At 38.3% G+C, this 115,343-nt stretch carries 98 protein-coding genes; 52 read left to right on the top strand and 46 right to left on the bottom strand.

The window, feature by feature from the left end; all coding sequences use genetic code 11:
- Window positions 1-44: 44 nt before the first annotated feature.
- Window positions 45-1,028 (bottom strand): helix-turn-helix domain-containing protein, encoded by a 984-nt coding sequence (locus tag ACN0TV_RS01045; RefSeq protein WP_417359239.1) that lies wholly within the window; start codon window positions 1,026-1,028, stop codon window positions 45-47.
- 80 nt (window positions 1,029-1,108) lie between these two features.
- On the opposite strand from ACN0TV_RS01045, the gene ACN0TV_RS01040 reads away from it, so the two are divergent.
- From ACN0TV_RS01040 to ACN0TV_RS01000, 9 genes are all read left to right on the top strand, one after another.
- Window positions 1,109-3,568: a TonB-dependent siderophore receptor gene (locus ACN0TV_RS01040; protein ID WP_417359237.1), complete on the top strand. Its 2,460-nt coding sequence runs from the start codon at window positions 1,109-1,111 to the stop codon at window positions 3,566-3,568.
- A 37-nt stretch (window positions 3,569-3,605) separates the two neighbouring features.
- On the top strand, window positions 3,606-5,969 hold the full coding sequence (locus ACN0TV_RS01035) for a TonB-dependent receptor domain-containing protein (protein ID WP_417359235.1): 2,364 nt from the start codon (window positions 3,606-3,608) through the stop codon (window positions 5,967-5,969).
- Between the two features lie 26 nt (window positions 5,970-5,995).
- Entirely contained in the window at window positions 5,996-6,712 is a 717-nt protein-coding gene (locus ACN0TV_RS01030; RefSeq protein ID WP_417359234.1) for a DUF4198 domain-containing protein, read from the top strand.
- A 102-nt stretch (window positions 6,713-6,814) separates the two neighbouring features.
- A complete protein-coding gene (locus tag ACN0TV_RS01025; protein ID WP_417359232.1) occupies window positions 6,815-7,141 on the top strand; it encodes a hypothetical protein in 327 nt (108 codons plus the stop codon).
- A gap of 3 nt (window positions 7,142-7,144) precedes the next feature.
- On the top strand, window positions 7,145-7,450 hold the full coding sequence (locus ACN0TV_RS01020; protein ID WP_417359230.1) for a hypothetical protein: 306 nt from the start codon (window positions 7,145-7,147) through the stop codon (window positions 7,448-7,450).
- A complete protein-coding gene (locus ACN0TV_RS01015) occupies window positions 7,450-9,075 on the top strand; it encodes a PepSY-associated TM helix domain-containing protein (RefSeq protein WP_417359228.1) in 1,626 nt (541 codons plus the stop codon). The genes ACN0TV_RS01020 and ACN0TV_RS01015 overlap by 1 nt, the downstream gene beginning before the upstream one ends.
- Window positions 9,076-9,467: 392 nt before the next feature.
- Entirely contained in the window at window positions 9,468-11,348 is a 1,881-nt protein-coding gene (gene htpG, locus ACN0TV_RS01010; protein ID WP_417359226.1) for a molecular chaperone HtpG, read from the top strand.
- 314 nt (window positions 11,349-11,662) lie between these two features.
- Entirely contained in the window at window positions 11,663-12,853 is a 1,191-nt protein-coding gene (locus ACN0TV_RS01005) for an ATP-binding protein (protein WP_417359224.1), read from the top strand.
- A gap of 116 nt (window positions 12,854-12,969) precedes the next feature.
- Window positions 12,970-13,368, top strand: a complete 399-nt coding sequence (locus ACN0TV_RS01000; RefSeq protein ID WP_417359222.1) for a hypothetical protein — start codon at window positions 12,970-12,972, stop codon at window positions 13,366-13,368.
- A gap of 61 nt (window positions 13,369-13,429) precedes the next feature.
- On the opposite strand, the gene ACN0TV_RS00995 is transcribed toward ACN0TV_RS01000, so the two are convergent.
- The 4 genes from ACN0TV_RS00995 to ACN0TV_RS00980 all read right to left on the bottom strand — a co-directional run bounded on the left by ACN0TV_RS00995 (window position 13,430) and on the right by ACN0TV_RS00980 (window position 16,138).
- Complete coding sequence (locus ACN0TV_RS00995; protein ID WP_417359221.1) at window positions 13,430-14,026, bottom strand: hypothetical protein; 597 nt, start codon at window positions 14,024-14,026, stop codon at window positions 13,430-13,432.
- Complete coding sequence (locus tag ACN0TV_RS00990) at window positions 14,010-14,486, bottom strand: RNA polymerase sigma factor (protein ID WP_417359219.1); 477 nt, start codon at window positions 14,484-14,486, stop codon at window positions 14,010-14,012. The genes ACN0TV_RS00995 and ACN0TV_RS00990 overlap by 17 nt, the downstream gene beginning before the upstream one ends.
- Complete coding sequence (locus ACN0TV_RS00985) at window positions 14,486-15,328, bottom strand: alpha/beta fold hydrolase (protein ID WP_417359217.1); 843 nt, start codon at window positions 15,326-15,328, stop codon at window positions 14,486-14,488. The genes ACN0TV_RS00990 and ACN0TV_RS00985 overlap by 1 nt, the downstream gene beginning before the upstream one ends.
- 210 nt (window positions 15,329-15,538) lie before the next feature.
- Window positions 15,539-16,138 carry a DUF3244 domain-containing protein gene (locus tag ACN0TV_RS00980; protein WP_417359215.1) on the bottom strand — a complete coding sequence of 200 codons (600 nt, stop codon included), beginning with the start codon at window positions 16,136-16,138 and terminating at the stop codon, window positions 15,539-15,541.
- 222 nt (window positions 16,139-16,360) lie between these two features.
- Between ACN0TV_RS00980 and ACN0TV_RS00975 the strand changes: the two genes are divergently transcribed.
- Window positions 16,361-17,236, top strand: a complete 876-nt coding sequence (locus ACN0TV_RS00975) for an AraC family transcriptional regulator (protein WP_417359213.1) — start codon at window positions 16,361-16,363, stop codon at window positions 17,234-17,236.
- A gap of 28 nt (window positions 17,237-17,264) precedes the next feature.
- Here the strand turns inward: ACN0TV_RS00975 and ACN0TV_RS00970 are convergent, their stop codons facing one another.
- From ACN0TV_RS00970 to ACN0TV_RS00960, 3 genes are read right to left on the bottom strand one after another with little or no spacing between them, the layout of a single operon-like run.
- Window positions 17,265-19,811 carry a TonB-dependent receptor gene (locus tag ACN0TV_RS00970; RefSeq protein WP_417359211.1) on the bottom strand — a complete coding sequence of 849 codons (2,547 nt, stop codon included), beginning with the start codon at window positions 19,809-19,811 and terminating at the stop codon, window positions 17,265-17,267.
- On the bottom strand, window positions 19,801-20,712 hold the full coding sequence (locus ACN0TV_RS00965) for a FecR family protein (protein WP_417359209.1): 912 nt from the start codon (window positions 20,710-20,712) through the stop codon (window positions 19,801-19,803). The genes ACN0TV_RS00970 and ACN0TV_RS00965 overlap by 11 nt, the downstream gene beginning before the upstream one ends.
- A gap of 47 nt (window positions 20,713-20,759) precedes the next feature.
- On the bottom strand, window positions 20,760-21,269 hold the full coding sequence (locus ACN0TV_RS00960; protein WP_417359207.1) for an RNA polymerase sigma factor: 510 nt from the start codon (window positions 21,267-21,269) through the stop codon (window positions 20,760-20,762).
- 299 nt (window positions 21,270-21,568) lie between these two features.
- Between ACN0TV_RS00960 and ACN0TV_RS00955 the strand changes: the two genes are divergently transcribed.
- The 3 genes from ACN0TV_RS00955 (at window position 21,569) to ACN0TV_RS00945 (ending at window position 24,138) form a co-directional block, all read left to right on the top strand.
- Window positions 21,569-22,618 (top strand): hypothetical protein, encoded by a 1,050-nt coding sequence (locus ACN0TV_RS00955; RefSeq protein ID WP_417359205.1) that lies wholly within the window; start codon window positions 21,569-21,571, stop codon window positions 22,616-22,618.
- Between the two features lie 97 nt (window positions 22,619-22,715).
- A complete protein-coding gene (locus ACN0TV_RS00950; protein ID WP_417359203.1) occupies window positions 22,716-23,486 on the top strand; it encodes a membrane metalloprotease in 771 nt (256 codons plus the stop codon).
- 139 nt (window positions 23,487-23,625) lie between these two features.
- Window positions 23,626-24,138, top strand: a complete 513-nt coding sequence (locus tag ACN0TV_RS00945; RefSeq protein ID WP_417359201.1) for a hypothetical protein — start codon at window positions 23,626-23,628, stop codon at window positions 24,136-24,138.
- A 92-nt stretch (window positions 24,139-24,230) separates the two neighbouring features.
- Here ACN0TV_RS00945 and ACN0TV_RS00940 read toward each other — a convergent pair whose 3' ends face one another.
- Window positions 24,231-25,085 carry an AraC family transcriptional regulator gene (locus ACN0TV_RS00940; protein WP_417359199.1) on the bottom strand — a complete coding sequence of 285 codons (855 nt, stop codon included), beginning with the start codon at window positions 25,083-25,085 and terminating at the stop codon, window positions 24,231-24,233.
- 162 nt (window positions 25,086-25,247) lie between these two features.
- On the opposite strand from ACN0TV_RS00940, the gene ACN0TV_RS00935 reads away from it, so the two are divergent.
- A complete protein-coding gene (locus tag ACN0TV_RS00935) occupies window positions 25,248-26,192 on the top strand; it encodes a phytanoyl-CoA dioxygenase family protein (protein ID WP_417359197.1) in 945 nt (314 codons plus the stop codon).
- Window positions 26,193-26,297: 105 nt separating this feature from the next.
- On the opposite strand, the gene ACN0TV_RS00930 is transcribed toward ACN0TV_RS00935, so the two are convergent.
- The gene (locus ACN0TV_RS00930) at window positions 26,298-27,068 is read right to left on the bottom strand and encodes a S1/P1 nuclease (RefSeq protein ID WP_417359195.1); all 771 of its coding nucleotides are present in this window, start codon (window positions 27,066-27,068) and stop codon (window positions 26,298-26,300) included.
- A 378-nt stretch (window positions 27,069-27,446) separates the two neighbouring features.
- Between ACN0TV_RS00930 and ACN0TV_RS00925 the strand changes: the two genes are divergently transcribed.
- The 4 genes from ACN0TV_RS00925 to ACN0TV_RS00910 all read left to right on the top strand — a co-directional run bounded on the left by ACN0TV_RS00925 (window position 27,447) and on the right by ACN0TV_RS00910 (window position 32,587).
- Complete coding sequence (locus ACN0TV_RS00925) at window positions 27,447-28,805, top strand: serine hydrolase (RefSeq protein WP_417359193.1); 1,359 nt, start codon at window positions 27,447-27,449, stop codon at window positions 28,803-28,805.
- A gap of 9 nt (window positions 28,806-28,814) precedes the next feature.
- Window positions 28,815-29,657 carry an HAD family hydrolase gene (locus ACN0TV_RS00920; protein WP_417359191.1) on the top strand — a complete coding sequence of 281 codons (843 nt, stop codon included), beginning with the start codon at window positions 28,815-28,817 and terminating at the stop codon, window positions 29,655-29,657.
- Window positions 29,658-29,701: 44 nt separating this feature from the next.
- Entirely contained in the window at window positions 29,702-31,561 is a 1,860-nt protein-coding gene (locus ACN0TV_RS00915; RefSeq protein WP_417359189.1) for a peptidase M61, read from the top strand.
- Window positions 31,562-31,723: 162 nt separating this feature from the next.
- The gene (locus ACN0TV_RS00910) at window positions 31,724-32,587 is read left to right on the top strand and encodes a sigma-70 family RNA polymerase sigma factor (RefSeq protein ID WP_008991509.1); all 864 of its coding nucleotides are present in this window, start codon (window positions 31,724-31,726) and stop codon (window positions 32,585-32,587) included.
- A gap of 159 nt (window positions 32,588-32,746) precedes the next feature.
- Here the strand turns inward: ACN0TV_RS00910 and ACN0TV_RS00905 are convergent, their stop codons facing one another.
- The 3 genes from ACN0TV_RS00905 to ACN0TV_RS00895 are packed head-to-tail and all read right to left on the bottom strand — an operon-like array spanning window position 32,747 to window position 34,586.
- Window positions 32,747-33,121 (bottom strand): nuclear transport factor 2 family protein, encoded by a 375-nt coding sequence (locus ACN0TV_RS00905; protein ID WP_417359187.1) that lies wholly within the window; start codon window positions 33,119-33,121, stop codon window positions 32,747-32,749.
- Window positions 33,122-33,124: 3 nt separating this feature from the next.
- Window positions 33,125-33,709, bottom strand: a complete 585-nt coding sequence (locus ACN0TV_RS00900; protein ID WP_417359185.1) for an FMN-dependent NADH-azoreductase — start codon at window positions 33,707-33,709, stop codon at window positions 33,125-33,127.
- Window positions 33,710-33,740: 31 nt separating this feature from the next.
- The gene (locus ACN0TV_RS00895; RefSeq protein ID WP_417359184.1) at window positions 33,741-34,586 is read right to left on the bottom strand and encodes a sigma-70 family RNA polymerase sigma factor; all 846 of its coding nucleotides are present in this window, start codon (window positions 34,584-34,586) and stop codon (window positions 33,741-33,743) included.
- 196 nt (window positions 34,587-34,782) lie between these two features.
- Between ACN0TV_RS00895 and rpe the strand changes: the two genes are divergently transcribed.
- Both rpe and ACN0TV_RS00885 read left to right on the top strand, forming a co-directional pair.
- On the top strand, window positions 34,783-35,445 hold the full coding sequence (gene rpe, locus ACN0TV_RS00890; protein ID WP_417359182.1) for a ribulose-phosphate 3-epimerase: 663 nt from the start codon (window positions 34,783-34,785) through the stop codon (window positions 35,443-35,445).
- Complete coding sequence (locus tag ACN0TV_RS00885) at window positions 35,442-36,416, top strand: YpdA family putative bacillithiol disulfide reductase (RefSeq protein WP_417359180.1); 975 nt, start codon at window positions 35,442-35,444, stop codon at window positions 36,414-36,416. The genes rpe and ACN0TV_RS00885 overlap by 4 nt, the downstream gene beginning before the upstream one ends.
- Window position 36,417: 1 nt before the next feature.
- On the opposite strand, the gene ACN0TV_RS00880 is transcribed toward ACN0TV_RS00885, so the two are convergent.
- The 5 genes from ACN0TV_RS00880 to ACN0TV_RS00860 form a co-directional block, all read right to left on the bottom strand.
- On the bottom strand, window positions 36,418-37,224 hold the full coding sequence (locus ACN0TV_RS00880) for a zinc-dependent peptidase (protein WP_417359178.1): 807 nt from the start codon (window positions 37,222-37,224) through the stop codon (window positions 36,418-36,420).
- A gap of 343 nt (window positions 37,225-37,567) precedes the next feature.
- Entirely contained in the window at window positions 37,568-39,157 is a 1,590-nt protein-coding gene (locus tag ACN0TV_RS00875) for a family 20 glycosylhydrolase (protein WP_417359176.1), read from the bottom strand.
- Between the two features lie 30 nt (window positions 39,158-39,187).
- A complete protein-coding gene (locus tag ACN0TV_RS00870) occupies window positions 39,188-40,177 on the bottom strand; it encodes a sugar phosphate isomerase/epimerase family protein (RefSeq protein ID WP_417359174.1) in 990 nt (329 codons plus the stop codon).
- Between the two features lie 297 nt (window positions 40,178-40,474).
- Window positions 40,475-41,806, bottom strand: a complete 1,332-nt coding sequence (locus tag ACN0TV_RS00865) for a DUF3472 domain-containing protein (RefSeq protein ID WP_417359172.1) — start codon at window positions 41,804-41,806, stop codon at window positions 40,475-40,477.
- A 190-nt stretch (window positions 41,807-41,996) separates the two neighbouring features.
- Complete coding sequence (locus ACN0TV_RS00860; RefSeq protein WP_417359170.1) at window positions 41,997-42,119, bottom strand: hypothetical protein; 123 nt, start codon at window positions 42,117-42,119, stop codon at window positions 41,997-41,999.
- A 390-nt stretch (window positions 42,120-42,509) separates the two neighbouring features.
- Here ACN0TV_RS00860 and ACN0TV_RS00855 point away from each other — a divergent pair, with 390 nt between their 5' ends.
- The 8 genes from ACN0TV_RS00855 (at window position 42,510) to ACN0TV_RS00820 (ending at window position 51,037) form a co-directional block, all read left to right on the top strand.
- Window positions 42,510-43,652 (top strand): SIS domain-containing protein, encoded by a 1,143-nt coding sequence (locus ACN0TV_RS00855; RefSeq protein ID WP_417359168.1) that lies wholly within the window; start codon window positions 42,510-42,512, stop codon window positions 43,650-43,652.
- The gene (locus ACN0TV_RS00850; RefSeq protein ID WP_417359166.1) at window positions 43,649-44,590 is read left to right on the top strand and encodes a 1-phosphofructokinase family hexose kinase; all 942 of its coding nucleotides are present in this window, start codon (window positions 43,649-43,651) and stop codon (window positions 44,588-44,590) included. The genes ACN0TV_RS00855 and ACN0TV_RS00850 overlap by 4 nt, the downstream gene beginning before the upstream one ends.
- Window positions 44,580-45,524 carry a carbohydrate kinase family protein gene (locus ACN0TV_RS00845; RefSeq protein ID WP_417359164.1) on the top strand — a complete coding sequence of 315 codons (945 nt, stop codon included), beginning with the start codon at window positions 44,580-44,582 and terminating at the stop codon, window positions 45,522-45,524. The genes ACN0TV_RS00850 and ACN0TV_RS00845 overlap by 11 nt, the downstream gene beginning before the upstream one ends.
- A gap of 4 nt (window positions 45,525-45,528) precedes the next feature.
- The gene (locus tag ACN0TV_RS00840; protein ID WP_417359162.1) at window positions 45,529-46,359 is read left to right on the top strand and encodes a class II fructose-bisphosphate aldolase; all 831 of its coding nucleotides are present in this window, start codon (window positions 45,529-45,531) and stop codon (window positions 46,357-46,359) included.
- On the top strand, window positions 46,352-47,338 hold the full coding sequence (locus ACN0TV_RS00835) for an amidohydrolase family protein (RefSeq protein ID WP_417359160.1): 987 nt from the start codon (window positions 46,352-46,354) through the stop codon (window positions 47,336-47,338). The genes ACN0TV_RS00840 and ACN0TV_RS00835 overlap by 8 nt, the downstream gene beginning before the upstream one ends.
- A 33-nt stretch (window positions 47,339-47,371) precedes the next feature.
- Window positions 47,372-48,811 carry a Gfo/Idh/MocA family protein gene (locus ACN0TV_RS00830; protein ID WP_417359158.1) on the top strand — a complete coding sequence of 480 codons (1,440 nt, stop codon included), beginning with the start codon at window positions 47,372-47,374 and terminating at the stop codon, window positions 48,809-48,811.
- Between the two features lie 168 nt (window positions 48,812-48,979).
- Window positions 48,980-49,750 (top strand): transcriptional repressor AgaR, encoded by a 771-nt coding sequence (agaR, locus tag ACN0TV_RS00825; protein WP_417359156.1) that lies wholly within the window; start codon window positions 48,980-48,982, stop codon window positions 49,748-49,750.
- Window positions 49,751-49,864: 114 nt separating this feature from the next.
- On the top strand, window positions 49,865-51,037 hold the full coding sequence (locus ACN0TV_RS00820) for a hypothetical protein (RefSeq protein ID WP_417359154.1): 1,173 nt from the start codon (window positions 49,865-49,867) through the stop codon (window positions 51,035-51,037).
- 130 nt (window positions 51,038-51,167) lie between these two features.
- Here the strand turns inward: ACN0TV_RS00820 and ACN0TV_RS00815 are convergent, their stop codons facing one another.
- The 6 genes from ACN0TV_RS00815 to ACN0TV_RS00790 form a co-directional block, all read right to left on the bottom strand.
- Window positions 51,168-52,316, bottom strand: a complete 1,149-nt coding sequence (locus ACN0TV_RS00815; protein ID WP_417359152.1) for an alkaline phosphatase — start codon at window positions 52,314-52,316, stop codon at window positions 51,168-51,170.
- 115 nt (window positions 52,317-52,431) lie between these two features.
- Window positions 52,432-54,159, bottom strand: a complete 1,728-nt coding sequence (locus ACN0TV_RS00810; RefSeq protein ID WP_417359151.1) for a RagB/SusD family nutrient uptake outer membrane protein — start codon at window positions 54,157-54,159, stop codon at window positions 52,432-52,434.
- 23 nt (window positions 54,160-54,182) lie between these two features.
- Entirely contained in the window at window positions 54,183-57,428 is a 3,246-nt protein-coding gene (locus ACN0TV_RS00805; protein WP_417359149.1) for a SusC/RagA family TonB-linked outer membrane protein, read from the bottom strand.
- Between the two features lie 181 nt (window positions 57,429-57,609).
- Window positions 57,610-58,563 carry a FecR family protein gene (locus ACN0TV_RS00800; RefSeq protein ID WP_417359147.1) on the bottom strand — a complete coding sequence of 318 codons (954 nt, stop codon included), beginning with the start codon at window positions 58,561-58,563 and terminating at the stop codon, window positions 57,610-57,612.
- Window positions 58,564-58,690: 127 nt separating this feature from the next.
- Window positions 58,691-59,239, bottom strand: a complete 549-nt coding sequence (locus ACN0TV_RS00795) for an RNA polymerase sigma factor (protein WP_417359145.1) — start codon at window positions 59,237-59,239, stop codon at window positions 58,691-58,693.
- Window positions 59,240-60,637: 1,398 nt separating this feature from the next.
- The gene (locus tag ACN0TV_RS00790) at window positions 60,638-61,351 is read right to left on the bottom strand and encodes a hypothetical protein (protein ID WP_417359143.1); all 714 of its coding nucleotides are present in this window, start codon (window positions 61,349-61,351) and stop codon (window positions 60,638-60,640) included.
- 254 nt (window positions 61,352-61,605) lie between these two features.
- Here ACN0TV_RS00790 and ACN0TV_RS00785 point away from each other — a divergent pair, with 254 nt between their 5' ends.
- The gene (locus tag ACN0TV_RS00785; RefSeq protein WP_417359141.1) at window positions 61,606-62,271 is read left to right on the top strand and encodes a DUF5932 domain-containing protein; all 666 of its coding nucleotides are present in this window, start codon (window positions 61,606-61,608) and stop codon (window positions 62,269-62,271) included.
- A gap of 174 nt (window positions 62,272-62,445) precedes the next feature.
- Here ACN0TV_RS00785 and ACN0TV_RS00780 read toward each other — a convergent pair whose 3' ends face one another.
- Complete coding sequence (locus ACN0TV_RS00780; RefSeq protein ID WP_417359139.1) at window positions 62,446-64,119, bottom strand: helix-turn-helix domain-containing protein; 1,674 nt, start codon at window positions 64,117-64,119, stop codon at window positions 62,446-62,448.
- Window positions 64,120-64,650: 531 nt separating this feature from the next.
- On the opposite strand from ACN0TV_RS00780, the gene ACN0TV_RS00775 reads away from it, so the two are divergent.
- The 14 genes from ACN0TV_RS00775 (at window position 64,651) to ACN0TV_RS00710 (ending at window position 79,657) form a co-directional block, all read left to right on the top strand.
- Window positions 64,651-65,364 carry a hypothetical protein gene (locus ACN0TV_RS00775; protein ID WP_417359137.1) on the top strand — a complete coding sequence of 238 codons (714 nt, stop codon included), beginning with the start codon at window positions 64,651-64,653 and terminating at the stop codon, window positions 65,362-65,364.
- Window positions 65,365-65,767: 403 nt separating this feature from the next.
- On the top strand, window positions 65,768-66,205 hold the full coding sequence (locus ACN0TV_RS00770) for a hypothetical protein (RefSeq protein ID WP_417359135.1): 438 nt from the start codon (window positions 65,768-65,770) through the stop codon (window positions 66,203-66,205).
- A gap of 255 nt (window positions 66,206-66,460) precedes the next feature.
- Window positions 66,461-66,571 carry a DUF4134 family protein gene (locus ACN0TV_RS00765; protein WP_417359134.1) on the top strand — a complete coding sequence of 37 codons (111 nt, stop codon included), beginning with the start codon at window positions 66,461-66,463 and terminating at the stop codon, window positions 66,569-66,571.
- A 65-nt stretch (window positions 66,572-66,636) separates the two neighbouring features.
- Entirely contained in the window at window positions 66,637-66,867 is a 231-nt protein-coding gene (locus tag ACN0TV_RS00760; RefSeq protein WP_417359132.1) for a hypothetical protein, read from the top strand.
- Window positions 66,868-67,326: 459 nt separating this feature from the next.
- Complete coding sequence (locus ACN0TV_RS00755) at window positions 67,327-67,731, top strand: hypothetical protein (RefSeq protein WP_417359130.1); 405 nt, start codon at window positions 67,327-67,329, stop codon at window positions 67,729-67,731.
- Entirely contained in the window at window positions 67,724-68,326 is a 603-nt protein-coding gene (locus tag ACN0TV_RS00750; protein ID WP_417359128.1) for a hypothetical protein, read from the top strand. The genes ACN0TV_RS00755 and ACN0TV_RS00750 overlap by 8 nt, the downstream gene beginning before the upstream one ends.
- Window positions 68,327-68,474: 148 nt before the next feature.
- The gene (traK, locus tag ACN0TV_RS00745; RefSeq protein ID WP_417359127.1) at window positions 68,475-69,101 is read left to right on the top strand and encodes a conjugative transposon protein TraK; all 627 of its coding nucleotides are present in this window, start codon (window positions 68,475-68,477) and stop codon (window positions 69,099-69,101) included.
- A gap of 47 nt (window positions 69,102-69,148) precedes the next feature.
- Window positions 69,149-70,150: a hypothetical protein gene (locus ACN0TV_RS00740; RefSeq protein ID WP_417359125.1), complete on the top strand. Its 1,002-nt coding sequence runs from the start codon at window positions 69,149-69,151 to the stop codon at window positions 70,148-70,150.
- Between the two features lie 35 nt (window positions 70,151-70,185).
- Window positions 70,186-71,031: a hypothetical protein gene (locus ACN0TV_RS00735; protein ID WP_417359123.1), complete on the top strand. Its 846-nt coding sequence runs from the start codon at window positions 70,186-70,188 to the stop codon at window positions 71,029-71,031.
- Between the two features lie 482 nt (window positions 71,032-71,513).
- Window positions 71,514-72,536 (top strand): LacI family DNA-binding transcriptional regulator, encoded by a 1,023-nt coding sequence (locus ACN0TV_RS00730; RefSeq protein WP_417359121.1) that lies wholly within the window; start codon window positions 71,514-71,516, stop codon window positions 72,534-72,536.
- Window positions 72,537-72,689: 153 nt separating this feature from the next.
- A complete protein-coding gene (locus ACN0TV_RS00725; protein WP_417359119.1) occupies window positions 72,690-74,846 on the top strand; it encodes an alpha-glucuronidase family glycosyl hydrolase in 2,157 nt (718 codons plus the stop codon).
- A 27-nt stretch (window positions 74,847-74,873) separates the two neighbouring features.
- On the top strand, window positions 74,874-75,614 hold the full coding sequence (locus tag ACN0TV_RS00720; protein WP_417359117.1) for an SDR family NAD(P)-dependent oxidoreductase: 741 nt from the start codon (window positions 74,874-74,876) through the stop codon (window positions 75,612-75,614).
- The gene (uxuA, locus tag ACN0TV_RS00715) at window positions 75,589-76,809 is read left to right on the top strand and encodes a mannonate dehydratase (protein WP_417359115.1); all 1,221 of its coding nucleotides are present in this window, start codon (window positions 75,589-75,591) and stop codon (window positions 76,807-76,809) included. Before ACN0TV_RS00720 ends, uxuA begins: the two co-directional genes overlap by 26 nt.
- Window positions 76,799-79,657, top strand: a complete 2,859-nt coding sequence (locus ACN0TV_RS00710; protein WP_417359113.1) for a glycosyl hydrolase 115 family protein — start codon at window positions 76,799-76,801, stop codon at window positions 79,655-79,657. Before uxuA ends, ACN0TV_RS00710 begins: the two co-directional genes overlap by 11 nt.
- Before the next feature lie 95 nt (window positions 79,658-79,752).
- On the opposite strand, the gene gyrB is transcribed toward ACN0TV_RS00710, so the two are convergent.
- Both gyrB and asnB read right to left on the bottom strand, forming a co-directional pair.
- A complete protein-coding gene (gyrB, locus tag ACN0TV_RS00705; RefSeq protein WP_417359111.1) occupies window positions 79,753-81,693 on the bottom strand; it encodes a DNA topoisomerase (ATP-hydrolyzing) subunit B in 1,941 nt (646 codons plus the stop codon).
- A 365-nt stretch (window positions 81,694-82,058) separates the two neighbouring features.
- Window positions 82,059-83,729 (bottom strand): asparagine synthase B, encoded by a 1,671-nt coding sequence (asnB, locus tag ACN0TV_RS00700; RefSeq protein ID WP_417359109.1) that lies wholly within the window; start codon window positions 83,727-83,729, stop codon window positions 82,059-82,061.
- A gap of 270 nt (window positions 83,730-83,999) precedes the next feature.
- Between asnB and ACN0TV_RS00695 the strand changes: the two genes are divergently transcribed.
- Window positions 84,000-84,548, top strand: coding sequence for a DUF2911 domain-containing protein (locus ACN0TV_RS00695; protein WP_417359108.1), 549 nt, complete (start codon window positions 84,000-84,002; stop codon window positions 84,546-84,548).
- Between the two features lie 138 nt (window positions 84,549-84,686).
- Here ACN0TV_RS00695 and ACN0TV_RS00690 read toward each other — a convergent pair whose 3' ends face one another.
- Both ACN0TV_RS00690 and ACN0TV_RS00685 read right to left on the bottom strand, forming a co-directional pair.
- Complete coding sequence (locus tag ACN0TV_RS00690) at window positions 84,687-85,109, bottom strand: DoxX family protein (protein WP_417359106.1); 423 nt, start codon at window positions 85,107-85,109, stop codon at window positions 84,687-84,689.
- A gap of 62 nt (window positions 85,110-85,171) precedes the next feature.
- Window positions 85,172-86,812: an amidohydrolase gene (locus ACN0TV_RS00685; RefSeq protein ID WP_417359104.1), complete on the bottom strand. Its 1,641-nt coding sequence runs from the start codon at window positions 86,810-86,812 to the stop codon at window positions 85,172-85,174.
- A 123-nt stretch (window positions 86,813-86,935) separates the two neighbouring features.
- Here ACN0TV_RS00685 and ACN0TV_RS00680 point away from each other — a divergent pair, with 123 nt between their 5' ends.
- The 3 genes from ACN0TV_RS00680 (at window position 86,936) to ACN0TV_RS00670 (ending at window position 90,442) form a co-directional block, all read left to right on the top strand.
- Window positions 86,936-89,155, top strand: coding sequence for an FUSC family protein (locus ACN0TV_RS00680; protein WP_417359102.1), 2,220 nt, complete (start codon window positions 86,936-86,938; stop codon window positions 89,153-89,155).
- 201 nt (window positions 89,156-89,356) lie between these two features.
- Window positions 89,357-89,758, top strand: a complete 402-nt coding sequence (locus ACN0TV_RS00675; protein ID WP_417359100.1) for a hypothetical protein — start codon at window positions 89,357-89,359, stop codon at window positions 89,756-89,758.
- 198 nt (window positions 89,759-89,956) lie between these two features.
- Window positions 89,957-90,442, top strand: a complete 486-nt coding sequence (locus ACN0TV_RS00670; protein ID WP_417359099.1) for a hypothetical protein — start codon at window positions 89,957-89,959, stop codon at window positions 90,440-90,442.
- Between the two features lie 166 nt (window positions 90,443-90,608).
- Here the strand turns inward: ACN0TV_RS00670 and ACN0TV_RS00665 are convergent, their stop codons facing one another.
- Both ACN0TV_RS00665 and ACN0TV_RS00660 read right to left on the bottom strand, forming a co-directional pair.
- Complete coding sequence (locus tag ACN0TV_RS00665; RefSeq protein WP_417359097.1) at window positions 90,609-92,414, bottom strand: TonB-dependent receptor; 1,806 nt, start codon at window positions 92,412-92,414, stop codon at window positions 90,609-90,611.
- Window positions 92,415-92,425: 11 nt separating this feature from the next.
- The gene (locus ACN0TV_RS00660) at window positions 92,426-95,452 is read right to left on the bottom strand and encodes a tetratricopeptide repeat protein (RefSeq protein ID WP_417359095.1); all 3,027 of its coding nucleotides are present in this window, start codon (window positions 95,450-95,452) and stop codon (window positions 92,426-92,428) included.
- 217 nt (window positions 95,453-95,669) lie between these two features.
- Between ACN0TV_RS00660 and ACN0TV_RS00655 the strand changes: the two genes are divergently transcribed.
- Window positions 95,670-96,353, top strand: coding sequence for a cell division ATP-binding protein FtsE (locus ACN0TV_RS00655; protein ID WP_417359093.1), 684 nt, complete (start codon window positions 95,670-95,672; stop codon window positions 96,351-96,353).
- Window positions 96,354-96,384: 31 nt separating this feature from the next.
- On the opposite strand, the gene ACN0TV_RS00650 is transcribed toward ACN0TV_RS00655, so the two are convergent.
- Both ACN0TV_RS00650 and ACN0TV_RS00645 read right to left on the bottom strand, forming a co-directional pair.
- Complete coding sequence (locus tag ACN0TV_RS00650) at window positions 96,385-96,612, bottom strand: YgjV family protein (protein ID WP_417359091.1); 228 nt, start codon at window positions 96,610-96,612, stop codon at window positions 96,385-96,387.
- 389 nt (window positions 96,613-97,001) lie between these two features.
- Entirely contained in the window at window positions 97,002-97,733 is a 732-nt protein-coding gene (locus ACN0TV_RS00645) for a CPBP family intramembrane glutamic endopeptidase (protein ID WP_417359089.1), read from the bottom strand.
- A gap of 194 nt (window positions 97,734-97,927) precedes the next feature.
- On the opposite strand from ACN0TV_RS00645, the gene ppgK reads away from it, so the two are divergent.
- Window positions 97,928-98,692: a polyphosphate--glucose phosphotransferase gene (ppgK, locus tag ACN0TV_RS00640; RefSeq protein ID WP_417359087.1), complete on the top strand. Its 765-nt coding sequence runs from the start codon at window positions 97,928-97,930 to the stop codon at window positions 98,690-98,692.
- An 82-nt stretch (window positions 98,693-98,774) separates the two neighbouring features.
- Here the strand turns inward: ppgK and typA are convergent, their stop codons facing one another.
- Both typA and ACN0TV_RS00630 read right to left on the bottom strand, forming a co-directional pair.
- On the bottom strand, window positions 98,775-100,580 hold the full coding sequence (typA, locus tag ACN0TV_RS00635; protein WP_417359085.1) for a translational GTPase TypA: 1,806 nt from the start codon (window positions 100,578-100,580) through the stop codon (window positions 98,775-98,777).
- A gap of 109 nt (window positions 100,581-100,689) precedes the next feature.
- Window positions 100,690-102,249, bottom strand: coding sequence for a M14 metallopeptidase family protein (locus ACN0TV_RS00630; protein ID WP_417359083.1), 1,560 nt, complete (start codon window positions 102,247-102,249; stop codon window positions 100,690-100,692).
- Window positions 102,250-102,396: 147 nt separating this feature from the next.
- Between ACN0TV_RS00630 and ACN0TV_RS00625 the strand changes: the two genes are divergently transcribed.
- The 3 genes from ACN0TV_RS00625 (at window position 102,397) to ACN0TV_RS00615 (ending at window position 104,612) form a co-directional block, all read left to right on the top strand.
- Window positions 102,397-102,678, top strand: a complete 282-nt coding sequence (locus tag ACN0TV_RS00625) for a hypothetical protein (protein WP_417359081.1) — start codon at window positions 102,397-102,399, stop codon at window positions 102,676-102,678.
- Window positions 102,679-102,697: 19 nt separating this feature from the next.
- Entirely contained in the window at window positions 102,698-103,594 is an 897-nt protein-coding gene (locus tag ACN0TV_RS00620; RefSeq protein ID WP_417359079.1) for an NAD(P)H-binding protein, read from the top strand.
- 94 nt (window positions 103,595-103,688) lie between these two features.
- Window positions 103,689-104,612, top strand: a complete 924-nt coding sequence (locus tag ACN0TV_RS00615; protein WP_417359077.1) for a helix-turn-helix domain-containing protein — start codon at window positions 103,689-103,691, stop codon at window positions 104,610-104,612.
- 12 nt (window positions 104,613-104,624) lie between these two features.
- Here the strand turns inward: ACN0TV_RS00615 and ACN0TV_RS00610 are convergent, their stop codons facing one another.
- The 11 genes from ACN0TV_RS00610 to rpsD form a co-directional block, all read right to left on the bottom strand.
- A complete protein-coding gene (locus ACN0TV_RS00610; RefSeq protein ID WP_417359075.1) occupies window positions 104,625-105,281 on the bottom strand; it encodes an N-acetylmuramoyl-L-alanine amidase in 657 nt (218 codons plus the stop codon).
- A 428-nt stretch (window positions 105,282-105,709) separates the two neighbouring features.
- Window positions 105,710-106,324 (bottom strand): phosphoadenosine phosphosulfate reductase family protein, encoded by a 615-nt coding sequence (locus ACN0TV_RS00605; protein ID WP_417359073.1) that lies wholly within the window; start codon window positions 106,322-106,324, stop codon window positions 105,710-105,712.
- 110 nt (window positions 106,325-106,434) lie between these two features.
- The gene (locus tag ACN0TV_RS00600) at window positions 106,435-106,863 is read right to left on the bottom strand and encodes an RrF2 family transcriptional regulator (RefSeq protein WP_417359071.1); all 429 of its coding nucleotides are present in this window, start codon (window positions 106,861-106,863) and stop codon (window positions 106,435-106,437) included.
- Window positions 106,864-106,889: 26 nt separating this feature from the next.
- Window positions 106,890-107,822 carry a citrulline utilization hydrolase CtlX gene (gene ctlX / locus ACN0TV_RS00595; RefSeq protein ID WP_417359069.1) on the bottom strand — a complete coding sequence of 311 codons (933 nt, stop codon included), beginning with the start codon at window positions 107,820-107,822 and terminating at the stop codon, window positions 106,890-106,892.
- 147 nt (window positions 107,823-107,969) lie between these two features.
- On the bottom strand, window positions 107,970-108,884 hold the full coding sequence (locus tag ACN0TV_RS00590) for a dimethylarginine dimethylaminohydrolase family protein (protein ID WP_417359067.1): 915 nt from the start codon (window positions 108,882-108,884) through the stop codon (window positions 107,970-107,972).
- Window positions 108,885-109,044: 160 nt separating this feature from the next.
- Entirely contained in the window at window positions 109,045-110,328 is a 1,284-nt protein-coding gene (locus tag ACN0TV_RS00585; RefSeq protein ID WP_417359065.1) for a citrate synthase, read from the bottom strand.
- A gap of 306 nt (window positions 110,329-110,634) precedes the next feature.
- Window positions 110,635-111,924 carry a phosphopyruvate hydratase gene (eno, locus tag ACN0TV_RS00580; protein WP_417359064.1) on the bottom strand — a complete coding sequence of 430 codons (1,290 nt, stop codon included), beginning with the start codon at window positions 111,922-111,924 and terminating at the stop codon, window positions 110,635-110,637.
- On the bottom strand, window positions 111,921-113,042 hold the full coding sequence (gene carA, locus ACN0TV_RS00575) for a glutamine-hydrolyzing carbamoyl-phosphate synthase small subunit (protein ID WP_417359062.1): 1,122 nt from the start codon (window positions 113,040-113,042) through the stop codon (window positions 111,921-111,923). The genes eno and carA overlap by 4 nt, the downstream gene beginning before the upstream one ends.
- A 92-nt stretch (window positions 113,043-113,134) precedes the next feature.
- The gene (gene rplQ, locus ACN0TV_RS00570; protein WP_417359060.1) at window positions 113,135-113,650 is read right to left on the bottom strand and encodes a 50S ribosomal protein L17; all 516 of its coding nucleotides are present in this window, start codon (window positions 113,648-113,650) and stop codon (window positions 113,135-113,137) included.
- Between the two features lie 70 nt (window positions 113,651-113,720).
- Complete coding sequence (locus ACN0TV_RS00565) at window positions 113,721-114,713, bottom strand: DNA-directed RNA polymerase subunit alpha (RefSeq protein ID WP_417359058.1); 993 nt, start codon at window positions 114,711-114,713, stop codon at window positions 113,721-113,723.
- Window positions 114,714-114,734: 21 nt separating this feature from the next.
- On the bottom strand, window positions 114,735-115,340 hold the full coding sequence (rpsD, locus tag ACN0TV_RS00560; protein ID WP_417359056.1) for a 30S ribosomal protein S4: 606 nt from the start codon (window positions 115,338-115,340) through the stop codon (window positions 114,735-114,737).
- Window positions 115,341-115,343: the final 3 nt, after the last annotated feature.

Raw genomic sequence — 115,343 nt, 5'->3', positions numbered from 1 at the left:
TGGATGCCGTGCAGAAAATGTGTGGCATTTTTGTTTTTGATTCTTTAGACCGCGCTCCTGAAGTTCTTAGGAGTATCTCCGTAGAATCGTTTAAATGCCGCGCTAAAGTGAGTAGCATTCTTATAGCCAATCTCCCCGGCGATTTCGTAGATGGGCAACTGAGTAGACTTCAGCAGCTCTTTGGCTTTACTCATTTTCTCCTTGGCGTAGAATTCGTTGATCGAATACCCAAACACCCGTTTAAATTCCTTTTTTAAGAGGTATTCATTTATGGCCATTTCTCGAGAAATTTCACGTATGGAAAGATTTCGATCCAAATTGCTTAACATGAGTTGACGCACATTGTACAATTTTTTAAGTAGTTTATCTTGGCTGTTTCCCTTGACAACCACCTTCCCTTTTTCATAAATCCCAACTTCCAGGGCCAAAAGTTCCATAATCTTAGCTTCTGCATAAAGTCTTCCGGAGAGTTTTGAAAGGCTAGAAAGTTCAAAGGACATCAACACCTCCAAAATTTCGTTGGATATGGTATGAATAACACCGCTATGATTGAATGATTTAAAAATCGGAAGCGGATAGCAGCCCCTTGATTGCAAATACGATTTTGATAATCGTATTCTGAATTCCCTAAAGGGCCGAGATCCGGAAATACGAACATAGCCCTTAAACTGTGTATTCTGTACCGTATAGGCTTCTTGACTTTCATGAATAATATCAGCGCTACCTCGCATGGAGATAATCTTCTCCCCCTCTATCATAAATGAAAGTTCCAAGAACTGCTGCTCTTGCTCAATATAACACACCAGATCTCTAAGTAACTCGAATTGGCTGAATTGAAGCTCTAAACCCTGGTAGTTAAATAAAGAAATACGGCCTTTTCCGAATTGTTTTTTTATGATATACTCCGAGAAAAATTCAGAATTACTCCTTGAATCACATGGATTAGCGATGGAATTAAGGAAGTTCTCCTTAAGCTTTGAAAGGTTGATAATTTCACAATTTATAAAATCGCGTCTTTTTTTATCCATATCGCGTCACTAATCCTATTGATGCTTGTTTAATTTTGCGTCAAATTAATTTAGACCAAATATAAATAACATTATTTCAAATGAAAAATATTCTTAGTTCTTTATTCATTATAGCATTTACAATGAGTAGTCTTGCACAGCATGGAACTATTTCCGGAAAGGTAATTTCGGATCAAGGAACCCCCATTTCCAATGCAAATGTAATCTTAAAAGGTACACATCAGGGTGTCAACACAAACCACGAAGGCATTTTTGAATTAACATCCCTTACCTCTGCTAACTACGCTCTGGTAGTTTCTTATGTAGGATTTCGATCTAAAACCATACGTACTTCGATATCGGAAAATCAAAACGTCGATCTAGGAACAATTATTCTTATTGAAAATAGCGAAGTTTTAAATGCGGTGGTTCTAGAGGCTGAACAAAAAAATAAATTTTACCGCCCTGAAAGCGCCGTGGTTTCAAAGCTGCCCTTAAAAGATATTGAGAACCCTCAGGTTTACAATACCATTCCAGCCAAATTACTGGAAGAACAGGTAATTACAAATTTTGAATCTGCTTTAAAAAACGCTCCGGGGATCTATAAATTATGGGAATCAACCGGAAGAGGTGGCGATGGCGGAGGCTATTATTCCTTAAGAGGTTTTGCAGTTCAACCCACAATGGTCAATGGTCTGCCGAGTTTAACCAATGGGACACCTGATCCAGCCAACATTGAAGGCGTTGAAGTTATTAAAGGCCCATCAGGTACCTTGTATGGTAGCAGTTTAATCTCTTATGGAGGTCTGATTAACATCAACACCAAACGTCCTTACTTCGAAGATTTTGGTGGAAGCATTGCTTATACTGCCGGCAGCTATGGATTAAACCGAGTAACCGCAGATGTAAATACTTTACTTAGCGATCAGAAGAATATTGCCTTAAGGGTAAATGCGGCTTATCATAAAGAGAACAGCTTTCAAGATGCCGGCTTTGCCAAATCATTTTACATAGCTCCCTCCCTAGCTTTCGAGGTCAATGACCGCTTGTCCTTCTTTGTCAATACTGAATTTTACAATGGGCGAAGTACAAATCAAACCATGCTCTTTTTAAATCGGGGTGCAGTACTTCACGCACACAATATGGACGAACTAGGGTATGACAATAAACGTTCTTTTACCAGCAACGATCTCTATGTGGATACACCAACATACAGCCTCCAAGGTGAAATGCGTTATATCCTTAGTGATAATTGGACCTCACAAACAGTGGTCTCAAGATCAAATGCAAAGTCTGATGGATATTACTCCTATTTAACTGACATTACCGCCACAGTGAATGAAAGTTCACCCATCACACAGGGAAGTGTATTTGCTCGTTATACAAGCAATCAAAATTCAGAAACCTTAGGTACTGATATTCAACAAAACTTTATTGGAGAATTCAATCTTGGAAACTTTAAAAACAAAATGGTTGCCGGTCTTGATTATTACCACCAAAAAGCAATCAATAGCGGAACAGGTTATGGCAGTCATGGATTCGTATATATCGGGAGCAATATCGATGAGTTTTCTGCAGTAGCATCTAGCTTGCATGAAGCCTCCGGCGCTCCGATGAATCAAACACCGGGAACTGATGATACCGGAGTATTGTCTCAGGCTGGAGCAGACGCAGGTATTGCTCTTTTGACCAACCCAGGAACACAATTGAGCGAATCAGAACAAAAGGTTTACAGCGCCTATGTATCGGATGTGATCTATTTTATGCCTGAACTCTCTGCTATGGCAAGTCTTCGAATTGATCATTTTTCAAATGACGCTCATGACCAAACCGCACTTTCACCAAAATTTGGGTTGGTATATCAACCTATACTTGACAAGGTATCCGTCTTTGCAAACTATATGAATGGTTTTTCAAATGTAGCCCCTCGAACCGTTGAAGACAACGGAAATGTAAGCAGTATTAGTTTTGATCCTGAACAAGCCAATCAATTTGAGTTTGGAACCAAAGTAAACCTATTCTCCAACAAGTTAGCTGCCACCTTAAGTTATTATGACATTCAGGTTTCCAACATCGTTCTCAGCACCGGGCCAAACACCTATTCTCAAGGTGGAGAACAAGTCAGTAGAGGGGTCGAGGCTAGCATGGTCGCCAACCCCATTGTAGGCCTAAACATCATAGCTGGTTATAGTTATAACGACAGTAAACTACAACGTGGTGCTGCCACATTTGAAGGCAGAAGACCAGAGGGCGCCGGGCCTGAAAACCTTGCTAATCTCTGGGCAAGCTACCGTTTCCAACAAGGAGGTCTCAAAGGCTTTGGCCTTGGATTTGGAGGTAACTATGCCGGGGAAAACAACATATTCGACAGAAATAATTTAGGAACTTTTACCCTTGATGACTATACTATAATTAACGCTTCAGTATTCTATGAAACGGAGGATTTTGGGATCACCCTAAAGCTGGACAATATCACTGACGAAGATTATTATTCCGGTTGGTCTACAATCAACCCTCAACGCTCAAGGATGTTCTCAGCAAACTTCACTTATAAATTTTAAACCAACAAATTAAAACAAGAACACAACCTGATTCATAATGAAAAATACATTATCAATAATACTCTGTCTCATAGGCTTCAATACCTTTGCACAACAAGCTGGTATCTCAGGGCATATCATCGGTGACAATGGCAAAGGAGTGCCCATGGTCACAGTACAGCTGGTAGAAATTGCTAAAGGAACCCAGGCTGACGACAATGGAAAGTTTCGTCTGGACAACGTAGCTCCTGGAAATTATACCTTACAGATGAGCAGTATCGGATACCAAACCCTTAGTAAAAATATCCAGGTTAAAACCAACCAAAACCTTAACCTCGGACGTATTAAAATGCAACAATCCACTGAATCCTTAGACGAAGTAGTTGTCAATGGAAACGGGCATGCTGATTTTCTGGTGAAACAACCTTCGACCTCCCTGCGTCTGACCACAGAGGTTTTGGAACTACCACAGAACATTCAAATCATCAGTAACAATCTAATCAAAAGCCAGAATCTTGTGAACATGATGGAGAATGTGACCAGAAATGTCAGCGGTGCCCAAATGATTGAACACTGGGGTACTTTTGCGCGTATCAATATGCGAGGATTTAAACTTCCGGCCTTTAGAAACGGTTTAAATATTGAACTTCCATGGGGACCTCTTGCGGAAGATATGTCCATGGTGCAAAACATTGAATTTGTCAAGGGCCCTGCAGGTTTTATGCAATCCGCAGGTGAGCCTGGTGGATTTTACAATGTCGTTACCAAAAAACCAACCAACCAATCCATCAATGAAATCTCCTTTACTGCTGATAGTTTTGGAAGCTACAGGGTGAGTTTTGATTCTGGAGGTGCGCTAACCGAAGATAACAGACTGCAATACCGTTTGATATCCATGTATGAAGATGCACAAACCCATCGTGATTACGATGAAAGTGATCGCTTTGTCATTGCGCCTTCCCTGAGCTACGACATTACAGATAAGACCAAGGTCATCACTGAATTCACTTACCAACAATCCAACCAAATTACCGGAGCAGCTTACATTTTTGCCCCAGTAGAAGATGGCTTTGGAAGTCTGGATCGCAATTTTACATTTCTAGATAAAGATTTTCCACAATCTAAAATAGAGGAGGTAAGTATTTTAGTGAATGCCACCCATAAGTTTAATGATAAGTGGTCCGTAATAGGACAGTATATGTTTATGGACTACACCTCCACAGGCGCCTCAGCATGGCCGGCATCAGTGGTTGGAAACGGAGAGTTCTACCGTGGAATCAGTGTTTCAGATGCGGTTAGCACCAACGAGCTTGGGCAACTTTACATCAATGGAGAAGTCAACACAGGAGGCATTAAACACAAAATCATGGGAGGCTTTGATTATCGCCACCTGGAATACTGGGCGGATTGGAGTCAAGCCGGTGGAGGGCCAATAGATATTAACCAACCATTCAATATATACAATCCCGTGTACGGTGAGGCAGTCTATCCTGTTTTTGACAGAAGTGTATCGGTTAAAGTCCGAGGAGCAGCAAATTATCAAGGAACTATTTATCGCTCCTTTTACCTTCAAGATGAAGTTTGGATGTGGAATGATAGATTGCGTTTGACTCTTGCCGCACGGTATAACGGTGCCAAGATATTCGCTTATGGTGATCAAAGTCAGGATGAGAAAATCACCCCTAGAGCAGGGCTAAGCTTTAACATCTTACCCGATTTCACCTTCTATGCTTTATATGATCAGGCATTTACACCGCAGTACGGCCAAAGCTATACCAAAGAGAAGTTTGATCCATTGGAGTCTGTTGATATGGAAGGAGGGCTTAAAAAACAATGGTTTGGAGGAAAACTCAACACCAGTCTTACTTTCTATCAGATCACCAAGAACAATTATTTGGTAAGTGATCGTGAGAATGTCGATGAAAACGGGAATGACCGATTTCTTACCCAAACAGGTGAGGTGCAATCCAAGGGTATCGAATTTGATATGCAAGGACAGCTCACACCTGCTATTAATGTGGTCTTTAACTATGCCAACACAGACGTAGAAATTACCAAAGACACCAAAGAAGAAAATATTGGTGATAGTGTTGCCGGGCATGCCAAGCACCTGACCAACGGTTGGGTGAACTATGGCTTCCTTCCGGGAACTGCACTAGAGGGCTTTGCAGTCTCTTTGGGTTACCAATACCAAGTCGATCGTTCTACTTGGGCCTGGGGCGCAGACAATGAGGCGGTATTGCCAAACTACTTCCGCATGGATGGTGGGTTATCTTGGTCCAATGATCACTTTAGAGTGAACTTAAATGTCAATAACATTTTGGACAAGCACCTCTACTCAGGTGCTGCTTACGCTGACTATTTATACTGGCAGAGTGAACCCGGAATTAACGGAAGATTGACATTAACTTATAGATTTTAACAACTAACAATTCAAATACAAGAACCATGAAAAAATTAATTGCATTAGCGGTACTATTGTTAACTACTGCGAACAGTTTTGCCCATTATCTATGGATTGAAACCGCCGTTACCGGAAAAATCGGTGAAGAACAAATTGTAAAAGTACATATGGGTGAATACACCTATGGTGTAATTGAAGAAGTTGCAGGTGAAGCTTTTCAGGGAGTGAATAATTTTACACTTTGGGCCGTAAGTCCTTCCGGCAAAAAAATTGCCCTTAAAACCACAGCGCAAAAAGATCATTACAAAGCCGTTTTTACACCTAAAGAAAATGGGACATACACCCTATTGTTGAACAATGACCAAATTGATGTTATTGATTATACCCAATATGACTTTGGGATTTTTAAAACACATTACCACGCTGTTGCTAATGTTAACGTAGGTGAAGGGCTAAATGATACCACAGCACAAAACAAGAACGGTATCACCGTTAAGCGTATTGCTACAGGGGACGATGAGGTTAAATTACAACTGCTATTTAAAGGTAAGCCACTTGCAAAAAGTGAAGTGAAACTCTATGTCAAAGACCTATGGTCAAAAACATTAGAGACCGATCAAGATGGCTATATCAGCTTTGGATTGCCTTGGGACACCAAGTATATCCTTGAAGCAACACACCAGGAAGAAGTTCCAGGCACCTACAAAGGAGAAGATTATGAATTTGTATGGCATTGTGTAACATATTGTATACCAGCTTAATTATTGAAATTAGCTTGGGGGGAGTGTGGTACAGCGCCGAAATTAACTCTCGGTGCTGTTGCCACTTTAAATACCACTCAGATTAACTGATTATAAACACCAATGACAACACTAATTCTCTTATTGACCTTTGCAGGCTTTTATGCCTTATATAACACCTCCTCACGTGTTGAGTTACCTCAAGGACGCTTTGAGGTGTGGTTAAGGAACCAAGCTTTGCTAAAACCATCTGGAATTGCGCTACTTCTAGGGGGGCTTCTTTTGACTGTTGTTTCAAAAGGATTGGCTGCCGGGATACTGTATTGGTTTGTTATCCTAACCACTATTGCAAGTCTCGTTATTCTGATCTGTCCACTTAAAATACTGGATTACAAAACAATCGCACTTGTTTTTGTTGGGATTGTTATTGCTGAAAATTTTATATTGTAGTATATGCCTGCCAACAAAAAATACCTGACAACATCCCCTTGGGAACGCATTGCGAAGATCACTGCCGGCTTTATCGGAGGCTATATGGTAAGCGTGAGCTTTCATTTAGCCCTAGCCGTATGGCTAAATCATGTCAATGTTATCATCACCATGACTTACAATGGTTTTATACTTTGGGCAGTCCTAATGATCTTGGCGTTTTTAGCCAAAAACCCCTGGAAATTATGGGGCTTGTACCTATTGCTTACAGCTGTATTCTATGCCGCATTGTATTTTGGTAAATTATATCACCCTATCATCCCATCCTAATGAATAACAGATCCTATAACATTCTATTTCATCTACATACCATCAGTGGTATCATTATCAGTGCAGGGCTTTTTGTAATTTTCTTCACAGGATCCTTTTCCTTTTTTAGAGATGAGATCGCGAACTGGCAAAAGGAAGAATACACCCAACCCGGCGATCAAGGAATTAAGAGCAATTTAGACCCTATAATGGACTCCCTAAGTAAAAATTACATCCTCTATGGCCGTGATATTGAAATTGGACGTCATTACAATGAACGTAGGGTAGATATCAATATGACTGCCTCTAAGGACAGCCTAGCCTCTGAACAAGCAAAGCTTGGAAGCTTTTTCTACTTGGACACGGATACCTTTGATACTTACAGCTATTTAGAATCATACACCTTGGGTGAATTTCTGTATCGCTTACATTTCTTTGCTCAAATCCCCTACCCGTACGGCTATTATACCTCCGGGCTGGTTTCCTTCTTTTTTCTTTTCGCCATTATCACGGGAATACTAGTCCATTGGAATAAAATTGTCAGTAACTTCTACACCTTTCGCCCAAGAGCAAAACTCAAAACCATCTGGACCGATGCTCATACGGCCTTAGGTGTTATCGGTTTGCCATTCCAATTTGTTTATGCGGTAACGGGAGCTTTTTTTATGCTAAACGTATTGATGGCTGCCCCTAACATTATGTTTTTATTTGAGGGAAGTCAACAAAAATTATATAACGAATTAGAGATGAGCGAAACCCCTCCGCCGCTCGCTTATGAAAAACTTGACCAGATTCCATCCATTGAAGGGTTTGCTCAGCAGGCTAGGGATAAATGGCAAAATATAAACCTTACACACCTACACATCTACAATTACGGAGATCGCAGTATGAGGGTTACCGTAGAGGGCGAGCTCCCTAAAAATGATAAATACACAGGAACCGCTATACTCAGCTTTGACGCTGGCAGTGGTGCAATTCTAGCCGAAAAGGATCCCTATAAGGAAAACACCTATTTGGATGGAGTTAAAAATTTCTTGTATCGTATTCACTATGGTGATTATGCTGGATATGGCCTTAGAATCATCAGTTTTGTATTGGGTCTGATTTCTTGTTTTGTTATACTCTCCGGAGTACTCATCTGGCTGGTGGCTAGGGAGAAGAAAAGTGTTGCAGAACGTAAACGACGATTCAATCGTGCCTTGGTAAATATTTATGTGTCAGTTTGCCTTACTCTATATCCTATCACTGCATTGAGCTTTATTGCTGTTAAAATACAAGGAGAGGTAGATAAATCTTTTGTGAACGATTTCTATTTCATAAGTTGGCTCTTGCTAAGTTTGTTTTTTATCTGGAGAAAAGACAATTACTTCACTAATAAATACTGTTTGTTATTAGGTAGTGCCATTGGGTTCATAGTACCCCTAGTCAATGGTATAGTTAGTGGGAATTGGTTCTGGCTTAGCGTAAACGAGCAACTATTCCAATCCTTCTTTATCGATATGCTTTGGATCGTATTATCCATAGTGAGCCTTTGGGTGTTCTTTAAACTCAAAAGAAAGGATGATTCGACACATGACCAAAAGGTCCAAAAGCACAGTAAAAAACCTGTGCATGCAAGGATTGAAAACGCTGAAGTTGTCAGCTAACCAGCTATACCGTTTGCTGTATTAAGCAAGACAAAAGCTAAGACAATAGTAATAAAGTGTTGCTTTTTTAGTAGGCCAAATATGGCGCACTAAAAAAAGCGCTCAACCATTACATAGTGAGCGCTTTTCAACAACCTAACCAATTAATAACGTAACTTATACGTAAGTATTCACTCTTAATTTACAATATATAGTATATATCTTAATTTAATTTATTACTTATTCCCCTACAATATAATACTTTTAACGGATAAATAAAAGGTATTCCATAATTATTTTAATTGAAATTCTCGATAATCAGACTGTCGCCAACTGTCATCTTGTCACAGCAGTTGATATGGTATTTTTTTTGCGTTAAGACTTACAGAGTTTAAACATAAATTTCAAACAATATGACAACCGGAAATATTAATGTAGCCGTTGAAAACATCTTTCCGTTAATAAAGAAGTTTTTATACAGTGATCACGAGATCTTTTTAAGAGAGCTCATATCCAATGCTACTGATGCAACCCTAAAACTAAAACACCTTACCAATATAGGGGAAGCACCAGGAGTTGAATACGACAATCCTGTAATCGAAGTGAGGATAGATGCAGATGCTAATAAATTGCATATTATAGACCGGGGAATCGGAATGACTGCAGAGGAAGTACAAAAGTACATCAATGAGGTTGCCTTCTCCGGAGCAGAAGAATTTTTGGAAAAATATAAGGATTCTGCAAAAGATAGTGGTATTATCGGACATTTTGGTTTGGGATTCTATTCTGCTTTTATGGTAGCGGACAAAGTAGAGATCATATCAAAAAGCTTTAAAGACGAACCTGCCTGTCATTGGACTTGTGACGGTTCGCCTAAATATACCCTAGAGAGCTCAGACAAGACTGAGAGAGGAACTGAAATCATCTTACATATCAACGAAGACTCCAAAGAGTTTTTAGAAGAGGGTCGAATTTCAGAGCTCTTGACCAAGTATAATAAATTCATGCCGGTTTCCATTAAATTTGGAACTCGCGAAGAATCCAAAACCTCAGGAGAAGGAGAAGATGCTAAGGAAGAAAAAATTACCGTTGACAACATTATCAACAATCCAAATCCAGCATGGACCAAACAACCGGCTGATTTAAAAGATGAAGATTATAACAGCTTCTACAGAGAATTGTATCCAATGCAATTTGAGGAGCCGTTATTTCACATTCACCTCAACGTAGATTATCCTTTTAATCTTACCGGAATCTTATACTTCCCGAAACTCGGAAACGATCTCAATATGCAAAAAGATCGTATACAGTTGTATCAGAATCAAGTTTTTGTAACGGACAATGTAGAGGGTATCGTTCCTGAGTTTTTAACCATGTTAAAAGGGGTTATTGATTCGCCGGACATTCCATTGAACGTTTCTCGTTCTTATCTGCAAGCAGATGGTAACGTTAAGAAAATCTCTAGCTATATCACCAGAAAAGTGGCTGATAAATTAAAGGCTCTCTTTAATGACAACAGAGAAGATTTTGAGGCGAAGTGGAATGACATCAAGGTGGTTATAGAATACGGAATGCTTTCCGAGGATAAGTTCTTTGAAAAAGCAGACAAATTCGCATTGTACCCTACAGTTGACGGCGCTTATTATACCTTTGAAGAACTTAATGAGAAGATCAAAGACACCCAAACGGATAAGGATGGGAAATTAGTGATCCTATATGCTAGTGATAAGGATGCACAACATACCTATATCAACCAGGCCAGGGAGCGCGGATATGAAGTATTACTCATGGACTCTCCTATCGTAGGTCACTTAATGCAAAAACTAGAAACTTCCAAAGAGAACATTTCTTTTAGCAGAGTGGATTCCGATTCTATTGATAACCTTATCAAAAAGGACGAAGAGAAAATTTCCAAATTAAGCGAACAAGAACAAGAGACGCTAAAGACTACTTTGGACGAGGTGGTTCCAAAAGAGAAGTTCACAGTGCAGCTAGAGGCATTGGATAGTAGTGCATCTCCATTTACAATCACACAACCTGAGTTTATGCGTCGTATGAAAGAGATGAGTGCTACCGGTGGCGGAATGTTTGGAATGGGTAATATGCCGGAGATTTACAATCTAATTGTAAACACCAATCACGAATTGGTAGGTCAAATTCTAAACACCAAAACACAGGCTAAAAAAGAGCGACTTATTAAACAGTCCCTTGATTTAGCACGTTTGTCTCAAGGTTTGTTAAAGGGTGAAGAGCTCACAAATTTTGTAAAACGCAGTTACGAAATGATCAAGTAATTGAATTTTTAATACAATACTCAAAAGGCTGTTTGTTTTCAAACGGCCTTTTTTTAGTTAAAGGTTACATATAGACTATAGGGGGACTGCGCCAACGGACTAGCGTTAGGGATTTTCTATAGAGGTATGTCAGTCGGGCCAAGTTAACCACAAGACTATTCTTCAATACTTCGAAATTTCCGTTTGAGTACTATGGCTACAGTTGTACGGTTTAAACAGCAACAAAATTAAACGGCTTTCAAACGCATTCAACCAACAATTTCAAGTATTTAGGGTTCCATATTACAAAAAATTGCTTTCTGAAGAGAGCAATTATGGATGATCTACTATTTGAGTTCCAAATAAAAATGGAACGTATATCACTGGATATTCAACGTTATATCATTAAGGAATTGGATTTGAATAACCGTCTGATTGCCATAAAAGGCGCAAGAGGAGCTGGGAAGACAACGCTGCTTTTGCAACTCGCCAAGCTGCATCTACCACTACAATCCACCTTATATGTTAGTTTGGATCATATATACTTTTTTGACAATAAACTATACGAGCTGGCTAAACAATTCGTACAATTTGGGGGAACACATTTGTTACTTGATGAGGTGCATAAATATCCTACCTGGTCAAGAGAAATAAAGTTGATTTATGACAATTTTCCTGAGCTTTCAGTTATTTTCATCTCTTCTTCAATGCTTGAAATATATAAATCTGAATCAGATTTAAGCAGAAGAGCAATATCCTATGATCTTAAAGAATTATCCTTTAGGGAGTTCACCATCTTTGAGACTAAAAAGATATTTCCCGCTTATACCTTTGATGAGATTTTAAAAAACCATCAAAGTATTGCCACAACACTTTTAAAAGAAATAAAGCCTTTAGCGCTATTTGAAAAATACCTGCAAATCGGTGCATACCCGTATTACAAGGAAAATGAGTCACAGTACCAAAGGAAATTAAACAACACCATTAATCTTATCATCGAAGTAGACATAAATGCCGTAGAAGATGTTCAATACGACACCTTGGTTAAACTAAAAAAACTACTGATCACAATTGCTTCAAGTGCTCCGTTTACCCCTAATATCACTAAAATCAGTGAGAAAGTGGGTGTTTCTCGTAATATGCTGGTGCAAAGTATTAAGATTCTGGAGCGGGCTGGACTAGTCAACGAATTGTATAACGATAGTACCGGTATTGGAGTCCTCACAAAACCAGAAAAATTATACCTAAACAATAGCAATCTAATGTATGCTTTGGCTAAAGAGAACACCAATATTGGAAATGTTCGTGAAACATTTTTCTTAAATCAATTCAAGGGCTTACATGAGATTAACCTTTCTCAATACGCAGATTTTGTGATAGACAAAACCTACACCTTTGAAGTTGGAGGAAAGAACAAAACAAAAAAACAAATCGCTTCTATTGAAAATTCCTATATAGCAAAAGACGGTATCGAAATCGGCTTTGGAAATATCATCCCCGTTTGGCTTTTTGGTTTTATGTACTAGGTCGTTTTCAAGACTTATGGATTGTAAAAGGCCTGTTGTATCGAATTGATATTTTGATTACCTTGTTGTTTTGAGTCAGTATAGTATCCATTAATCGTCCAGCAATTACTCCGTCCATGAAAACATTATTTGAAAAGTTAAAACTAGAGCATCAAAAGGAAATTCTAATTATCAATGAACCAGAGGGTTTCGCTGATAAATTAGCAGAACTTGTGGACATAGATATCTATCAATCCCTTATACAGGTTAATAAAATGGAATTTGCCCTTCTTTTTGTTTCTTATATACAAGAGTTCGAAGATCAGCTGCAAACCCTACTTCCCAAGCTTAAGGACGATGTTATCCTATGGGTGGCACACCCTAGGAAAAAGTCTAAAAATCTACCGACTGATATTACCAATGATTACCGTTGGGATCCACTAGTTAAAAAAGGCTACGATCAGGTCAAAGGTTTAAAAATAGACTCAGACTGGGAAGCACTTCGTTTTAGAAGATCAGAGTACATCAAAAAGTAATTCAAGTAAATTCTTAAAACAAAGATTTAGCACTAGGGCTTTGCGCTTGCATTGGCCCTGGTTATTGTTGTTCTTGCCACTGGGTGTTTATATGTTCAAAGGTATCAATGAGCTCATCGAGTTTTCTTTGTTGCTTTTTAATGACTCTAGGCCTAAAGTAAAACCAGTTCAGAGCCAACCATATCAAAGTGATACTATAGGTAAAGCATCCCCAAAACAGTGTCATCATCGAGGTGTACTCAAAAAAATACAGGCAAAGTCCAATGGAGAGCATGATAAAATATAATGAGAGCATGGTAGTTTGCATAAATCTTTGCTTAACCACAAGAGCTTTTAGATTTTGTACATAGTCGTGATTGGAATCAGTACTATCTATTGTTTTAAGGTTCCCTGAGAACCTATTGAAAAACCACAGATAGATTAACATGCCCAAAACACAAATGATTATTCCGATTTTAGTGCTTAAATATTGGGGTTGAAAGTAGATCCAAATAAAAATAATAAATCCACAGGTTAATAATAGGAATATATTGGTTATGGCAAGCTTGCGCAAGTTGACTTTTTTATAGCGCCTTAATTTATCTAGCAATTCCGTCATATCCGGCTGCTCGCTTTTCTGCCGCTGCCATATGTTTTTCAAATCAATATTGGTTTCCATGCTCCTTAAACTTTTGCATTAATTTCTCCTTGATTCTGTGAATTTTCACCCTTACGTTAACCTCTGAAAGCCCCACAATCTTGGCAATTTCAGCTTGATTGATCTCCTCTAATTCTAATGAAATTACAATCCTATCTATTTCCTTTAATTCCGAGATACACTGATAAAGAAATTGGATTTGAGGCTCTATAGAGATCGCTTTTTCCTCTTTTACATCAATAACCAAGCTTGTTTTCTTTATTCGACCCTCTACTTCAATATGGCGTAAGCAGGTATTGGAGGCTATCCTAAATATCCATGTCCCTATATTGGATTCATTTCGAAATTTCCCGAGCTGCTTCCACACAGTAATAAAGGTCTCCTGGGTTAAATCTTGCGCCAAACTATGGTTATTTACATAACCCATGCAAACACGGAAGATACGCTGCCAATAGGTTGTATATATTTGGTCAAAATCCATTACTGCCCTGCGGTAAAGTTAATGAGTTGGTCAAGATACCATTGTCTATCATCAAACATGATGAAATGTAATCCTTTTTTAGCATATTGAATATCTGCTGTAGTAAGATTTTTAAACTGAGCATCAATACTGCTTTTGAAATTCACCATGCCAGAGGATAACATCACCAATACAGGACATTTGATAGTGCTGATTTTTTCTCTTAGATCCGTATTCCAAAAATCGCAATACATGCTAGCAAACACTTCTCTATCTGAATCCACGGTCCAAGCCAGGATTTCATCCTGCATACTGGTGTCGGCAACCATTTGAGGAATGCTCGCTTTTTGCATTTGGTAAAATTGCTCATCTGAAATTGAAGTCATTTGATTTACCATGGCAGAACAATCGGCTTCTTTTACCGAAGTAAATAAAGGATTTGAAAGTGCTTGTAGACAAGGAAGCCCGTCTACCACAACGATTCGATCCACTAAATCAGGATAGTCTGCCGCGATGGCCATCGCAAGCACACCGCCCATGCTATGACCTACTAGAATTGGTTTTTTAATAGCCTTATCTTTTATAAAGTCAGCAATGGAAGTTTTCCAATGATCAAAACTTGGATTGCCTTTCGCAGGAACTCCTGCAAAACCCGCCATAGTTAAGGTGTAGCAGTTAAAATCATTTTCAAAGTTAGCTTTGGTCTGATCCCATACTTCACCTGAGCATCCGAAGCCAGGAATAAAAATCATGGATGTAATACCCTCTCCTGTCTTTTGAACCTCAAAAGGGTAGGTTTCAATTTGGCCAAAAATAGTGGCGAGGATAATGTTACAGAACCAAAATGCAATAGATGTTCCCATATCTTTTAATTGTTTAATTCAACCTTTAGATACGAGACTTCCTAGAATGTTACACCTACCTTGGAGCAAATTGTAAATATGCTAAAAATAAAAAAACACCCTTTCGGATGTCTTACTCTATACCAACTCAGATTTAAATCCCTAAAAAAAAGGCATAAAAAAAAGGGAGTCTAACCTCTCCCTTTTCAACTTCAAAAATCTAATTTAAGATTACAAGCTAACTGTTTTGTAATAAGTGTTCCCTAAGTGGGTAACTTCCAATCTGTAAACTCTATGATCGTTCACAGAAGAGAAATCAAATCTTTTTCCTATGCTCTTTTTTCCCTGTAATTTTTCTTGGTGTACTAATGAATTTGAAGATTGATCAAATACTTTGATCTCTACAACAGATTCATCGATGTTTAAAAGGTTTAAACTTACGATGTCTCCATCAACTCTAAAGTGAGGTTTGTAAGTAGTCTCCTTTTTTTCGCTGTTAATAACAGTTTCGTTTTCATTAAATACCACTGGAATTCTTTCAACTTTAGTGTCGCTCTCTACAGTAAAGTAGTACGTCCCGTTTGGTAAATCTTTAAAATTGTAACGCTTAATACTTGTTGGTAGGGTTTTGTATGAGTAGCTGTACAAAATCATTCCGCTAGCATCAACAAATGAGATATCAACCGGTTGATTCGATCTTTCAATTACTAAATCAACAGTTCTGTTATCTACTTTTTTTACATACATGTAAAAATCCTTTGCACTTACTGTTGCTAAAGTTGCAATACTCAATACTACAACCGCCAAACTTCTTTTAAATACGTTTTTCATTTCTTGCAATTTTAATAGTTATTTTTTCATCTAAACTATGGTACAAATATACCCCCATATTGCCGTGATAACTACCTCCAAATTTTCAAGTTTATGTTCTATATTAACATAATCTCAATGTTAATTTAATGTTAAGGATAAAATAAGACATATTTTGGTTAAAATTTTGTACCTTGCAATGGTCATTAATTCATGGATTCTAGAATATAAACAACTGATTATATGAGTATTAAAAAACCAGCATTAGAGGTTATCAACCCAAGTTTCGGAAGTTCGTTCTCTTTTATCAAGTTTAAAGAGAACCAAAACCAAAATACTTCCTATTGGCATTACCATCCGGAAATTGAATTGGTTTATGTAAAAGGAGGTGCCGGGAAACGCCAAATTGGTAGTCATATATCCTATTATACAGAAGGAGATTTAATCCTCATTGGTTCAAATCTTCCACATTGTGGCTTTACAGATAAATTCACCGGTAACGAAAATGAGGTGGTAATTCAGATGCTTCCTGATTTTTTAGGTTCAGAAATGATGGACAAACCGGAGATGGCAAATATCAAACTGCTTTTTAAACGCTGCAGAGGAGGATTAGCCTTTACCGGAAAAACTAAAGAAGTTATCGGTGAAAAGATTGAGAATTTGGAGGGTATGAATAATTTTGAACGTCTTTTGGGTTTCTTATCCATCCTAGAGAAGCTTCAGCACGCCGAGGATTATCAAATCTTAAATGCCGAAGGATTTTCAATGCAAGCTGATGTACAGGATAACGAGCGTATCAATGTTGTCTTTAATTATGTAAAGACAAATTTTCAAAGACAAATTCCTTTAGAAGAAATTGCCGATGTCTCAGGGATGACTGTACCTTCATTCTGTAGATACTTCAAACACATCACCGGTAAGACTTTTACGAATTTTGTCAATGAATACCGCCTTGTACATGCCTCCAAGCTCCTGGCAGAAAAGCCCATCGGTATTACTGATATTTGTTTTGAAAGTGGATTTAACAACTTCTCATACTTTAACAAATCCTTTAAAAAGTTCACTGGTAAATCTCCATCGCAGTACCGAAATGAATTAAAGACAGTTTTGGAAAATTAATATGAAGTAAGTTAGTGGAACTTAAGGCTTAAAATTTAACCCTTAAAGTGACATTAGGCGTTAATCCCAAGGCTTTATTGTCGACCTCAATAGTTGATTCGGAATTACTTGGATCGACCCGATAATAGCGATTTATGCTATTTTTCCTATCCAAAACATTTAAGACACCCACGCGAATAGAACCTCTGACGTGCTCTGATAGCATAAGGCTGTAATTTAAAGAGGCATCTAATCGCATAAAATCATCGAGGTTACTACTATTAGGAGTATCGTAATTTACGGTGGTTTGACCGCCGCTTTGTACGGTCTCATTTCCTGCAACGGGTTTGGTATAGGGTTTCCCTGTGCGCCACATACCACCTATAGATAGCTGTAAGCGCTCTAACGCTTCATAGTTAAAGGCAGCTGTTACAGAATGTCTGATATCCACATTGTTTGGAAATTTTGAAGGTGTAAAGGATTTAAACTCATAATCATTGACACTGTAGGTATAACTCAACCAGGTACTGTATTTATCTGCAGTTTTATTTATTAAAAATTCAACCCCTCTGGCATCATAGCTGCCTGTAGCATTTATAAATTGAAAGTTGTTATAAAAACCTTGATTTGAGGCTGTGATTCCTTCTACCCTCTTATAAAAGCCTTCAACATCAAAAATCAAGTTGTTATGGTTATACTCGAATCCGAAGGATGCTTGTTTGCTTTCAGAAATGGGGATGTCTTGTTCATTAGCCAAGATCCAACGTCTGTTTTCCACCCCTAAAAAGTCATCCTGAAAATCAAATATTTGAGTAGCTGACTGGTTCTTAAATTCCCCTTGAAGTTTTAGTGCAAACAGTCTTGACAACTTTTGTCTTATATTTAATCTGGGTTCTATAAGCACCTTATGAAACTTTTGAAAATAGTTGGCTCGGACTCCTATTCTAAAATAGGTGCTGTTCTTACTGTATTCCAACTCGCTAAACAGGGCGTGATTTCGTAACACGTCCTTTTTCGTTTTATTATAATCCGGCGCCGTAACTGTGGTCTGATTTAGAATCCCTATTTCGCTGAATTGATACCCATTTAGCCATTTTAGATGCTCGCTAAGGGTCGAATAGGCTTTAAACTTGATTCCTGTCTCCAGCACCTCATTAGCCTGGGTCAATTTTTGATCGGTTTCAATTCTATAATCGATAGCATCCACCATATAGTTTGAATAAAAACCAATCAACTCGGTTTTAAAGTTCTCATTCCAATTGGCTTTCCAATTCAATCCTACCCCTATGTTCTCCTGACTTAAATTGTTTGTCTTTGAGGTGGACTGCCCCTGGCTATCGGTATAACTTTCTTTATAATCAAGATTGTTGTTGATACCAATAATATTGGCTCGGAATTTATGATTGTCATTCAAATCAAACAAAAGCTTTGCCGAATAGTCATAAAAAAAGAAATCCGAAGATTGACTACTCTGTGCTATACTCTTCTCCGAGGTAACCAGGTCACTATCCTGAAAGCTGCGTTTATAATAATTATCAAAGGTCGGGGAGGCAAAAAAGTCGGTAAAAGAACGCCTTCCTGAGAGGTGTAGTGCTAATTTTTTAGTGATAGGGATTTCTAAAAAGGCATCTCCGTTGATCAAACTAACCCCGGCACCGCCATGCAACTTACCGGTTATTACATCTTTTGTAAACATATTAATCGTACTGGACACCCCATCACTAAATTCACTACTGGTTCCATTCTTAATGACGACGACTTTGTTGGTTAGGTAGGGATTATAGGCTGATATCAATCCAAAGAAATGGCCGGAATGATACATCTTAACATGATCCCACAGCATTAAATTCTGATCGTTGGTTCCACCCCTGACATTGATATTGGCAATACTTTCATTTACACTCTCAACCCCCGGAAGTGCCTGAATGGATTGTAAGATATCCGGATCACTTAGACCAGGTAAAATCCCGAATCGCTCAGTGTTTAACACCGTACTCCCATCCTTCATTCGTTGTAAACCAGTGGTCAAAAATTTAGTAATGACTACCTCGTTAAGGGTTTCTTTAATTTCATGAAGTGCAAGGGTATTACAACTATGATCTGAAGTAAACAAAGATTTTGCACTAATTTGTTTACTCTTGTATCCCAAATAGGAAATGGTAATTAGTGAGGTTAATGGCACATCGTTTAACTCAAACTCTCCCGATACGTTTGTAATGGTTCCGATATTGGTGTTGTGTACAAAAATTGAAGCGCCATATAAAGGTTGATTAGTTTCAGCGGAGACCACCGTACTACAAACCGTAATTATTTTATCAATCGCCGATACTGTGATGTAACGCTCGTCTAGTTTATTGAAATTCAAAAGTGTTTTATCATTTAAATACGCCAGGGTCTGTTGTAGGTTTAAAGTTGGGTCAGGCACTTCAACGCTCAACTGTTGTAATTGGGAAGGGGCATAGGAGAACTTGACATCAAATTTTTTTTCAATATTTGTTATAAGGTCCACTAGAGGTATAGGGTCTGAATCGACCTGACTATAACTAAATTGAATGCAGTATAATAGTATATAAAGTATCCATTTTCTATTTCCCATATGCGTAAATCGTTACCCTGTTGCCTTCAATTCTATAACTTAGGTTTAAAGGAATTGTAATGGATTGTAAAGCGGTGTTTTTATCCTTGTGCGTAAATGAACCTGTGAACAATTGAGAACCATCTATAGCCTCCAGGCTAACCTCTAAGTCATATTGTCGTTCTAGTTCACTGACAACTAGGTTTAAAGGAGTTTTCTCAAAACTGGATTCTTTATCTAACCAAGAAGGCGTTTTGGCCACAAAATCATTCACTACTTGAATGTCTCCATTGACTACCTTAAAGGATTTTCCTTTGCTTAGTTTTATGGTTTTATCATTATAGGTTACCCCTACCAACCCTTCATAGCATTGCACTTCAAAATAATTCTCGCGTTTTTTTACATTAAATTGGGTTCCCAAAACTTGAACCATTCCAGCGGATGTGTGTACCGTAAACTTGGCTCCTTTACTCACTTTAAAAAAGGCCTCACCATTGAGCTCTATGTCCCGTTTGTCATTCCAAGTTTTCTTATTGTAAACCAGTTCAGATTTTGCATTTAATATCGCCTCAGAGGTATCTGGTAAAACGATAGTTTGGGTTTGTGCGATTCGGGTTTCGAAAGACTTCATATTGTTGAAGAATATAAAGTAGGACGAAACAAGCAGCACGGCAACAACAGCCGCGACTTTCATAAAATCCTTAAAGCCAATCGGAATAACTTTGGTTTGCTGCTTCTTTATATCCCTGCCTCTAAAGACCTCCAAAGCTTTTTGTTTATCGACCCTCGGCGGCTCTAATTGAGAGGCATAAAAGGATATCCGCTCTAAAGTGTCTAGGTCTTCAGATCGTTTTAAATCCTCAACCTCTTCCTTAGAGAGTTTGTTATCAAACCATTTTAATATGTTATTTTCGTTTTTCATTTTATACTCCTTCAATACTAAGACAACTGAATTCTGTTTTACCCTACCTATATACCGTCAATATGTTCTCGTAAAATTTTTAAGGCTGCAGACATACGCTTCTCCACTGCCTTTTGAGAGATGTCCAACAGATCAGCAATCTCTTTGTATTTTTTACCATCTATGCGGTTTAATAAAAAAACCTCTCGTTGGCTATCCGTTAATAAAGCAATGGCGTTTTGGAGTTTGACCTTAAACTCTTCTTCTTCTAAAATATATTCTGGGCTTTCGTTGGTTCTATCCATCAAAGGGGCATCCTTGGCATAATCCATAACCACCTTATTGTGTTTTACCTTATTAAGGAATAAATTATTCACCGTGGTGAATAAATAGGTCTTTGCTTTGGTAAAATCAATCTTGGAACAATTTTCCCATATTTTATAAAATGCATCTTGCACCAGATCTAAAGCACCATCTTTATCCCCGCATTTGTAATAAGCAAAATTGCTAGCCGATTGGATATGCTTCAGGTAAAAATGATTGAAATAGTGCTCTTCACAGAGCTTCTTCTCTTCCATCTAAATAGATAATTTGAGACGTTAAGTTAATGTTTTTCAAAAGTAAGGTAAATATTTTAGCTGATTTTAAAATAAAAACACCTTTAAAAAAAAGTGAAATAATCCAGTGTTTATAGGTCGTAACGATTAATATCCCGAGCTGTCCTGATTAATAATCCCACGCAACATCCTTTTAAATTTACAAATTATTTTAAATTTAGTTAGGGTAAAGTTAAATGTAGTTGTCTTACTAATACATAGGCAAAATAAAAATTGCTATGAATGTGAAAAAGAAACTTTATAATTTAAAAATTACGATCATGAAAAATTTAAAACTAGTAAGTATTTTAATTTTAACGACACTATTTTCCTTTACCTCTTGTCAAGATGAGGTGGATGTTGAAAACGGACAAAACCCAAACACCAATACTGCAAACTCTCAAACGGCAAACAACTTAGAGCGTTCTGCCATGCATGATGGAAGCTTTGATGATTTTTTAGATGACACTTCTTGTTCATCAATCGTATTGCCGGTGGTTGCCACTGTAAACGGTACTGAAATATCTATAGTAAGCCAGGCTCAATACGAATTGGTTTTAGAAATTTTAGCAGAACTCAATGACGATGATGATCTTATTACATTCCAATTTCCTATAACTGTTATGACCAGTAATTATACTGAAATCACTGTAGCAAGTCAAGCAGAATACCAAGCTATAATGGATGCTTGTGATGATCTTGAAAATGACGGAGAAGACGCTATTTCTTGTATTGACATCGATTTCCCAATCACAATTTTAACCTACAGTGCGAGTCTCGAGCAAACAGGTAGTGTTGTAATACAATCTAAAATGGAGTTGTACGCCTACATGGATGATTTTGGTGATGATGAATTCTTCGCTATAGATTACCCAATTACCGCAACGGTTAATGGAGATACAACAGTTACACTTCACAGTGATGCAGACTTAAAAGGTAGTATTACTGAATGTATAGGTGTTGAAGAAATGGAAGATGACGCTGAAGATGATGCGGAAGAATTAGAAGATGCTTTAGTTCAAAGTAGCTTTAAGGTTGCCTCCTTTATAAATGCAGGTGTAGAAAAATCTGCAGATTATGCAGAGTACACGATTGATTTTGCAAACGATTACAGCCTTACAGCGATTAACACAGCTATAGGTACCGTAGAAGGAACTTATAAAGTAGCATCTGCTACAGAGGTTTTCTTAGAACTAAACTTCTCAGGAAATGCAACCTTTAGTGTACTCAGCCAGCAATGGAAAGTAGTGGATTTTGATGATGATGATTCGTCAATAGTATTACAAAGCACTACCAATGCAGAAGTCACACTTACTTTAAACAAAATATAACACCTTGTATTGACATGGTTGGTTGGTCACCATTTTTAGTGGTGGAGCAGCTGTCGGGAAACCGGCAGCTGTTTACATAATTTAAAAAACAAAAGATATGAAAACACTATTAAAATTTGGATGGATCGTTCTGGTCTTTATGGCTTGTTCTAAAGATGAAGATTTAAACATCGATGAGAATCACATTGATAAATCGCTAAACCAAAAAATAACCGGAAGTTCTTCTCACGATCTGCTATCTGATGACAGATATAAGAGCATGCTTATCGAATTGGTGTATGTACAGGGACAAAAACCTTCACAAAGTAGTGTTGATAATTTTGTGGAATTTATTAAAAACAGGACTTACAAACCAAACGGGATTATTGTAGAGTCAAGGGCTATAACCGCTTCCGGAAAATCTAATTACACTATAGAGGATATTGTGAGTATCGAAGATGCTAATAGGACAAATTACAACCTCGATGATCAAATAGCCTTATGGGTTTATTTTTCAGATGGTGTTTCAAGTGAAGATACGGACTCCACTACAGTATTGGGTACGGCGTATAGAAATACCTCTTTTGTAATCTACCAACAGTCCATACAAAAATTCAGTGACGATGCTTTTGGGCCTAGTAGAGAACTTTTAGAAACCACTGTAATCACCCATGAATTCGGACATATCCTAGGTCTTACCAATTTCGGGGCTACCATGGTAGAAAATCATGAAGATGCCGAGCATGAAAGACACTGCGACAATGAAAGCTGTTTGATGTACTGGGCAGCAGAAAGTGGTACTGGATTAGCAAACTTAACTGGTGCTAGCTCTGCTCCCGGACTTGATGATCAGTGTATTTCTGATTTACGCGCAAACGGTGGTAAATAGGGGCTTAACGGCACATTTGCTATTTTAAATTCAGTACACCAAATTCATTTTGGCACGCATATTGAATATACTAAAGCAAAAGATTGAAAAAACAATTTTAAGGAGTATTAGTATTAACAACAAATTAAAATTTAGCGTTATGAAATCAATTAAAACAATAATACTGGTAATAGCATTAGCCTTTTCGTTTGGAGCAACTGCTCAACGATCTAATGCATCATATAAAAATAATGGTAAAGCACATGGAAATAAACATGTAGCATATAGAGATCACGGTAGTATGGATTATTACTCTGAATTAGCATATAACGATGCTAGATATGAACAACAATATCATGCTAGATCAGAAGCTGATGCGAAAGCATTTTGGAAGGCTCGAAAAAAATATGAGAAGGATCTAAAGAAAAGAGACCGAAAAGCCTATAAAGCATATATGAAAGCTAAAAAACGGGCTTATGCAAGTCATTATGACCACTGTGATACCCACTGTCACCATGGGCATGATTACTACAACCATGCTACTTTTTACTATCATGGATACGATAACTACTATGATAGATATCCAAGAAGAAGCAGTAGTAGAACAACTGTTAGAGTAAGTACTCCTAGTGTTAGAATAAGCACTCCTAATTTAAGTTTAGGGATTTTTTAGAAATCTAAATTTTTTATAATAGTTGGTAATTGAATGCCTGGCTTAATCAAACTTTAAGCCAGGCATTTTTTATGGTTAAAATCGATAAAGACTTAAGACCTTGCGCTAGTAGAATAGCGTCTCTTAAAGGCCGAAGGGGTCTCTCCAACTAGTTCTTTAAATAACTTATTGAAATATGAAATACTCTGGTAACCGACGCGGTAGCATACTTCTGAAATAGCCCCCTCTTGTAGCAAATAGGTTTTTGCTTGATTGATACGATAGCGATTGACAAAGTCCGTAAATGTAATATCGGTTTGTTTTTTAAAGTACCTGCAAAAGGCAGAGGTGCTTAGGTGTACCTGATCAGCGATCTCATTGACATCGGGATTCTTATCATAGTTCTCATGGATATAGTGGTATACAGTTCCCATTCTAATTTTGTCATGTAGAAAGAAGCGGATTCTTGTGTCTTCTTTATTAAGTCTCTCGAATTCTGTTGAAACTGCCAGTATTTGTAGGATCTCCATCAGATCCAATAGGGAAAAGAAATTATCTCTCAAATAAATCTGTTTCAGTTTTTCAACCACCTTTTCTTTGGTTTGTCCATAGAAGGACAAACCCAGATAAGAATCTTCCAGTAGTTTCATGATCGGTCCGAATTCAGGTATAGGTGCAATATTGGTTTCAAGGAAATTCTCTCTTAACTGCACCACGATTTGATGATAATCGGTTGCAATCCCATAATCAAAGTTGAGATGGGGTACATTAGAACCTATAAGCACCAGATCGCTATCTTCAAAATCAGAGATGTTCTTTCCAACATGTCTAATTCCATTGGTAGCTTCTACAAAAACCAGTTCTATTTCTGGATGGTAATGCCAATAAAAGTAGTTTTTAAGTCTGGGAGAAAACACCCTAAAGGAACAATGCTTATCAATCTCTATTTCTTCTTTTACAATCTTCATAACCTTATATTGAATACAAATTACAATAAATATAAGCAAAAATGTCAATGGAGAGCAAGAATTGGTCATTAGCGTAAAAAGCAAAACGATCAATTGTTCTCAATTTTGTAAAGTCTTAATTAAGAAACTCAAAAAAATAATACAATCAAAAAAACTAATAACATGGAAGTAAGAAAGAAAATGGAGGTGCAGGCCACCCCGGGTGACCCATCAATGCGAACAAAAAACAACCCCAAATTATCCACTAGGGCCAATGGTGAACCTTTACGGGTATTATCAGAAGCAGATTGGCAATTTTGGATAGACAATGGATATGTCATTATCAAAAATGCCATCTCAAAGGAGCAGGCAGCTAAAAGCGCGGCCTTTATATGGGAATTTGAAGATAAAGACCCTGATGACAGTGAAACTTGGTACAAGCGAGCAGATACTCACCATAAGATGAAAGAGTTGAACAATTCCGGTATGGTAGAAGTTTATAACAACCAGATACTTTGGGACAATCGTCAAAGTGAAAGAGTTCATCAGGCCTTTGCTGATATATGGGGAACAGAGAAGTTATGGGTGAGTATTGATAGAGCAAATCTAAACTTACCATCTAGACCTGGTCACCAGCATAAAGGTTTTATCCACTGGGATTATGATCCGCAAACCAAGCCACAGTACGTACAAGGTGTTTTGGCATTGGTAGATCAGACCGATGAGAATATGGGAGGTTTCCAGTGTATCCCGGAATTGTATAGAAACTATGATACTTGGAAACTCACACAACCGAAGGACAGAAACCGTTTTAAACCGGACACCACAGGCTTCACTCCTACTAAGGTGAAAATGGAAGCAGGAGATTTAATGATTTTCAACAGTTCACAACCTCATGGCATCCGTCCAAACAATAGTGATAAAGTTCGTATTGCACAATACATCACAATGATTCCTGCGGATGAAAAAAATGAAGAGCTGAGACAGTGGAGAGTTAATGCTTGGCATGATAGACTGGCACCACAGGATGATGCTTATCCGGGTGATCCCTTACAAAGAGAACGCAATTACCCTATCGCTGTATTGTCCCAGCGGGGCAAAAGACTGTTGGGATTAGACAAATATTAAAAACCGTATAAAAAAAACAACCGGTAGCGGCTGCTTTAAGAACTCGATACCGGTTGTTTTATCTTGTAACCTAAGGGTCGTGAATTGTGCTTTTAACCCCAAAGTTTAAAGTATTTCATCAAGAAGTTTCGCTAGGCGAAGTCCCCCTTTTTCCAATTGCATTTTTACAGTATCAAAATGCTCATACATATAAGTGTAACCTAACTTGTCTCCTACCTCAACAGAGGCGTAAACATCTTTGGCGATTTCTTGTGAATCAACAACCCAGTCCAGAAGATTACCTTGAACAATACGCTCTTTTTCTTCTTTACTTAGTATTGGAAGGTTTTCGCTTAACTCTGTATAACTCATATCGTAAGATTCGATCATATTACTATCCCAAAGACGGTGTAAATTCGTTCCTTTATTAAACCAACGTACTTGAAGATCATTGCCACCTTTGTCTTTTGCGTAACCTACGTGCATGGGCTGATGAAGGTCACCCACAAAATGGATCAATAATTTCAGATAAAATACTCTGTCTTCCTTAGATGCATCCTTATCTTGAACTACGGCTATACATTTTTGAATACCCGTTACTATATCACCGTATTTATATGGGGGTTCATCACCATATTTTTGACCTGGCGCTATATTAACATAATGCCAGGAACCAAATTTTCTGTAACGAGGATCTGATTTAATATCATCTCCAAAGTTGGCCACTAGTGCCAAACTCTGGCCGTCTAGCAATTTCTCTATCTTTTTGAGTGTACTTTTTTTAATATTTTGCTGAGCAACTTCCCCTACTACTCTATGCCCTGTTTTTCCCCAAAAGAATTCAGTGGCCGTCATTTGCTGTACTGTCAACAACAGCACTATAAATAATAAACGCATATACTAATTTTTGTCAAAAATAAAGCTTTTAATTGAACAATAGTTGGTTTATAATAGATTTGAAAATTACTGTTTTAATGTGGGCTAAAAGAGTCCCTGTTTATATAAATGCACTAAAAAGATGGATGTACGATTAACTATAGGGTGAGCGGTGTTTGTCGACCCAAAGCCCTGATTTTTCGCTTCAGATCTGTTATTGTTTTGCACTTACATCGGAAAATCCAGCGCTTTAAGGGGTGGCAAATTGTTAAATGTTCCTGTTCTTTCTTATCTTTACAGCACTTTATATGAGATGGGTTACGCCATTTAATCGCTCCCTATAAAGATCTAAACCCTACAAACTTAACGTATCAAAAGAAAGATGATAAAATAACGTAGATGTATTCTAATAATAGACAACGCACATACACACTGATTCTGATAGCATTCCTTTGTGTTAACCTTGGGATCAGTCAAATCCCCGAGCTATTAAAAAAAGAAATTCAATATCGGGTTAAAAATCATATCAATCCTTCCATTGCTGTAGGTTTAACCGACAGTACTGGCACGCATTTCTACGTTCATGGGTGGAGCGATGTGGAGCAGCAAATCAAAGCTGATCAGCATAGTTTGTATGAAATAGGATCTATTACCAAATCCTTTACGGGATTATTACTAGCCAAATACGCGCTAGAGGATAGCTTGAGTTTAACTACTCCGGTGAATGAGTTTTTACCTGATTCCATTGATCTTACTGACAAAAAAGGCAATCCGGTTACCCTGAAAAGCTTAGCGACACATTCTAGTGGACTGCCAAGACTACCCTCCAATTTAGATGTTACAAATCAGTTTGACCCCTACGAAAACTATGATCAAAATAGCATGTACAGCTTTTTAAGCCACTATACGCCAAGGACAGTAGGGCAACATTTTGTTTATTCTAACCTGGGGTTTGGACTGCTGGGAGATGTGTTGTCATCCTACAAACAGAAACCATATAAAAGCTTAATCCATGATCAAATCTTAATGCCGTTGGGACTAAAAAACACATATTTCGAAGTACCTAATGCTCAAAAGCAGCATATGACCAAAGGCTATTTAGGCACCCAGGAGGTTCCATTATGGAAATTTAAAGTCATGGATGCCGCTGGTGGTCTTAAAGCTTCAATTAGAGATCTTCAAGACTACGGAAAACATTTTCTTGACACCCTATCGTCCTTTGCAAACATTGATGCATTGTCCACTAAATCCTATTTCACAGATGAGGACGGTAATCATTATGGTCTGGGCTGGTTTATAGATCAGCAGGACGTGGTATTCCACGGGGGAGGAACAGGAGGTTTCAGAACCTTTATCGCTGTTGATTTAAAAAACAACAGGGTTATCACTGTGATGTCAAATTCAGGTTCAACTGGTATTGAAGACTTGGCAAAATACCTTATCAATCCTCGGTTGTACCCTTTAAAATTAGACAAGAAAGAGGTGCCTATAAGTGTAGAACAATTAGATCCTTACCAAGGAATATATATCAATGACGGCCTCGGTCTTAACTATACGATCGTCCTTAAAGACAATCACCTTCATGCCAAACTTAACCAACAACCTGAATTTCCGTTGTACTATCAAGGGGGAGAAAGCTTTATTTACAAGGTAGTTAAAGCGGAAGTGGTTTTTGAAAGGGATGAGAACAATACCGTAGTCGGATTATTACTCAACCAAAACGGGCAAGAAATTCAATTTGTCAAAACAAATCCCTAAAATATTTACATGTATAAAATTGCTTTTACTGACATCGACGGCACCTTACTGGGGCCAAATCGCGATCTTACCCCTGCAACGATTTCTGCGGTAACCCAATTAAAAGATAAGATTCCTTTTATTCTAGTTTCCTCAAGAATGCCACGTCAAATGTATCATTTACAAGAAGATCTTGAAATTTTAGATTTACCCCTAATCGCTTATAATGGGGGGTATATCTCTCACAATAAAAAAGGACTGTTCTCTGTTGAAATTCCGACAGCAATCGTAGAGAAGATTGTTCAATACAATCAGAGAGACCGGCAAGAGCGTGTCCACCTAAGTTTATTTCACGCTGACCAATGGTATGTGGAAGAAATGGATTATTGGGCGCTTCGTGAACAGACCAACACCAAAGCATCACCCCGGATCAAATCCAACAAGGAAGTCATCGAACTTTGGAAAAAGGAAGCTGTTGGAGCGCATAAAATTATGTGCATGGGAGAAAAGGAAAAAATTGATCAGCTTTGGAGTTATTTGGAAGATGAGTTTTCGGACCAACTCCACCTCTACCGATCTAAAGACACTTACATTGAAATTGCCAATAAAAAAATCTCAAAATTAACCGGGATACAGGAGATTCTAAACCAGTGTTTTCCTCAAATCAAATTGTCAGAAGCAGTAGCCTTTGGCGATAATTACAACGATATTGAAATGTTAGAAGGCGTAGGGCTTGGCGTAGCAGTTGCTAATGCTCGAGAAGAAGTTAAAGCCGTAGCAGATCAAATTACCAAAAACCATAAAGAGGATGGTGTGGCAATAAGCCTTAAGAATATTTTTAACACTTCTTTAAGAAACAACTCTCAAGAATAAAGACTTATTGTTCAAATTCTAACTTTGCAAACAACTCTTAAACAATGAAAAAAATAATCTTATACTTAGCCGTAATTGCGATATTCGGATGTACGCCAAAAGTTAATGATCTTGCAAGTGCATCTACAGTCAAGGTAGGTATCGATTTGATCAATGTCACGGATGACAAGGTCGTAGTCGATGTGGATCCGGGGAGATTCACCACGGAGACTGTAAATTTTTATATTCCAAAAACGGTTCCCGGAACCTATAGCAATGACAATTACGGAAAATTCATCGAAGACCTTCAAGCTCTTGATTACAACGACAATCCACTAAAGGTAAGTGTTGTAGATGAAAATACATGGAAGATAGAAAATGCCACACAACTAGATAGAATTACCTATAGTGTTAACGACTCCTTTGATACGGAAACCGAGGCTAAAGACCCTGTATTCTCACCTGCCGGAAGCAATATCGAAGCCGATGAGAATTACTTTATGAACATGCATATGTTCGTAGGCTACTTTGATGATTTAGAGGAGCGCCCCTATGAGATCCAAATTATACATAATCAAGACATGAAAGGCAGTACTTCATTAGCGAAAGTTGCTTCTACATCTGATAATCCAAATACAGATACTTACATCGCCAATCGCTATTTTGAGGTTACCGACAATCCTATCATGTATTCAAGAGCAGATTCTGAAACCTTCTCGGTAAATGATATTACCGTAACACTTTCTGTGTATTCGCCTAACAAAGTGTATTCAGCTTCGAGCATCAGTACGGAGATGGAAAAGATGATGAAGGCTCAAAAAACATTTTTAGGCCCAATCAATTCAACTAAGAGCTATCACATTTTATTGTTTTTAGGAAGTATGCAACCCGGAAGCCCAACTGGTTTTGGAGCCTTAGAGCATCACACCAGTACCACAGTGGTTCTGCCGGAGACTATGCCAAAAGCTGCATTAGTGGAAACCATGACGGATGTTGTTTCTCATGAGTTTTTTCATATCGTGACTCCACTTACTGTTCATTCAGAAGAAATTCAATTCTTTGATTACAACCATCCAAAGATGTCCGAACATTTATGGATGTACGAAGGGGTTACAGAATATTTCGCTAATTTATTTCAGATCAATCAAGGTCTTATAAACAACCAGGACTTCTATGATCGCATCGCTCAAAAAATTGAACGAGCAAAATCTTACAACGATAGCATATCCTTTACCCAGATGAGTAAAAATGTGCTCGTTGAGCCTTATAAAGATCAATATGCAAATGTGTATGAAAAAGGTGCACTAATCGGCATGTGTATGGATATTATCATCAGAGAGCAGAGCCAAGGTGAAAAAGGAATTCTTTGGCTATTGAAAGAACTCTCTAAAGAATATGGAATGAACAAACCGTTTAAGGATGATGAATTGTTCGATAAGATCGTGACTTTGACCTATCCTGAGATAAGGTCTTTTATCGACGACCACATCAAAGGGAACCAACCTATTGAATATGAAACTTTCTTCAATAAAGTTGGTTTAGAAACTACTATAGATGTCATGACAACCAACTTCTTCCTTCATGGACAGATGCCGTTTATCGATGTCAATCCACAGACCAAAGCAATCTTTGTTAGAAAAACAACTCTAAATTCTAGTATGCTAGACATAGGCCTACAAGGCGGTGATATCATCAAATCGGTTAATGGAACAGCATTTACGTTAGAAAGTATTCAAAATGTAATAATGCAGTCCATGACATGGCAGCCAGATACCGAAATTAACCTCACCATCGAGCGTGATGGAAAGGAATTACAATTAAAAGGTAAACTTGGTACTCCAAAAATTGATTCTGAAAAAATTGTAGAAAAACAAGATGCTACTGAAGCTCAAAAAACGCTAAGACATTCTTGGTTAAAGGGATAACCTTTTTAAAACTATATTATTTAAGCCCGATATTCCGTAAGGAGTGATCGGGTTTTTTTGTCACTATTATTTTTTTTCAAATATTTTGTAACATTTTCAACATACGTTACGTATAATCCCTACACACCCATTATATTTTATTTTAAATCAGTCAGAGAATAGATGAGACAGCTCAAAATTACCAAACAGGTTACAAACCGTGAAACCGCTTCACTAGATAAATATCTTCAGGAGATAGGTAAGGTGGATTTGATTACCGCTGATGAAGAAGTGGAATTAGCACAGCGTATTAAAGCCGGTGACCAAATTGCACTTGAAAAACTTACGAAGGCGAACCTCCGTTTTGTGGTATCGGTTGCAAAGCAATACCAAAACCAAGGGCTAACCTTACCCGATTTAATTAACGAAGGGAACCTTGGGCTTATCAAAGCTGCACAGCGTTTTGATGAAACTCGTGGTTTTAAATTCATTTCGTATGCTGTATGGTGGATTAGACAGTCTATTCTACAAGCACTTGCGGAACAATCTCGTATCGTAAGGCTTCCTTTAAACAAGATTGGTTCTATTAATAAAATTAATAAAACCTATGCTTTCTTAGAGCAAGCGCATGAACGTGTTCCTTCAGCAGAGGAAATCGCCAAGGAATTGGATATGTCTGTAAACGACGTAAAAGAGTCCATGAAAAACTCTGGTAGACACGTATCGATGGATGCCCCTCTTGTTGAGGGAGAAGATTCTAACCTTTATGATGTACTTCGTAGTGGAGAGTCTCCAAACCCTGACAAGGATCTATTACACGAGTCACTTCGTACAGAAATTGAGCGTGCATTAGAAACCCTTACTCCAAGAGAAGCAGATGTTATTCGTTTGTATTTTGGATTAGGTGACCAGCATCCAATGACTCTAGAAGAGATCGGAGAAACCTTTGATCTAACTCGTGAGCGTGTACGCCAAATTAAAGAAAAAGCAATTCGCAGGTTGAAGCACACCTCTAGAAGTAAAATTCTCAAGACGTATTTGGGTTAATATTTGAAAAAAATTGTACTTTGACACCTCAAGTTGAAAAACACAATTAAAATATAGAAGATAACAACAGTTTATCATAACTGTTCGTTTTTTGATTGATGAATGAACTCCGGCTGATTACCGGAGTTTTTCATTTGATAAAGTTTCGCCAAATGATCCTTATGAACTCTTTACGGATGCCTTTACCTCAACTACCGGGATATTAACGATAACTTTCCAACTCCCCTGCTGACAAACACATATAAGCGTGCTGTAGAATTTCAGGTACTGACTTTCCAATATCACCTTTACGCTGGCAATACTGCCCGACTGTTCAATGGATTCATAGTGTATGGTCCTCACACTTCCACCAAAGGTTTTATTACCCACCAGCTCCAAGTATTTTGCTTTAGGGAAAATGAAAATCCCTTCTTCTTTAAAAAATCCGTCTTGTATATTCTGATACTGCGAATGTAAGGTCTTTTCAAGGAGCTCCACATTATTAGTATCGCCGCCTTTAACGAAGGCTTCTATAGCTTGCTTTAATTCTTTCATGATTTAAGTGTTTAATAGGTTAATGATTTCATTTTTTTTAATTCTTGTCTTGTATACAGCATATTTTTGATCGGCGGTACCGTCTATGGTTAGGCAGTGGATATCCGTAATTCCAATATGACTGAGTATCGCTTGTAAATGCACCTCTACCAAACTCTTTTCGTTTCTATTTTCCGCTCCCATAGAAGTTATGATATAGGCCCTTTTACCCTTTAATAAACCGATGTTTTGCTTATGGTTAACATAGGTTTTTCCTACCCGTACCACGAGATCAAAATAGGCCTTCAGAGTGGATGGCATCCCAAAATTGTACATCGGTACAGTAAAAAGGATATCATCAGCATGAACCAATTCATCGATTAGCTCATTCGAGAGTCTGAGTAAATCAGTATGGGATGGTTTCCCAAAAAAACAGGCTAACGTTTCTTGGTTTAAATGAGCTACCGCATTTTTAGACACATCTCTTTGTTTAATAGTGGCGCTAGGATTTTGCTTCTCCCACGTTTCAATAAAAAAATCGCCCAATTCTCTGGAGTAAGAGCCCTCGGTGCGAAGGCTGCTGTCAATCCTTAATAGTGTTGTTCTCATATAAGTCTTTTTTATAAAGACAAACAAGCACTCATGAATGTGACATTAATTGTATCTTTTTTAGTTTTTCGGGGTCCACTATGGAATATATATTTCGAATTTTACTCTTGGCATCAACTTCTAAAATTTGACAATTATACAATTTATCATGGTCCCAAAAACAAATAGCAACTTGATGGTTAAAATGGTGAAAACTAAATTTCTTGTCGTATAAAAAATGTTTTTGAATAAGACTCAATAACTTAATAACGTCTTTTATACCTATTCCAACGCCCTTAAATACGCGAACATTCTTACCGCCATCAGCAGTGATTTTTATGTCTGAAATCAACAAGGCTTCTAATTCAGAAATATTGGCTTGACTCAGTGCTTTTTGGTACTTTTTCACAGCTGCGGATTGCACCTTTACCGCACTGGATTCTACAAGGTTTTTTGCCTTTAAGGCTCTACTGGCGCGACTGTATAATTGCCTGGAATTATCCATTGAAATATCGAGCAGTTTAGCAATCTCATCATGGGAGTAGTCAAAACCACTTTTTAAGATAAAGACGGCTCTTTCCTTGGGATTGAGATTTTCAAGTAGCACCAGCATGGTATATGCTGCGGTCTGCTCCTTAATGAGGTTGGTATCCGCATGATCAAAAGAAATTGGTTCTGGTAACCATTGGCCAAAATTGTCTTTTTTACTTTGTTTATTTTTAAAATTAATGGAGTGATTTATTACACTTTTAATCAAAAAATTAGATGTATTCCTGATGTTTGATTTGTCAAGTGAAATGTATTTCTCAACCCCATCCTGCACTAAGTCCTTTGCATCCTCATAGGATCCGACAATGTTGTAAGAATAAGTCAAAAGCTTGCGATAATTTTCCTGCATCAATCCTTATTTTAATATTAGACAAACCAAACCGGAATTATGTGACATCTTTTTCTTTGAAATTAAAGCTAAGGCTTAAATTGTTACAAAATTGCTTTTTAAGCTTGGTATTCAACTTAAAAAACCTAGATAGCCGATCTGAATTCTATGTGTTTCATTGTTAAAAGTAATATCTTTGTGTACAAATCGCACTATTATGAATAAAAACATGATTGCTCCTTCGGTATTAGCGGCAAACTTTGCCAACCTACAACTGGACATAGAAATGGTAAATTACAGTGAGGCGGATTGGTTTCATATCGATGTCATGGATGGCATGTTTGTTCCCAATATTTCCTTTGGAATGCCAGTGATTGAAGCCATTGCTAAATATGCCAAAAAACCTTTGGACACGCATTTAATGATTGAGGCTCCTGATCGCTATATCAAAGATTTTGCTGATCTGGGTGTAGCACACCTGACTGTTCATTACGAAGCCTGCGTGCACTTACATCGTTGTGTGCAATTGATCAAAGATCACGGGATGAAGGCTGGGGTTGCACTAAATCCTCATACTCCTGTCTCACTTTTAAAGGACATTATCAAGGATCTTGATATTGTATTATTGATGAGTGTAAACCCGGGATTCGGAGGTCAAAGTTTTATTCCACATACCTACGGGAAAATTCAAGAATTAAAAGAATTAATTCTAGCCAATAACGCAGACTGTCTCATTGAGATTGACGGTGGGGTCAATGATGAAAATGCTGCTAAATTAGTAGCTTGTGGTGCTGATGTGTTAGTCGCCGGCAGTTTTGTCTTCAAGAGTGAAAAACCCATTCAAACCATTGCAAATTTAAAATCGATAATTTCTAAATGATACAAAAGGATCTTGTCATCGTTGGAGGCGGTCCTATTGGGATTGCTTGTGGATTGGAAGCTAAGAAAAAGGGCTTAGATTATCTTATCATTGAAAAAGGAACCATAGTAAACTCTTTGTTTAATTACCCGTCGAATATGCAGTTTTTCTCTTCTTCAGAAAAACTGGAAATTGACAATATTCCCTTCATTAGCAAAGAAGCTAAACCAAAGCGAAATGAGGCCTTGGAATACTACAGACGTATTGTGACTTCCAATGAGCTAAATATTCAATTGTTCGAAGGGGTTCAACATATTGAGAAGAATAAAGAACAGCAGTTTGTGATTCAGACCAATAAAGAAACCTATTGTGCGAGCTTTGTCATCATCGCTACTGGTTTTTACGACATCGCAAATACCATAGATGTTAAAGGAGAAGACCTTCCTAAGGTATCTCATTACTATAAAGACCCTCATTTCTATGCCATGCAAAAGGTCGCTGTGGTGGGTGCGAGTAATTCCGCCGTTGATGCTGCACTTGAATGCTACAGAAAAGGAGCCGATGTTACTATGATCGTCCGAGGACCTGAAATAGGGCCTAGAGTCAAGTATTGGGTAAAACCTGATATTGAAAACAGGATCAATGAAGGCAGCATCAAAGCGTTCTTCAACAGTACTATCGAAGAGGTTAAAAAAGAAGAATTGATCCTTAATACTCCAGAGGGTGAAACCCGAATAGACAATGACTTTGTTCTCGCATTAACGGGATATAAACCTAATTTTAGTTTTTTAGAAAAAATAGGCATTCAACTTTCTGAAGATGGTAAATTCTATCCTCAGTACGATGAAAAGACTATGGAAACCAATATTGAGAACTTATTTCTAGCTGGAGTGATTTGCGGTGGAATGGATACCCATCTTTGGTTTATTGAAAATTCAAGAATTCATGCTCACATGATTATGGACAGCATCACCGGTAAATTAGGTGTGTGAACTAATTAAAGTGAAGCTCGAAGTTCATCATTTCTTTGATGATGGTAAACAGCTCAGAGAATTCTTCCTTAAAGGCCTTAGGGCTTTCAATAAAGTGTTCCAGGCATACAGCGAAGAATTCAAATTTATTAGTGAAGGCGTAAGCTCTCAGGTATTTACTTCGTCTTAGCTGTTTTCGAAAATCAACTTGATTTAAAAGTTGATCAATCTTTTTTATCCCCTGACAAAACACTAGTGAACTGTTATCATCGGACTGCATGGATCCAAAATAAAGAGCATGTGCAAACTCATGGACGCCCAGGTTTATGTTATCATTGTCATTGCCGATTCCTGCAACGAAATCCGGCCAGGACAGCACAATGGTTTTTAGTGCTGGATTGTACTCTCCAAGGTGATAATCTTGATTAACTGAAGAATAATAAGGACCTGGATAAATAATAATTTTTTTTACGGACTCTATCAGATAATTTCGCATCCCAAAGGAGAGCATCACCGCAATAGCAGAAACCGTGACTTTAACGTCTCTACCGACCTCAAAGCCATCCAATCCTATAAACTCCTTACTTTCCATAAAAACACTCAGACGGTGCTTAAAAATCTGCTTCTTATAAGCATCGAGTCTATTGTAAAAAGAAGAGTGATGGTATAATACTATAATATCATCAGTATAGAGGTTTCTTAAATGGAAATGATTGTATACCACAAGGGGCCTACCGTAGATTTTTGTGTACGCGAAATCGGTGAGGTTATAACCCCAATATGAAAACAATAGCACGGCCGGTATCCCTAGTAGTAATGATGTTAGCATAGCTTGAAAATACGGCTTTTTGGCCTAATAAAAAAGAGGCTTCCCTCAATAGTCGTTTCATTTTCAGGACTTTTATACGGCAAAGGCTTAAGGGTGCTGCATTTAAGGTTTTCTAAAAATACTACTTTTCTAAGTTTAATTGCTACACCAATGGAAGTAAAATACCCATATATGATTTAATCATTACTGAAAAACTTATCTCCGTATGTGAATTTCTTAGTTTGATTAAAACTAAAAAAGACCGCTCTTAAACCTAATTAAGAACGATCTTTTTTAATTTCCTAAACTGTAGTCACAGCCATTTTCGCGTGTACAATTTTAGTCTTTCAAAATGGTTACGGGGTTAATCTAATAGTTTATCCCATTCAACTTGTTTGGATTCGTAGAAATTAATATCCATTAATTCAAATCTTTGGTGTTGTTTTGCCAATCTTGTTTTATAGGTATCCCAATCTCTTTGAGAACCTTGCGACCATCCGATTTCCGCATAGCCCAATATTCTTGGGAACATTAGGTATTCCACATCATCCATGGAGGTTAGTGTTTCTCCCCACAAAGGTGCTTCTACACCGTAAATATCATTTTTATCAATACCTTCAACTAAGGATGCCGGATCCCAATCGTAACCGGTTTGTACTGTGATTAAACCAGCCCAGTTGAGTCCTAAAGGAGTAAGAGTGTCGTACTTCATATCCATATAAGCTTTAGCAGCCTTAGATACAATAAGTTTGTTTCCTTGTGCCACCGCTGCTTTGGCATTTTCATCCTTAGCCCAAAACTGAACTAAGGTTTCATCTAAGAGCTCCGCATTGACAATCTCGTCCCAACCAATGGCTTTTTTACCATGATCTTTGGTGATTTGTTGAACCTTTTCCATAAAAAAGATAAAGTCTTCTAGCTCGGTGGAATGTGACTCATCACCTCCAATATGAATGTATTCTCCTGGAGTAAGCGCTGCTAATTCTCCAATGACATCATTGATGAATTCATAAGTAATGTCTTTATCAATACACAATGTACTAAATCCAACATCAGTTCCTGTATAAGGCTCTGTAGCTTTGCCATCGCAATTGAGTTCCGGATATGCAGACAACGCAGCATTCGTATGTCCCGGCATATCAATTTCAGGGACAATGGTAATATATTTGTCTGCAGCATATTGTACGATGTCTTTGTAGTCCTCCTGGGTATAAAAGCCACCTTTTCCTCCACCTACTTGGGTACTGGCTCCAATACCAGTAAGTTCAGGCCAAGATTTAATCTCAATACGCCATCCTTGATCATCAGTTAGGTGTAAATGAAGATTGTTCATTTTATAGGCGGCGATATAGTCAATGTATTTCTTTACATCCGCAACACTAAAAAAGTGCCTGGAAACGTCCAACATTGCTGCTCTATACTCATACAATGGGTAATCTTTAATTGCTACCGCTGGGATTAACCAGTCAATAGGGGATTCTTCATCCGCTACAATAGCAGAAGGCAATAACTGTATTACAGTCTGTAATCCTCTGAAAATACCCGCTTGGCTACCTGCTTCAAGCACCAACCTATCCGCAGTTACTTCAAGAGCGTATCCTTCCTCTTGATCCACCTGGTCAGATAACTTAACAACAAAGCCTTCTGTTGGAGTTTCTGTTGATAAGGCATTTACTTTGATATCGAAACCTGTTGCGGTAACCAATCTATCTATAAATTCTACTGTCGCTTTTTGTACGGTATCCTGAATATAAAACTGAGTGTCAGCAGTAATTTGAAAAGTACCTTCTAAGGGTTGTAATGACACTGGGGTCGGAATCAAACTCCTTTCTTCCAAACTCACCTGTGGGGTTGGCTTGGCACACGAGAAAAGGCATAATATTATAGTTCCTATACATATAAGCCTGGAATCAAAAATACCATGATTCCTTAAATTGAATTTTAACTGTTTCATTTTGAGTTGTTAGTTTAGCTAATTGAGAATCTAGACACCGAGTTCTTTTCCTACCTTAAGTAATAAGTCTCTGGTTTTCTCGACTCCTTCTTGTTCTGATAATTCACCTCCTTCGTATTCAATTCCGACGAAACCTCTATATCCGGATTCTTTAACCATTTTCATCATCCTTAAATAATCAATTTTAGTCTCATTTCCTTGAGCATCAAAATTGTGAGTTTTAGCGCTTATAGCTTTCGCATATGGCAGCATTTCCTGAACTCCCTTATAACGGTCGTATTCCTTAGCACAAGTATAATTCTCACCGTATTCTATACAGAAATTCCCAAAATCGGGAAGTGTCCCGCAATTCTCCAAATTCACTGTTTTCATAACACCGGCTAGCCAAGCGGCATTGGATGAAAATCCACCGTGGTTCTCCACTAAGATCTCGATATCAGCTTCTTTTGCAAACTCAGAGAGTTTTGTTAGTGAATCAGCTCCGGCGTTCGCTGCAGCTTCCATCTCTTTTCCACCGCCTAAATTTACACGAATAGCGTGGCAACCTAAGAAATTAGCCGCTTCCACCCATTTGTAGTGATTCTCTATAGCTTGAAGTCGTTTTTTCGTATCAGCATCAGCCAAACTTCCCTCACCGTCAATCATGATGAGCACATTTTGCACACCTTCGTCCGCTGCGCGTTCGTTCATAGTTGTTAAATAGGCCTTATCCTTAGCTTTATCTTTAAAGAACTGATTCACGTACTCTAGGCCTTCACAACCTAAAGAACGAGCTTTAGCAGCGAAGTCTAAATTATCCATTTTTCCTGACCCCAAGGCTCTGTGGAAAGACCACTGGGCTAAAGAAATTTTAAAAAACATTGCGGCTTCTTCAGCATCCATAGCGGCAGAGCCGGCGCTATTCGCAGCCTCTACTGCTGCTGCTGCCTTTTTTGGGTCTTGTTTACAAGCAAGAGTACCCAAAAAGGCTAGTGCCAAACTAGAGGTCGCTGCTCTATTGACAAACTGTCTTCTTTTCATCTGTGATGTGTTAGATTAGTATTTCGTTCAATAAGAATACCTTAATCGTAGTATAATCTTAAATAGTAAAAGGTAAAACTATCATTTTTACAACAAATTAACAAGTTTGACCCTTACGAACTTTGTCATAAGTACAACTTTTTGAATCAAAAGCTTAGGAAATAATTCCACCCATACCAAAAACTAATTAAGGCTGTCATTACAACAGCCTTAAACACAAACTAACTTAAAAAAACAAAATTTAAAATCGATTCAGCTAACTCTAATTGATTTTAATCTTTCTATATGGTTAAAGACTTAATTCAATGTTGGAACTTCTAATTTTGAAAAATCAATGGAAGGAGCTTCTCCATTCGGCTCTCTTTCAAACTGACTATCTATAGGGGTGTTTTCACTAAAAAAACCACAATTTTTCATGTAGAAAGTATTTCCTTTAGCACCTCCACCATAATCCAGACGCGCTCCTTTTCTTGCAGTGGCGTCTGCGGTGAATTTTGCTTGGGTAAGCTCATGCCAATTCCCCTGGGCATCGTAAACCCATTGATTGCCATAACTACCTTCTCTTCCTATATATCCTGTTTGAGTTACAAAGTTCTCCAAAAATGAATGTGGTCTGGTTAAATAGGTAGTTGTGTGGGGTCTTCTGAAACTCGCTATAAGGCTCCACTGATCCGCTTTGGGATCAAAAAAGTAAGCCGTATAATCTGTTGAATTATTAACTGACGGCTCGCCCTTTAGTAAAAACTTATAGGTGTTTCCGGCTTCCCAGTTAAAGACTTTATAGCTTTGGCCTCCAGATCCTTCATTTCCAAACTCTCCGGTATGAACTCCTTCACCTTTACCTAACATTATAATCTTATAATCTTCGGGGATATCATCAGGGTTTTGAGTGTCATATGGGCTCCAGACTGAGAACAATACTCTTCGCTCTTGTTTGGAGTTTACTTGCATTCCAAAATAACCCTCCCCAAATCCGTTGGCCATAAAATAAGAACCAACAATATCCTGCCCCGGCTGGACAGTAATTTCATTATAGAACCAAAGGATATCTTTATCCGAAGGAGTTTTATAGGTTAGGTGAACTGAGGGTCCTCTACGTCCCCAATAAAAATCATCCTTCACATAGGTAACTCCCTTTGCAGTTGCAGGACCGCCTACTTCAAAAGATTTAATGGACGCAAAATCATCTCCATCCTTAGCTACACCTTGAATTTCTATAACCTGATATCCAGCCTCCTCCACAGTGAAAGACCCAACATTAACCACTGAAAATTCCGTGTTTTCAAGGGTAACCTCTTTGGTTTGACCGCCTAACGATACGGCGATGGTAGAACTACCTTCACTAACCTTTGCTATTAATCCAAGCTGAAGTTCACCAGTGGCATTAAGCCTTACATAAGTGTTGATTTTTGTGGAAGGTTGACTCCATTGCTGAATTCCTTGTTCATTGATGGCAGCACCCTTTCCCTTCTCATCACTCACCACCCAGCTATTTCCACCAGATGGAATATGATCACTATATGCCACTGGGGTGTTGATCTGTTCGTTAGTGTTACTGTTATTACAGCCACCCAGAATCACAACACCTGCTAGCATTGCAATTATCTTAGTTTTTTTTAAAATTATCATCCTAGTTCGGGTTAAAAACCAGGCTACTATTTTTCTACCATAGAGTAGCCCAGTTGTATAAAAAAATTAAAAATGAAAAAAAGTTAAGTATACGATACCATACTTAGTCATTTTGAATCAAACTCGGTTGAGCGTTAATCTGGCTCTCCACAATGTATTCAAAGACTCTGTTATCAGTTGGTAGAATTTCTTAATTTGGATTGCTGCCGGTTAAATGGGTATCTGGATATCTACGATCCATGTTATGTTTTTCCTCTGCAATGGAAAACAAGAAGCAACACATACTAATCCAAGTAAAAAGATATTTCTTCATTTTAATTTTGAGTTTTAATTAACGATTAGTTCTTCCGTTTAGTTATTATTATTGCGTGTTAGGTATTTAATAAGGTATTAAAAGAATTTTAATTTCATATTGAGTGCTAATGTAAAAATATTTTTAAAATAAACAAACTTAACGATAAGATAACCTTACGTATTCTTTTGTTATAAATTTAACACAAAAGACATTAACCTTGTATTTGATATCGTTGTAGCTTTGATAGACATTAGTCTGAAGTGCTTGCGAATAAAATTAAAAAAAGGGTAACGAAAGATTTTTAATTTACGTTTTATTTACTTTAATTTGTAATGAAAAGTAGTATGGACTATTTTTATAGTAGATAAATTCGTCTATTATAGTACAAATGCTTTAAAAGAATATTAAATGAAAAAGGAAACCACTACCTATATTAACCAACACACCGAGAAAGAAATTAAGGCTCAACCTAGACTTTGGGATGAAACCTTTTCATTATTGATGAACACCAAAAAAGACATTGCTTCATTTCTTTCGCCAATTTTACAGCAGAAAGATTTGAGAATCATTCTTACCGGAGCGGGTTCATCAGCATTTGTCGGAGAGGTTGCCCAAGGCACCATTCAAAAGCAAACAAATATACCAACTCAGCTTGTTGCGACTACTGATTTAGTTACGCATCCTGAAGCTTTCCTTATAAAACAAAGGCCAACGCTATTGATCTCGTTTGCAAGATCGGGTAATAGCCCGGAAAGTCTAGAGGCTGCTTCTTTATTAGATGCGCACTGTGACTCTGCTTACCATCTTATCATCACTTGTAATCCCGAAGGAAAGCTTGCTAATTTCGATACTAAAAATCCTTTGTACAGCATTCAACTACCTGAAGAAACAAATGACAAAAGTCTGGCCATGACCAGTAGCTTTACGGCAATGTTACTCACAGCGCTATTAGTTTTTGACATCGACCAAATTGAAAGTAAAAAACAAGCCGTTGCCGATATTGTTAATATTGGCCAGGAACTTGTAAGGGCAGAAGATATTTTTAAATCCATTGCTCAAGGCAACTTCGAGCGTGTTGTGTTCTTAGGATCAGGTCCTATGTTGGGTATCGCTAGAGAATGTCACTTAAAATTACAGGAACTTACCGATGGCCAAGTGATTTGCAAACACGATTCATTCTTAGGCTTTAGACACGGTCCTAGAGCAGTAGTTAATACCAATACATTGGTGGTCTATTTGTTCTCAAATGATCCTCATGTATTTAAGTATGAAAAAGACCTCGCCGTAGATATTGCACGAGATCCAAGAAATATTCAATCGGTCACTATCGGAGATGAGCCAAAACTTGAATTGGCACACTCTACAACTATTGAAACATCACCTTTTAAACATCCAGGCAACCTGAATACTGTACCAACCACCATGGTAGGACAGCTTTTAGGACTCTATAAATCTCTAGCATTGGGTCTTGATCCGGATAATCCATCTGTATCTGGAGCCATCAACAGAGTTGTCCAGGGTGTTACCATATATAAAAGAGAGCAAAAATGATCTTAAGCGTCTGTCCAAATCCATCGATTGACACCTATGCCTGGTTGGAAAATCTGAAGCCGGGACATTCAAATCGCATCACCAAACTAGAGGAATTTCCTGGAGGTAAAGCAACACATATTGCCATGGCCCTACAGGAATTGGGACAGCAAAACACATTGATGGGGAATTGGGCCGGAAATACCGGCCTTTGGATCAAGGAGCAATGCGTCCAAAGAGGGATCAACATTAGTGGGATTAGCCTTGAGGGACAAAACAGAAAATGTTATACCTTTAGATCTAGTAACTCGAATTTTGCCAATACGGAATTATTAGAACCGGGTCCTACATTTACTGAGCATCACTGGAAAGAATTTAAGACTGCCTTTGAAAAAGAGATAGCGGATCACGATCTGATCTGTCTTTCCGGTTCTTGGCCAAAAGGTGCTCCAGATGTTGCAACCAAGGATCTAATCAATTGTGTTACTAAAGCTGGTAAAAAGATCATTATCGATTGTTCCGGTGAACAATTAAAGCATAGCCTCTCCGAGTCATTCTTCGGAATCCACATGAATGAGGATGAAGCGATCTCACTATTCAACACCAATTCAATCGACAAGATTATTGACAATCTTAAGTCTCGAGTGGAACTTATTGCCATCACCAAAGGAGCTGAAGGTTTATGGCTCTATTACCAAGGGCAATTGCATCACTCCAATGTACGCATCGATAAAGTTATAAGTACAGTTGGCGCAGGAGATTGTTTAACCGCAGGAATTGCCTATGCTGTACAAAACAAGCTTAGTCCACAGGAGGTTGCCGCCTACGGTTCTGCATGTGGATCTGCCAATTGTATGCACGAAGAACTTGGTGAACTTAGACTTGAAACGGTACAAATGCTACTTAAAAAAGTGGAAGTGACAAACATTAAACTTAATTCAACATATTATGCCGACTAAGGAATTACTGGTTATCGGAGAGTTGAATGTCGATTTGATCCTAAATCAAATTGATGGGTTTCCAAAAATCGGAACCGAAATTCTTGCAAACAAGATGAACCTTACCTTAGGAAGCTCATCAGCCATCATGGCTGCCAATGCCTCAGCAATTGGAGTAGACACTTATTTCTGTGGGCTCATCGGAACAGATGACTTTGGCAGCTTTATCCTTAATTCACTGGAATCAAAAGGAGTGGGCACAGAATTTATTCAAAAGACTAGCGAACATCAATCTGGAATTACTGTGGTGATGAGCTACGAGCAAGATCGCGCAAATGTCACCTATTGTGGTGCCATGGAAGCCTTAACATATGCTAAAATTCCATGGGGTGATCTTAAAGGGTTTAAACACCTGCACCTCTCTAACTTTTTCATTCAAAAAGGAATTAGACAGGATATTGTCAAAATATTTGAAAAGGCAAAAAGCTTAGGTCTTACCACTTCTTTGGATTTACAGTGGGATCCCGATAACCTTTGGGATTTTGATTACAAAAATTGCTTGAAATTCGTAGATATTTTTATGCCTAATGAGGCGGAATTAATGGCTTTGACTAAAAAGAAAAACTTGGATCAGGCCTTGGAAGTCATTGCACCATATGCCAACACCTCAGTGATTAAACAGGGTGACAAAGGTAGTCTTGCTGTGGCAAACGGCACTCGAATTTCAGCAGCAGCTTTTACCAATGACAATCCAATTGATACCATTGGCGCCGGAGATTCTTTCAATTCCGGATTTATCAAAAAATACATCGATGGCAGCAGCTTAGAAGACTGCCTCCACTACGGAAATCTGATGGGAGCATTAAGCACTACCGCTGCCGGTGGTACTGCTGCATTCTCTAATTTAGACGCAATAAAAGAGACGTTAAAGGAAAAATTTAATTCTGAATATTAAACCAATGCAATTAAAAGAAAAATTACAACAATTTACTCAAGCGAAACGCGGTTTACTAGCCACTAACTATTATAATTTAGAAACCCTACACGGGGTGTTAAGAGCTGCTTCAGAATTAAATGAACCTGTGATTCTCCAACTCACTCAGAGTTCCATAGATTATATGGGACTGGATACCGCAGTAAAGCTTGGTCGTGCCAGCTTAGAACAATTTAACGTAGAGGGCTGGATTCATTTGGATCACGGCGGTTCTGTAGATTTAGTTCAACGCTGCTTGGATGCCGGTTTTGATTCGGTGATGATCGACGGAAGTGAATTGCCGTTTGAAGAAAATATAAAAATCACACAAGAGGTGGTAGCGCGTGCCAAAAAATACGGAGCTAATGTAGAGGCTGAATTGGGCTATGTTGCCAAATTAGGACAAGAACACGGCGATCAGGGTTTCACTCAGCCGCAAGAAGCTAAAGACTTTGTAGAGGCTACAGGAGTTGATGCTTTGGCAATTGCCATTGGAACAGCACATGGGTTCTACAAACAAACTCCAAACCTAGATATCGCGCTTTTAGAACAGATTCAGAAAGTGACCCCTGCTACCCTAGTATTACACGGCAGTTCAGGAGTTCCTCACGATCAGGTTCAACAAGCCATTAGTCATGGTATTTGTAAAGTCAACCTGGCAACTGAAATCAAGAATATATTTATGAAAACCTTACAAAGCGAACTCAGCAATAACCAGGAGATCGATTTGAGAAAGGTGTTTCCTAAAGCGACTTCCCAGGTAACAGATCTGGTTAAAACAAAACTCATCATGATAAAAAACAACACCAATGCTTAAACCTTTTATCGATGCACATGTCCATTTAAACACAAGGTCTGAGGTTAAAATGAAGTTGGCTCAAAAGTACGATGCCCGATTTTTATCCATCAACACCGACATCCCGTTTTTCGATACCCTCGAAGAGCAGCAGCAGGTCGTACTCGACCTTTTAGAAAAGTATCCCGGAAGTATTCGATACTTTACCAGTTTCGATACTAAATATTGGAATACAGCGCAGTGGTTACCCCACGCTATGGAACAAATAAAAACGGGTCTAAAAAACGGAGCCGTTGGCGTCAAAATTTGGAAGAACATTGGCATGGATCCAAGTGTAAAGGATGAAGACGGAAATTTTGTCCTCTTAAACGATCCGAGATTTGATCCGATTTATCAATACTTATCGGACCATAACATCTTGTTAATTGGTCATCAGGGTGAACCGAGAAACTGCTGGCTACCCCTAGAAGAAATGACGGTGGATTCAGATAGAAATTACTTTTCTGCACATCCTGAATACCATATGCACTTACTCCCGGAGTACCCCTCTTATGAGCAGCAAATGGAGGCTAGAGACAACGTATTAGACAAGTTTCCGAATTTGAAATACGTAGGACTGCACCTCTTCAGTATGGAATGGTCCATTGATCAGGTAGCGACTAGATTGGATAAATATCCAAACAGTATGACTGATCTAGCGGAACGTGTTTGCCATGCTCAACTACAGGCTAAAGACAATCGTGAAAAGGTTAGAGATTTCTTTATCAAATATCAGGATAGAATCATTTACGGTACCGATGTCATTGACGATGGTAGCATGAATGATCAAGAGCTAACAGAACGTTTTGAAAGCCTTTGGAATAGCCATTGGGATTTCTTCGCAACTGATAAGACCATGACTGCCCCGGAATTCAAAGGGGAATTTCAAGGACTAAAACTACCTGAAGAGGTACTACATAAAATATTTTACCAGAATGCTGTGAACACCTATGGTTTTTAACAGGTATTTTCTAATCACTTTAACTCCATCATTATGAATGACAATAGAAGAAATTTTTTAAAAATAGGATCCCTTGCCGGATTAGGACTTGCAAGCGGTAGTGTATTGGCAGCTTGCCAAACCAAAACCGAAGGCAATGCTACTGCAACTAGTATAGCTGCAGCTGCAGGACAACAAGCAGGAAGCCAGATCTTTAATATGTCTGGATATAAAGCACCAAAACTTGATAAAGTTCGTATAGGATTTGTTGGTCTGGGAATGCGAGGACCTCACGCGGTAGAACGAATGAGTTATATTGAAGGTGTAGAGATCAAAGGGCTTTGTGATATTCGTCCTAAACAAATAGACAAGGTTCTAAAAACATTAGAAGGAACAAATCATAAACCCGATCTATATTCAGATGGGCCGGATGATTGGAAAAAAATGTTCGATCGAGATGATATTGATTTAGTATATATTGCTACACCATGGGCATTGCACACTCCTATGGCTGTTTATGGTATGGAAGCCGGGAAACACGTTGCAGTAGAAGTTCCTGCGGCTAAAACCATAGATGAATGCTGGCAACTTGTCGAAACCTCAGAACGCACCAAAAAGCACTGTATGATGCTTGAGAACTGTTGTTATGACTTCTTCGAATTGCTAACCTTAAACATGGCTAGACAAGGATACTTCGGTGAAATTATCCATGGAGAAGGTGCCTACATCCACGACCTGGTTGATCTTAACTTCAACAAAAACGGCTATGAAAGCATGTGGCGTCTTGAAGAAAACATTGGTAGAGATGGTAACCTATACCCTACTCACGGACTAGGACCTATCTGTCAAATCATGAATGTAAACCGAGGTGATCAAATGGATTATTTAACCTCGCTGTCTTCTAATGACTTTAGCATGCACCAACGTGCAGTTGATCTTGCTAAAGAAGATAACTTCTTTCAAGAATATACTGATGCTGCGTTCCGTGGAAACATGAATACTACCATGGTTAAAACTAAAAATGGTCGTAGCATTATGATTCAACACGATGTGAGTTCCCCTCGTCCATATTCTAGAATCCACGTGGTAAGCGGCACTGAAGCTATGGCTAGAAAATGGCCATCACCAGAACGTATCGCTAAAGGTCACAGCTGGTTAAAAGAGGATGAAATGAAAGCAGTAGAAGAAAAATACACTCCGGAAATCATCAAAAAAGTAGGAGACCTTGCAAAACAAGTTGGTGGACACGGAGGCATGGATTTCATCATGGATTGGAGACTTATCGACTGTTTGAGAAACGGACTTGCTCTAGATCAGGATGTTTATGACGCAGCGCTTTGGAGTGCTATTACGCCATTGAGCGAGCAATCTGTTGCAAATAGAGCACAATCAGTAGATGTTCCTGATTTCACTAGAGGATCATGGAAAACTAACGCACCTGTGGATATTAGCCTGCAAGGAGCGGGAAACACAAACGTACTTATAGGTAAATAATACGGTACAATTATATTGAATTTCTTAATACATATGGCCGATTTCTTCGGTCATATGTTTTTTTGCCATACATTTAGATTTTAATTATTATTTTTACCAAGAACAAACCGTAAAAGTTCTATACGCTGTACGGATGTTAAATAGGAATACCGCTAAAACCATCAATCAATGAAAATGAAAAAGACCGCTCAGCGAAGATCGTTCATTCTGCAAAAACTCGACGAAGTTGGCCAGGTAAATGTAAATGAGTTAAGTGAACTATTAGGAGTTAGTGAGGTCACCATACGAAATGATCTGGATAAACTTGAAAAAAATAACTTGTTGATCCGTGCTCACGGTGGTGCTTTCAAGACCAATAATCTTGCATTGACGGTTACAGAGAAAAAGCGAATCAATCACGATATTAAAAGAGTAATCGGTAAGAAAGCTGCAAGCTTGATTAAAGAAGACGATAGTATCATATTGGATTCCGGAACGACCACTTTTGAGATCGGAAACAATCTGAGTCATTTTAAAAGACTTACTGTGATCAGTAACGCTTTAGATATTGTGAATAACCTTGCGAATTTTAAAAACCTTGAGGTCTTTATGCCTGGAGGTTATTTAAAAGAATTTTCCATGTCCTTAGTAGGGCCTATGGCAGAACGCAATTTCAAACAACTCTATTGCAATAAACTTTTCCTTGGCGTGGATGGTATCAAACCAAACCTTGGTGTCTTTACCCACTATATGGAAGAGGCCTATTTGAATCAAATTATGATAGAGATCGCAGAAGAAGTTATTGTAGTTTCTGACTCTTCTAAATTTACCCGTAGCGGCTTTGCGTTTATCAGCAATTTTGATAAAATAGATAAGCTTATTACAGATGAAAAGATCGATGAGGAAACCATCGAAATTCTCCAGAAGAAAAATGTTGAAGTTATTATCGCAAAACCGTAGTTATTAGCGTAACACCAAAGAAGGTGCAGTATTGAGTGTTGCTGGAGGCCAGTTTTAAATAACCACAAATAAGTATCGCTTTGAGCGAAGCTTTGTTTTCCATATCGGCGCTGCATGAAAAATTATGTTTTTGCATATTGTATCTTCTTTGTCAATTTAGCATTCTCACAAAATTACGTCTTTGATGCGGACACAAAATCTCCTATAGAAGCGGTTTCTATTTATCTCAGTGATGGATTAGGTGTAGTTACCAACGAAGATGGCTATCTTGAATTGCCAAGTGATTTCATCATAGACTCCCTGTCTATTACTCACCTCTCTTACAAATCCAAAACCATTTCTTTTAAAGATATACACCCTAAGGACACCATTTACTTAAATCCTGTTCCTATTCTCCTAGATGAAATCGTATTAAAACAGATCAACCCCAGGGACACCATTTTAAAGGCTATTAAAAAAATTGACCACAACTATTTTAACAGCCCCTACAATACATATGGTTTTTATAGACAATCCTTAAAGGAAAACACTAAAGGAGTAGAAATGATTGAGGTTGATTTTGTGGGTTATAATGCTAGGGGAACAGTCTCTACGGAAATTGTTAATGCTAGACGTACAGAAAATTATTCAACATTGGGACTTAGAACCCATGGTGGAGTAGTGGCCATGTTTGAAAATGGTGATTTTGTCAGAAACAAGGCTTACTTTTTAGATACTGATAAACTACATGATTATGAATTTGAATTTAAAGGTCAAATTCCGTATCAAGGTTTAGAACTCTATAAAATCCTATTTCACCCTATAATTAAAAATGTAGAAACCTTAAGAAAGGGTGTTGTATTCATCGATTCCAAGTCCTTAGCTATCGTTGAAATAAGGTATACCTACGATAAAGAAAAATTAGCTAGTATTGCGGAAGCATCTGAAAAAAACCTTTCTACCAAAAAGCCTTCCTACAGCTTAAAGGATGTAGACAACCTGATCCGGTACAAACAATTACCGGATGGAAAATGGGCCTTATACTATATTGAAGCTTACAATTTAAGAGCAGGCGTTTTCAAGGGCGAAAGCTATGATTATCACTTAAGTGCTAAATTAGTCATCAACGCCATAAAAACTGAAAAGCCTGTCAAGGTTAAGACCAACTACAACCTCTCCAAGGATTTTAGTAAGGTGGTCAAAAAGTTTGATAACCTGTCTCGTTGGGATGATAATTACAAACTTTCCTTATCTAAAAATGAAAAGCAGCTACTAGATGACATACAAAACCAATCTAACAAAAGATAGTAGCAAGGACTTAAACAGATGTACATCGGAGGTTATGCGAAAAATAAATTCCTCTTCTTTATACGAGTAATACGTATGCTTAGAAGAGGAATTCAATGCAATGAACTTGGGGCAAATATTGAATTAGATATTAGTCCTCAAGACCTAATACTTGTCTTAACTTATGATACACCTGCGTATTTTGATATATCCCTTGAAACACATTCTCCCCTTTTCCCTTGGAGAAAATTGGAATAAGCTCACCGGTATGTTGGTCTGTCGTGAAATACACTTGCACTTTGGTAGGATCTTCTGATTTCTTTGCTGTTTTGGGATCCACATCGTAATATTTCCCCACTGCTGCTCCCCCTGTTTCATGATCTGCAGTAATCACCAGTAAGGTGTTTGGATTCTTCTTCAAATAGTCCAACACCACACCTATGGTTTTATCAAAATCAATAGTTTCCTGGATCATCATTTCAGCATTCTTTTCATGACCTCCCCAATCGATATAAGATCCCTCAACCATTAAGAAAAATGGATCTTCTTTACTGTCAAAATAATCGAGTGCCATGGCCGTTGCGTCTTGTAAATAGCTGTCTCGACCATCAATTACCGAAGGCATGGAAGTTTTGGCCAATAGATAACCGTTCTTCTTTTGGGCATTATAAGGATTAAGCCCAAGGGTATCGATTTGATAACCGTTATTCTCCAGCTGATTTATTAAGTTTTTACCGTCTTCTCTTTGGGTAAAGTATTCCCGGCCTCCACCGGCGAAAAAATCAACCTTGCCCTTTGCTAAATCCAAAGCGATGTCCTGATGCATATCTCTATCCTTAACATGAGCATAAAAACTTGCAGGGGTAGCATGCGTAATACTAGTTAAACTAATCAAACCGGTTTGATACCCTTTGGCATCCAATTCTTCTAAAATGGTTGGAACGGACAGGCTGTCCTTGTTGACCCCAATAGCACGGTTGTAAGTTTGTTGACCTGTCGCCATTGCAGTTGCACCGGCTGCCGAGTCCGTAATGGTATGGCTGCTACTAGATGTTTTGGTAAAACCTATACTATTAAATTGTTCAAAGTTAGAAGTACTGTCTTGAAAGTAAAATGCAGTAGAGATTTGTGCTATCCCCATACCATCTCCAATCATAAGAATCACGTTTATAGGTTGTTCTTGTTGAGGACTCACTATCGCATCGGAGGATTCCAGGTTCTCCGTTTTTTGTTCTTTTCCACAAGAAATCAAACTTCCAATGACTAAAGCACTCAGCGCAATATTATTATTGAATTTCATTTGTTTTATTTTTTTATTCTGTATTTAATTTTACGAACCTTCTGCCATTACAGATACCTGATTCAACTTAAGGTAATAGGGGGCTACCCCCCTATTATGACTTAAATGAGCTGGTTTAATATCCATCATTCTGCACCAAATAGCCTTCGGTATTCGAAGCACCATCGATAGCAGATTGAGGTATTGGAAATAAGCGATGTCTGATATCTGTATCGGTTTTCTCTGTCCAACTATCTTCATAATGTCCAAAGCGGATCATGTCTGTTCGTCTAGCCATCTCCCAATAAAGTTCAAACCCACGTTCTCTGTATAATTTTTCTAAATCTATACTTGTAAGTGGAGCCGGAATCGGTGTTCTGGCGTTTCTTGAGGTGCGTAAATGATTAACATCAGCAAGGGCAGCTCCTGCATCTCCATTTCTAAGTTTGGCCTCAGCTCTCATTAGATAAATCTCTGCATAACGAAGCATTACCAAATCAACATCGCTGTAATTATTCCCATTTGAAGAGCTATGACTGAATTGATACTTTGAAACCCTAAATCCACTGGCATAACCATTATTGGATGAGAAGTCAATTTCTTGACTGTGATTCACATAATACTGCATATCTGCTTCCCGGCGTTCTCCAACGGCATAAATACGATAACCTCCATCACAGGTATAAAAATTTCCATCAGAATCCTTTCTTGGACCCCATGGTGTTCCGCGTAGAATCCCTCGATCAATTTCAAAGTCTTCAGCTGGTATACAAATAAAACGATCCCCATCATTTTGAGGTGTATAACCACTCAAATCTTGCAAGTTATCCGGGACAACAACATTTTTTTTATAAAATCTAGGATCTGCATCGGCCGGATCCACACCGTTATAGGCATCTACCCAGGTTTGGTAAAAATCTGGTGTAATTGCAGGACCATCCGTACCATCTGCACTGGGATATTCTGGTCTTGGAAACAGTGATCCGGACATGGACCAATACGCCCATCGACTATGGTCATTTTTCAGAATTCCGCGTTGGTCTAAAGCAAAAATTAGTTCGGTATTGTCGTGATTGTCATCATTGAACAATTCAAAATATTCCGGGGATAGACTGTGTTTTCCAGAGTCAATGATAGCATTAGTGTACGTAATCACTTTATCCATATCTTCCTTTGAAAATGTAGGCTTAGCGTAAGGATCCCGATACACCGCAGCATTTAAATGTAGTTTTGCTAAAAAACCCAAAACAGCATTTCTGGTTAGTCTTCCAGGACCTTTGTCATTATTGATCTTATCGACAACAAATAGAAATTCACTCTCGAGATAAGCAACAGCATCCGCTGAACGGAGAATTTCTGAGGTTGCATCCACATGTTCTTTCTTAAAAACCAATCCCCAGCTATCTAACATAACCATATTCAAATACGCTCTTAGTGCTATCATCTCATAAAGACCTTGTTGGGCCTGGATATCAGATTCTGCCAAGGGCTCTAATATTCCAATGGCTGAGACTGTTCTGGAAATATTTGTTGTCAAATAGTCCCAGGATTCACCGACTAAGCCGTTTCCAGGGGTAATCTTATGGGTGTGCACCTCGATGAATTTCCCTCCGTCATACCACTGATCTCCTCCACGAGCCGGAAGTATGGCCTCATCAGAAGCTATAAGTTGCAATCCATAATATCGTGTATGTCTAAAAGTTTGTGGAAGCAGCCCATAAGCAGGAGCCAATGCACCACTAACCACCTTAGCTTGACCACTACCTGTCAGGGATTCATCCAAAACTTCTTCATCTAAATTTGTACAACTCCAAGTCAACAAACTGCTTATACTCAAAAAAGCTATTATACATTTACGTTTCATTTGATTCTGTTTTTTTAATATCATTAAAAGGATAAATTAACTCCAAAGACAAAGGTTCTTGCTTTTGGGTAGGTAAAATGATCGATACCGAAGGTTTGAATATCACCGGTTGTAGCACCGGTATTCACCTCGGGATCAAAACCTGAATAATTCGAAATCACCAATAGGTTTTGCCCCGTAAAACTGAATCGAATATTTTGAATAAATTCCTCCATTCCCAAATATTTGGGATCCAAATTATAGCCCAACGTGGCATTATTTAATCTTAAAAAATCACCGTCTTCTAAATAGCGAGTAGACACTTCATTTGTGTTATTAAGACCTTCTTGTGGATATTCAACAGCCTTGTCGGTTGTGTTGTAGGATAAGGCCAGATTACCTTTGGTAAAGTTGGACATGGCTGTGTGATTGTATATTTGATTTCCTGTCACCCCGTTAAAATTAAGACCAAAGTCAAAATTCTTGTAAAACAAATTGATATAGAATGCATAGACGGCATCAGGAATTGCGCTGCCAACAACGGTCCTGTCATTATCTAAGATTTCACCGTCTCCGTTTACATCTCTAAATTGACTGAATCCTTCGGCATCAATACCTATGAAATCTTTCATATAAAAGGCTCCAATGGGTTCCCCGTTCAAATATCCATTAATGGTAGAACCTGTTTGACCCGCACCTTGAGCCGCACCGGTAGTCAGCACCTTGTAAGGTGAGTTTTTCACTTCGTTCTGGGTAATGGCAATGTTACCTCCGATTTGATATGCAAAATCTCCAACACTACGGTCACTGCTATAATCCAATGAGACCTCTAAACCTTTGTTTCTAATCTCCATATCCGGAATATTGGTCCAATACGAGGTTGTAGGCTGAATAGGGTCTGAAGGAACAACTTCCAACAGTACGTTTTCAGATACTTTATTAAAATAATCAATTGTTCCGGTAAGCTTGTTCTCAAATAACCCAAAATCAAGACCCACGTTCATTTGGGTAGACACCTCCCATTGAATATCCGGATTGGCAAGGCGCGTATATACAGTACCGTAAGGATAGTCCTCTATACCATTGATTACGCCTCCAAGAGGATAAGTGTCATTATCGTTTCTACTGTCGGTATAACTTGCCTGAGTAATTTTAGAAGGTATTTCTTGATTTCCTGTTTGTCCCCAACTGGCTCTTAGTTTTAAATTATTAAAAGGAGTATTACTCATAAAGTCCTCTCTTCCTATGTTCCAACCAACGGATGCTGACGGAAAGTATCCGTATTTATTGTTCCCCCCAAATTTGGAAGAACCATCAGCACGCATAGTAGCTGTAAGCATATACTTATTTGCAAAAGAGTAATTAACACGACCAAAAAAGGATTGCAGCTCATCCTTTACAGCATCAGAACCTCTGGAGATTCCTTTACCGGCATTGATCTGATATTTAGGATCCACCCCATTATCCGGAAAATCCTCATAATCCCACCATCTTGATTTATAAAAGGTTTCTTGATAGGTATAACCAGCTAAGAAGGTGGCATTATGCTTACCCTTATCAAGTTCATAGGTAAGATAATTCTCGATCAAGGTATTGCTATTGCTGGTATAGGTAAGTGCTAAACTTCCAATCTCATCCTCCCTTTTGTTGTAAGGACGATTTTGAACATCTCTTTCTGTATGGGAATAATCCACCCCAAGGTTCACCTTATAAGTTAAGCCATCTACAATTTCAAAAGATGGCGATATGTTAGCCAAAATACGATTGTTATAGGCAAAATCACTGTAGAGATCTTCCCGAATCAATGAGTTGAACTGATCTCCGTTTAAGGTTGGCGTTGGTTCGCCATCGGTATAGGCCGGATAAGTAGGATTCGAAGCCAACATATCCGATACGATGGTTGTTGTGAGTGGCCTCTTATTCTCTGTCCGTGTGGCCGTAAGGTTTAATTCCACTTTGAATCGATCATTTAAAGACGATTGGGATAGGTTTATTCTTCCTGAATAACGCCTCAAATCGCTATTATTCAAAATACCTTCCTGATCCTCCACTCCAATTGATCCATAGTAGGAGAACTGATCACTACCTCCACCCATGGAGAAGTTGACATTATTTGAAATTGCATCTCTTGTAAATACGTCCTGCCAATCAGTTTCGGCTCCTCCATCTCTAAGTTTACCACCGATTGCTGTCACCTGCTTTCTAAATTCCTCAGCATTATAGACATCAATTCTATTTGCCAAAGAAGAAATTGCAGTGGAGAGCGATAGATTCATTTCAGTTCTTCCCTTTTTACCTTTTTTGGTGGTAATTACGATAACGCCGTTGGCTGCTCTTGAACCATATATTGCAGATGCCGAAGCATCCTTTAAAACCTCTATAGATTCAATATCATTAGAATTGATAAAATTCAAAGGGTTATTGGCAACACCAATTCCAGAATTGTCTAATGTAAATCCATCCACCACATATAATGGGGTTGTACCTGATCTAAGACTTCCAATTCCTCGAATAATTACATCTTGAGATGATCCAGGTTCTCCACTAACAACTGATACATTCACCCCTGCAACTTTTCCTTGCAAAAGTTGACCCGGATTACTTACAATCCCTTTATTAAAGGATTCGCTGCTTACTGAGGCGATGGCACCGGAAACACTGGCCTTTTTCTGATTTCCGTAACCCACCACAACAACATCATCCAATACTGCTTCATCGGCAACCAACTGTACATTTATGGATAATTGATCTGTTATTATTATTTCCTGGCTCAAATAGCCTAAATAGGAGATCACTATGGTCGCACCTTGTTCTACATCTATGGAAAAGTTACCGTCGAAATCAGTGGTCACCCCGTTAGCTGTCCCTTTCTCCATAATAGTGGCTCCTGCTAATGGGATACCATTTTCGTCACTTACACTTCCTTGAACCGTTTGATAAATCACCTCAACAATCTGTGGCAATTCTATTTGTTTAGCATCCACAGCTATGGTTTGGTTTACTCTTCTAAAACTAATATGGGCATCCTTAGATAGTATTTCTAGAATCCCTCGAACGGACACTCCCTGAAAGTTAAAGTCATAACTGTTTTCCAATCGTTCCACTTTTCTATCATAGACAAAATTAAAAGTGGTTTGGGCTTCAATCTCTGCTAGAACTTGTTTCACACTAGCCGACTTCAAAGATAGGTCTACCGTGTAATTTTCTAATTTCTGTCCTTTAGCATTTGCAGCTAGAACAGGATTTAGAAGGGTTAAAATGATTAATAGGCAAAATGATTCTAATGTCATTTTGATAAATTGTTTAATAGTTGGCAATTTCATGTTTATTCATCGTGTTTAATAGTTATTAAATTTCATGGTTGTCAAGTACACGACAGTCAGTTTTGTTTCCCAAAGTATCTAAGACTGTTTTATTCGTTATTTTTATTCCATATGCTATCTGTTTATTAAGCGTGTTTGATTTAATTGATTAGTCTGTACATTTCCCTGTGATACGAATTTCTCGATCGTTAACATATTGGTACCTTAGTCCTTTTTTAGTGTATATAATACTTTCCATAACGGAGGTAAGTGACTCATTTTTGAAGGTTGCTGTAAGATGACAATTACCTATGCTTTGATTTCCAAGGCTGAAATCAACCCCATAGTAACGCTCTAGTCTTTTTAGCACCTCCACTATTTGAAGATCCTTAAATTGAAGGACTCCATCCTTCCATGCAAATTGGTCATCTGACTTTATGGTCTCTTTACTTATTTTTTTGGTTTTTTTATCAAACACGGCCTGTTGATAGGCGCCTATAACAACTCCATCACCAGGGGAATTAACCGTGACTTTTCCAGATTTTACCGAGACTTTTATAGCAGAATTTTCGCCAAAGCTGTTGATGTTAAAAGATGTTCCCAAAACAGTGGTTTTCACATTACCTGAATGAATTATAAAGGGTCTGGTAGAATCTTTTGAAACATCAAAAAAAGCCTCTCCCTCCATCTTAATCGCTCTTTCAGCCCCTGTAAATCGCTCTGGAAACTCAATGGTACTTCCAGCATTTAAATGGACTTTAGTACCATCCGACAAGTGGAGGGTTAATCGTTTTCCAAAAGGGGTGGTTTTCACAACCTGTGCAACCTCAATGGCTTGGGGCTTTTGCTGCATGGAATAATAGGACACTGTCCCAATGGTTATTAAAACAATTATAGTAGCCGCAACGGCAAGCCAATGTTGTCGGCTATATGATTTGGAATTTGAAGGTCTTTGACCTCCTTGGATATGTTTAATGTTGTTCCGTGAAAGCCTTTGCGTAACCTCTTCCAAGTTTTCTGTAAAAAGGGTACTATCGAATTGCTCCAAAAGCATTTCTTCACTTTTAGTGAGTCCCTCCTCCAGGTATTTTTTCATTAGATTTTTGATCTGATCTTCGGTCATTATTGGTGTGTTTCAACTATAAGTACCTAAAGGGAGGACCAACGCACACTAAAAAAGTACGTATTAACGATTGCTTAATCTAAAGTCTATGCGCATAACCTTAGCTTAAAGGTTCAAGCATTCCTCTTTAAAATAATTTAACAACAGACAACTCCTTTCTAAGTTTTCGAAGTGCAATGGAAATGTTGTTTTCAACTGAACGTTGTGAGATATTAAGGGCTTTAGCAATTTGGTTATTGCTGTAATCATTTATTCTGCTCAATCTAAAAACCTCCTGACATCGTTTGGGCAAACCGGAAAGAATGATTTCAATTTTACAATAAAGTGCAGTTACATCTTCTTCTAACTCGATAGCTGCAGGTGAAGAGAGGGAATTGGCAATTTCAATTTGAGTTGCATTAAATTTGGAGTCCCGTAGTTTATTATAACATTGATATCGAACCGCCTTATACAAATAGGATTTAATATTTTTAACTTGAAGCACCTTTCTACGATTCCAATAATCTAACCATACCTCCTGTACCAAATCCTTGGCTAAATTGTCATCCATAATTATCGAGGAAGCATAGAGATACATGGGCTCCCATAGAAGTTCATACAAGCTATTATAGGCGTTCTTGTCAGAATTAGCCACTGCTTGCATTAAGCCATCTAAAGATTTATCCTCCTTTTGCATAGTATGACATAGAGTGGCAAAGGCTTGCTGTTTTTTATAATCACTTATTGGACGGATATCCGCCTACAGCAACAAAGTACCGAAAACAGCAGCATATGCATATTATGCGAATGTAAACTTTGAAGTTAACAGAAAGCTTTTAACACGAATTGCATATTAATCCCGATATTTTAGTTCCGGGCCGTCCCAGGGCATAAAAACACCTAGAGTTTAAAATTCTATGAACTCTTAAATTGATGGGAATATTATGGTAGGAAGTTCTAATTGACAAAAATGAAAGGTCAATTTTAGAATTAGGATTCTATCTATTTAAAAATCAAGGACAACATTTGCCTCTTTACCCATACAAGGTAGTAACTATGACTAAATAAAAAACCAGTACTTCGGTGGAAGTGGCTTATGAGGTCAAAAGCCCCGTTACTGTCAGTGTAAGTTCAACCACCCAAATTTAGAATGAGAACGTGAACACCTGGAAAAAGAACTAACCGATCAAATGTAACGGTTCTCCCTTCTGAGAGGTACTGGTTAAAAACCCATGGGAACTACTGTAAAAAACAAATTTTTGATGCTTCTTTTATAGTTTGACTATGAGAAGAAAATAAAAATTTGAGCAAGGTAATCAATAAGAAAAATTGAACATAGAAACCCTTGTCAACACAACTTTTTTGCATAATTTTGAGTGTTGTTTTAATAAAACAATTGTTTTGTTAATTCCTATACGGCTCTCTGTCACCTGTCAAATGCACAGAGGGCCTTTTCTTATATTTAACTACCCTTACTTTATCTCATACCCCGGCTTTTTTTTATTTTTAATTCATTAATTATAAGTTGATTGTAATTTTATTAGCCCTAAAATACCATTGAGTGAGGTAAAAAACGGAAACGATCATCTGTGTCTTTAGCCATAGGCAAAAACACAATATGTACTTACATTCTTAACCACCATCAACGGTGTCAATATTCAAAGGAAAGCTAATTTACGGTATAAGGTCGATATGCATATTCAAAACATATTCCCTACTTCGGTGAATTAAAGACTAGATTCACCTATTATAACTATTAAATTGGTTGTTTTGGCTTCTTACTATTTAGCCTGTCAAAAACAGACACCCTTAAACTATAAATATGATTTAGGGACCAATTCGATAGTGCTTGTACAATGGTTGGTTGCTTTTTCATATTAAAGATTTTAAATGCTAAAAAATCTAAATATTCAATAATTTTGGTCTCAATTAAGTAAGATAAAGCACTGCTGCTCACACCCTAAAACTTAATTGAATGCTAATATATGAAAAATATATATATTCGGATTATGATCCGATGCAAATTTTTCAACAACTTAACTCATGCCTTTTACTTACTACGTTGATCGTCCCTAAAGACTATAGCTAAGAATTTCTATGGATTGATGTATTTTCCAATGATGTAATCCGTCACAGGCTTCAGATCTTCTCCTTTTAATGGATGTTTTCCATACCATGAGAAGTATTGTATGGAATCCCTACCAACCTTATAGTAATACGAATCACCAACTCTCACCTCATTCTCAGGAATCATTTTCATAGAACTAAATAAGGTAGCATCAAATCCAATAATTTTTCCTGCTTTTTCAATGTTCAGACTCAATTCACAAGAAATTTTTTCAAAATGGGTCTGATTCCAAATCATACATTCCGGGGATGGTTGACTGCCTGTACCTCCTGTAAGAATTTTATAACCCAATAATGAACCTATAACAAGACCGATAAAAAGAATTATTATACGTTCTCTATTTGGTTTTTTCCTAGCATTCGAAAATGATGAATGGCTAGAGGAACTCTTTTTTCCATTACCTTGACTTATTAAGAAATCTTGATAATCTTTATGTCCAAGATACCGGCTCATCGCATCTAAAAGCTCGGCTTTCGGAGCTGCCTTTTCATGATGTGACTCTTCGATATACTTCTTATGCAATCGTGTAAATGACCTTGATGAAGTTCCCTCATAACATTTAAAATCCTCTCTGAATCTTCCCTCCAGATGATTACAACAACTATTAATAGATGTTTGCCCCGATTCTTCTTTGGCTTTTTGAAATACCCCTTGTATTAGATATTTGATTGGAGAATCCATAGTTCCTTAAAAATTAAAATTTGGGTGTGTGATTTGTTAGTAAATGCTAAATTAAACAAATCACCGAACACTATATTACGGAAAACCTCAACGGTTTAAAGTGATGCAATACTACTTAAAATTATGTATTTTTAGAAATTAATCCCCTTGCTTGCGGAAAACCGTAGTGTTTAGCGGAAGCTATGTGTTAATTTTGAATTACAATTTATCATCATATTGGATGAAGAGTTGGTTTTAAATTAAATTACAATCAGATGTTTAAAAAAGTTTTAATCGCCGAAGATATAGATACAGTCAATCTAGGACTAATTGATGAATTGAGTAAAGTTTTTGATTTTGAAATACAACACGCAAAATATTGCGATGATGCTCTTTTAAAATTTAAAAAAGCAATGCTAGATAACAAACCTTTTGATCTTCTTATCTCAGATCTTTCCTTTATACAGGATCATAGAAACTGCAAACTACATTCTGGCGAAGATCTTTCCAGGGCAATACTAACCCTGCAACCGGAAACTAAAATTATTATTTATTCTATTGACGATAGACCTCAAAAAATAAAATCCCTTCTTAAAAATCCAGGAATTAATGGTTACATATGTAAGGGAAGAGAGAGTTCCAAAGAAATGATTAGTACCATCAAGAATTTGGCGGAAAATGACATTTATCTTGCACCGGATTTAGTACATCTTTTAAACCAGGAACCCGCATACGAAATTCAAGATTACGACATCAGTCTTTTAAAGGAACTATCCCACGGGTATTCTCAAGATGATATTTCTAAAAACTTAAAAGCGAAAGGGATTAATCCTTCAAGTGTCAGCAGTATTGAAAAGCGAATTAACAAACTGAAAATTTACTTTAAGGCAAAGAACACCGTACACCTTATTGCCCAAGTAAAAGATTTTGGATTGATCTAAAGTTAAAAATCGACACACTACGGGAATCCGTAAAATATAACATTCAAATCAAAGTATTTTTACCAAAGCAATGATGAATTGCTGTTATTAATGTACCATTATATTATAGTGGTGAGGGTCAGTTAGCCCTGTGTTTAACAACACAGGGCTTATTTTTTGAATAAATGTGTACTATTACTGGAATTCCTTTTGTTCCTTTTTCTCTAATTGCTTGATATAATCAGAGACTGTTGTATTGGTCCGGAATTTAAAAGCTCTCGTGAGTCGTGACACCGATCCAAATCCAACCATATTCGCAATTGATTTATAGTTATAGTGTCGTAACTTTTTGTCCCTTGCAAGCATTTTCATGAGCTCTTCAATTTTCAAGTCATTTATATAGGCAGAAAAAGCCTTGTTCTTAGTTTTGCGAATAACTTTTGACAGGTATTTCGAATTGGTCTTAAACCGGGTGGCCAAGCCTCCTAAACTTACGTTTTGTAAAAAGTACTTTCCTTTCTCGAATTCTACTAACTGTTGACAAATTTCTTTTTGAGTATCCTGGGGAACATAAGTTCCTGAATCTTCCTTTTGAAAGAGTGATGAGTCCTTAGGTTCTACGGATGTTTCTTTCCAAATCCGTTTATTGACTTTAGAATATACTCCTAAGCTTTTAGCTATCCACCACAAAATAAAACAGAGCAGTAATAGCACAATACCTTTCCAAATCCGACCATACTTCATGAGCCTTGTCCATTGGTTGTAAAGTGCAGTCTTTTCATCCTGGAGCTTAGCCATGTTATAATCGCGATGAACAGTAGTAGAGAGAACTTTATACCTATTGTGATTCACACTATCCACGGAGATTAACCTTTTGGTATAAAATACCTCACGTTCATGATCATTGTGCTTATCGTAATAATCCACCAACAGTTTGTAAGCTTCTCTAAATTCAGGCTTGATATAACCCTTGAGCTGAAAATTTTTATCAACATCCTCGAAATACGAAATTGCTTGATCGAAACGTTTGAGTTCCCACAGGCTCATCCCTATATAAAATTTCCCAAGAATCACATTGGCAAAGTCCTTATTATTATCAATCTCCGGCAACACCTCACACAGCAGATCTATTGCTTTTTGATAGGACTTTAAATGATAAGCATTTATCCCTTGACAATGCATAAAGTAAGGGTTCATTTTTCGATTCCCAAGCTCCTCAGCGGCACGAAGTCCTAACGTATTGAAATAATTACTCATCGAATATTGTTCAAGGTGACTATAGCATAATGCAATAGAATGAAGGGTGTTTAAATAAGGTCTGGGATAATCGTCCTTGTAAAATTCCAAACATGCTTTAAAAAGCACTAATGCTTCTTCGTAAGCACCTAAGTAATGCTTGATGATTCCTATATTGTACTTTATTTTGTAGCGCAAATAAGCCGATGCGTTAACCTTAGTGACTAAATCGTCTGCCTTTAGATAATTATCCAAAGCTCCTTGATACTTTTTAAGTCCGTATAACACTATACCCTTGGTTAAATAGGTCGAGGCAATTAGTACCGTGTCCCGAGATTTTTCTGCGGCTAAAATCATGCTGTCGGCATAGGCCGTACGAAGATTTAAAGCAGAATAATAAAGTAAGTTCTTATATCCGGCAACAATTTTAGAGGAATTTTGTGATTTTTTAGCCTTTCGAAGGTAGGCAATCAAATACGATTGTCTTTTTAAAGAATCCTGTTCCTTTTTAAACTCGTTAATAAGCGCACTATAATCCATCGAACTTAATGAGTCCGAAGGTATTTCTCCTGGACTTTGAGCCAAAAGCAAATTTGCGCTTAGTATTAATATAATGGATATCCATCTACTCATAGCGTAAGTGAAATTGGTTGTTTTTAGGGTTTAAAGTCATGTGAAGATTAAAAAAATCTCCAAGTGTTCCCTACTAATTTAAGCTAATCTGATGAATTAACATATTCTAAATCAATGGAAGGGACTTCATTTTCGGTAAATGACGTCCTAATTCCCAGAGATCTTCAGTGTTTTTATTAAAAAATGCAAAAAAAATTAAGGGCTTTATATCACGGGCGAAAATTGTTAAATTAAATTCGAATTTCGACATAAACAAACATTGCACTACATACGAATAACAAGACTTAAAAGGCAATTTATTTTATGCCGAACCAGGTTAGTTATGCCTGAAATTATCTCAGGTGTTTTCAAAGGCTTAGAACGTCATTTTCGGAAAATGACCTACCCACTATTTGCACGGAATTAAATCAGCTATTATGTTTGTTTCATATTCAAAGGAAGCTTTCTGCTGGCTAGGCAGAAGCTTTTAGGTTCTGATTATCCGGGTAAGACGAACTGAAATAATTTTTCAGTAACTCTTAATTAATCAACATGAAAACACCAAAACTTTTATTTACAATTACTGCTATATTTATACTTAGCTGTAACACTACTCATGATCTGGATTTAGATCTCGAGCAAATTTATCCTGTAGAGGATAAGGGGATCTACGACACCAATCCCTATTATCCGCTAGGGGATCTTTATCAAAGTCTGTTGACCACTAAAAAGCCGCAAGAAGACGTTGAGCTCAGTACTATTTACAAGCAGCTAAATGCCACGTTGCTTTCTAATAGCATTCAGATCCTCGAGTCAAAATCTAAAGTCAGCTTTACCGAAACTAAGCACGAACTATTCCTAGGAGAAGTTTCACTCTCGGAACTAATCGACAATTCTTTGCTTAGTGAGATAGCCAAAACAAGCCTCTATGGATTTACCCAAGATCTTGTGGAGTACAATGGTAAAAACCTTGATTGGGTATTACAGCAGATTAATTCCTATGAATTAGAGACCGTCAATAATGACTCCCTCAACAGCTATGACAAACAGGTCATTCTCACCTTTATCGTTCTGGTGAAATCCACAGATGATATGCAGGATCCACTGATCTTGAGTCTCGATGAAGAAGAAGATGAGGAGGAAGAGGAAGAGGATCTAGATTGGACTATTAGTATTATCAACATGCATTCCTATCTCGGTATCGCACTATCTGAGACTACTGAGGAAATGGCTCAACAACTATTCAGCAACTTAAAAAGACTTTAAGGGAACCTCAAAACCACATCAGAACTTATACTCAGAAATACGTTTTGATTTTCCCTCAAACAATCAGAAAAAAGGAATTATTAAGGTTCCTTTTTTCAAGATTGTTTATTCTGAAGCTCTGTTTAAAGAGAAACTACTTACTGATGGCCGTTATTGCAGACCGCTCTACTACCAATCAAAGACATATGTTGCAATTTAAGATATCCTGACAGTTTCCGTGGTTTTAAAACCAGGCTAGCCTCCTCTTGTTATTATATTCGAAGCAACCAATTATACCCATACTACTAACACAAGTCAAAACCTTTACTATGACAAACAACAATCCTATTCACTGATTAGACAACTTTATTATTTACACGATAGACCCTGAAAACTGAATGTCGAATGATTAAATGTTATTACTATGATTACAGGAATTAATTGGAAGGATTACTTGATTACGGTTGTTTTATTACTAGTTGCCTATTATGCTGCTGTACTCTGTTGGTTCTACTTATACCGTTTAAAAGTGCCATTAAAATCCAAAGCGGGAGCCCCAGTTCTGAAATTAAGAACGCTGACCCATAAAAAAAGTGAAAACCTTCCGAATGACGTCGAAACGGTCCTTTCACTTCTCAAGGAAAATATCGCCCAATGTTTTTACAAGGGCTTAAATCGTGAACAATTACTAAAATGTATCGCTAAGATTTTGTGTACTTATCCTTCCTTAAGGAACACCTCTTTTCGAGAGCATATCAATCAAAGTATTGTTAACGAATGTAACAAGTACGGTCCGGTAGGTCTTCGCCATGACGAATTGGAGGGCTTGTGGAAGGCGACAACCTTACATACCGTACCTTAAGCGAAGGTGTTCCCTTCTATACTTCCCGTATAAGAACTATAGAGATTCTTATAGGGGACATTCTTCGCTTTTTTTAACCTTTTAAAAATTCAGGCTTATGAAACTCTCCATTTTTTATTAAAAGGCCAGTGAAAACTTATTCCTCACGGCACCTTTTTACGAGCCCTCAATTGCTCCTGACTCAGAATGCTGTGCCAGGAATTAATGTAGCCGGTGAGACTATTCAAGGCTATGACTCCTCTTTAATTAGACTCAATGTATGCCATTGGTGCTATTGCGGGTCATATTGGAGTAATTAAGGCACATCAGAAATGGAATGATGGAGATCCTGACACTGAGAAATACCGCAGCTTGAATCGGCAGTGATTACTTTTTGGTGATTGTAAGCGCGATCTTAAGAACATTTTTTGGAATCTAAATACACAACAAATATGGAAACAAAACTAAAAGAACATCTCTGGGAATATATTATTGCTTACAATCCAGAGTTGATGTATTCACTAATGGAAAATTATTCGGTCGCTATATATTTGACGGAAAAAATAAAGAGTATTCAACCGCAACTCCATTTTTGGAGGAAAATTGGTTATCCTGAGCCTTCAGTATTTTTATTGGGAATGGGAGTGCTGACCTCAGACCTTAGAGATTTCGATTTCAATTAATTTCGAGCTTGTTGAAACATCATTTTCCATGGTACTATATCCTCTTTAATGAAGAGGGAATTCTGAATTAAAAGACTATCACGCCGGTGGATTTACGCAAAGGTACATTTGACCCCATTCGATGGTCAGAATTGCGGTGTCGCAGCAATAGATGTAAAGAAGCGATCTAAGGGGATCACTTGAATTAAATCGAACTCTCCCTGTATTTTGTAATGCGATTGATTTTTGCATTACGCACAGCACTTAACTTAAAAATATATCATTTAAGGAAAAAACGATAATAGCGGTCGATCATAAGATTCAGCGACTTCAGAACAAAACAAATTAGCTGCAAAACGCCTGCAACTCCCCTTGAGAATCAAATGAAGCCACGAAAATTAAATGCAATTACCAAGTCCTCCGATTTTCACAACACCCCTACACCAGAAATAGTATTCAAAACTCAAAAACACCAAACATATGATTACACAATACCAAAAGACCCGAGAAATCACAAGAATTCAGTGCCTCGTTGTTTCAGAATATCAAAAGACGTGGTGGTTACTGCAAAAGGATCCCAGTTTTTCAACGGGAGAGATTAAGCAGATGTGCCGCAACTACCAATGTATCCTAGAGGACAGTCTGACCAATACGGCTCTTTTAATCCATATCCTGTCATCATTTTCCAGTAGCATGACTGATAGACAGCGACTCAAATTGATTAGTAATGCTGAAGCTAAAGTTTATAAAAACTTCAAGGTCTTACAACACTACAACTTCCATAATGGCCTGATCAGTTTACAAAGAGCCAATACTGCCACCCAGCGAAATCACATCAAATTACTATACGGGTTAAATCACATAAACCAATTGAGCCATGAATAAAAACAAATTCAGCGTTGTGGCAATGCTATGGTTGATGAGTGTTGCTGTGATGCAATCTCAGAATTGTTGCGAGTGGTTATGGCAGAACACAACACAAGAGCAATATCTAGAACAGCAAATGAAGGCTTTGAAGTTTTTCAACTACCAAAATCAAAGAGGATATGAGCGTATTGAAAAGGGCTTAATGATATTTACAGCTCTTGAAGATCAGGCTTATCAACAACATCACTCCTATTTTGGGACTCATGATGAACTTTCCTCGGCTTTCTATACCGAGGATCAGCTTAATAAATTACAATCGCAGTACAGTAGCTTATCCCAGTTCACATCCAATGGAATTAAAAGTTTCAATGCAGGTAAAACCTATAGTAACGCCTCTTTAACTACGATTCATTGGAACCTTTGGAAACTGCTAAGAAACAGCCAACGCCAATTGCAGATTTTAGAAAAATTAATCGATTCAGACTATTTCAAATTGAGTGATGGCGATCGCACAGCGAAAGTTGAACAACAGAAATTGAAAATTCAAAATCAACACCATCAACTCAAAGCCTTTTACGTACAATTCATAATGCTCACACTAAAACACAATTAAAACTAACTCTAATTCATTAACACCACACCTTATGAAATCGGATTTCCGCAATTTGGGGTTCGCACTCCAGCTCGCATTCAGAGGGCTCAACTCATGAAATTACCGCTTGGGAATCCTATTTAAAAGATAAAATTCAAAACCCGAACTGATGTTTGAAAAGATCCAAAACATAGAAGCAGCCTATAAAGAGGTTCGTAGAATAGCCATCATAGCAATTTGTTCATGCACCCTAATGGGAATCGTAGCCCATGGGTATCACTATGCAAAAATAAAGCGGATGCAAAACCAAATCTATGTACTTGCAGATGGCAAAGTGATGCAAGCATATACCTCGAGCAGATCAGCACATATCGCTGTAGAAGCCGAAGATCATATTCGAAATTTTCATCAGTATTTTTTCCGTCTGGATCCCGATGGTAAGCAAATCAAAAACGGCGTAGGAAAGGCACTTTATTTGGCTGATTATTCGGCAAAAAAGACTTTTGACGATTTAAGTAAACAAGGCTATTACACCAAGATTATAAGTAGTAACACAAGTCAAAGAATCACTATTGATAACATCCAATTAAACTTAAATCAACACCCCTACAGCTTCCGGTGCTACGCAACCCAAGAATCAATAACAAGCGGTAGTATAGTCACCCGAAACCTCATCACTGAGGGACAGCTGAGAACCGTATCCAGGAGCAAGCAAAATCTACACGGTTTTTTAATAGAAAACTGGAAAGTGATTGCTTACAAAGACCTCAAAACTCAATATCATAAACAACCCTAATACAGATGCATAACACAAGCCCGGTAAACTTATAAAACAACAAACACATGCAACAGAAAATCAACACATTACAAGGCAAGTTACTACTACTCTACCCGATTTTATTTGTAGTATTGGCCACCTTTATCTTCTGGTACTTAAGCACAGGACAAAAGTCTTCCGACACTCCTATGAGCATCCTGGGTAATTTTAATCTTAAAGCGCCCGTAACTACGTTTGCTCAAGCTATTCCGGAAAACAAGCTTAGTTATTACAAAGAAGCGGATCCAAAGAAAGTGTTCTGGAACACTTTAGAGGACAATGACACCGCTCTGGACTGGCCTATTAAAAAGTCCGGCTTTTCACTTTCCATCCCCTCAGAACATACTATTTCGAAAACTCCAAGGGTACTTGGTGCTAGTGATATGGCTAAAAAAGAGAAACAACTATACTCAAAGTTGCAACAATTACAGCAGTCAGTAGGTCAAAAAGATCCCACTCAGAATGGCTTTCCAAGTGCTTCTAAAAACCTTAAAGCAGCAGCAGCAGGACCGTATGTTGACATCGAACAACTTCAAGAAATGATGATTCAAGTCTCTGATCCAAACACAAAGGATCCTGAGCTCAGACAACTTAATGAACTATTGGAATCAGTGCTGGATATTCAGCAGCCTAGACGAGTTACTCGGCGCTTAGAAGTTGCTCAGAATAATGTTACCAAAGCAGAATTTACACCTGCAGTATCAAGTACCCCGATTCCCATAAGTTTCTTAGGGACTAAATCTACCGCAACTATGCATTACTATAATCAAGAAAGACGCTTTGAGGTGGCTCTTCGGGCACAAGAAAAACAGCGGACCCACAGCAACATTAAGATTGTAGTGCACAAGGATCAAGATCTCACGGAAAGATCCAAGGTAGCCCTGAGCTTTGATCGGGAAATTACTCTGGAAGGAACAACCATCCCCGAGGGAAAGCAAATGTCGGTGCAATTGATCGATTTCAATAGCAGAAGGCCATTGGTAGTAAAAATAAAGAACAAACTACTCCTAAATGCTAAACCACTATAGAAATAAATAAACCATTAACCATAAATTCTAAAATTATGAATGAAAAAAATGTAAACTATTTAAAAGACCAAATTAAATATACAGGATTTGGAGAAAACCTTTCAGAGCAACTCACTGAGAAGATTGCACAACAACTAGACACCTTTAGCCTTGAATACCAAAGGAATTATGATCAGAGCACTATGGAGGTTGAACTGTATTTTAGTAAATCACTCACCCACGATATGTATTTTTTCAATGCCTATGTCGTGAATCTTAGGGGACCTGCGGGTAAAATGTCTCAAACCTTTTACATCAACAAAGGAAATAACATTACCTTGAAAGAAGCCTTCAATTTGATGAATGGTCGAGCAGTCCACAAACGCTTCTTAAAAAGGAATGGAGATCCCTATATATGCTGGGTGCAACTTGACCCCTTTACAACCATCCCAAATGGGAATTTCAAACTTTCCTATTACCACGAAAATTATGGTTTTAATCTAAATTCAACGCTGTCCAACTACCCCATCCTAGAAATGGAGCATGAAGAATTTAAGGAAAGCATCATAACATCGCTTCAAAAAGGTAATCTACAATTAGTTACCTTTGAAATTGATGGAAAAGAAGAAGTTAAGCTAATAGAGGCCAATCCTAAATTCAAATCAATTACTATTTACAATGAGAACAGGGAAAAAGAATTCTGGCAATCCGAATCATCAACAGTCAAAAACGTGGCGGAAGAAACGCAGTTCTCCGAAGAGAAAACACAAGAAAAAAAGCAAGCAAAGAGGGGCGAGGGGCTAACCAAACAAGTTCCAAAGGTCGAAGAAAACGCCCAAATCGACTCTAAACTACCTCAAACTAAACGCAATAAAAGACCTAGGACAACTAAAAAGGTGTGAATGTTTTTCATTATTTCAATGGAATAAAGTTATTTACACGCCATCCTTAGAGGCCATGGTTCCTAGGGATGGCATTTTTAAACCGCGATCCAACTTATTTCTATTCTGCTCAACATCCTCTAACAGGAAGTAAATCTACTAGCTTAAATGGTCAACTTGGCGTAGTAGAATAAACTAAAATATACTATTTCAGCCTTTTGATGGGAACTATTTAATTTAGAAACATAAATTTTTACTACATTTGGTTTTTTAAATATGCACTACGGAATCGGTTGCATTAAAATGTCACCATATGACCATAGACCTTTTTAAATGCATTACCATAAGTTATATTTAAAAACATAAAGCAAGCTGTAATATGTATTGATCAAACCAGGCGGTAACATCGGTGACCCTAGGGTTTCTATCGCTTTGACCGGATTGATTACCATAAGATATTATCACTTTGCGGGTATTGAAAACCAACGTAAAAGATTGTACAAGTGAAGAAAGAGATTACCATATACGACCTTGCTAAAGAGCTCAACTATTCCCCTTCCACAATCTCCCGCGCCCTAAACAACCACAAAAGCATTAGTCCTAAGACCATTAAAAAAGTCAAGGAACAAGCGGAAAAAATGGGGTACAGACCCAATACCTTAGCCGCAGGTCTACGAAACAACAAGAGCAACACCATAGGAATTTCCATTTCAAGGATTAATAGACCTTTCATGTCTACCTTGATCAGCGGTATCGAAGAAACTGCCAGAAAATCAGGCTTTAACGTAATTATCAGTCAGAGTGATGATAAATACGAAAATGAGGTTAGCAATCTAAAAGCCTTATACGACAGTAGAATCAGCGGACTTATTGTTTCTCTTTCGATGGAGACCGTAAACATGGATCACTTTAAACCCTTTATCAATCAAGGAATTCCATTGGTTTTCGTAGATAGGGTTCCTCTAGGGTTCAACACCTATAAGGTCATTATTGATAATTACAGTGCCGGTTATAACGCTACAAAGCACCTTATCGAAAAAGGCTGTAGGCGTATCGCACACTTTGCAGGCGCTCAGCACAGAAATGTATATGAGGAGCGAAAAAAGGGCTATCTAGACGCCCTGAAAGAACACAATATTGAAGTAGACGAACAGCTTATCATTCACTTCAAAACCCTGAGTTTTGAAGAAGGCGAAAAGGCAACCAAAAAATTACTCAAACTCCCCAATCCACCGGATGGAATCTTTTCTTCCAATGACACTGCGGCGGTTAGTGCGATTTTATGTGCAAAGAAAAAAGGGGTGAAAATACCTGAAGAGTTGGCAGTCATCGGTTTTAATGACGACCCCATCTCCTCCATCGTAGAACCTGCCTTGTCCACCATATCGCATCCTGCTTTAAAAATGGGAAAAATTGCAGCAAAGCGCATCCTCAATCATTCTTCTAAGAATCACGATGAAGAAGTATCAGAAATCACAGTTTTGAGCACCGAAATCATTCAACGCGCCTCCTCTGATAAAAAGTGACCCGTCTAGGTAGTGTTTCATATTTTGAACAACGTGAGTTAAATTTAAAATAATTTAACGCAATCGGTTGCATAAATATTTTGTTTATTTACGATTTTTCCCTTATTTTACTCCATCATTATAGTCAACCAATAAAAAACAATCGATTTCGATATGAAAATAAATGTATTGCTGCACTACAAGCGCATTTTAGTATGCCTGGTTTTGCTGGGATATTGCACAACAGCGGTTTCTCAAAGCGGTTATGGTCTTTGGCTCGATTATAAAAAAATAAGCGATGCTTCTCTTTTAAACGATTACCAAAATCAAATTCAATCTGTTTACTTTCCTGCGAAAAGCGAAACACTGGATGTTGCGAGAGAAGAATTAAAATTGGGGCTTGATGCCTTATTGGGCACCACTACTGAATTTTCAGCTACGGCCTCGAGTAAAGGAACCCTTATCGTCTCTAAATTTGATGCACTAGATCAAAAGATTCAAAAGAACTTAAGAAAAATTACAATTCCTGAAGATGGCTTTTATATTGGTCATGTCTCAGGGAACACCATTATCACAGCTAAGGAGGATATTGGGGTCTTGTACGGAGTTTTCAATTTTTTAAGGTTGCTGCAGACCCAGCAATCCATTGATAAATTAACCCTGTTAGATGGTCCAAAAATAGATTTGAGAATCCTAAACCATTGGGATAATTTGGATGGAACAGTTGAACGAGGTTACGCAGGCAAATCTTTGTGGAAATGGCAAAAACTACCAACCTATATCGATCAGCGTTATATCGACTATGCCAGAGCCAATGCTTCCATTGGAATCAATGGAACCGTGCTGACCAATGTCAATGCCAATGCATGGCTACTAACACCAGGCTATATCGATAAGGTTGCGGCTCTAGCAGATACGTTTCGTCCTTATGGTGTTAAGGTATACCTTACCGCACGTTTCTCTGCGCCTATAGAAATCGGACAGTTGTCAACTGCCGATCCCTTGGATCCAGAGGTACAGCAATGGTGGAAGACTAAGATTGATAGTGTCTATGCTAAAATACCGGACTTTGGAGGATTCTTGGTCAAAGCAAATTCAGAAGGACAACCGGGGCCACAAAACTATGGACGTACCCATGTTGATGGTGCAAATATGATGGCGGAGGCACTTGCTCCACATAATGGAGTGGTGCTATGGCGTGCCTTCGTATACTCCGAACATGACGCTTCAGATAGAGCGAAACAAGCCTATTCTGAATTTGTACCCATGGATGGAGACTTTAAAGAAAATGTCATTATACAGGTTAAAAACGGTCCAATTGACTTTCAGCCTAGGGAGCCTTTTCACCCTATTTTTGGCGCCATGCCAAAGACTGCCTTGGCTATGGAATTCCAGATCACTCAGGAGTACTTAGGGTTTAGCACACATTTGGTTTTCTTACCAAAACTCTTTGAAGAAGTATTACAGGCAGACACCTACCAACAAGGTAAAGGATCCTTGGTTGCAAAGGTGATAGACGGAAGCCTTGACAATCATAAAATAACCGCGATCTCCGGGGTTTCAAATATAGGAAGTGATTTGAATTGGACAGGGCATCCATTTGCCCAAGCGAATTGGTATGGTTATGGAAGATTGGCGTGGAATCCGTATTTAAACGCAGAGGTGATCGCTGAGCAGTGGCTGCGTAGCACCTACTCCAACGAGGAAGCATTTGTTGAACCCATGACAGATTTACTAATAGAATCCAGAGAGGCCGTTGTAAATTACATGACCCCTCTAGGCTTACATCATATCATGGATACAAACCATCATTATGGACCGGGTCCTTGGGTATCTGAGTTGGCTAGACCCGAGTGGAATCCCACCTACTACCACAAGACGGATGCTAATGGTATCGGATTTGACCGAACTCAAAAAGGAAGTGGCGCCGTATTACAATACGCGGATCCGGTTGCACAGCGTTTTGAGCAACTTGACCAGTGTCCTGAAAACTTACTCTTATGGTTTCATCACCTCCCTTGGGATTACACCCTTTCCGATGGCCAAACCCTCTGGAATTCAATAGGGCTGCACTATCAAAAAGGAGTAGATCAAGTCAGAGACATGCTAAAGGTTTGGGAACAGATGAGCCCTTATGTTGATGCTCTTTCTCACAAGGAGGTTCGTATGCTTTTAGACATACAACTTCAGGAGGCAATTTGGTGGAAAGATGCTTGTATGCAATACTTTCACCAGTATTCTAAGTTACCATTTCCAGAAGGCATGGAAAAGCCAGAGCATTCCCTTGACTATTACAAATCACTAAAACACCCATATGCCCCAGGCATATAACCGTAAAGACACTAAAAAAATACTTACATGAATGATAAAATTGCTATAATAACAGGAGGTAATTCCGGCCTCGGATTTGCCACTGCAAAGAAGTTTTGTGACAAGGGTATTATCACCTATATCATCGGTCGCAACCGAGAAAAAACCACACAGGCATGCCAGGAGCTAGGTTCTCTTTCTCGCCCAGTAATCTTTGACTTAAACGACATTGATAAAATTCCAAGTCTAGTTCGCGAAATTTACGAAGAAGCCGGGCATATTGATATACTGATCAACAATGCAGGGATTAATATGAAAAAGGAATTTTGGGAGGTCACTGATGCAGAGTTCAGTCAAATCATACATACCAATGTTCTCAGCGTGTTTGCAATCAGCAGAGAAGTTGTAAAACAAATGAAACTCCAAGGCTTCGGAAATATCGTCAACATCAGTTCTATGGCTGCACAATATGGCATTCCAAAAGTAATCGCCTATACGGCCAGTAAAACCGCAATCGAAGGAATGACTCGTGCCATGGCAGTGGATCTTTCACAATTTGGCATTCGCGTAAATTGTGTTGCTCCAGGTTTTATAGAAACCAATATGTCTTCAAAGGCCTTGGACAGTGATCCGCAGCGCAAAGAAAAAGTACTCTCCCGTACTCCTATGGGAAGGCTTGGAGAACCCGAGGATGTGGCTGAGGCCATTTTGCACTTAGTTAGTGATCAGGCAAAATATACCAATGGCGTAATATTGCCGGTTGATGGAGGAAACAGTATTGGATTTTAAAAACAAACCTATGTTTAAAATGCTACAGACCATGCGATGGTTTGGCCCACAGGACAGCACCACACTCGCAGATATTCGCCAAAGCGGCGCTGAAGGTATCGTTACTGCACTTCACCAAATCCCCACAGGGGAACTTTGGAGTATGGAGGACATTAAAAAGCGACAACAAATGATTCAGGAAGCAGGACTTCAGTGGTCGGTGGTAGAAAGCATACCCGTGCATCCTGACATTCAACGCAAGGTCGGAAACTTTCAAACCTATATAGAGAATTACAAACAAAGTATCCTAAATCTGGCAGCGGCTGGGATAAAAATAGTTACCTACAATTTTATGCCGGTATTGGATTGGGTTCGCACCAACCACCATTACCAAAATCCAGATGGTAGTTCGGCTCTTGGCTACCACCGTCTTTACTTTATTTATTTTGATGTTTTTTTATTAAAACGGCCGGGTTCCAAAAACGAATATACCAAACAAGAATTAGCGGATGCTGAAGCATTAGGTTCATCTCTTAGTGAGCCGGAGCGCGATCGCCTATTTAAAAATGTGCTGTTGGGTTTACCGGGAAGTTCAGAAAACTTCACCGCTGACAAACTCTTAGAATTACTCCAAGGGTTTAAAGACATTACGGCAAGCCATTTACAAGAAAATCTTATAGCCTTTTTAAAGGAAATCGTTCCGGTAGCATCAGCTTGTGGTGTTCAATTAGCTATCCATCCGGATGACCCTCCGTTTTCAGTACTTGGACTACCAAGAGTTGTAAGCACTCAAGAGGACTTAGAGCGTATCTTTAGCGCCGTACCGGAACTCAACAATGGTCTTTGTTATTGCACCGGCTCCCTGGGTGCAGATCCCAAAAATGATTTAACTGCTATAATCAACCGTTTCGGTGATCGAATTCACTTTCTTCACTTGCGGAACGTACAACGAGACGGGGAACATATTTTTAGAGAATCACCTCATTTAGAAGGTTCCAATTCCATTAATGAAATTATGGAGAAATTGGTACTTTTAATGCAGCAGCGAAAACTATCCATCCCTATGCGACCAGATCATGGATTTATGCATAATAGGGACAAGGACATCACACACTATCCCGGTTATTCTCTAATAGGAAGGCTCAAAGGCCTGGCAGAACTCAGAGGACTTGAACAGGGCATTCTTTATAATTTAAACCAATCCAATGAAAGCTAGAAGCAGATTTATTTATTTGATATTTTTAGGACTGTTCCTACCAGGTCTCCACACCTACGCGCAGCAATCCTATGTAACGCATCAACCCATAGAAGGTGGATTTACAATCGTAGATCAAGAGATGGCAGCACCGATGGTAATTAGCGAAACAGATTATCCTGGGGTTCAGAAAGTCGCCCTTGAATTACAAGGTGATATTGAAAAAGTAAGTGGAGTCGCTCCTAAGCTCTTAAATTCGGTTGCAAATCTAAACACTCCTCCCATTATTGTAGGAACCCTAGGGAAAAGTGCTCTAATCGATAAACTGATAGAAGAAGGCAAAATAGACCAGACTTCCTTAACAGGAAAATGGGAAAAGTTCATCACTACAATTGTACCCAATCCCACAGCAGAAATTGAAAGTGCCTTGGTAATTGTAGGTTCCGATAAAAGGGGTACTATTTATGGACTTTACGATCTATCGACACAAATAGGAATCTCTCCATGGCATTTCTGGTCGGACGTCCCGTCAAAGAAACATCAAAGTCTTTATGTCACCCCCGGTATTCATACCATGGGAGAACCGGAGATTCAGTACAGAGGGATCTTTATCAATGATGAGGCTCCAGCCCTCTCAGGTTGGGTAGGAGAACATTATGGAAAGTTCAATGCTGAGTTTTACGAAAAGGTATTCCAAATGATTTTACGTCTCAAAGGAAACTTCATTTGGCCAGCCATGTGGGGGCGGATGTTTTATGTCGACGACCCTAAAAATAAGGCCATGGCAGATCTTTATGGCATAGTCGTAGGAACCTCGCATCACGAACCCTTGGGGCGTGCACACGCCGAGTGGCAGAAATTCGGAGAGGGGCCGTGGGATTACACCAAGAATGCCGAAAACTTAGAAGGGTTTTGGAGGGAAGGAATGCAGCGAATGAATTCCACAGAAACCATTGTTAGCGTTGGTATGCGAGGTGATGGTGATGAACCGATGACCGAAGGAACCGCCATAGAACTTTTAGAAAAAATCGTAGATAGACAGCGAGAAATTATCACTGAGGTTACCCATAAACCAAGTGCTGAAACGCCACAAATGTGGGCTCTGTACAAAGAAGTACAAGACTATTACGATCAAGGAATGCGTGTCCCGCAAGACATCACCCTACTTCTTTGTGACGACAACTGGGGGAACATCAGAAAACTCCCTTATCTCAATGCGCAGCCCCGAAAAGGAGGTTACGGAATATACTACCACTTCGATTATGTCGGTGGACCCAGAAATTACAAATGGATGAACACCAATCAAATTGAAAGGGTTTGGGAACAAATGAATCTCGCCTATCAATATGGAGCTAAGAAGCTTTGGGTAGTCAATGTTGGTGATATCAAACCCATGGAATTTCCGATTAGTTTCTTTTTAGATTACGCCTGGAGTCCAAGCAAATGGACTCCAAAAAAAGTAGCTTCGTATTATCAGAAGTGGGCAGAAGATACTTTTGGATCCTCACAGGGTGAAGCTATTGCGAACATCCTTAAAAAATATACCAAATACAACGCTCGAAGAAAGCATGAACTTCTGAGTCCATCCACCTATAGTCTAAAGCATTATAAGGAGGCAGACCGAATTTTAAAAGAATTTGATGTCCTAGTTGAAAAAACTTTAGAAGTAGCACAGCAAATTCCAGAGTCCTACCAGGACGCCTATTATCAATTAGTACAGTTTCCCGTAGTAGCCAGTGCTAATCTGAATAAGCTATACATTGCTGCTGCCAAAAACAAACTATATACCTCACAGGGAAGAGCGATGGCTAATGTTTATGCGGATAAAGTAAAGACCTATTTTAAAGAAGACTCTTTGCTTACCAATTATTACCACACTGCGCTATCAGATGGCAAATGGAACCATATGATGTCACAAACGCATATTGGCTACACTTCTTGGCAAGAGCCTAGACACAATATAATGCCGGAGGTTCAGTATGTTGAATTACAAAAAGCAGCAAAGGTAGGTGTGAGTATTAGCGGTTCTACACAGTGGTATCCTGAAAGCAAGGACACACTTGTTTTACCACAATTGAGCTCCTTTAATCCTATCGCTCCACAGATACAATTGTTTAATTCAGGCCAAAAGGCTTATAAATTCCGTATTAAGACCTCTGATTCATGGTTAGATGTTTCTCATAGCAAAGGAAAGGTTGAAGAGCTTAAAAATATTGAGTTTGATGTAGATTGGAAAAAAGCTCCTCAGGGCCAATATTTCACAAACTTGACCATCGAAGCAGAGGGACAGAAAATTACAGTAAAGCTTCCTATCAATCACAGTGATTTAAAAAACGCCAAAGGCTTTATCGAAGAAAATGGTGTGGTATCTATTCAGGCAGAAAACTATTCAGATGCTGTAACAAATGATCCCTTTAAGTGGCAGGTCATTGATAATTTAGGTAAAACCAGTGCCGGGGTTACCATTAGTCCTGTAAAAATAGCATCACTAGAGATTTCTGAAACCTCACCGAGATTAGGCTATGATTTTCACAGTTTTTCCAAAGGTGAGGTCAACGTACAACTCTACTTCTCGCCTACTCAAAATTACACTGATAGAGATGGGCTTAAATTTGGAATAGGCCTGGATGATCAAACTCCTCAGTTAGTAAACTTCCACGAGGATAAGTCTCACCCTGCTTGGCAGCGGTCTGTAGCCAATAACATCAAAGTGATCACCACCACACTTCAAATTGATCATCCTGGAAACCATCAGCTGTATTATTATGCAGTGGATAGTGGATTGGTACTTCAGAAGATTGTTATCGACACCGGCGGCCTTAAACAATCCTATCTAGGACCTCAACAAAGTTTTAAAAAGGAAAACTAAGATATTTTACCTTTAATTGTATTAAATAACAAACCCGACAACTTATATAGAGTGTCGGGTTTGTTATTTATAAACTGTTTTGTACAGCCTAATACTTATGCATCAATCTTAGCGTAAACAGCATTCTTTTCAATAAATTCTCTACGTGGTGGAACCTCATCTCCCATTAACATTGAGAAGATACGATCCGCTTCACTACCGCTATCGATAGTCACCCGACGAAGGGTTCTGTGCTCCGGGTTCATTGTGGTATCCCAAAGTTGTTCTGCGTTCATCTCTCCAAGACCTTTGTATCGCTGAATCGTTGCGCTACCTCCGAATTCTTCGTTAAGCTCATCACGTTCTTTATCGTTCCACGCATACTCTTTTTTGTTTCCTTTTTTAACAAGGTATAAAGGTGGTGTCGCGATATAGATGTAACCATTCTCAATAAGTTCTTTCATATAACGGAAGAAGAACGTTAGAATTAAGGTTGCAATATGCGACCCGTCGACGTCCGCATCACACATAATTACGACTTTATGATAACGTAATTTATCTAGATTAAGCGCCTTACTATCCTCTTCTGTTCCAATGGTTACTCCAAAGGCTGTAAAGATGTTTCGGATCTCTTCGTTTTCAAAAACTTTATGTTGCATGGCTTTCTCAACATTCAATATCTTACCTCTTAGTGGTAAAATTGCTTGAAAGTTACGGTCCCTACCTTGTTTGGCGGTTCCACCTGCCGAATCTCCCTCCACTAGGAATATTTCACATATGGCCGGGTCTTGCTCTGAACAGTCAGATAGTTTACCGGGTAGTCCTCCACCACTCATTACAGTTTTTCTTTGTACCATCTCACGAGCCTTACGAGCAGCATGTCTGGCCTGAGCAGCAAGAATTACCTTTTGCACTATGGTTCTGGCATCATCCGGATGTTCCTCAAGATAGTTCTCCAACATCTCGGACACCGCCTGAGAAACCGCTGCGGTAACCTCTCTGTTTCCTAATTTGGTTTTTGTCTGACCTTCAAACTGAGGCTCAGCAACCTTTACGGAAACAATAGCGGTCAAACCTTCTCTAAAGTCATCTCCGGCAATCTCAAACTTAAGTTTGTCTAACATCCCTGATGCATCTGCATACTTCTTAAGCGTAGTGGTCAAACCTCTTCTAAATCCAGAAAGGTGAGTACCTCCTTCATGTGTATTAATGTTGTTGACATACGAATGCAGGTTTTCGTTAAAAGAAGTGTTGTAAACCATAGCTACCTCTACAGGGATATCGTTTTTCTCTCCTTCCATGTAGATCACCTCACGAATCAAAGAATCTCTAGTTCCATCTAAGTAACGAACAAATTCTTTTAATCCTTCATCAGAGTAGAAACGTTCAGATACATCTTCTCCATTCTCATCCTTTTGGCGTTTATCGGTAAGGGTAAGCGTTATCCCTTTATTTAGAAAGGAGAGTTCACGCAAACGACTTGCCAAAGTATCGTAGTTATACTCCGTGATTTGTGTAAAAATCGTACTGTCAGGTCTAAAGGTTACCATGGTACCTCTATCATCTGTTTCACCTATTGATTTTACAGGGTGGAGCGCCTTACCTTTTGAGTAGGTTTGCTCCCATATTTTTCCTTCGCGATATACAGTTGCCGTAAGGGATTCAGAAAGTGCATTCACACAGGAAACCCCTACTCCGTGTAATCCTCCGGAGACTTTATATGAATCTTTGTCAAATTTACCTCCAGCTCCAATTTTGGTCATTACAACCTCTAGAGCTGAAATCCCTTCTTTTTTATGAAGGTCTACAGGAATACCTCGACCATTATCGACAACAGTAACAGAATTATCTTCGTTAATAGTGACGTTAATGGTATCACAATGTCCGGCCATGGCCTCATCGATGGAGTTATCAACCACCTCATAAACCAAGTGATGCAATCCTCTTGTACCAACATCTCCAATGTACATCGATGGACGCATACGAACGTGCTCCATTCCTTCTAAGGCCTGAATACTATCGGCCGAATAATTTTGTTTATTCAATTCTTCACTCATAAATTTTCCTTTCAAATTATTCAATAAGAAGCTTAAAGTTTAGTTGTCAAAAACCTTATTCAAACCTTTCCTTCTATGCTAATTTAAGTAACTCCAAACATCAAAAAAACGCTTGGATCGTATTGTTTGGAATACCTACAAATATACGAAAATTAAGGCTCAAATAAAAGCATTTGCCGTATCAGGATCGAAACTTATCAACAAATGTTAATTTCTAGAAAGTCGCTTAAATCGCTTTAAAACACCCTTAAACCACATATCAGTACGGATCAATTGATTCACCAATAGCCTAAAATACAAAAACCCCGCTAATGCGAGGTTTCCGAGTTTTTAAACCAAAGTTTTTGTATATAAAAAGCAATTTTTTAGTTTTCGTAAGCCTGGGTATGCACTTTTGCAACTGCTCTACCAGACGGATCGTTCATATTCTTAAACGCCTCATCCCACTCCAAAGCAATCTGAGTACTACAAGCTACTGATGCTTCTTGTGGCACGCATAAAGCTGCGGCATCCGACGGGAAGTGTTCGTGAAAGATAGAACGGTAATAAAATTCTTCTTTTGAAGTTGGTGTTTGAATCGGGAAACGGAATTTAGCGTTTGCCAATTGTTCATCACTCACCTCCTGGTTCACCATTTCTTTTAGGGTATCGATCCAGCTGTATCCTACACCATCAGAAAACTGTTCTTTCTGTCTCCAGGCAACACTCTCAGGTAAATAGGATTCAAAGGCTTTACGTACCACCCATTTCTCCATACGCTCCCCGTTGATCATTTTATCCTCTGGGTTGATTCGCATAGCTACGTCCATGAATTCTTTATCCAAAAACGGAACCCTGCCTTCGATACCCCAAGCTGCCAAAGATTTGTTGGCACGCAAACAGTCATACATATGAAGCTTACTCAATTTGCGAACAGTTTCTTCATGAAACTCTCTAGCGTTAGGTGCTTTGTGGAAATATAAATACCCTCCAAACAACTCATCAGCTCCTTCTCCCGACAGCACCATCTTAATCCCCATGGATTTGATAACACGTGCCATCAAATACATAGGCGTTGAAGCTCTGATGGTAGTAATATCGTATGTTTCTAGGTTATAGATCACATCTTTAATAGCATCCAATCCTTCTTGGATAGTGAATTTGATCTCGTGGTGAACAGTTCCAATATGATCCGCAACTTTCTGAGCTGCTGCTAAATCCGGAGACCCTTCTAGTCCTACTGAGAAAGAATGCAGTCTTGGCCACCAAGCTTCTGCAGAATCATCAGATTCAATTCTTTTTTCAGCATATCTTTTTGCAATGGCAGAGGTTACTGAGGAATCCAATCCACCTGAAAGCAACACTCCGTAAGGCACGTCAGACATTAATTGTCTATGTACTGCAGCCTCCAGAGCTTCTTTTATTTCATCTATGCTAGTTTGGTTGTCCTTAACCGCATCGAATTCAGTCCATTCTCTGCTATACCATTTTTTGAATTGACCCTCTGAGCTATGAAGGTAATGACCTGGAGGAAATAATTCAATTTTAGTACATACGCCTTCCAAGGCTTTTAGTTCAGAAGCTACATAGAAAGTTCCGTTTTGATCCCATCCTATATATAATGGAATAATCCCCATATGGTCTCTTGCCACAAAGTACTCATCCTTGTCAACATCATAGATCGCGAAACCAAATATTCCGTTCATCTCATCGATAAAGTCAACACCTTTTTCTCTATATAGTGCCAAGATAACCTCACAGTCTGACTCCGTTTTAAAATCGTAAGATCCTTCAAATCTTTTGCGAAGCTCACGGTGGTTGTATATCTCACCATTTGCTGCCAAAACAAGCTTACCATCTGCACTTAACAAAGGTTGTTTTCCAGAAGCGGGATCGACAATCGCTAAACGCTCGTGTGCCAGTATTGCTTTTTCATCGCTGTAAATACCACTCCAATCTGGTCCTCTGTGACGGACTTTTTTAGACATCTCTAACAACTGAGGCCTTAAGTCCTCTGCACTTTCTTTTAAATCAAATGCGCATACAATTCCACACATAGCTTTATATTTTTATATTTTGATGATTCTCTTATAATAATTGATAAGGCAAAATTGATGCAATTGTTTCAATATAAAAACTAAAATACCAATATAGCTTTCAATTTGAAACAAAAAAACGCCCATTAAGTTATAAATGAAATAAATCCTAAAAAAAATTAATATTCCTATTAATAAAATGTAAGTTCTCTGCTGTTTTTGCCACAATATAATTAAGTTTGAAAGTATTTTAAATCCTAATGTTCAATTAATAACAAACAACGACCCAGTATGAAAAAAACCATTATTGCAAGCCTTTTTGTCCTCGCTATGATTTTTGGAGCAGATCTTCAAGCTCAAAAGTTTAGTGGAATTGACAAAAGCCCAGCTGACATTGCGTATTTCCGACCAGAAAAAAATGCAGCACCACTAGTTAAGGTAATTTACAGCCGACCACAATTAAAAGACAGAACCGTAGGTATCGATTTAGCGCCTTATGGTGAAGTTTGGAGAACCGGTGCTAATGAAGCTACAGAAATTAAATTTTATCAAAACACTGTTTTTGGTGACAAGACTATTGAAGCAGGAACTTATAGTTTGTTCAGCATTCCGGGTAAGGATGAGTGGACTATTATCTTAAGTAAAGATCTGGATGTATGGGGTGCTTATTCCTATAACCCTTCCAATGATGCTCTACGAATTACAGTTAAACCATCAACTGGAGAAGAAAGCCTTGAAGCCTTCTCTATCACCTTTGCTCCTAATGGAGATTCAGGTGCCCAATTGGTTATGGGGTGGGATACTACTCGAGTAGCAATTCCGTTGTCCTACGAATATTAAAAATAATGGACCGTATCGGTCAATTACGAATTAAAAAGAGCAAAGCAACTTAGAAGGTGCTTTGCTCTTTTTTTGTTCTCATTTCTTTGATGGAGGACTTAAAACACTTTCGCTTTACACCTTTCACTAGGTAATACCCTATGATTTGGTAATCAAGGAGTCCACTTCTAAATATTTTGTCTTCATGGTACTGAGCGCAAATGCAGCAGCAGCAGCGGTAAATACAGAATAATCAAAGGCAAATTTAATTCCGGTGGAGAAACTCATCGAAAGCGCAAAAACGAGCAATAAGCAACCACTTAGTTTTGCAAACAGTGAAATTTTAAAACCGATGAGTAGAAAAACTGCAAATACGACTTCCAATACGGTCGCTGTAAAGCCAACCGCGGGTATCATTGACTCAGGAATCCATGGACTTATCAAAGCTGTGTAATCTAGAAATGCTTCCCAGGTTCCCCAGCTTGAAAATTGTTCACTCCACATTCCTAATCTATCAGCTACTGCGGATAAAAAACCCACGGCAATTGACAGCCGAAGGGCTAATTTAATGATGTTCTGCATGGTGTTAGTTTTATTTTTTTAGATGATGGTATTCGAATTCAAAGCCCCTGCAATTATCTTGGTCAATAGACTTGTTTACCTGCTATAAAGGTTTTGTAGGCTTTCATTTCCGGAATCTCCTCTAGGGGTATGGTCATAATATCCTTATCCAGGATCACAAAATCCGCCATCTTACCTACCTCAATGCTACCTTTTTCATCTTCTTCAAAATTAGAATAGGCTGCCCAGATAGTCATTCCTTTTAGGGTCTCTTCTCTACTTAAAGCCTCATCTGCTTGAAATCCGGAATCTGGATAACCTTCCACATCCTTACGAGCCGTGGCCGCATAAAATGTCAAAAACGGACTGACGTATTCTACTGGAAAATCAGTACCTAAAACTATTAACCCGGCTTGCTCCAACAAACTCTTATAGGCATAAGCTCCTTTGATTCGCTCTGGCCCTAACCTGTCCTCTGCCCAGTACATATCACTGGTGGCATGAGTGGGCTGTACAGATGGAATGATATTATCGGAGAAAAAATGAAAATCTTCCTGGTCTACTATCTGAGCATGTTCGACCTTCCAACGTCTGTCTTGGTGTCCCTCAAGTGCTTTTTCATAAGCTCGTAAAACTACAACATTGGCGGAATCCCCAATGGCATGGGTGTTGAGTTGGTAGTCCGTCGCTGCCAAGCGTTCTGAAAGTTTATAAATCTCCTCCACCGGAGTAACCATCGCCCCAAAATGATTGTGCTGATCGCTATAGGGTTCCTTTAAAGCTGCCCCTCTAGATCCAAGTGCACCGTCAGCATAAGCTTTTACCGATTGCACATGTAGTCGATCAGTTTTGATCACTCCTCTATTTAAGAAATAATCCAAATCACCGGAAGTATTATTGATCATGGCGTACATACGCATGTCTAATACTCCTGCTTTTTGAAGGCTATCGACGAGCAAGATCACTTCTTTCGGCAATCCTGCATCATTTACCGTGGTTAAACCATATTGAAAACACTGCTCTTGAGCATCTAAAAGAGCTTTGACTGCAGTGGCTCTATCGGGTTGCGGAATAACTTCTTGTATCATTGCCATCGGATTGTCGATCAGCACTCCTGTGGGTTGCCCATCTTTAAGAACAATTTCTCCTCCTTCAACTTTGGTCTCTCCGGTAATCCCGGCTAGATCTAAAGCTTTTTGATTAACGAGTATTGCATGTCCATCGATACGAGTAAGCACTACAGGTGTCTTTGGAAAAAGTGAATCTAAAGCATCCTTTGTGGGATAGGAAGAATCCTCCCAATCGTTTTGATCCCAGCCCTGACCGATGATAAACTTACTCGAATTGTTCGCGGCAAATTTCTGAAGCCTCACCAGCAGTTCTTCAAAGCTTTTGGTACCCACTAAATCCGCTTCTTGTTCTTGCAGCCCAAGGCCAAAAAAGTGACAATGCCCATCTATAAAACCAGGATAAACCGGACGACCTTCCAGGTTGAGGGTTTCGTTGGATTGATAGGTCTTGTTTATTTCTTCGTTGGATCCAACGGCTACGAATTTACCGTCCTTTATTGCCACTGCTTCTGCCTGGCTCATGTTTTGGTCTACTGTGTACACTTTACCACTTAAGAGGATCAAATCAACTTTTACTTTGTTTTGACAACTCCCTAACAACATACATACTATTAGGAAAGCGGCACTAAATTTAGGAATATGTTTTATTTCCATTAAAGTTGCTTTAGTAATTCACTACTAAGATACTTAAATACAAAAAACTAAGATTATACTTCGTACTATTTTTAAAAGCATTCAACTATTAAAGTTAACTTTGCACTATTCAATCAGGTTTTTATGTTTCTGAAAATCATTCAAACTTCCAAAACGTACAACTTTACAAAAGGTTTACTGATTAGTAGCGCTGCCTTTAGTGCTGTAGCTATTTGTTACTATTTTTTCAATATGGCTATGGGTATCGGTGTAGCTAGTGGAGTCCTTATTATCTCTGCAAGTGACATCCCGGGAAACAACAAGCACCATTTGTACGGAATGCTGACCTCTACGCTTCTGGCGGTGATTAACTTTTACATCATTCACTACACTTCCATTAATGATTATTTGATTTTTGTGACCCTGGGAGTGCTTGTCTTTTTAAATGCCTATATCGCCATTTATGGATTCCGCGCATCCTTGATTGCTTTTTCAGGACTTATGACCATTGTTATAAGTTTTGCACGACCACTTTCTGGTGATGAGATTTGGTTGAATGCCTTTTATATCCTTCTCGGAGGCTTGTGGTATATCACACTCGCCGTTGTATTCGGAAGCTTTAGAACCCGGCAGTACAGCGAGGTTTTAATCAATGAATGTATGGAGCTCACGGCAGAATACTTAAAATCTAGAGTAGCTGCAATCAATCCTAAAAATCGTCGAGAAGCCCTTAGCACACATCTGAATTTACAGAATGAGATCAATGAAAAACATGAAAGTCTGAGGGAAATCCTGTTACATCAGCGACAACGCTCCGGGGGCATGTACTCCAAAAGGAGACAGTTGTTACTTTTTATTGAGCTTATCGATATTCATGAATTTGCAGTAGCCAATCCATATCGATATAAAAATTATGATTCCGGCAGCGAGAGATTTAAAGCCGTTACTGCTCAAATTGCATTAGCGATGAATGCTATTGCGGATAACTTGCTTTTGATGGCCGGTAACGCTCCTGACAAAACAGCACAAAGGTCCTCCTTGCAACAAGCAGAACAATTGATTAGCCAGGCGAAAAATGCAGTAAAATCCTTCGAGAACGCAAGTGATAATGAACAAGCCCACAACGAAGCTCTACAATTAAAATACGTTTTAGATTACGTCCAAAACCAATACAAAAAAATAAAATTAGTAGGGGCTATCCTCAGAAGCACCAATACTAAAAACACCCTTGAAATTAATCAAAGGGATCATGAGAAATTTATCACTGCTCAGGATTACAGTCCTAAATTATTATTAGAAAACCTAAGTTTAAAATCCCCCATATTTAAACACTCCCTGCGGTTGGTCTTTACCGTCCTGGCGGGTTACCTGATCGGTGTATACTTTGAGATTCAGAATGCGTATTGGATCATGCTTACCATCATTGTGATTATGCGTCCTGGCTATGTGTTGACAAAGGATAGAACAAAACAACGAATCGTAGGGACACTCATTGGTGGGGTGGTGGCCATGGGCATTGTGCTGCTGACCGGTAATATGATCGTCTATATGGTAATCACCTTTATCGCACTAACACTTTCCATCACTTTGGTTCAGCAAAACTACAAAGCCTCCGCAGCCTTTGTAACCTTGACTATAGTGTTTATCTATGCGATGATAGCACCCAATGCCCTTGAAATTATTGAGTATAGAATTACCGATACGATTATTGGGGCTGCACTGGCCAGTATTGCCAATATTTTACTTTGGCCTGCCTGGGAAAAGGAGAGCTTCAAAACATTGATCGAGGAGGCCATTGAAGCAAATAAAAACTATTTGGAGGAAGTTCGCATATTCTACCATAATAAGGTTGAATTAAAAACCTCCTACAAGGTCAGCAGAAAAGAGACATTTCTTGCCATGGGCAACCTACATGCTGGTTTTCAACGCATGACACAGGAACCTAAAAAGCAACGTCAAAACTTGGATCAGATCTACACAATTGTAGTGACGCTTAATTCACTTTTATCAGCCACAGCTTCCTTGGGAACCTATACACAGATTCACAAGACTACAGATGCTTCAAAATATTTTGACACCTATAGTTTTGCCATTCAAAACGAACTCTCACACTGTCTTAACTTATTGAAAAACCAACAAAACACAGTTTACTCCAAAGTAAATCTAGAGGAGGCCAAAATCTATTTACAGGAGACATTTGAGCGGCTTCAACTCGTAGCTGCCCTGGATGTTGAAACTTCTGAAATACAAGAACAGCTCAAGGAGGTTCGTATAATAACCCAGCAGCTTGAGTGGCAACATTCTCTAGCAGTTAATCTACATTCGGGGATCAAGAAATACTTGGAATCAGAACATAGCATATAACCTAGGCTCAACCTAAAAGCTTATAAAACAGAAACACATTATCTCACTTATTTTTAATTTTTTTTTGTCCAACCATTGGGGGGAAGTATATTTAATGAGAAAAAGTTTAAACCACTTCTTTATATACGAAAGAAGTATAGTAAAGGCCAGTTTTAAAATTATCTTTAACAGAACAACATAATATCTTGCAAATAATCACCAATGAAAAAAATAATGGAAGCAAATCATGTGATTAAAATAGTTATTATAGTACTTATGTTTCCTTTTTTAGGAAAATCTCAGGAAAAGTACCTGTTATACAAACCTGAAAAAGATTCCATTATATGCAAAGGGGAGGATCTATACTATATAATAGATGAAAATTTGTTTGATATAAATCGATATAATAAAATCGATACAATTGATTTCAAAAAAATTCAGCTTATAGAATTTTCAACAGTTAGTAATCTTTACACTGAGGCTAAGAAAAATTTTCTTGAAGTTAGCGATGAAAAAAACCTATTCATTGAAACTTTTAATGAAATTTTCGAATACGTATATATATTAGAAAAGCTACCCGAATGTAAATACAAGCGTACCCGGGTGTGGTGGATAGATTATTAAAGTAGAAAAAATTGTTCTAAGTAAAAACAAAGTAGAAGCTATCCGGTAGGTAAATAGAAATAAAATATCATGCGAGTAATTTTAATAATTTTCTTTGTTCTAGGTTTATTCTATCAATGCAGTAAACCTAATTCCAATCAGAATGAAGTCCTCATTCAGTTTTTGACTGAGCAATTCGATAATAAAAAAGACTATAGAATGTATGTTCCACTCCCGCCGCCAGACATGCATGATAGCACTTATTACGAAGGGAAAATGAAACCGGATTCTGTAATTAGAAACTTAAAACCATTAACAGTATACATAAACGATAGTATACGGTATGATTCTGCTTTCAAGCCTAAAATGGATTTTCCAGTGGGTTTTTCTTTTGTTAAGGAAATTTCTACTTCGCTTACACCGGCAGTATATATAGATATTAACTCCATATTAAGAAGTAAAGAGGTAATTATACGGAGTATCCAGTCTAGTGAAATTGAAAATATACTATCTACTGTTCGTTACCGTGATAATTATGGAGGAATCATAAGTTTTCAAAATTTATTATTCTCAAAAGATCAAAAAAAGGCATATTTTGAAGTTCATTATTTTAAAGGAAAATTAAATGCCAGTACATATGTTGTATATGCCGAATGGAGAAATGGAAAATGGAAATATCAATTAAAACAACTATCAATTTCTTAAACTAGATTAGCCTGAAATAAGTTGAACTGTATAATCCTGAAAATGATTACTATTAAAACCCTATTCGAATGAAAAGAAGATGGTGCCACTGGCACCATCTGTATCTTCTACTGATCAATGAAGTGATCTCGTTTTTTTATATTTTTGTATTGGGTATACCCTTTTTTTATAAATCAAATTTATATGAAATTCCTGCTAAGATTTGAAAGTCTTGAACCGGGTAATGCACATACCTCTGGTAAGGACCACCTGTGATATTATTTGCTTTTATAAACGCTGACCACTGATCAGTAATTTCATAACCTACATTGGCATTTAAATCAAAATAACCATCCAGGGTATAACGCTCAGGACTTATCCGTGTCGGATTGTCGATAAAGTCTTCTCGTTCTCCTATATAAAAGGCCTTAACACCTGCTGACCACTTCCCTATATAATAAGAAGCAAAGGCAGCGGATTTAAAGTTAGGAACGTTCCATGGCTCATAGATATCGTCCATGGCGTAGTTTAGAAATTCTGCATTAATACCAGCGGAGAAATTACGATTGATATCTACGTTGATCTCACCAAATACAGAGATTGAACTCACATCATCATAAAGCACCTCAAATGAGTTCCCATAGGCGTAGCCCTGATTGTTTTGGATTTGACTATCCATACCGGTATGGAAGGAATTTGAACGATAGAAATACGCATTGCTTACAGAGCGATAGCTACCTTTTAGGTTATACCCTACATTAGGCAAAAATCGGCCTTGAACTCCGACATAACCGTTGTATTTCTGATCGGTTGGCCGTACGTATATGGTAGGTGATACATAGGGGTTTTCTTGTGCAAAATCGTAATATGAATTTTGCTTCAGCTCCCCATCAACACCTCCGTAAACGGTTACAAACTCATCTATGACATCATAGGTTGCATGTACATTAGGATAAAAGAAAAAGTCGCCATCACTGTTTTCTATATCTTGGTTGTAATAAATAGAAGCTCCAAGAGTCACAGCATAATCCTCTCCTGTGAGTTGTATGCTTGGACTAAGACCTGCCATTAGATTGCTGTATTTTATTGGTGTATCTACATTAAAATAAGTACGATCAAAATCACCACCTACATAATCCACCTTGAGATCTAAGTTGACCAATTCACTTCCCATCGGGAATTGAAATTTAGGGCTTAGAACGGCACGATTCTCTCCTGAGCTAAAACCATCCCAGAACCGACGATAATAGACCTCTCCACCGGTAAAGTAGGAATCTTGAAATCCGATATCTCCACCAATAAAGGCAGTGTAATAAGATTGTTTTTCATCAATTGCTGCTAATTCTTCATTAGCGTACACTCCTGTAGGCACTCCGTACCAGTTATAGATCTGGTGTTGGAAACCTCCTTTTATACCCCAATTCATATAACGATCGTTCATCTTGTAATGCGCCTGAAGTGCGGTATTGAAAAACTTATCATCCAGTTCCACTTCATCTATTCCTCCCTGTGAGGAATGGTGTGTCAGCATCACATCGAGTCTCTGATCTCTACTAAAATCATAACTGGTATAAAAATCCAGCAATGCAGTATTGTAATTCCCAAGGCCGAGTGCCAAGTATGAATTGTAAAGTTGTTCTTTCGGTGCTCTTTTAAGGCCGGTGGCTTTTCCCTTTGAGGGGGTAAAGGTAGAGGCTACGGGAACCGAGAAAATGGTATAATCTATTTCTTTGGTCGCTGTGGTGATAGAATCACTCAGCGATGGGGTTGTTTGAATTTTATTGGCATCTGAAATCGTTGGCGTATAGGCTTTTACCACATTGACCACCTCGGTTCCGATACCTTCTTCTTTTTTCAGGTCAGTGCTGTCTTTTTCTTGTGCTGACAAACTTCCTACTCCTGTTATTAATAAACCTAGGATACCCAAAATCACATTGCCCGGACTCCTAAAAAATTTTGGTTTATTCGCTGTACTATAAACGTGAACTCTCATAAAATCTCTCATTAATTTTGATTTGGAGCAATGGATGAATTTCGTTGGGCTTCTTTCTCTTTAACTTTTGCCAACTCCGTTTTGGCTTGTCCTACCACTTCCGGGAATTGACCAAAGTTATCAATGACACTTTGCAAAATATAGGTGGCCTGGAAGGCGTCATCCATGGCCGCAAAGTTTTTAGCCATGACAACAAGTCCTTTGGCACCAAATTCCTTATAGGAAGCATAGTTTTTAGCTAGGTTTTGAGCTGAAGCATTTGATGCTTCGTAATTCCCTTCTTTATTTTTAAAATAGGCATCGTAGTAGAGCGCCTCAGCTGCGAGTTTCCCTGTGGCTATTTTTTGAACTTTAGCATAAGCCTCTTTAGCTTTTGCTTCATTCCCTGTGGCCATTGCGGACCTTGCGATCATAATGTGGGCATCACTTTTAATACGATCTTCAACCTTTGAATTCGCCAACACCTTTTCTGCATAAGCAATGGTTTGTGGATAATTCTTTTGCTGATAGCTCGCCTTCATAATATTGGATTGAGCGAAAATGATATTCTCTTGAAAATCTGCCCCTTGTTCCAAGGTCTTCAAAATAGGAATAGCCTGATTGTAATCTTGTTTATCCATATAGATTTCTGCAGCTCTAACAGCGGATTCTTCAGAGAACTCACTTCTATTCTGATCCACCACATACCTAAAATGAGGTAATGCCTGTTCTTGCAATCCATCCTTGTAATACAACTGCCCTAAATAAAAATGTGACTTGAGAACTTGGGCGCCGTTTGGAAATTGGCTGATATAATTTTCAAAGCCTTTAATGGCCGCTTTGGTTTTGTTTTGAACGTATTGTCTTTCTGCGGATTCAAAGGAAGCACTTTCGAGTTCATTCTCCGTTACTTTAACAAAGTCAAGACCCTTAACCCAGTCTGCATATGCCGTTACATTTCCTTGATCCACATAAATCTGTTTTGCAGTTGCCACCGCTTGAATGGCCTGAGGAGTGTTTGGAAATTGCGTAGTTACAGCTTTTAACTGCGTCAATGCCTTTTCGTTTTGACCTGAGTTGTAATATGACAAGCCTTCTTTTAATTTGGCTTTGGAGACAAAAGAACTCATAGGGTATTTCGTATATAAATCATGATATACTGCGACACCTTTGTCTGCTTGATCATTATTTATATAGGTATTTCCTAATTCATATAGGGCGTCATCCGCTAGATTGGATTTTGGAAATCGCTGTACGAAGCTTACCAATTCCTCTATCTTTTTTGGTGTACGATCTACAAAACCGTAACTGATTGCTTTTTGATAGTGGGCGTAATCGGCGTTTTCCCCTCCCATTTCAATAGCTTTGTTATAAGCTTCCATTGCCGGCCAGTAACTGCGATCTGCAAATTGACTATCCGCAAGTCGCAAATACGTATCTTTTACATGAGCCTTGTCTTTATCAGAACCACTGTTTAGATAGGCTTTAAAATTGGTCGCTGCTTGATCGTAATCTTTTAATTTAAAATACGCATAAGCCAAATCATATAAATGATTATTGTACTCAGGCGTTTGTGATGCTAGTGCATTTTGGGAGAATTGTTTCCAACCAAGCACGGCTTCCTGGTAGTTTTCATTGACATAATCGACCTGAGCATTCCAATATAAGGCTCTAGCTGTAAAGCGCATGTCCTGCTGCTCTTTTAAAGATTTTTCAAAATACCCCTTAGCCTGATCATAAGATCCTTGATTAAAAAGCTCCAAGGCTCTGTAGAAGGCAACTTTTTGATAGGTCGTTTTATTACTAAAATTTTTATTGCTTTCTAAAAGCTCCAGCGCAGCATCGTAATCTTTTGAAGTTATATAAGAATCCACTAACAGGTCTTGAATCTCTTGCTTGTTCTTGCTGTTCGGATACTTCTCTAAGTAGTTGGTAAGCACAATAGGCGCACTCTCATACGGGTTTCCGATTTCATAACTAAGGCGTGCATAATTTAATGCAGCATCACTTTGAATCTGTTGATCAAAACTCATTTGAGAAGCATTTCTAAAAGCATTTAAGGCCTGTTGCTTCTTGTCTGTTTTCAAATAACACTCTGCCAAATGGTAATAGGCATTTTGAGCAACAGCATTATTTCCTTCAACAATTTTATTAAACTGACCGATGGCCGACTCATATTCGCCTTGCTTGTAATAAGCATATCCCAATTGGTAGAAATCGGTATTGTTCCATCTTCCTTGTTTACCCTTGTATTGTTTTAAATAAGGAATAGCCTCTTGGTACTGCTCTTTATTGAAGTAGCTCTCACCAATGATCTTATTTAACTCGGAGGTCTCTTTGGGATCTGAATTTGCAAGTTGTCCTTTTGCAAGAGCGATAGCCTCGTCAAACTTTCCGAGCTTGAAGTTCATGTCAGCTTGATAATAAGACAGCTTTGTGTTGAGCTCTTGATTTGAGGAAACTTGATCAAAATATTGCGTAGCCTCGGAGTAGTCATCTCCTTGATAGGCCATATAACCTATGTAGTATTTCGCTTGTGAACCATATTTGTCGGTATTGGAAATACGCTCTAGATACTGTTTTGAAGCCGCGTATTTTTTAGCGGTAAACAGGGCGTATCCTTTTTTAAAGTTGAATTCTTCTTGCTCACTTAGGCTCATGGACCGATCCTCTGCTCTATCCAACCACTGAAGGGCATCTACATATTTCCCTTGATCAAAGTAGTAATCCGCAACATCCATATAGGCTGAGCTTCTCTTTGTGGAGGTCGGGTATTGGGTAACAAAGTCCTCCATCAATTGATCCGCACCTAATTGATTGGTCCGAATTGCAGCATTGGCAGCATAATAGGCAGAACTAGCTTCCAAAGACTCGTTGTCCGTTGAACTTTTAACCTTGTTAAACAATAATTGTGAGGCTTGATACTGATTTTGATGATAAAGATCTAATGCTTTGTAATAATCCTTATCATCATGGGTGTAAACCGTAGATTCTTGTGCGTGAAGGTAGGCACTTCCCAATAACAAGAACACAATAAATCCTTTAGGTTGTCGATACATATAAACATCTTTAGTTCCGAATTCAAAAATACATGATGATTACATTATTAACGTCGAATTTTTGTTATAATTATCCTAAAGAAAGAAATTCTATGACAGAAACACATATTATATTTACCTTTGAATAAGGTGAATTTAAAATATATTGATGTACTGACCATTAGCGCAGACCATTACTTTAAATTCAAATACAACAAATTATCAATTTTAACTACCCATGAGTGACGTTATACTAGAGCTAAGAGATGTAGCTATCTATCAAAGAGAAAATTTAGTGCTTAGTGAAATTAACCTATCTATTGACCAAGGTGAATTCGTATATCTAATCGGTAAAACGGGTAGTGGTAAAAGTAGCTTCATGAAAACACTCTACGGTGATCTTCCGCTAACACAGGGTTCAGGATCAATTGTAGATTATGATTTACGCACACTTAAGGAAAGTGATATTCCATTTTTGAGACGAAAATTAGGTATCGTTTTCCAGGATTTTAAGCTCTTACCGGATCGTACCATTAACGACAATTTATTGTTTGTACTTAAGGCTACCGGCTGGATTGACAAGGATAAGATCGCAGCTAAAATTGATGAAGTTTTAACCAAAGTAGGAATGGCAACTAAAGGCTTTAAATACCCGCATCAACTCTCAGGCGGCGAACAGCAGCGCGTTGCGATTGCTCGTTCCCTGCTAAACGACCCTGAACTTATACTCGCTGATGAGCCTACCGGAAACCTGGATCCACAAACCAGTGTAGAGGTTATGGAAGTACTACAGGAAATTAACAAGAGCGGGCGTACCATTCTAATGGCAACCCATGATTATGCGCTGCTGCTCAAGTTCCCTTCCAAAACACTAAAATGTGATGGCAGTAAGGTATTTGAGGTTGTACAGAAAAATGTGTAATCGTTCTCGAAATTAAACCCAAGGACAGTATTTACTTCTTATTGATCCACAAATAATAGACATTCACGCCTATAATAGCGCCATTAGTGAGTGCTACCGGAATAGTGGGCAAAAGGATTCCGTAGAGAACAAACAGTGCACAACCTATGGAGTTTACAATTCTCAAGGCCCTTATATTTTTCATAAAGAAAGAGACTAATACGCATAGTGAAGCTGCATATCCAATGAGTTCAATTGGTGAGGTATCAAGATATTCCATGGTTACTTTATATAATAATGCTTTCTAAAAATAAGCTTTTTCCAGCTAGAAGTGGTTTAAAACTTCTTGAATTCTTTCAACTATACTTGAATCTTCGTTTAGAAAATGAATTTTCTTCAATTGTATTTTTATAAAAAATTCCTAAGTACATGACAAAAATTGTAAAACATTGATATTAAATTTATTACATTCTATCAATAACACTCTAAACAAGTAATCCAGTCCATATTTACTTATGCTCACGGCTCTGCGTCCATGTTTTTTAATCTAGATAGGCCTTACTTGTTTGTCGATATAATCTCCAATATGATAACACCAGACGAAGGCAATCATCACTAGTAGCACCAGCTTCTCTAGGCGGTCCAATTTGACCACATGGGTAGGCTAGGCTACCCCTCTATTTTGTGCTTCTTTTTTTGGAATGTCATTAGTAGAATCCACACCAATACTAAGACTGAAAGCCAAATAATCTTTGGAGTAAAGCTTAAATCCCACCACTGCATTAGGTTAAAAACACTGTGAAAAGCTGCCACGATTAAAATGGACTTGGTTTGCTCCAACAGTCTACCTAACAGCCAAGTTCCAACCAGGAGGATTAGAAAAAACAGTGCCTCTGATTTTATCGAATTCCCAGAAAGAAAACTAAGATGCCAAAAATACCACACTACAGCAATCAATAGCACTCTGATTGGTTCTGATAAGGGCTGTAGCGCATGCTCTAAATATCCTCTCCAACCGGTTTCTTCGAAATAAGCATGTATAGATAACACTATAGCAGTTAAAGTTCCCCAATAGTACGGATTTAAACCTTTGTCGTTTTGGTTTCCGATCACTGTAAGTAAAATGACACTAATCCCAAGCATCATCCAACCAGTGCTTTTGTATTTACCCCTTGGTGTGGAATCGATGACATTGGGGTGTAGCTTTCGAAGTACTAATCCAGCTACAAATGGACCTATACCTTGCAATAGTATTTTAAACTGATCTAAACCAAATGGTAAGCTGAAATTCTCTAATGTGTCAGATAACCAGCCTAGGTTTGCTGGTGCAGAAATCAAATAAGAGATAAGCACAAATAGAATGACATATTTCCAATGTACATGTTGTTGGGTATCGTTCATTTGTCCGGGTGCAAAATTTTTAAGTTTGTCTCTTAATATAAAGCTGCTACAATTTACATTTTTTGTAGAAGTTTTCGGCAATCTTTTAGAGTACAATTATCATCGATTTTTACAAAAATTGCAAAAACATTTGCCTAATGCTAGCAATCTTTTAAATTTACAGTTCTAATGCATTTGTTTTTAAAGAATATTACATGGAAGTTTTAGGGATAGACATCGGGGCAACGGGAATGAAAGGTGCAATTGTTGATATCGAAAAAGGTGAATTAACCACCGAACGATTTCGATTAGACACGCCTCGACCTGCAACCCCTGAGGCTATGGTAGAAGTGGTCAAGGCAATTATCGAACATTTTAATTGGAATGGCCCTGTAGGCTGCGGATTTCCATCCTCGATCCACCACAGTGTTGTACACACCTCTAGCAACCTAAATCCAAAATGGGTAGGTGTTAATATTGATGAGTTTTTTGAAAAAGAAACCGGACTCCCATTTGTGGTGGTGAATGATGCCGATGCTGCGGGTATAGCTGAAATGAACTTTGGCGCAGGAAGAGGGAAAAAAGGATTAGTGCTCACCATTACCGTTGGTACCGGATTAGGCAGTGGTGCTTTTTTCGATGGAAAGCTTGTCCCAAATCTAGAATTAGGTCAATTGCATTATAAGAGATACGACAGAATTGAAAAATACGCATCGAATGCGACGCGTAAGAACAAAAATATGAGTTTTAAGAAATGGGGGAAACGTTTTAATAAAGTCCTTAATTATGTGGACTTAATCCTTTGCCCGGATCTTTTCATCATCGGTGGTGGCGGCAGTAAGTATTTTGATGAGTACAAGAAATATCTCAAGCTAAAAGTTCCTGTTATTCCTGCAGAATCTAGAAATGAGGCTGGAATAATCGGCGCAGCCCTTGCAGCTAATTCCTTGAAAACAAAACAGGAGTCAGCGGTAAACTAAACTGAAAATAATAGGTGTAAAAAAAACGAATGATTTATGGTCATTCGTTTTTTTTATATGTAGTAGTGAATCTACTTATGGATTAACTAATTTGTTTGCCCATTCGTTTACGATCTACCTCTTTTAGATAGACCTTACGGATACGCATTGTCTTAGGAGTTACCTCAACATACTCATCCTTTTGGATGTATTCTAAGGCTTCTTCTAATGAAAACTTAATCGCCGGTACGATTTTAGCTTTATCGTCTGCTCCTGAAGAACGTACGTTACTCAACTTTTTAGTTTTTGTAATATTCACGGTCATATCATCAGAACGTGAATTTTCTCCTACAACCTGACCCTCGTAAATTTCTTCGTTAGGATCAACAAAGAATTTACCACGATCCTGAAGTTTATCGATAGAATAAGGAATTGCTTTTCCTGTTTCCATGGAGATTAAAGAACCGTTGTTACGCCCTGGAATTTCTCCTTTATAAGGTTGGTATTCTAAAAAACGGTGGTTCATAATAGCTTCTCCAGCGGTGGCAGTAAGCAATTGATTTCTAAGACCAATAATACCTCTAGATGGAATATTGAAACGGATGTTCATACGCTCACCCTTAGGCTCCATACTCAACATCTCCCCTTTTCTCATAGTAACCATCTCTACTGCTTTACCTGAAACAGCTTCCGGAAGGTCAATGGTCAACTCCTCAATTGGTTCACATTTTACACCATCAACAACTTTGATGATTACCTGTGGTTGTCCAATTTGAAGTTCATAGCCTTCTCTACGCATAGTCTCAATTAGCACTGATAAGTGAAGTACTCCTCGTCCGAAGACCATGAATTTATCAGCACTGTCAGTAGGTTGAACACGTAAGGCCAGGTTTTTCTCTAATTCCTTGTCCAAACGTTCTTTAATGTGTCTTGAGGTTACGAATTTACCGTCTTTTCCAAAGAAAGGAGAATCATTAATGGTAAATAACATACTCATTGTTGGCTCATCGATAGCGATAGTTGGTAGTGCTTCAGGATTTTCAAAATCCGCAATAGTATCTCCAATATCAAATCCTTCCAAACCGGCAATAGCACAGATATCACCTGGCTGTACCTCATCAACTTTTTTACGTCCTAACCCATCAAAAATATGTAGTTCTTTGATTTTGGATTTAACGATAGTCCCATCTCTTTTTACCAAGGAGATGTTCATATTTGATTTTAATGTTCCTCTTTGAAGTCTTCCAATAGCAATTCGTCCGGTAAAGGAAGAGAAGTCTAAGGAAGTAATAAGCATCTGTGTATTTCCTTCTTCTATTTTAGGAGAAGGGATGTGCTCAACCACCATGTCTAGAAGTGGTTCTAGGCTTTCAGTTGGCTTGGCCCAGTCTTCTGACATCCAATTGTTTTTAGCAGAACCGTAAACAGCCGGGAAATCTAATTGCCATTCTTCTGCTCCTAATTCAAACATTAGGTCAAAAACAGCTTCGTGCACCTCTTCAGGTGTACAGTTTTCTTTATCCACTTTGTTCACAACCACTATGGGCTTCAACTTCATGGATATTGCTTTTTGCAACACAAAACGTGTTTGTGGCATCGGCCCTTCGAAAGCATCTACAAGCAGTAGAACTCCATCGGCCATATTAAGTACTCGCTCAACTTCTCCTCCGAAGTCGGCGTGACCAGGGGTATCGATAATGTTGATTTTAGTTCCTTTGTACATTACCGAAACATTCTTAGAAAGAATGGTAATTCCGCGTTCTCTCTCGATATCGTTGTTATCCAGTATAAGTTCACCGGATTCTTGATTATCTCTGAACAATTCGCAGTGATGTAAGATTTTGTCCACCAAGGTAGTTTTACCGTGGTCAACGTGTGCAATTATTGCAATATTCTTTATGGTTGTCATATAAACCCTTTATTTTGAGGGCGCAAAGGTAGAGTTTTTTTAGCTGGATTAATTATAAAATTTTAATTAATTTTCAGAATTTACGATAGTTTAACGGGCTATTATTCAATTAATTATATATCAAAGCGTTTGTGAAATTTGCCTTAGGTTGCTCTAAATCCACTAAAAAACCATTAGTGATTAAATAGCGTAAACGCCCGTCTTTTTTAAGAAAAAAGCAAGGATTAGCCCCAAGATGAAGGCTGAAATCAGGCACTTCGTTTTTAGCTAAAATATGGACTGGTAAGGCTATCGATTTTTGATCCTCGGGAATTTGTTCAACCACCACATAACCATAACCTTGATTTAAAATAGATTTTAGATCTGATTTTAAAACTTCATCTATTGTAGTGAAAGATTCCGGGTATATTTTAGCCGACTCAATGGTATAAGACGAAGCATCCAAAGATTGGTACCCGTAATGGGTAGACAAATCACCCATATCGTCAATTCTTCCTTTTCGATAATACCCTTTGTTATTTTTAGTGGCGATCTGAGGGGTGTTTATCCCTATATCAAGCGTATAGGTGTTCCCTAAGAGCTCATAAGATACCTTACTCAATTTTAAATCAAATAACTTTCTGTCGTTTTTAGGAATTTTAAAATAGTCCTTAGTGTTGCTTTTTAAGTAGTCCTTTGTTGCAATGGCTTCCATTGCGGATATAATGGACACAAAATTGAGTTTTCTTAGAAATTGCTTATCAGGATCTTCTGGATATCCGCCGGACTCTATTAGCACTGTACTGGTACCCCATTTTTGGATGTTATCTCCAAAAGCTCTTGGTTCAAAATCATCATTATAACGACCAATGTGACCAGGGACAAACTCTTGAAGTATGGCGTTCATATACACAATGAGCTTCATGGAATTTTCTCTAACCTTATTGACATCTTTGTCATAATTATAGGCTGGTGCAAGAAATGAAATTGCTGCTGATTTAGGAGTTCTATTAGCATTATAATAGGTGCTTTGATCGTGAAGGTTGAATCCAAAATCTGCCTCTAGACTATCGCGAACCTTCTTCAATGTTTTACTCTCAGGAGATTGCAAACGCACGGCATCACGATTTATATCAACATCAAGAGCGTTGCGTCGAGTAAACCGCTGAGCACCATCAGGATTTAGCATGGGTAGAAAATGGATGCGCAATCTCGAGAGCATAGTGCTTTTTTGCTTCATAAAGTCATCTTGCTTAAAGAAATTGATGATATCAAATATGGCCATGGTTGCCGTGGATTCATCACCATGCATTTGTGACCACAACAGCACATCGATATCCCCTTTCCCAAAACTTATAAGGTTAAGGCTCCGTCCTTCTATTGAAGTTCCAACCCTTGTCACCTCGAACAAGTCATTATGTTCTAGGTTCGTGAAAAGCGGCACGATTTGACCATGAGTAAAGCGTCGTGTCTTTAGAGACTCTTCTTTATACTGATCATAGTTTTCAAACAATTGGTTGTAAAAATCTTGGCAGTAGACAGTGCTTATACCTGACAATAGAGCAAGACCCAGAAAAATACTTTTACGGAAGAAATTCATCAGCTTTGGTTTTAATTGATAACTCGGACGTTTTGCACTAAAGGCAACATGATTTAGTGATTCATGTAAATTTAAGATTTTTTTTATCATCTTAAGTTTTGGCTACAATATCATTGAATTTGGCTACAACACAGCTAATGTATTGTTAGAACTTTGTAAAAACAAAACAAAGTTAAGAGTAAACAAAATTCAAAAATAGCACTGGTAACTTGTGGTAGTCGCGGACTCGGAAGAGATATGGCAATCAGTTTAGCCAAAAAAGGATTGCAAGTTGTCCTTACTTATAAAAGTGACCGACAAGCCGCAAGTAAGGTTGTTGCAGAGATTGAAAATATGGGTCAAAAGGCAATCTCTTTGCCATTGGATGTTTCAGAGCAATCTCACTTTGATGCTTTTTTCGTAGAGTTGGTTTACCCACCGATATTGGCTCAGTCGTTGCCTTCCTTTGTACAGATGAGGCAGGATGGATTAACGCCCAACGTATTGAGGTCTCCGGAGGACAGGCGATATAATTGTTAAACTTTAAAAACCAAAAATTATGAAAATTACACTCACAGGATCTTTAGGACACATTAGCAAACCATTAACGCAAAGCTTGATCAAAAGCGGACACCAGGTAACCGTTATCAGCAGTAGCCCTACGCGGCAAGTGGATATTAACGCCTTAGGAGCAACTGCTGCCATAGGCACCATAGAAGATGTAGAATTTCTTACGAAATCATTTACAGGAGCGGATGCCATATATACCATGGTCCCTCCAAATGATTACTTTGACGATGAGCTTAATTTATTAGAATATTACAGAAGAATTGGTCGCCATTATACTCAGGCCATCAAGGACTCCGGTGTTAAGAAGCTTGTGAATCTCAGTAGTATCGGAGCTCATTTAGAAAAAGGAAATGGTATTTTACTCGGAGCCCATGATGTGGAACAAACCCTTAACACATTACCTCCAGAGGTTGTAATTACCCATATTCGTCCTACTTCGTTTTTCTACAATCTATTCGGTTACTTTGACAAGATTAAAAGCGAAAATGTGATATCGGCAAACTATGGTGAGGAAATTATACCCTGGGTATCACCCTTAGATATTGCAGAAGCCGTCCAGGAGGAACTTACCTCAACTTTTGCCAATGGGAAGGTACGTTATGTAGCAAGTGAAGAACTCACAGGTGAAGAAACGGCGCGTATTTTAGGTCAAGCGATTGACAAACCTGAATTACAATGGGAACTTATTTCTGATCAAAAGACTAAGGAAGAATTGATCTTTATCGGTATGAATCCTGATATAGCTGAAGGTTTAACTGAAATGTACGCCGGCTTACGAAGCGGTGTTTTAACAGAGGATTACTTTAATAACAAACCGACATTTGGAAAGGTTAAATTAAAGGATTTCGCTAAGGAATTTGCAAACACTTACAGCTTAGTATATTAATAGTCAGAATGATACATAGCCTATAAATTAACATATTTTAGCACCATTGATCATTTTTAATTCGCGTAAACCATATACCTTTATAGTAACTTTTATGGAAAACTCACAGTTACACCAAATAAAAAGCATTAGCGAATTTCACAAACTTCGGGGGTTGCCTAAACCAGAACACCCTTTGATCAGCGTAGTGGACTATGCCACTATACAACATACATACGAAAACAATCAGATCAGTTGGGTTCAGAATTTTTACACTATTGGCCTTAAAAGAGATGTCTGCGGCAAATTCAGATATGGACAGCAGGAATATGATTTTGATGAGGGTTTGATGTCCTTTATTGCTCCTAGACAGGTATTTAGTATTGATATACTAGAGGAAGAAGAAATGCCGAACCCTACCGGATGGTTACTTTTGATCCATCCGGATTTTCTCTGGAACAGTCCCTTAGCCAATTCCATCAAAGGCTATGATTTCTTTGGTTATGAGGTTCACGAAGCCTTGTTTCTTTCAGAAAAAGAAGAAATCGCTATTTTGGAAATCATGCAAAACATTAAGCAGGAATACCACAGTAATATTGATAAGTTTAGTCAGGGCATCATGATTTCACAAATTGAATTACTCCTTAATTATGCGCAGCGGTTTTACAATCGACAGTTCATCACCAGGCAAATCACCAATCACCAGGTTCTGGATATATTAGAGGTGTGGTTGGATAATTATTTTAAAAGCGACCAAGTGGTTTTAGACGGATTGCCGTCTGTTCAGCGAATCTCAGATGAGCTGCATATGTCCTCTAATTATTTAAGTTCTTTACTAAAAAGCTTAACGGGGCAAAGTACCAAACAGCATATTCATCAAAAATTACTGGATATTGCCAAGGAAAAATTGAGCACTACTATGCTTTCGGTTAGTGAAATTGCATATGACTTAGGGTTCGAACACCCACAATCCTTTAGCAAGTTGTTTAAATCTAAAACTCAGATGACACCTTTGGAATTCCGAAGGTCGTTTAATTAAGTGATGCCTTTTCTATGATTTAGCTGGAAGCGGCTTTAAATCCAGACTCTCTAATTTGGATCGTAAATCCTTCATGAATTGTTCTCCGGGATCCGTTTTTTGAGTGCGATATCCTTCATCTATTTCCTTCCATAAATCAGTGGATTCAAAAAGGGTATACTCGTAATGACCAATAACATAGTCAATGGGATACTTCTTCTTTAATTGCTTTATCAATTTGGTATTCGCTTTGAGCTGGGCTTTGGTAAGGGGCTGCTTTGGTCCACCAATATTCTCGATACCAATAGCGCAGTGGTTCAGACCAATGACATGACGGGCCATAATAGTATCCGGCAAGAGTTGATGAATACTTCCGTCCCTATCGATGACATACTGAGAGGAAACATTTAACGGACTGGCACCCGCGATAGCCGTACGATGTGAGGGAAGTAAAGTTGGATCAAACACTTCAAATGTTTTTTCGTAGGTTGGTATCGCCGTCCAATGTACCACAACCATCCTAGGAACAATGGTGGGCTGGGATTGTTCCATACCATAGTGGGACTTCATATATGCTAAACTGAGCTCTTTACGCTGCTGGTCGAATACAATAGGGCTTTGGATAATTTTTGGCCCACAGGAAGTCAGTGCAAAAAGGCCTATAAGCGATAGAGAAACTAAAGATTTCATCAGCGTAAAGTGTTAGTTTATGCACTAAATGTACTGATATACCAATAGACTTTATAAGGTTTGCGGTTTTATTTAACGTTTAAATTTCTAGATTATTTGACGGTTATTCCAACACCCTTTCCATGTGGTATTTTCCCGATTTTGGTCAATGAAGTTTAATGGACTGCCACTCCTATAGTATCGAACTAACTAATAACCGATTCCCTCTCAATCCATTTATTATTCAAAATCATCAAGGCGATGGTGTACCCATCTGAGATTCCTTCTAATGACTAAGTCATTTCCACACTCTTTATTAGTGATAGTGCAAGACCTAAAGTCACATTACGAATTTTAATTCAAAGCTTAAATTACAAAAAAAAGAAGCCGAATGAAAACGCTCTACACGCTCCTTCGGCAACTTTCCATTATGCAAAAAAGTGTATTGTTTATTGGACGTGCAGACCGCACTCCCTATTTTCTAAAACTTTAGTAGGATCAAAATATTTAAACTCATTCTCCAATTGATGTTCTTCTAAATAAACATCTAACTCATGGTCAGTCCAGTAAAAGAATGGACTAACTTTCAAAACCCCGTCTTCACCTTTACTAACAATATCAAGTGTATCTCTGAAAGCCGTTTGTCCTTTTCTAAGATTGGTAAACCAAATATCAGGTTGGTTTTCCTTCATTGCTCTTCTAAAAGGCTCAAGCTTTACTTGTTCCGTAAATTCTTTGTGAAGCGGATCATCGATCCCTGGAATTCCTCCCATAACAGCATCTCTATAAGAGGATGTCTGTTTAGGAACATAGAGCTTAACATTCAAGCCCAGGGCATCGATAACGCGATTGGCGTGCAAATAAGTCTTGTTAGTATTATAACCCGTATCACACCAAACTACAGTCATATCCTTCTTCAAAAGCGTAACGGCATGCAGTATTGCAGCCTCGTAGGGACGAAAGTTTGTTGTTACTACCGGATTGCCACCTTGGGCTAATGCCCAATCAACAATCTCCGCCGGTGACTTTGTTTTTAATTCTTTATTTACAGCTACTAAATCCATAACACATTTTATCTAATCGATAGGACAAATATATTAATAGTCTAGTAAACCTATAGGCTTTTAACAAAAATATTACAGAAGTTTTTTACTTCATGCAGAAATACAACAATTTACGGCAGTGGAAGTGTGGTGTTTGTGAGGTCTCGAAGCGTTTTATTTTCAAGTATTTTCAAGGTACTGTCCCGGACTTCCATCATAAGCATGCTGATAGAACAGGTTTTTTCGTCCTTACAATCGTCACATTTCTCATAGAAGTTTAAACTCACGCAGGGCAGCATTGCGATAGGCCCCTCTAGTATTCGTATTAAGGCGGCCACCGAGATATTTTCCGGCTCTCTAATGAGGTAGTAACCTCCTCCTTTACCTTTTTTGGAACCTAAGAAACCACTGTTTTTTAATTGTAGTAGGATAATTTCCAAAAACTTTTTGGAGATGTTTTCTTCTTCGGCAATTTCAGAAATCAATACCGGATTTTTAGATTCCTTTCTTGCCATATAGGTCAAAGCCTTTAAGCCGTATTTTGTCTTTTTTGATAGCATAATTCCTTATCTGTGCTTGTAATATACTATTTTTTTGGCAGAAACACCTCCGCCATCATACATCGTGCGCTTCCTCCACCACAAGTTTCAATGGTGTGTAGATCTGAAGAAATAATAGTGGTGTGGCGTTCTATTTTAGATCGTTGATCTAAGGTTAAACTCTTATCCGCTGTTGCGCTCATAACCAAGTACGTTTTTCCTTCCTTGTTTTTAACCTGCAGCATGTTACCGGCAAATTGTTCCAATTGATGTTCGGTAATTTCTATGATTTCTTTTCCGTCTGCCTTAAGATGGTTAACGACATTTTTTCGCTCCTTCTTATCATCTATGGTATCCAAACATATTACAGCAAAATCTGTTCCTACACTCATCATGACATTGGTGTGATAAATTGGTTTTCGCTCTCCATTGACAGTCTGATAGGCTGTAAATAATACGGGAGTGTATTCCATTTCTTCACAGAAATAAATGAATAAGTCCTCATCTGCCCGAGGTGATAAAGCACAATAGGCTTTTTCATGAACGCGATCCAAAATAGCACTTCCGGTACCTTCTAGATATTGCTCATCTTCTTCAAAGGAAGTAAAGTCTACAATTTCATCAATATCATATCCTTCGCTATCCAATAATTCGCATACCTCTTCCCTGCGCTCTAATCTTCTGTTTTCAGCAAACATCGGGTAAAGTGCTACGGTACCATCGGCGTGTGTGGAGATCCAATTGTTTGGAAATACCGAATCTGGTGTATCCGAAACAAGATCATCCTGATACACAACAACGGTTACTCCAACGCTTCTTAGCGTTTCAACAAAAGCGTCAAATTCTTTCTGAGCTTTTACCGTAATGGTGTCTTGAGTCATATCAAGACGCTCTTGGAAAAAATTATTAACCGCAGTCTGCTCATTCATTCTAAATTGAGCAGGACGTACCATTAAAATAGTGTCTGTAATTTGCGTCATAAACCTAAGGGTCAAATTTTTCACAAAATTACAAATTAAACCTCAATATTATCACGAAGCTTGTAAATAACTATTGGGGTTAAACTATTGTAATTTAGTCTTGCAAAAGAGAAAATAAAGACCCGAAGACTAGTTGTATTCACCAGCTCATTCTCTAAGCAGAGGCATGGTAGAACAACGTAGTAGTCCTTCCTGTTTGGCGATTTCTGCATAAGGAATTTCTTCCACAGTGATTCCACAAGAAGTCAACCATTGGTTTAATCTGGTGAAATTTCGTTCTGAAACCACCACATCCGGAGCTATGGAAAATATATTGCTGTTCATGTGATACATTTCATTCTTATCAATATGGAACAAGTTCTCCTTGCCAAACAGAGCTACCAAATAGTCGTAATCTTTAGGATCTCTGAATCCCTCTTTGTGAATAATGGCCTTGTCTTTTCCAACTGGCTGAAAGCAACAATCCAAATGCAATGCATTGTCTCTGGCAATTGTATTGGATTTTTGAAGATCAAATTCCTTTACAATTTTATTGGGGAACATCTCCTTAATATAATTCACCCCTTTCATATTGGTCCTTGCGGTTATGAAGTGTGAATAGTCAGCTCCCTTATAAGTTCCTATAAATATGTGCCCGTCCCACAACATTACATCTCCCCCTTCGATATGAACTTCTTCTGGAGGGCGAATTACTTTGGCGGGGTTCATTTGTTTAATGATGTACTCAATAGCCTCTAATTCCTTTTCTCTATCCGGTAGAATATTAGATTTAAAAAAATAGTCATCAATCACAAAAGCAATATCTCTGGAGAATATCTGGTTACAGTCTTTTAGGATCTCAGGGCGGTAGACCTTGACATTGTATTTTTGAAATACTTCGTTAAAGGCCTCCGTTTCTTTGATCATGTCTGGCTCCTTGGGATAGGTGCCAGCTTTAATGTGCTCGACGGACTTGGGATCATAAGCATCTTCCAGAGCCGGTACAGGACCGTTATCTTTAGCGATTCCCAGAATGACCTTCTTTAGCGGTGAAGTTTCATCTTTTATATTGAGTTTTAGCATACCTTTTGCTTTAATATACAATCCTTCTTTATGCAAATGGAAATATAAGAATATCAAATAATTTCCCCTATTTGTGCGGCAGCAAATTACCTCAAATTTAGATCAAAAAAAAGGGCATATTAACGAATTAATACACCCCTACTTTTAATAACTGGTTCTATTAACGTTTGTCTAAGTCGACAAAATCTCTTTCGTTTTCGCCAACATAGATTTGTCTCGGTCTTCCGATAGGCTCTTGTTTGAGTCTCATTTCTCTCCACTGAGCAATCCATCCCGGTAATCTACCTAAGGCAAACATTACAGTGAACATCTCTGTGGGAATACCTAAGGCTCTGTAGATGATACCTGAATAGAAATCTACGTTCGGATAGAGTTTTCTCTTTACAAAGTAATCATCTTCTAAAGCTTGCTTCTCAAGACTTTTTGCAATGGTGAGCACCGGGTCATTTATTCCAAGATCCCCAAGCACGTCATCCGCTGACTTTTTGATGATTTTTGCTCGTGGGTCAAAGTTTTTATACACTCTGTGTCCAAAGCCCATCAATCGGAAAGGATCATTTTTATCCTTGGCTTTTGCCATGTATTTTTCTGTATCACCGCCATCTTGTTTGATGTTCTCCAACATCTCAATCACTGCTTGATTCGCTCCTCCGTGAAGTGGTCCCCAAAGTGCAGAGACTCCAGCGGATAGTGAGGCAAATAAACCGGCATGTGAAGAGCCAACAATACGTACTGTTGAAGTAGAGCAGTTTTGCTCGTGATCAGCATGTAGTATTAATAATTTATCTAAGGCATCTACTACCTTAGGGTTGATTTTATACTTCTCGTTAGGCTTTTTAAACATCAAACAAAGGATGTTCTCGACATAGCTTAATTCACTATCTCCGTAATCGTAAGGTTTCGCATTTCTTCTTCTAAGAGTCCAGGCAGCAAGAATCGGAAATTTCCCCATGATTTTAACTACGGCGTTGTACATCTCTTCTTCTGAGTCAATATTAACAACAGATGGATTAAAGGCCGTCAATGCACTAGTTAGAGACGACAAGACCCCCATTGGGTGTGCTGTCCTTGGAAAGCTATCAACGATCTTTTTGATATCCTCATCAACCTCTAAATTCTCCTTGATGTCATTATGAAATTTAGTCAATTGTTCTTTGGTAGGTAATTCCCCAAAAATCAACAAATACGCCACTTCTAGAAAATCAGCCTTTTCAGCCAAATCCTCTATTCTGTACCCTCGGTATCTCAAAATACCTTTCTCTCCGTCAAGATAGGTGATGGCACTTTCACAGGATCCAGTATTCTTATATCCAGGATCTAATGTAATGATCCCTGTCGAGGCTCTCAATGCTTTGATGTCTATCGCCAACTCATTTTCAGTTCCCTCTATGACTGGAAATTCAACTTTTTTACCCTTATATTCTAAAGTAGCCTTATCTGACATAATATGTATTTGATTTACAATTTAACGCGTCTTGCGAAAATACGAAATTTACCGCTAATTTTTGGTTGGAAAGAAGGCTTTTTAGTCCTATTTCAAGTTAAAATATCCCTAAATTAATGGAGCATTATGAATCCTACAAGGTTTTTGCCAATACTACAATTTTATCGCTATTTTTATGAAAGATTAATATTTTTTAAACAAGTGATTTAAGGCAAGATGAGGTTTGCAATTACAAATCGCTTAAAATGAAAGAACCTCACATAAAGTGAGGTCCCTTGGTATTATTATAATGACAATTAGTCGATGTTATTTAACATTAAAAGCTTTTCCTTGTGGGTAGTAAGCTGTATCTCCTAATTCTTCTTCAATTCTAAGTAACTGATTGTATTTAGCCATACGATCACTACGTGAAGCTGAACCTGTTTTAATCTGTCCGGTATTAAGTGCTACAGCTAAATCTGCGATAGTAGTATCTTCAGTTTCTCCAGAGCGGTGTGACATCACAGAAGTATAACCGGCATTTTTAGCCATGTTTACTGCAGCGATAGTCTCAGTTAGGGTTCCGATTTGGTTTACTTTGATAAGTATAGAATTTGCGATTCCGTTTTCAATACCTTTTGATAAACGCTCAACGTTAGTCACAAATAAATCATCACCTACCAATTGAACTTTATTACCAACCTTTTCAGTTAGCAATTTCCAACCGTCCCAGTCATTCTCATCCATTCCGTCTTCTATCGAAACAATAGGGTACTTAGCACAAAGATCAGCAAGGTATTGTGCTTGCTCTTCTGATGTTCTAACAGCTCCTTTTTCACCTTCGAATTTGGTGTAATCGTATTTACCGTTTTCGTAGAATTCTGCTGCTGCACAATCCATAGCGATCATCACTTCATCTCCAAGTTTGTAACCTGCTTTTTCAACCGCCTTTGAAATGGTATCTAGAGCATCTTCTGTTCCTTCTAATGTAGGAGCAAATCCTCCTTCGTCACCAACTGCTGTACTTAGACCTCTGTCGTGTAATACTTTTTTAAGGTTGTGGAAGATCTCTGTTCCCATTTGCATAGCATGCGTAAAGCTTTTTGCTTTTACCGGCATAACCATAAATTCTTGAAACGCGATAGGCGCGTCAGAGTGCGATCCTCCGTTGATGATGTTCATCATCGGCACCGGAAGTGTGTTGGCACTTACTCCACCTATGTAACGGTATAATGGCATACCCAATTCTTTAGCTGCTGCCTTAGCCACCGCTAAAGAAACACCCAATATTGCGTTAGCTCCTAATCTTGATTTGTTAGGCGTTCCATCCAATTCAATCATTACTTGATCGATAAGGTTTTGTCCGTAAACCGGAAGCCCTTCAATAGCGTCGGAGATATATGTATTTACATTTTCAACAGCTTCAGTAACTCCTTTCCCCATATATGCACTGCCTCCGTCTCTAAGCTCTACAGCCTCGTGCTCTCCAGTTGATGCTCCTGATGGAACAGCAGCACGTCCTAAAACTCCATTCTCGGTTACTACATCTACTTCTACAGTTGGATTTCCTCTAGAATCCAAAATTTGTCGCGCATGCACGTCTACAATAATACTCATACTGTTTGTAATTTATGTTGTTTAATATTCTCTATAAACTGATCGAATAAATAAGTGGCATCATTTGGCCCCGGACCTGCCTCTGGATGGTATTGTACAGAGAAGCAGTTTTTGTCTTTTAATTTAATCCCCATCACTTCATTATCATTAAGGTGTGAATGGGTTATTTCAACTGATGTGTTTGCCTGAGCAGCTGCTCTATCTATGGAAAAACCATGATTTTGAGAAGTAATCTCACCTCTTCCTGTAATGTGGTTCATTACCGGGTGGTTGATTCCTCTGTGGCCATTATGCATTTTATAGGTAGGTATTCTTTGAGAAAGGGCGATAAGTTGATGCCCCAGACAGATTCCAAATAATGGAAGATCTTCAGCAAGAATTTCATTAATCAACGCAATTACCTCAGTAAGCGGCTCTGGATCTCCAGGGCCATTGGATAAGAAATATCCATCTGGCTGAAAAGTTTTGAGTTCTTTCAAGGTAGCGTTGTATGGAAATACTTTAATATAGCAATCTCTCTTGGCAAAGTTACGCAAGATATTTTTCTTGATTCCAAAGTCAAGCGCTGCTATTTTATAAGTCGCATTAGGCTCTCCTACATAGTAAGGTTCTTTGGTAGAAACCTTAGAGGCCAACTCCAAACCTTTCATATCAGGGAATGCCTTGAGCTGTTCTTTGAGTGATTCTATTTGATCTACTTCAGTACTAATGACAGCATTCTGCGCGCCATTATCTCTGATATAACGCACAAGTGCTCTGGTATCCACATCTGAAATAGCCATCACATTGTACGTAGCTAAATAGTTTTCTAAGGAATCAGTCATCCCTACTCTGGAAGGTACATAACTAAAATTCTTACATACGAGTCCGGCAATTTTAACGCTATCGGATTCTTCTTCGTCGTTCTTTACACCGTAGTTCCCTATGTGGGCATTGGTAGTTACCATAATTTGTCCAAAGTAAGATGGATCTGTAAAGATTTCCTGATACCCAGTAGTTCCGGTATTAAAACAAACCTCTCCAAAGGAACTTCCTTCTTTTCCTGCCACAGCTTTACCGTAAAACACGGTACCGTCGGCCAACAAAATCATAGCTTTTTTTCTTGTTTGATACTTCATGAGCTTACTTACAAAAGTTTTACAAAATAACATAAAAAAAAGGATAAACTAAAGCGTTTATCCTTTTTGATATGTTATGATAACATTAATCACTATTCTTGTGAAGTTTCAGGTTTTTCTTCTGCACTTTCGTCTTTCTTCTCTGGAGCAACTTCTGCTTGAGGAGTCTCAACTACAGTGTCTTCAACCTTCTTACTTCTACCTCTACGAGTAGTTTTCTTTTTAGCAGGCTTACCGGCGTTGTAAACTTCGTTGAAATCTACCAATTCGATCATTGCCATATCAGCGTTATCCCCTAAACGGTTTCCTAACTTAATGATACGGGTGTATCCACCTGGTCTGTCACCAACTTTTGGAGCAACTTCTCTGAACAACTCTGTTACAGCGAATTTGTCTCTAATTTTAGTAAAAACAATACGTCTGTTGTGTGTAGTGTCTTCTTTGGATTTTGTCACTAAAGGTTCGATAAACTGTTTTAGAGCTTTTGCTTTCGCAAGGGTAGTGTTGATACGTTTATGTTCTATTAAAGAACATGCCATATTGGCCAACATAGCTCTTCTATGTGCAGTTTTTCTACCTAAGTGATTAAATTTCTTTCCGTGTCTCATGACATTAAATTTAAACCTTCATCTTGCTCAAACCTTTTCTAGGGAGCAAAATATGAAGATTGAGTTGTTACTAATCTTTATCTAATTTGTATTTGGCTAAATCCATTCCAAAACTAAGTCCCTTATTTCCTACAAGTTCTTCAAGTTCTGTGAGTGATTTTTTACCAAAGTTTCTGAACTTCATCAAGTCGTTCTTATTATAAGATACCAGGTCACCCAATGTATCTACTTCTGCTGCTTTTAAACAGTTCAATGCACGAACTGATAGATCCATGTCCACAAGCTTAGTTTTTAACAACTGACGCATGTGTAATGATTCTTCATCATAGGTTTCGGTCTGTGCAATCTCATCAGCTTCAAGGGTAATGCGTTCATCAGAGAACAACATAAAGTGATGGATTAAAATCTTAGCAGCTTCAGTCAAGGCATCTTTCGGATGTATAGAACCGTCAGAGATGATTTCGAAAATTAATTTTTCGTAATCTGTCTTTTGTTCTACACGGAAATTCTCGATGCTGAATTTAACATTCTTAATAGGAGTATAAATTGCGTCTGTAAAGATCGTTCCAAGAGGAGCGTTAGCTTTCTTGTTTTCTTCTGCAGGCACATACCCTCTACCCTTTTCTATGGTGATTTCCATATTGATTGCCACCTTCGCATCCAAGTTACAGATAACAAGATCCGGATTTAACACCTGGAATCCTGTTACAAATTTTTGGAAATCCCCAGCCGTGATTTGATCTTTACCTGAGATAGACATAGAAACAGTTTCGTTATCCACATCATCAATCTGTTTTTTAAAGCGAACTTGCTTTAAGTTTAAGATGATCTCAGTTACATCTTCAACAACTCCTTCGATGGTAGAAAATTCGTGTTCTACTTCATCCATACGAACAGAGGTTATTGCGTAACCTTCTAGTGAAGATAAAAGAACTCTTCGTAATGCGTTACCAACGGTTAATCCAAATCCGGGTTCCAAAGGTCTGAATTCAAACTTACCTTCGAAATCGGTTGAATCGATCATTATAACTTTATCGGGCTTCTGAAAATTTAGTATTGCCATAGTACGACTGCTGTCTAATTATTATTTAGAGTATAACTCGACGATTAATTGCTCTTTGATGTTTTCAGGAATTTGGATACGTTCTGGAATTGCTACAAAGCTACCTTCCATTTTCTCACCATTCCATGTTAACCATTCGTAAACAGTACTGTTGTTAGAAAGTGATCTTTCGATAGCTTCTAACGATTTTGATTTTTCTCTTACTCCAACTACATCACCTGGTTTCAATTGATAAGACGGTATGTTTACGATTTCACCGTTAACGGTAATGTGTCTGTGAGAAACCAATTGTCTAGCCCCACGTCTAGATGGAGCAATACCCATTCTATAAACCACGTTGTCCAAACGTGACTCACAAAGTTGTAATAGTACAACACCGGTTACACCTTTGTTAGCGTTAGCTTTATCAAAAAGGTTTCTAAATTGTTTTTCTAAAATACCGTAAGAGTATTTTGCTTTTTGCTTCTCCATTAACTGGATTGCATATTCAGACTTTTTACCTCTTCTACGGTTATTTCCGTGTTGCCCTGGAGGGTAATTTCTTTTTTCGAAAGACTTATCATCTCCGAAAATTGCCTCTCCAAACTTACGGGCAATTTTAGTTTTTGGACCTGTATATCTTGCCATGTC

It is taken from the genome of Galbibacter sp. (genome assembly GCF_048266365.1).
Lineage (GTDB): Bacteria > Bacteroidota > Bacteroidia > Flavobacteriales > Flavobacteriaceae > Galbibacter.
The sequence above is the reverse complement of the archived record's forward strand: the minus strand, read 5'-3'. Positions and strand labels throughout refer to the sequence as shown.

Coding starts and splice junctions, on each gene's coding strand:
- uxuA (WP_417359115.1), top strand. CDS start 75,589: ATGGAGGAAACAGTATTGGATTTTAAAAACAAACCTATGTTTAAAATG.
- ACN0TV_RS00615 (WP_417359077.1), top strand. CDS start 103,689: ATGGAAAACTCACAGTTACACCAAATAAAAAGCATTAGCGAATTTCAC.
- agaR (WP_417359156.1), top strand. CDS start 48,980: ATGAAAATGAAAAAGACCGCTCAGCGAAGATCGTTCATTCTGCAAAAA.
- ACN0TV_RS00720 (WP_417359117.1), top strand. CDS start 74,874: ATGAATGATAAAATTGCTATAATAACAGGAGGTAATTCCGGCCTCGGA.
- ACN0TV_RS00870 (WP_417359174.1), bottom strand. CDS start 40,177: ATGAAAAGAAGACAGTTTGTCAATAGAGCAGCGACCTCTAGTTTGGCA.
- rplQ (WP_417359060.1), bottom strand. CDS start 113,650: ATGAGACACGGAAAGAAATTTAATCACTTAGGTAGAAAAACTGCACAT.
- typA (WP_417359085.1), bottom strand. CDS start 100,580: ATGACAACCATAAAGAATATTGCAATAATTGCACACGTTGACCACGGT.
- ACN0TV_RS00935 (WP_417359197.1), top strand. CDS start 25,248: ATGGAAGTAAGAAAGAAAATGGAGGTGCAGGCCACCCCGGGTGACCCA.
- ACN0TV_RS00630 (WP_417359083.1), bottom strand. CDS start 102,249: ATGATAAAAAAAATCTTAAATTTACATGAATCACTAAATCATGTTGCC.
- ACN0TV_RS00565 (WP_417359058.1), bottom strand. CDS start 114,713: ATGGCAATACTAAATTTTCAGAAGCCCGATAAAGTTATAATGATCGAT.
- ACN0TV_RS00995 (WP_417359221.1), bottom strand. CDS start 14,026: ATGGAAACCAATATTGATTTGAAAAACATATGGCAGCGGCAGAAAAGC.
- traK (WP_417359127.1), top strand. CDS start 68,475: ATGTTTGAAAAGATCCAAAACATAGAAGCAGCCTATAAAGAGGTTCGT.
- ACN0TV_RS00710 (WP_417359113.1), top strand. CDS start 76,799: ATGAAAGCTAGAAGCAGATTTATTTATTTGATATTTTTAGGACTGTTC.
- ACN0TV_RS00685 (WP_417359104.1), bottom strand. CDS start 86,812: ATGGAAATAAAACATATTCCTAAATTTAGTGCCGCTTTCCTAATAGTA.
- ACN0TV_RS00990 (WP_417359219.1), bottom strand. CDS start 14,486: ATGGATTTTGACCAAATATATACAACCTATTGGCAGCGTATCTTCCGT.
- ACN0TV_RS00680 (WP_417359102.1), top strand. CDS start 86,936: ATGTTTCTGAAAATCATTCAAACTTCCAAAACGTACAACTTTACAAAA.
- ACN0TV_RS00950 (WP_417359203.1), top strand. CDS start 22,716: ATGAAAACACTATTAAAATTTGGATGGATCGTTCTGGTCTTTATGGCT.
- ACN0TV_RS00885 (WP_417359180.1), top strand. CDS start 35,442: ATGATACAAAAGGATCTTGTCATCGTTGGAGGCGGTCCTATTGGGATT.
- gyrB (WP_417359111.1), bottom strand. CDS start 81,693: ATGAGTGAAGAATTGAATAAACAAAATTATTCGGCCGATAGTATTCAG.
- ACN0TV_RS01030 (WP_417359234.1), top strand. CDS start 5,996: ATGAAAAAATTAATTGCATTAGCGGTACTATTGTTAACTACTGCGAAC.
- ACN0TV_RS00695 (WP_417359108.1), top strand. CDS start 84,000: ATGAAAAAAACCATTATTGCAAGCCTTTTTGTCCTCGCTATGATTTTT.
- ACN0TV_RS00910 (WP_008991509.1), top strand. CDS start 31,724: ATGAGACAGCTCAAAATTACCAAACAGGTTACAAACCGTGAAACCGCT.
- carA (WP_417359062.1), bottom strand. CDS start 113,042: ATGAAGTATCAAACAAGAAAAAAAGCTATGATTTTGTTGGCCGACGGT.
- ACN0TV_RS00650 (WP_417359091.1), bottom strand. CDS start 96,612: ATGGAATATCTTGATACCTCACCAATTGAACTCATTGGATATGCAGCT.
- ACN0TV_RS00785 (WP_417359141.1), top strand. CDS start 61,606: ATGTTTAAAAAAGTTTTAATCGCCGAAGATATAGATACAGTCAATCTA.
- ACN0TV_RS00795 (WP_417359145.1), bottom strand. CDS start 59,239: ATGCAAAAGGAGGATAAATCTTTAGATGGCTTAATGCAAGCAGTGGCT.
- ACN0TV_RS00735 (WP_417359123.1), top strand. CDS start 70,186: ATGAATGAAAAAAATGTAAACTATTTAAAAGACCAAATTAAATATACA.
- ACN0TV_RS00905 (WP_417359187.1), bottom strand. CDS start 33,121: ATGAAAGAATTAAAGCAAGCTATAGAAGCCTTCGTTAAAGGCGGCGAT.
- asnB (WP_417359109.1), bottom strand. CDS start 83,729: ATGTGTGGAATTGTATGCGCATTTGATTTAAAAGAAAGTGCAGAGGAC.
- ACN0TV_RS00765 (WP_417359134.1), top strand. CDS start 66,461: ATGTATGCCATTGGTGCTATTGCGGGTCATATTGGAGTAATTAAGGCA.
- ACN0TV_RS00815 (WP_417359152.1), bottom strand. CDS start 52,316: ATGAAATTCAATAATAATATTGCGCTGAGTGCTTTAGTCATTGGAAGT.
- ACN0TV_RS00965 (WP_417359209.1), bottom strand. CDS start 20,712: ATGAAAAACGAAAATAACATATTAAAATGGTTTGATAACAAACTCTCT.
- ACN0TV_RS00915 (WP_417359189.1), top strand. CDS start 29,702: ATGAAAAAAATAATCTTATACTTAGCCGTAATTGCGATATTCGGATGT.
- ACN0TV_RS00860 (WP_417359170.1), bottom strand. CDS start 42,119: ATGAAGAAATATCTTTTTACTTGGATTAGTATGTGTTGCTTCTTGTTT.
- ACN0TV_RS00655 (WP_417359093.1), top strand. CDS start 95,670: ATGAGTGACGTTATACTAGAGCTAAGAGATGTAGCTATCTATCAAAGA.
- ACN0TV_RS00590 (WP_417359067.1), bottom strand. CDS start 108,884: ATGCTAAAACTCAATATAAAAGATGAAACTTCACCGCTAAAGAAGGTC.
- ACN0TV_RS01040 (WP_417359237.1), top strand. CDS start 1,109: ATGAAAAATATTCTTAGTTCTTTATTCATTATAGCATTTACAATGAGT.
- ACN0TV_RS00960 (WP_417359207.1), bottom strand. CDS start 21,269: ATGGAAGAGAAGAAGCTCTGTGAAGAGCACTATTTCAATCATTTTTAC.
- ACN0TV_RS00605 (WP_417359073.1), bottom strand. CDS start 106,324: ATGGATTTAGTAGCTGTAAATAAAGAATTAAAAACAAAGTCACCGGCG.
- ACN0TV_RS00850 (WP_417359166.1), top strand. CDS start 43,649: ATGATCTTAAGCGTCTGTCCAAATCCATCGATTGACACCTATGCCTGG.
- ACN0TV_RS00820 (WP_417359154.1), top strand. CDS start 49,865: ATGAAAAATTATGTTTTTGCATATTGTATCTTCTTTGTCAATTTAGCA.
- ACN0TV_RS00970 (WP_417359211.1), bottom strand. CDS start 19,811: ATGGGAAATAGAAAATGGATACTTTATATACTATTATACTGCATTCAA.
- ACN0TV_RS00840 (WP_417359162.1), top strand. CDS start 45,529: ATGCAATTAAAAGAAAAATTACAACAATTTACTCAAGCGAAACGCGGT.
- ACN0TV_RS00800 (WP_417359147.1), bottom strand. CDS start 58,563: ATGACCGAAGATCAGATCAAAAATCTAATGAAAAAATACCTGGAGGAG.
- ACN0TV_RS00955 (WP_417359205.1), top strand. CDS start 21,569: ATGAAAAATTTAAAACTAGTAAGTATTTTAATTTTAACGACACTATTT.
- ACN0TV_RS00770 (WP_417359135.1), top strand. CDS start 65,768: ATGATTACAGGAATTAATTGGAAGGATTACTTGATTACGGTTGTTTTA.
- ACN0TV_RS00940 (WP_417359199.1), bottom strand. CDS start 25,085: ATGAAGATTGTAAAAGAAGAAATAGAGATTGATAAGCATTGTTCCTTT.
- ACN0TV_RS00755 (WP_417359130.1), top strand. CDS start 67,327: ATGATTACACAATACCAAAAGACCCGAGAAATCACAAGAATTCAGTGC.
- rpsD (WP_417359056.1), bottom strand. CDS start 115,340: ATGGCAAGATATACAGGTCCAAAAACTAAAATTGCCCGTAAGTTTGGA.
- ACN0TV_RS00660 (WP_417359095.1), bottom strand. CDS start 95,452: ATGTATCGACAACCTAAAGGATTTATTGTGTTCTTGTTATTGGGAAGT.
- ACN0TV_RS00830 (WP_417359158.1), top strand. CDS start 47,372: ATGAATGACAATAGAAGAAATTTTTTAAAAATAGGATCCCTTGCCGGA.
- ACN0TV_RS00585 (WP_417359065.1), bottom strand. CDS start 110,328: ATGTCAGATAAGGCTACTTTAGAATATAAGGGTAAAAAAGTTGAATTT.
- ACN0TV_RS00790 (WP_417359143.1), bottom strand. CDS start 61,351: ATGGATTCTCCAATCAAATATCTAATACAAGGGGTATTTCAAAAAGCC.
- ACN0TV_RS00810 (WP_417359151.1), bottom strand. CDS start 54,159: ATGAAACGTAAATGTATAATAGCTTTTTTGAGTATAAGCAGTTTGTTG.
- ACN0TV_RS00740 (WP_417359125.1), top strand. CDS start 69,149: ATGCAACAGAAAATCAACACATTACAAGGCAAGTTACTACTACTCTAC.
- ACN0TV_RS00875 (WP_417359176.1), bottom strand. CDS start 39,157: ATGAAACAGTTAAAATTCAATTTAAGGAATCATGGTATTTTTGATTCC.
- ACN0TV_RS00625 (WP_417359081.1), top strand. CDS start 102,397: ATGGCAATCAGTTTAGCCAAAAAAGGATTGCAAGTTGTCCTTACTTAT.
- ACN0TV_RS00930 (WP_417359195.1), bottom strand. CDS start 27,068: ATGCGTTTATTATTTATAGTGCTGTTGTTGACAGTACAGCAAATGACG.
- ACN0TV_RS00665 (WP_417359097.1), bottom strand. CDS start 92,414: ATGAGAGTTCACGTTTATAGTACAGCGAATAAACCAAAATTTTTTAGG.
- ACN0TV_RS00835 (WP_417359160.1), top strand. CDS start 46,352: ATGCTTAAACCTTTTATCGATGCACATGTCCATTTAAACACAAGGTCT.
- ACN0TV_RS00895 (WP_417359184.1), bottom strand. CDS start 34,586: ATGCAGGAAAATTATCGCAAGCTTTTGACTTATTCTTACAACATTGTC.
- ACN0TV_RS01015 (WP_417359228.1), top strand. CDS start 7,450: ATGAATAACAGATCCTATAACATTCTATTTCATCTACATACCATCAGT.
- rpe (WP_417359182.1), top strand. CDS start 34,783: ATGAATAAAAACATGATTGCTCCTTCGGTATTAGCGGCAAACTTTGCC.
- ACN0TV_RS00980 (WP_417359215.1), bottom strand. CDS start 16,138: ATGAAAAACGTATTTAAAAGAAGTTTGGCGGTTGTAGTATTGAGTATT.
- ACN0TV_RS01005 (WP_417359224.1), top strand. CDS start 11,663: ATGGATGATCTACTATTTGAGTTCCAAATAAAAATGGAACGTATATCA.
- ACN0TV_RS00805 (WP_417359149.1), bottom strand. CDS start 57,428: ATGACATTAGAATCATTTTGCCTATTAATCATTTTAACCCTTCTAAAT.
- ACN0TV_RS00975 (WP_417359213.1), top strand. CDS start 16,361: ATGAGTATTAAAAAACCAGCATTAGAGGTTATCAACCCAAGTTTCGGA.
- ppgK (WP_417359087.1), top strand. CDS start 97,928: ATGGAAGTTTTAGGGATAGACATCGGGGCAACGGGAATGAAAGGTGCA.
- ACN0TV_RS00780 (WP_417359139.1), bottom strand. CDS start 64,119: ATGAGTAGATGGATATCCATTATATTAATACTAAGCGCAAATTTGCTT.
- ACN0TV_RS00880 (WP_417359178.1), bottom strand. CDS start 37,224: ATGCTAACATCATTACTACTAGGGATACCGGCCGTGCTATTGTTTTCA.
- ACN0TV_RS00750 (WP_417359128.1), top strand. CDS start 67,724: ATGAATAAAAACAAATTCAGCGTTGTGGCAATGCTATGGTTGATGAGT.
- ACN0TV_RS01035 (WP_417359235.1), top strand. CDS start 3,606: ATGAAAAATACATTATCAATAATACTCTGTCTCATAGGCTTCAATACC.
- ACN0TV_RS00865 (WP_417359172.1), bottom strand. CDS start 41,806: ATGATAATTTTAAAAAAAACTAAGATAATTGCAATGCTAGCAGGTGTT.
- ACN0TV_RS00600 (WP_417359071.1), bottom strand. CDS start 106,863: ATGCTATCAAAAAAGACAAAATACGGCTTAAAGGCTTTGACCTATATG.
- ACN0TV_RS00900 (WP_417359185.1), bottom strand. CDS start 33,709: ATGAGAACAACACTATTAAGGATTGACAGCAGCCTTCGCACCGAGGGC.
- htpG (WP_417359226.1), top strand. CDS start 9,468: ATGACAACCGGAAATATTAATGTAGCCGTTGAAAACATCTTTCCGTTA.
- ACN0TV_RS00670 (WP_417359099.1), top strand. CDS start 89,957: ATGTATGTTCCACTCCCGCCGCCAGACATGCATGATAGCACTTATTAC.
- ACN0TV_RS00845 (WP_417359164.1), top strand. CDS start 44,580: ATGCCGACTAAGGAATTACTGGTTATCGGAGAGTTGAATGTCGATTTG.
- ACN0TV_RS00920 (WP_417359191.1), top strand. CDS start 28,815: ATGTATAAAATTGCTTTTACTGACATCGACGGCACCTTACTGGGGCCA.
- ACN0TV_RS01000 (WP_417359222.1), top strand. CDS start 12,970: ATGAAAACATTATTTGAAAAGTTAAAACTAGAGCATCAAAAGGAAATT.
- ACN0TV_RS00725 (WP_417359119.1), top strand. CDS start 72,690: ATGAAAATAAATGTATTGCTGCACTACAAGCGCATTTTAGTATGCCTG.
- ACN0TV_RS00610 (WP_417359075.1), bottom strand. CDS start 105,281: ATGAAATCTTTAGTTTCTCTATCGCTTATAGGCCTTTTTGCACTGACT.
- ACN0TV_RS00760 (WP_417359132.1), top strand. CDS start 66,637: ATGGAAACAAAACTAAAAGAACATCTCTGGGAATATATTATTGCTTAC.
- ACN0TV_RS00675 (WP_417359100.1), top strand. CDS start 89,357: ATGAAAAAAATAATGGAAGCAAATCATGTGATTAAAATAGTTATTATA.
- ACN0TV_RS00775 (WP_417359137.1), top strand. CDS start 64,651: ATGAAAACACCAAAACTTTTATTTACAATTACTGCTATATTTATACTT.
- ACN0TV_RS00945 (WP_417359201.1), top strand. CDS start 23,626: ATGAAATCAATTAAAACAATAATACTGGTAATAGCATTAGCCTTTTCG.
- ACN0TV_RS00985 (WP_417359217.1), bottom strand. CDS start 15,328: ATGGGAACATCTATTGCATTTTGGTTCTGTAACATTATCCTCGCCACT.
- ACN0TV_RS00620 (WP_417359079.1), top strand. CDS start 102,698: ATGAAAATTACACTCACAGGATCTTTAGGACACATTAGCAAACCATTA.
- ACN0TV_RS00645 (WP_417359089.1), bottom strand. CDS start 97,733: ATGAACGATACCCAACAACATGTACATTGGAAATATGTCATTCTATTT.
- ACN0TV_RS01045 (WP_417359239.1), bottom strand. CDS start 1,028: ATGGATAAAAAAAGACGCGATTTTATAAATTGTGAAATTATCAACCTT.
- ACN0TV_RS01025 (WP_417359232.1), top strand. CDS start 6,815: ATGACAACACTAATTCTCTTATTGACCTTTGCAGGCTTTTATGCCTTA.
- ACN0TV_RS00855 (WP_417359168.1), top strand. CDS start 42,510: ATGAAAAAGGAAACCACTACCTATATTAACCAACACACCGAGAAAGAA.
- ACN0TV_RS01020 (WP_417359230.1), top strand. CDS start 7,145: ATGCCTGCCAACAAAAAATACCTGACAACATCCCCTTGGGAACGCATT.
- ACN0TV_RS00690 (WP_417359106.1), bottom strand. CDS start 85,109: ATGCAGAACATCATTAAATTAGCCCTTCGGCTGTCAATTGCCGTGGGT.
- ctlX (WP_417359069.1), bottom strand. CDS start 107,822: ATGACGCAAATTACAGACACTATTTTAATGGTACGTCCTGCTCAATTT.
- ACN0TV_RS00925 (WP_417359193.1), top strand. CDS start 27,447: ATGTATTCTAATAATAGACAACGCACATACACACTGATTCTGATAGCA.
- eno (WP_417359064.1), bottom strand. CDS start 111,924: ATGAGTATTATTGTAGACGTGCATGCGCGACAAATTTTGGATTCTAGA.